Consider the following 115,032-nt stretch of genomic DNA (forward strand, 5'->3'; position numbering starts at 1 on the left):
CAGCGTTCACAAGCATCCTGTTGGCCGTCCTCATCGGAAAGCTGGACGTGCAGGGAAGCTTGCACGCCGGTTTCTTTGCGCTAGTGATTGCGGTGGTCTTCCGCGTCGGCGGCCACGTCATCCACAACGGTTTCGCAGGCAGGCCGTCCGCCGTGACTCTCATCGACTCCGGCCATGACATCGTGGCCATGACTGTCGCCGGGTCAATCATCGGGGCGTTGCAGTAACAAGAGGAGAATAACCTCGTGACCATCATTGACAATGCCGTCTATGTGAACGGCATCCGGACCGCGACTCCGGAAAGCCTTGAGCAAAGCGTCGAAACACTCGCCGCCCATGGCGGAATGGTGTGGATTGGACTGTACCGGCCGGACGAGACGGAAATGGCGGCGGTGGCTGCCGAGTTCGGCCTCCACCTGCTCGCCGTCGAAGACGCGGTCAACGCCCACCAGCGGCCCAAGCTGGAACGCTACGACAACAACCTCTTCACCGTCCTCCGGCCTGCGCGGTACGTAGACGCTACAGAGACCGTGGAGTTCGGTGAGCTTCACATCTTCACGGGGAGGAACTTCGTGGTCACGGTCCGGCACGCGGAAACGCCTGGAGTGGCCAAAGTCCGTCGCGATCTGGAACAACAACCGGAGCTTCTGCGCCATGGTCCCGAAGCCGTCCTGTACGCACTGTTGGACCGAGTGGTGGACGACTATGGCCCCGTGATCTCGGGTCTGGAAAACGACATCGACGAGATCGAGGACCAGCTCTTCGGCGGCGATCCCCTGGTTTCGCGGCGCATTTATGAACTCGCCCGCGAGGTCATCCAGTTCCAGCGCGCAATCAATCCGCTGCCGGAAATGATGGCCTCCCTGAAGCGGGGGTTCGAGAAATACGGAGTCGACATCGAACTGCAGCGCAAACTCCGCGATGTGGAGGACCACGTCGAACAAGTCATATCCCGCGCCAATGGCTTCCGGGACCTGCTTCAAAATGCCCTGACCCTCGACGGGACCTTGACTGCGAACCGGCAAAACGAGGCGAGTGCGGCACAAAACGAACAAACCAAGAAGATCTCCTCGTGGGCGGCGATCTTCTTCGCACCGGCATTCGTCACCGGGCTCTACGGCATGAATTTCGACATCATGCCTGAACTCCATTGGCCGTTCGGCTATCCGATGGCGCTCGGCATGATGGTTGCCGCGGGCTTTGTCATGTATGTGATCTTCAAGCGGAAGAACTGGCTCTAGTGGCTCGTGGACAGGAGGGCTTCAGCAGGGGCAAGATCATTACTCCCGGAACGCCGGCGCAACTGGGGGTCTTTGGTTTGTTCGCGCCGGCGAAGTCACAAGAGCGGATCCTCACCCCCACGACGGAACGGCTCGCCGTCAAAGCTGCTGACGATGTTCTCTGGGTCAGTTTCACGGAATTGTGCGGCGGCCTCATGTCGACGGCGGACTACCTGGCGTTGGCGGAGGACTACGGAACGTGGGTGATCGACGGAGTACCCTCGCCAACGCTTGAGTCGACTGCCGGGTCCGCACCGGCCTGGCAACGGTTCAGCAATGTCGTCGATGTCCTGCACGACCAGGACATCACGCTCTTCCTGGTGGGCCACGGCCCCTTGGACTGGGACCTGGCCCAGGATCCCGCCCACCGGACCAGCACCCAGCCCGTTGATCTGGCCAGAATTGCGAGCCGCCTGTCCCTCCTGGGCCGGGTGGAAGACTCGACGCCTTTTGAAGAAGTCGAGGCCGGGGGCAGCTAAGCATGTCTTCCCCGCCGACACTGGGCGAGGCCAATCGTCGCCTCGGTTCCGGACTTCTCTCTAGGCGCCCGGCCGTAAGATTGCGAAATGACCTTCGCCCAGACGGTGGCCGTGACTTCCCACCGGAGCCGACGAGTGATTTCGACATGACGTGGGGAAACGAATTGCAATCTGGGCATTGAGCGCCGCCCTGCTCTTCGGGCAATGGTGCTTCGATCCTGGTCAAGACGGATACCACGACTTATTCGTGCGGCATCATGGGCGGCCCGGCTCTGCTCCTGGACTCAAGCCCTGCCGCACGCTGAGAGACTCCCAGCCTCCAGGCACTTTGCCTCACGTACGACCTACGGCGAGAGCCGGGCTGGCCAACCAGGGCTGTGATGACGCCGAACGACAACGCCGGGACCCCTTATCACATAAGGAGTCCCGGCGTCGGAGCAAAAGTTCATTGTTATACGCGTGACCTGCCGCGGATGAAGTGGAAAATCAGAACGACGACGGCAACAACCAAAAGCAGGTGAATGAGCCCGCCGCCGATGCCGCCGATAAAGCCGAGAAGCCAGAGAACGGCGATAATGATGGCTATCCAAAGCAACAAGTGTGTCTCCTTCGTTTGTTCGCGTACCCAGGCCGGCGGCCTAGGGCATTCGTTACTAAGTATACTTACCAATGAGGGTAAGTGCGTGGATCAGTGCGGTTTTTCCATTTGGAAGCCGCACCTGGCCAGGACTGCGGCGACGAAACCCGCTGTTGTGGACAGGACGCGGGCCCCGCCGCATTTAGCACAGTTGAAGGCAACGGCGAGGGTTTCGCGTCGGCGGTCCATGATGGTGCTGGAGTCCACGACGAGGTGCAGATCGGTGTCGCAGGTCGCGCACCAGGGCTGCTTGCCCCGGGGCTGGTGGGCGTCCAACGGGAGGTAGGTGCTCGAGATGGCGCTCATCGGATCAGGCCAGGGCCGGGCAGCTTGCCAGAATGTAGTCGGCAGCGGCCGGGCCCGTCATTCGGAGCCCATTGCCGGCAGGATGGATGCCCTTGGTCCTCATCGCCGCCAAAAAAGCGCTCTCGGGCTGCGGCACGGACTGTTGGAGCAAACACCAGCTCGTATACAGGCCGTAAAAGCGATCCCGCCCGAGAGGAGAATCGGACCGGTCGTTGGTGATGATGGTGGCTTCTTCAAGGAATTGGTCGAACTGGATACTAGCCGTATTAGCCATGGGGCCCTTTTTGCAGGTGCGTTGTGTGCTGCCAAGTGGCTATAGCAGCGGAGCCCCAATGCGTGCACATGGCACTGGAGCGGTCACCCGGTTCTGTGGAACTCTGCGGCTCGGGCGGTCTGTGCGTTGTGCGCAGTCACGGGCTTCTGAAGCAGTACGCAGGGCCGTGGCCGTGCGCTGAAATCCGTTTCGGGAAACCTGTGTAGGAACTTGTCTACGATGTAGACTTTACGCGTAGACTACAAAGTAAGCAAGCTTTTTCCGCAGGAACCAGCGAGGACGCGATCAGATCAGGATGGAAACCCGTGCCGCCCCCAAAGAGTCCGATCAATTCTTCAACTGCCGGCGAGAAGGCCACCGGGGAGAAACCCAAGCTGAGCCGCGACCTCGTACTGTCCACTGCGCTCGCACTCGTGGACGCGGAAGGACTCGACGCGCTCACCATGCGCCGTCTCGGGCAGGAACTGGGCCGGGATCCGATGAGCCTCTACCGGTACGCCGCCAATCGTGCTGCGCTCCTGGACGGAGTGACCGAGTTGGTCCTGAAGGAGCTTTCCATCTTCCCGGACCGCCCGGATTGGCAGGCACAGCTCCGGCAGATTGCCCATGACCTGCGCCTGTTGGCGCTGCGGCACCCGAACGTCGTGCCATTGCTCGTGACCCGCCCGCTGTCGACGCCTTTGGGCCTGCGCCCCCTGGGAACGCTGCGCCCGCTTGAGCAGATCCTCTCGTTGCTGATCGACGCAGGGTTCGCCCCGGCGGACGCGCTGCACGTCTACCGGGCTTACTATGGGTTCCTCTACGGCCACATCCTCAATGAGCTGCAGGAATTCATCGTGGATCCGGACGAAAACGAAGCACTACTCCGCCTTGGTCTCCACCGCCTGCCGGCGAAAGAATTTCCCCGCCTTCGCGCGCTTGGCCCGGTTCTTGCGGACTATGACGGCGCGGCCGAACTGGACCAGGGCATCAGCATCCTCCTCGCCGGACTCGCGGCACCCCTCATCCGCGAGAAGACCATCCCAAAGCAGTGACCAGGACAAGACCAGACGCCGGAGGACGGAATGGCACACGCTGACGGCGCTCCCGTGGCCGGCATGAGTTGTACGTGCAGAGTGAGCGTTCTGAAGAGCGCTATGGCGTCTGGACCGCGTCTGTCATTGCGCGACACCAGGTCGCGTGTCCATCCATTCGGCCCGAAGTATTGAAAATACCTCCTTGTCGTAACGCCTGTCGTCGTAGACCCAGCTACTGCGAAGAACACCGTCCGAACGCATGCGCAGCCGCTGCGCGACAGCAACGCTGCGGTCGTTGTCGGTGCGGCACCGCCATTCAACTCGGGACATTCCCCGCTCTACGAACGCCCACTCCATGAGCAGTTCAACTGACCGGGTGATGAGGCCGCCTCCGACAGCATCGGGTTCGAGCCAGCAGCCAATCTCGCAAATGCCCCAGACGGGGTCAAACGTGACAAACATCACGCCTCCAACGATCTTGCCGTGGTCCCAGAGGCCGTAGATACGCGCTCCATCATTCGCGGTGGCCGTGGCGTAACGCTGAAGGGTAGCGCGGGCACCCTCGACGGTGTCGGTGACAAAGGTCGGTCCGACCCACGGCCGGATGTGGTCTCGTGCCCTGCTCATGTGCTCGGCGAACTCGCCGGCATGCCATGTCTCGAGAGGCTTCAAGACGACTCCGTCTCGCACGACCGTTTCAAACATAGTCTCTCCAAAGGTTTTTCCAGTGTTTGGTTGCCACTGGGTGTTGGTGGTTTCTCGGACGTGTACGGCTCAGAACAACAAGACCAGCCCGACGCCGGCTGCCGCGGCTCCGACGCATGCCGCCATAGTGCCCACTCCGTTGAGAACGGCCAGACCGGTCCGGCCGGCCTGGACAAGCCGGACGGTCTCCAAGCTTGCCGTACTGAACGTCGTGTATCCGCCAAGGAACCCTGTGCCGAGAATCAACTGGAGAGATTCTGGAGCCTGATGTGCCATGACCAGCCCTGCCAGGATCCCCATGAGCAGCGAACCGGAGAGGTTGATGAAGATCGTGCCCAGCGGCAACGCAGTCCGGGCCCAGGAACGGACCACCCCATCCACCACGAAACGGGCGGCCGCACCTGCGCCGCCCGCGAGCGCTATGAGAAGGAAGGTCATGTCCGGGCCTTTGGCGTCCGTTGGGCAGACTTGTGCCGGAGCGCCCCAAGCCAGATACCCAGGGTTGTGGCCGCGACACCGCCTAACAGGCTGGCCACCAGGTACCACATGGCGTCCACCCCGCGTCCTGCTCCGAAGAGGTGCACCGAGTCCAGCGCCAGGGTGCTGTAGGTGGTGTAGGCCCCAAGGAAACCACTTCCGATGCCCAAGCGGGCAATCCGGCGGAGACCGGCGTCGGGCCCGCTCCGTGCGAGCGACTCGAGGAGCCAGCCAAGCGCCAGCGCGCCGGATAGATTGATAAGCAGGGTGGGCAGCGGCCACGCGTTTGGCGCAGGAAGAGCCATGCCGAACCCGTAGCGGCTCAAAGCGCCCAGGATTCCGCCGGCGGCGACGAGCAGAACGAACCGCCCGTGCAAGTGGAGCGGGCGGTGCGGGTTCCGGTCCGGTGGTGCCGTCTCGGCTTTGGCTCCCGGCGGTGCGGTGCTGCTTTCCTTCATTGATCCCTGCTTGGGTCGTGACGGCCCAAGGGAACCATGAGCACGGGGCAGTTTTGGCGATGTGCCAAATGCAAGGCTACCGATCCAGTGACCAGTCCTTCAAACTTCGGGCCGAGGCCGTGTTCCTTGGTCCCCACGACGATCATGGAAGCGTTGATGCTCGCCGCATATCGGCCTAGAGACCGGGCAGGTTCGCCGGCGAGGGTCACGAAAGTCCACGGCAAACCCGCTCCGTCGAGTTGATCCGCGATCCGGGATCGGAGCGCCTCCGAGATGGCCGCGGCGTCGTCGTCGATTCCGTCGGGATCGATGGGCTGGGCCGCCAGATGCCCGTCCCGGTCCCCTGCCGCCGGGAAACTCGTGACATCAGCGAAGGCCAGGACCAGTTCCAACCCGGCGCTGAGCGCTACTTCCGCGGCTTTCTCGATCACCGCGACGGGCTGGTGCGGAAGCACCCCTGCCAGCACGGGACCGGTCATGCGGGCCGGGCTGCCCTCGGGCGGCCGCGGGTCCTCGCTGCGAGGGTTGCTCATGGGGCCCTCCAAATGTCCGGGTTGTCAGGATGCAGGTTCTTCCGTCTTGCTCCAGTATGGGCTTCGACGACTGGCATTGTCCCAAGCGCTAAGCGAGAATGTCGATATGTGCGGTCGGTTCAGCGTCGGTTTCGAAGCAGACTATCTCTCGAGGAAGCTCGGTGCAGTGCTGCGCGGTGATACCGACTACCCCTCCCCAACGCTCCAGATCAACCCGACTGACCCCGTGGTCTTTCTGCGGGGACGGGCGGGGGACGGTTCGGTCGGCCGCGAGCTCGCCGCCGGCCGGTGGGGATTGGTTCCGACATTCTCCAAGTCCTTCGATTCGAAGGTACCCACCTGGAATGCGCGCTCGGAAACCGCCGGGTCAATCCCCGTGTTCAGGGCGTCCCTGCCCAAGTGGCGGGCGGTCGTTCCGGCCTCTGCCTACTATGAGTGGAAGAAATCGGGTCCCGGCCGCAAGGATCCCAAGCAGCGCTACATCGTCGAACCGAAGGATGAGCTGATTACCTTCGCGGGATTGTTTGCACCATGGCGAGACGAGAGCATCGAGGACAAGTCCGCGCCCGGCGCATGGCGTTTGTCCTGCTCGATCCTGACCATGGATTCCCCTCCTGAGGGCGTTCACGAGCGGCTCCACAATTTGCATGACCGGATTCCGGTTCCGATCTCTGCGGACATGATCGACGATTGGATCGACCCCAAGGAAACCAGGGGCCAGGCCTTGTTGGACGCCGTGCTGGGCGAGGCGTACGGCTTGTCGTCGGCGTGGACAATGAGGCCCGTGGAACTCGTCGAAGACAACACCAGGTTGGTGGACGTCGCGAACCCGGCTGCCTGACTCAACGCTCGTAGCGCAGCTCGGCCCTCACGTCCGTATCCTTTAGCCACGTCATTCTCGTGGCCGATCCGAAGGGATTCGGCCACCACTGGACCAGGACCTTGCCCTCCGACGTCCGGGTGACCATGGCCGGAACATATTGAAGGTATTTCGGCCAAACGAGCTTGGCGATTACAGGCACCCTTGAAACGGTCGATAAAGGTTCTGTTTGCCGCGGAGGCGGGGCGCCGACTGAATTCAACGGCGCGGGGTATTCGGGCTGGTCAGGCATGCCCGAATACTACTGCGAGGCATCGACAATATGGAGGTCAGGAGATTCGAACTCCATAGCTCCATCATTCCGGCCACCGGGCATGCGACGGCCATTCCCCCATGCAGCTGGGAAATGGCCGCCGCTGGCTAAAGCCGCGCTAAAGCCGGGTGTCGAAGGAGTCGCAGAACACGTTCTCGTTGAACGTTCCTTGGAACTCGGACTTGCCCTGGATTTTCTGGATGGTAGCCCGAATGGCCTCGCGGGTCCCAGCGTGGGCATTGATGGCCGTCTTGACCATCGGTACATCGATCAAGTGGTTCGGCTGGTTCAGCGAGACGAACACCGTGGGGACTTCCGTGACGTACCACGGGATTTCCGCCGCCATCGGGCTGGACCACTTGATCCGGATGGCCGCCTCTTGGGCAAAGCCCAACACGCAAGCGAAGACGAACGCGGCATCGTACTTTTCCGCATAATCGCCGGTGGCTTCGTCCGAGATGACGCTCATGAAGTTCACGCCCGGCTCCCCCGCAGCCTCACGTTGCTCCGCCGTCTTGAAGAGGTAGACCTCGAAACCGGCGGTTTCGAGTTCCTCCTTGACGGTATCCAAGTAGGCCAGCGGGTCCGCCCGGGTGAAATCGGAACCACCGGAGATGCCGTACAGGCGAATCCGCTTGTGCGTTTCCGGCGTGATGGGCAGGTTCCCGGCGGTGTCCTTGATCAGAGCGACGGTCTTGTCGGCGATTTCGGCGGCGACGGCGAGGTGGGCCGCGCTGCCGATCAGCCGCAGGGCCTCAGGGGACGGCGTCAATTCTTCCGGCAGTTTCTTGTGCAGCCCCAGGCTGGCCTTCAGCCCCAGAATCCGGCGCAGCGCGTCATGCAGGCGCTGATCGCTGATCACGCCTGATTTGTAGCCGTCCAACATGTACTGGAAGTCCTCGGCCGGGTTGCGGAAGAACAGGAACATATCGCAGCCGGCGGCGATGGTGGCCGGCACGAGGTCCTTGCGCTTCTTGGCCTGGGTGAGGCCGACCATTTGGGATGCATCAGTGAGAATAAGCCCGTTGAAGCCGAGCTCGCCACGAAGCAGGTCCTGGAGAAGCTCCGGAGCGAGGGTGGCGGGCAGGATGTCCCTGTCCTCCGTCCCCGGACGGAAATGCCGTGTGAGCTCAGGCGCCCCGATGTGTCCGGCCATAATCGACTGGACCCCGTGGCCGATCATTTCCCGGTACACATGCCCGTAGCTGGAATTCCATTCCGCGTACCCGAGCGTGTTGTACGAAGTGACGACGTGCTGGTCGCGTTCGTCCACGCCGTCGCCCGGGAAATGCTTGATGGCGCAGACAGTGGGCGATTCGCTGATGCCGTCGAAGTACTCCTTGGCTCGCTCCACCACAATTTCCGGGGTGTTGCCGAACGCCCGGGTGGAGATAACCGTGTTGCGCCAGTTGTAGTGGATATCCACGATCGGCGCAAAGGCCCAGTTACAGCCCAAAGCCGCGGTTTCCACACCGGCCACCTGGCCCATTTTCCGGGCGATGGACTTGTCCGGATGGGAACCGGCCTGGAGGTGGGTCGACACGAAGGTTCCGTCGTCGCAGCTTCCGGCTCCTCCCATTTCCGGGTTGGAGGCGACCAGGAGCGGGATGCGTGTCTTGGACTGGGCATAGCGGATGTGTTCCTGGACAGCGGCAGACGGGCCCGGCCGGTACCGCATCCCACCAACGTGATAGTTCTCCAGCACACCGTCGAGGTACTCCGGGGAGTAATCGTTGTTGTGATTGATGAAGAGCTGCCCGATTTTTTCCTCCAGGCTCATGCCGAGGATGGTGGACTCCACCCACGCAACGGCGTCGTCGTCGAGAGTGAACGGCGCCGCCTGGAGGTCGACGTCGAACTGCCGCGCCTGCGTGCCCGCGGCACCGGCGGGGCTGATGCCCGCCTGAGCTTTGGAACCCGCGACGGCGGCAATTCCGGCCAGCGCTTCGGCGACCACCTCGCTGACCGGGACAGCGATATCCACGACGAACCCGGCCTCGTCGGCGTCGAGCGGTTCCAAGGTGGCGAGCTGCGAATCCAGCAGGGCAGGCGGCATGAAGTGGCCGGAACGCCCTTCTGTCCTTTCCCTAAGCACCTCTTTGCTGCCGTGCAGGTGCAGGAAGACGGTGTCCGGGGCTTTCTCACGAATGGCGTCACGGTAGCTGCGCCGGAGGGCGGAGCATGCGAGAACCAGCCCGCCGTCTCCAGCGTTGGCGAGTTCGGTGCCGACCGTCGCGAGCCACGGCCAGCGGTCTTCGTCAGTCAGCGGGGTTCCGGCGGCCATCTTGGCGACGTTTTCCACGGGGTGGAGTGAATCGCCGTCGAGGAACGGAACCCCCAACGCCCGGGCCACGAGATCCCCGATGGTTGTCTTGCCGCAGCCGGAGACGCCCATCACCACAATGCGCCGCGGCTTTTCCGCGGCGGCGGTTGGCTCGCCCGCCACGCCCACGTTCCTACCAGTCATGGACGGTGCCGTCCACGAGGCGGTTGTAGGGCAGGTAGGCCTGCTGATACGGGAAGGAGTTGGCGGCTTCCTCGTTGAATTCGACGCCGAGGCCCGGCTTGTCGCCCGGGTGCAGGTAGCCGTCGGTGAAGGTCATCGACTGTTCGAAGACCGTGTTGGTCTTGTCCGAGTGCTGCATGTACTCCTGGATGCCGTAGTTGTGGATGGCCAGGCCAACGTGCAGCTGCGCGGCGAAACCGACAGGGGAAATATCGGTCGGGCCGTGGAAACCGGACTTGATCTGATACTGGGCGGCGAAGTCCATGACCTTCTTCAGAGGCGAGATCCCGCCGAAGTGCGTGGACGCGGCCCGGACGTAGTCGATCAGCTGTTCCTTGATGAGCGTCTGGAAGTCATACACCGTGTTGAAGATTTCGCCGATGGCGAGCGGTGTGGTGGTGTGCTGGCGCACAAGGCGGAGCCCTTCCTGGTTTTCGGCCGGGGTGCAGTCTTCAAGCCAGAACAGGTCGTACGGTTCCAGCGCTTTGCCGAGCTTGGCTGCCTGGATTGGGGTCATGCGGTGGTGGCCGTCGTGCAGCAGCGGGATTTCCGGGCCGAATTCGTTGCGCACCGCTTCGAAGACGGTGGGCAGGTGGCGCAGGTAGGCGCGGGTGTCCCAGTCCTCTTCCTGCGGGAACGCACCGCGGCCGGCTGGCTCGTAGTCGTAGCGCTCACCCGAGGCCTGCGCCTGGGCGGCCACGCCATAGACGGCCTTGATGCCCGGGATGGCGGTCTGGATGCGGATCGACTTGTAACCGAGCTCCAGGTGCTCCCGGACCGAGTCGAACAAGGACGGGATGTCCGCGCCCGAGGCGTGGCCGTACGCGCGGAGCCCGTTACGGGAGGCGCCGCCCAGGAGCTGGTAAACCGGCAGTCCGGCGACCTTGCCCTTGATGTCCCACAGGGCCATGTCGACGGCGGCGATGGCGGCCATGGTGACCGGGCCGCGGCGCCAGTACGAGCTGCGGTACAGGAACTGCCAGGTGTCCTCGATGCGGTGCGGGTCCTTGCCGATCAGCAGCTGCGCAACGTGTTCCTTCAAGTACGCGGCCACCGCGAGTTCACGGCCGTTCAGGGTCGCGTCGCCGATGCCGGTCACGCCGTCCTCGGTGGTGATCCGCAAGGTCACGAAGTTCCGGGTAGGGCTGGTCACGAAGACTTCAGCAGCAATGATTTTCACAGCTGGTCCTTTCAGGGTTGCTGATCGAGGGCTGGCCTGGCGCGGATGCGACGTGCACCACAGGGCGGGTAAAGACGATCTTAGGATGGATGACAATTATTGGCAACCGGTTGCAGTATTATTTCGTCGAGATTTTTTCTGGCCCGGCGGCTTCCGCGGCGGCCCGCCCGGCCCGGGTTGCGGCTGCGCCCTCCGCGCTAAACGGCTCCTCGCCGGACGCTTCCAGGGAGCGGCGCGCCTTGATCTCGCCCAGGATCTGGGCGTGGAACGCGTCGGTCAACTTGTACTTGGCCATGACGACAATCGCGAGGATGGTCATGATGGCAGGCAGCGCGCCTGCGGCAAACTGGATGGCCTGCAGGGATTCGGCGCTGTGCGTAGTGCCGGACTTGTAGCCGCCGGCCGCGAGTGCGTATGCGGCAAGGGCGCCGCCGACGGCTTGGCCGGTCTTGCGGGTGAAGGAGAACAGCGCGTAGGTGATGCCCTCAGTCCGGACACCGGTCTTCCATTCGCCGTATTCCACGGTATCTGCCTCCAGGGCCCACACCACGATGTTGACGGCCATGACGCCAAGCATGCTCAAGAGCAGACCGGAGAATCCAACCCCGACCATGGGGGCCGGAGCAAAGAAGACGATTGCGCCACCGATGATGGCGAGGAAACCGGCAGCTACGTAGATGGTCTTCTTGCCGAAGTTTCGGACCAGCCTCGGCATGAGCGGAGCGAGGGCAAAGGTCACAACAAGCTGGACGATGGAGAGGACAGCGTAGAGATCCAGCCGCCCGAGGACGTCGCGCAAGTAATACAGCTGCACCGAAGACAGTGCCATGTAGCCGGTCAGGAAGAGGAAGGAGCTCAGGCAAAGCATGAGCAGGGGACGGTTTGTCTTGAGTGTCGCCATGCTTTGCTGGAAGGAAACCTTGGGCACCGCACGGTGGACGCGCTCCTTGGCGGTCAGGAACGTGAAGAAGTACAGCGCTGCGCCGATCACGACGAAGACCAGAGTGATGATGGTGAACGTGGACTGCAGGTTTGCGCCGGGCTTGATGAGCGGAGCAACGAAGATGCCCAACGCAGAACTGACCAAAAGAGCGCCGACCATTCGGGCTGAGCCCAGCTTGGCCCGCTCCCCCGGTTCTTGTGTCATCGCGCCGGCCAGCGAACCGTAAGGGATGTTCACCAGCGAGTAAGCCAGGCCCAGGGCCGCGTATGTCACGTAGGCGTAGAGCAACATCCCTGTTTCGCCGACTTGCGGAATGGAGAAGGCCGCGACGCTCAGAAGCAGCAATGGGATCGAGCCGAACATGATGAACGGGCGGAATTTTCCGAAACGCTTACTGTAGGCGCGGTCAACCAGTCGTCCGGCGAAGACATCGGCGAAAGCGTCGAAGATCCTCACGGTAAGCAACAGGGTGCCGGCGGCCGCCGCGGATATGCCCGCGACGTCGGTGTAGTAGACCAGGAGGAACATGGTGGCAGTAGTGAAGGCAAGGTTGTTGGCGGCGTCGCCAGCCCCATAGCCGAGGATGCTGAGTTTGCTGAGCTTGTTCATTGCGGGCTCCTTTACCCTTGCCGGTACCCCATGTTCCGGCTTGCGATGATGGAAAAGCTTCGGCCGAACCAGGCCTGAAATTGTTGAAGCTTGATGTAATCCTAATCACCCTGGCAACCATTCGGCAAGCGGTTGCCAAGTGTTTCCATAGAAACTTTCAACGTCAGTGCAGTCTCAATGCCCGCTCAGAAGAAGTGAGCGAGCGTCGGGGGAAAAGGCACCATATATGAGCGAGCGTCGGTCCTGCCTAACGCCCGCTCACCTATGGCGGGTTTCCGGCAAACGCCCGCTCACCTATGGCGGGTGTCCGGCAAAACGACGGCGCCCGTTGCCCCTTCACAAGAAAGGCAACGGGCGCCGTCGAAAGTGCCTGTCGGATTAGCTGAGGTTTCCAGCGACCGCGAAGGTCTCGGCCAAACCCTCAACGAGGTCCACGATCGCCGCGTCGGCAACCAGGTCCGGATCCACGAGCCCTAGCAGAGCTTCGAGCCGGGGACGGGCCGGGCCGAGGTTCGCGGCGGCGATCCCTGCCGCCTGCGGGTCCTGGAGACCCGTTGCCGTGGCGGTGTAGGCAGTCCAGGCCGCGATCATCCGAGCGGCCGCTCGGCCACTGCGGCCCGCGGCGCGCTCGGCGCGGAGCACCGGCAGCGCCCGCACGCGCAGCTTGGCACTGCCATCCATCGCTATCTGGGCCAGATGGTGTGCGATTCGGGAATTCCCGAAGCGTTCCAGGAGGGCAGCCCGGTATTCGGGGATGCGCAAATCCTCGCCATGCAGGCTGGAGGCGGCCTCGTCCCAGAAGTCTTCCACCATTCGTCGGCAGGTATCGTCGGCGAGGGCTTCGGCCACGGTCTTGTGTCCGCGCAGTTGGCCGGCATAAGCGAGGAGGGAGTGTGCGCCGTTGAGGAGCCACAGCTTGCGGTTCTCGTACGGCTCGATCTCGTCCACGAAAACGGCGCCCGCGTCTTCCCAGTGCGGGCGTCCCGCTGGGAAGTCCCCGCTGAGGACCCAGTTACTGAAGGGCTCGGCGACCACGGGCGATTCGTCGCGGTATCCGCAGGCTGCAGCGACAGCGTCGATATCGGCGTCCGTCGTACGCGGCGTGATCCGGTCAACGGAAGTGCTGACGAAACTGACGTTGGCGTCGATCCAGGCGGCGAGTCCGGCGTCGAACGCCTTGGCCATCCCCATCACCGCGCTTCTGGCAACGGTCCCGTTGTTGGAGAGGTTGTCGCAGCAGACGACGGCGAGTGGACCGGCGTCTGCGTCGCGGCGCGCGGAGAGACCGAGCACCAAGCGGCCGAGCGGCGTCGTCGGCTTGCCGGAAGCAGAGCCGCCAGAGAGTACGGCGAGGTCCGCGACGACGTCGGGCGCCTGGTTGTCCAACTTGCCGTCGGCACCAAGCCGGTAGGCGGCCTCGGTAATGGTGAGCGTGATGAGCGAAGTCAGCGGCGCGGCGACAAGTGCGACAAAACGCTCGACGTCGGCGCCGTCGACGGCCTCGACAATGCTGCCGATGACTTCGAATGAATCACCGGCGTCGGATCGCTCCACCACGGTGTACAGGCCATCCTGCGCGGCCAGGACCTCTGCCGCATCCGGGCGCCGGCCGGTGAAAGAGGCGATGCCCCACTCAGCCGCGTCGCCTGCATGCTGGGTGTACCAGGCCTGGTGTGATCGGTGAAAGGCGCCTAGTCCCATGTGCACAATGCGCACCGGGGCTTTGCCGATTGGCTTGATGGCACGGCTCAAGCGGGGAAGATCCGCAGTTTGCTCGGGTTCGTTGCTCACAGCTTGAAGACCCTTCGGGGCGAGGAGTCGACGACGTCGACGATGATTTCATGGGCCCGGTCTTCGCTGACACGGTGCTCGGCCACGAGGCGGGCGAGGAAGGACGCTTCGATCCGGCGGGAGGCGTCGTGCCGGGCCGGGATGGAGCAAAACGCGCGGGTGTCGTCGATGAAGCCCGAGGACCGGGAGAAGCCGGTTGTCTCGGTAACGGCGGAGCGGAAGCGGAGCATGGCATCCGGTGCATCGAGGAACCACCACGGAGCGCCGAGGTACACGGAGGGGTAGAACCCAGCCAGCGGCGCCAGTTCGCGGGAGAACACCGTCTCGTCCAGGGTGAACAGCACCAGGTGGAAATCCTTGGCCGTCCCGAAGTCTTGGAGCAGTGGCCGGATGGCATCGGTGTAGTTGGTGGCAAACGGGATGTCGTGGCCGGTGTCCGCACCGTAGGCTTCGAAGGTGGGCTGGTGGTGGTTGCGGAAGGAACCCGGGTGGATCGTCATGACCAGGCCGTCTTCGACGGACATCCTGGCCATCTGGTACATCATGTGGGCTTCGAAGGTGTTGCGGTCCTCGGCCGTGGCCTTGCCGGCGCGCGCAAGCTCGAAGATCCGCTCGGCGTCGCTCCGGTCCAGCTTGAGCGTCGCCGGGGTGAGGACGCCGTGGTCCGCGGAGACCGCGCCATGGTCCACGAAATAACGACGGCGGTTTTCCAGGGCATTGAGGTAGCCGGTATAACCGGTTGCGCCGTCGCCGGCGGAATCGACAAGCCGCTCAACGTTGGCGCTCCACGCCGGGTGGGCGATGTTCAGGTAGGCATCAGGACGGAAGGTCGGCAGCACGCGGCCGTTGAAGGAGGGGTCCTCGGCGATGGCTTTGTGGCTGGCCAGGCTGTCCAGGGGATCGTCTGTAGTGGCGAGGACTTCGATGTTGAAGTCCTTGAAGAGCTGGCGGGGACGGAAATCAGGCTCGACGAGCTTGGCGGCAATGGCGTCGTAGCTGGCGTCGGCAGTCATCTCGCCAAGGTCCGCGCCGAGCTTGAACACGCTGTCGAACTGCGTACGCAGCCAGTACCCGGAGGCAGTGCCTTCGAAGAGGGGCCAGGCCTGGACGAAAGTCCGCCAGATCTCCCGCGATTCGGAGGGGTTGGCGCCTCCCGAGAGCAGCTTACCCAGGGGGACTCCGCTGGCGTGGATCAGCCTGGTGACGTAGTGGTCCGGGCTGACCAGGAGCGCGGCCGGATCAGGGAACGGCGTGTTGTGCTCGATGACGGCGGCGTCAACGTGGCCGTGCGGAGAGATGATGGGCAGGTCCTGGACGCGCTCCAGAAGGGAGCGCGCAATGCTGCGCGTCCCTGGATCCGCGGGCAGGAGCCGGTCAGGATTGGCTGCGATCGACTGTGACATAGGTCAATTTTCAGTCGGAAGAATCAATCTGTCAACCGGTTGCCAACTATTGCCATGTCGTTGCAACTACTCCCGGGGATCGCTTGAAGCTACGCGATGAGCCGTCCGCTGGAGCCGCGCACCACCAGCTCCGTGTCCACGCGAACTGCTCCCGCGGGCCCATCTTGGCCGAGCAACATGTCCAGCAGGAGGGCGGCAGCGCGGGAACCGCACTCCCCCAACGGCGACCTCACGGTGGTGAGCGCCGGCGTCGTGAAGTCTGCCCCGAAGATGTCGTCGAAACCCACAATGCTGATCTGATCCGGGACGTGTATGCCGGCGGCCTGAAGCTCCTGCATGAGGCCTATGGCGAGGAGATCGTTGTAGGTGATCACCGCCGTCGCGCCACTCGCCAGGACGTCACGCGCTACTTGGCGGCCGCCGTCGACGGTTGGCTTGGACGATTCCAAGCGGACCGCCCCCAATTTGTACCAATCGCAGGCAGCTTGGACGCCTTCCCAGCGGCGGCGCGACATCCAGGACTGCGGCGGCCCCGCAACATAAGCGAGCTGCTGGTGGCCGTTGGCGGCGAGGCTCCGCACGGCCTGGCTAATCCCCTTGTTGACGTCCGGGACCACGCATGGCACTCCCTCTATTTCACGGTTGATCACTACCACCGGTTTGTCCGCGGCCAGGGCACGGATCTTTTCGTCGTCCATGCGCGGACTCGCCAAAATGAGGCCGTCCACCGTGCTCAACATCCTGCGGGCCGCAATGAGTTCGGTTTCAGGCGACTCTGCAGACTCGGCCAGCACCAGGGTGTAGTCCCGGGCGGACCCCGTGGTTTCCGCACCGCGGATAATGTCGAAGAACGTCGGGTTGGTGATATCCGCGACGATCAGTCCGATCGTCTGGGTACGGCCGGTGGGAAGTGCCCGGGCGAAAGGGTTCACCTGGTAGTTCAGCTGCTCGGCGGCATCCTCGATGATCTTCTGGGTCTTGGCACTGACCCTGCCCGGTTTGCTCAACGCGCGCGAAACCGTGGAAGGGTTGACTCCCGCGAGCCTCGCGATGTCGTAGATGGTGGGCGAGGATTTCTCCCCGCGGCCACGCTTGGCGGGGAAAGTTGCTGCTCCGGAATTCGTCGCTTCAGTCACGGCTCCATCGTAATCTGGCTTGGCAACAAAAGCAGGACGGTTGCCAAAACCATTCGGCCGGCGACCGCCCTGCTTAAATGCCATGCATAAATGCCCTGTATCTAGGACCGCTCGGCGAACTTGCCTTCTTCGCTGATGCGCTTGTTGAGCTCGCGCATGTACTCGTCCTCATCGAAGTCCAGGGGGACTTCCCTGCCGGCCCAACTCGACAGGTGGATGGCGTTGGCCAGGCGGACGCCCTTGATGCCGTCCGAGCCGGGCGCCAACAAAGGAGTGCCGTCCAGGATGTTGGCCGCGAAGTTCTCCAGGACGCCCGCGTGCTGTCCCCCCCATGCAGACTCGAACTCGATGACCTCGGTGGTGTAGTAGTCTTCGGCCTTCAACTCGCCCATGAAGAGCTTGCGGACATCGTCCATGTCCATGCCGTCGCTCAGTTCGCGCTCGGGCTTGACCAGGCGGGTGACCGTGGCGGTCTTGCTGTTTTCCACCACGATCTTGCCCTGGTCGCCCAGGATCTCGAAGCGGTCCGTGCCCACGAGGTCATGCGTGGCCGTCACGAAAACGCCGGTGGCGCCGTTGCCGTAGTCCACCACGGCGGTGACCTCGTCTTCAACGGCGATGTCCCGGCGGAATCCGTACGCCACCTTGGAGTAGACGGACTTCGGCACGCCGCAGATCCACTGCCACAGGTCGAGCTGGTGGGGTGCCTGGTTGACCAGGACGCCGCCGCCTTCGCCGCCCCACGTGGCGCGTCATTCGCTGGAATTGTAGTAGCCCTGCGGACGCCACCAGTTTGTGATGATCCAGTTGGTGCGTCGGATGGCACCGATCTCGCCGTTGTCGACGATCTCCTTGAGCTTCTTGTAGAGCGGGTTGTTGCGCTGGTTGAACATGATCCCGAAGGAAAGCTCGGGTTTGGAGGCCGCGAACTCATTGAGCTCCTTGACCTGCTTGGTGTAGACACCTGCAGGCTTCTCCACGAGGGCGTGAACGTTGCGCTTGAGCGATTCGATGCCCATTTCCGGGTGCAGGTAATGCGGCACGCACGTGACGATCGCATCGACGTCGCCGCTTTCAAGCATGGCGATGTAGTCGTCATAGAAAGGCGCATCGGGGTACCGGGAGCCTGCCAATTCCTTCTTTGCGGGATCGGTGTCGCAGATAGCGCCGATCACCATGTTCGGGACCATTCCGTCGGTGATGAACTTGGCGTACGTGCCGCCCTGCTGGCCCAGGCCGATGATGCCAAGGCGTACTTTCTTGCTCATGAGTGGATCTCCGTTGTTGTGTGATTAGAAGAGGTCGGCGTGGCCCATGGCCACCAGGTTGTCGTAGGAAGTCTGTAGTGCTTCCCACACCGTGCGGCCGTAGAGCTCGTCCTGCTCCACGAGCAGGTACTCGGCGCCGGCAGCCTGGGCCGCTGGAATGATGGACGGGAAGTCAAGGTTGCCTTCCCCCACTTCGGCGAACTGGACCACGTTCTTGAACTCGGCCATGAAACCCGCGATGTCCCCCGTTTCCAGGAGCCCGAAGGCCTGCTCCGGCAACTCGCCGATCCTATAGTCCTTCAGGTGCACCATGGCAGTACGTCCGGCGTATTTGGCGAGGGTCCGGACAGGGTCCAGGCCGCCGCGCTGCACCCAGTGCACGTCGATTTCCATGCCCATGGCCGGGGAGTTTTCGGCAATGATGTCCAGCATGTATTTGCCTTCGAACTTGGCGAACTCGATGTGATGGTTGTGGTAGTACAAGCCGACGCCGTATTCCCGGAGCCGTTCGGCGTATTCGTTGGCTTGCTTCGCGAAGTCCACCGCCGCGTCGATCGACTTCATGGCCGGGAACGGCATCATGCCGATCCGTAGAAGGTGCGTGTCAAGTCGCTTTGCGTCGTCAACGATCTTGTCGAAGTGGTCCTTGAGGGAGTCCCCCGGCATGCCTTTGGGCGTCTCCATGGCGACCGAAAGCGCCGCGATGTCCATGCCCAGTTCGCTGCGGGAGCGGTCCAGATCGGCAACGTTTTCCGGTGTCATCGGGATCTGCGAGATTTCGACGGCGTTGTACCCTATCGCGCTGACCTTGCGAAGCGTTTCAAACGCCCCGGCTTCGGCAAAACTGCCCTTCAGCATCATTGCCTGTACGCCGATTTTTGCCACTTTGTCCTCCGTTAGTTCGGTGCCCTCATGGGCCGCGTGGTTAGTCCACTTGCCCGGAAATCTCCGGGTAGCTTTGGGCATAGATGTCCTTGACGATCCTGAGTGACTTTTCGGCTTCCGCTGGGCTGATCCAGAACGGCGCAGGATCCCCGAGCTTGGCGTAGAAGTCCTTGATCAGGAGCTCGTGCGATACGCCCCAATACGCGCGCCCACCCGATTCCAAGGCCCGTTCCGGGGTGGTTTCCACGGTGCCGTCGGCATAGCTGACAACAAGGTCGCCCCTGAGGCTGAGGGTGGCCCTTTCGGTCACGATGTCCAGCGTCACAGGCGCATTGGTGGCGTTGGCCAGGGTGGCGTAGAAGACGCTCGTAGCACCGTTGGAGTGCCCGGCAATGAATTCCGCCGTGTCCTCCACCTCGATCACGCCGCCCAGGGAGCGGGTGGAGGCGTGACCCTCCACTGTGGTTACGTCACCTACCAACCACTGGAGCAGGTCTACCGTGTGGATGGCCTGGTTCATCATGAGGCCGCCGCCTCCTTCAGCCCAGGTCCCGCGCCACGGCCTGTCACGGTAATACTCGGCCGTCCGGTGCCACATCACGGTTGCCGAGGCGCCGAGAACCTGGCCCAGTCCGCCGTCGTCGAGCAGTCTCCGCATGGCCTGCGACGTCGCGTTGTAGCGGTTCTGGAAACACACGGCGATCTTCGCCGTGCTCCGTTCCGCCGCCTCGACCAGCCGCCGACCCTCTTCGAGAGTGTGGGCGAGCGGCTTCTCGACAATCACGCTCACCCCGCGCTCAAGGCAGTCCACAGCCAGTGAGGCATGCAGGTGGTGCGGCGTGCAGATATGCACGACGTCGGGCCTCACCGCATCGAGCATCTCCAGGTGGTCCGCGTACCCGGCCGCGCCGTAGGCGGCGATTGCCGCCTGGAGGCGTCCGGCGTCGGTGTCGCAGACCGCCACGAGTTCAACGTCGTGCATCTTGGCGATTGCTCCGAAGTGCACGCTCGACACATCGCCGCAACCGATGACTGCTGCTGTAGGCATTCTTCTCCCTCGAAAGATGTTTTCCTTTGAACCTACAGGCCCTCAGGCGAGGGCAACACCGTTCTTGGCTGCGAGTGCCGCAAAGGCGCGCGCCGCAGCGCCGAAGGCTACAGGTCCGGAGAATCCGCCCAGCTCGTGGGCGCTTGCAAGGTGAGGTTCGAGGGAACAGAAGCCGGAAAAGCCATCGGCCTGGAGCGCGGCGATGGTGGCGTCCAGTTCGCCGTCGCCTTCGCCGGCAGGCACTACTTCACCGGTACCGGCGACTGCATCCTTGATCTGGAAGTACTCCAGGTAGGGGCGCAGTACGGCATAAGCCTCCGTGTACGGCTTGATCCCCACCTGGACAAAGTTGGCGCTGTCCCAGGCAACGCGCAGTGCCGGCGAAGCGACGGTCTCCATGATGTCCAGGACTCGCTCGGGGGTGTCGCCGTAGATGCCCTTTTCGTTTTCGTGCAGGAGGACGACGCCGGACGCGGCCGCCTCGTTCGTGAGTGCAGTCAGGCGCTCCATGACTGAGTCGCGGATGTCCTCATGGCTCTGCCCTTCGGCCCGGTATAAGGAGAAGATGCGAATGTACTTGGCGTCGAGGCCCTTGGCCACTGAAATGATCTGGCGCAGCCGGGCGAGCTCATGCTCCACGGGAACACTGACGTCGATCTTGCCGATGGGGCTCGCGACTGCGGAAACCTTCAGGCCCTTCTCGTCCAGGATGGCCTTGAGCCGCTCGACCGCTTCGGGCGTAAGTTCTGAAACATTGGTGCCCCATGCGCTGCGCACTTCAATATGGCCGGCACCGAGGGCCAGCAAGACGGCGGCCTGGACAGCGGGATCGGGATCTACTTCGTCGCCGAAACCAGACAGGCTCCACACGGCATTGGTTTCAGTCACGGAAATCTCCTTTGGATCCGTTCGCCCGCATGGCGGCGTATGGCGCCAAGTGCTAGTTCGCGGGCATGCGTTCACCTCGAGTCTAGTCAGCTACGCACCCGGTTGACAACCGCTTGCCAAATATTGGCAACTTTCTGCCGTCCGGAGATTCCCTTCCGCCGGCAGGGTCCTCACGTGGGGTATCGATCCGATAGGCGCAGCCCTCGATTGCTTCCTCCCCTGCCGTTCGAGAATTGCCGCTCCTGTCCGAGATCGAAAAGTGCCCCGAATGAGCCGTCGTCAGGCTGGCGCTCCCCCCGTCTGGGCAGTGATCGGGGCAGCGATGTCCTCCAACGACCGCCTCGCAGCCTCAACCCCGAATACGATCTCGACGACGCCGGCTGCAACCATCAGCACCGCGCCTATGACATAACCGAAGGCCACTGCTCCGATTCCCTGTTCAACGAACCGACCGAACAGGATAGGGCCAGTGATGCCGCCAATACCGGTGCCCACGGCGTAGAAGAACGCGATGGCCATGGCCCGAGTCTCCATTGGGAAGATTTCGCTCACCGTCAGATACGCGGAACTGGCGCCCGCTGAAGCGAAGAAGAAGATCACCATCCAGCAGGCGGTGAGCCAGAAAGCATCAAGCGCTCCGCTGGAGAAGACGAACGCCGTGATGGCAAGTAGGACACCTGACGCGATGTAGGTACCGGAAATCATCGTGCGGCGCCCGACGCTATCGAAGAAGCGGCCCAGGACGAGCGGGCCAAGGAAATTGCCGACAGCGATCGGGACCAGCGTCCATGGGGCAAGGTCGCTCGGGACGTTCAGCAATTTTGTCAGCACGAGCGCATAGGTGAAGAACACCGCGTTGTAGAGAAACGCCTGGCCAATGAAGAGCGACAGACCCAGGACGACCCGCTTCGGGTAGCGCTGGACCGCCGTCTTGATGATGACGCCGAAGCCAATTGACTTGCGCTGACGGACTTTGAGCGTCTCGTGGACCTCGGACAGCTTCTCCCCCGCGGCCTCCTCGACGTCGTCCTCGATCTTGCGTACGAGCTGATCCGCCTCTTTGTCGCGGCCGTGGATGAACATCCAACGCGGAGACTCAGGCACGTTGCGCCGCACGAGCAGGATCAGCAGGCCAAGAAACGCCCCCAGGCCGAATGCGAGACGCCAGCCGATGCCGGGCGCGAAGAAGACTGGGTTGAGCAACAGCACGGAGAGCGACGCACCGAAGGCCGTCCCAAGCCAGAAAGAGCCGTTGATGGCCAAATCCACGACGCCGCGACGGGCGGCGGGGATGAGCTCGTCTATCGCCGAATTGATCGCCGCGTACTCCCCGCCAATGCCCGCTCCGGTGAAGAAGCGGCAAATGAAGAACCACATCGGGTTCAGGGAGAACGCAGTGGCCACGGTGGCAAGCAGATACAGCCCGAGGGTGAGGAGGAAGAGCTTCTTCCGCCCGAACCTGTCCGTGAGATGGCCAAAAACGAGGGCTCCGGCGCAGGCGCCGGATACATAGACCGCGGCAGCCACGCCAATGTCCGCAGTGGACATGCCGAGACCGCCATTCGGCTGCGTGAGGCTGTCGCCAATCGCCCCAACGATGGTGACCTCGAGTCCGTCCAGGATCCAGACGGTGCCGAGACCGATGACGATCATCCAATGCCATCTGGACCAAGGGAGGCGATCCATTCGGCCGGGGATGTTCGTTTCGATGACGTCGCTTGTTGCACCTCTCACTGCTGACATGGCCCTCCTCCTTGAGTAGATCATCAGTATGCTTTGTATATGCCGTTGACGGAAGCATTTCCGGCGCTGGGCGCCGAGCGAGCAGCTGCGATTCGCTATGGCACAGAGGCCCACGTGCTGCCAAGATGGGCTCCATGGACCCTCTTGACATGGAGACACCCCCTCTGGCCGAACCGGTTGTGCTGGTTGTCATGGGCGTTTCGGGCTCCGGCAAGTCCACGGTTGCCGCGCTCCTGGCGGGTCGACTTGGCTGGGCCTTCGAGGAAGGCGATGCCTTGCATCCCCAAACAAACATCGACAAGATGGCTGCGGGACATCCGCTCACGGATGAGGACAGATATCCCTGGCTTGAGAAGGTTGCCGAGTGGGTCGACCGGAGGCTGGATCACGGGGAAAACGGCGTCATTACTTGTTCGGCGCTCAAACGGACTTACAGAAACATCATCAATCGCCGAGGTTCAGGTGTCGTCTTCGTTTTTCTGTCCGGGACGCCCGAGACCATCAGCGCACGGCTCGCCGAACGCCACGGCCATTTCATGCCCGCCAGTATGTTGGGGAGCCAGTTTGCGGACCTTGAGGAACTGTCCCCGGGTGAGCCCGGAATCCGGATAGACGTTGGTCCGGCTCCAGGAGTGATTGCCCAACAAATCATGGACAAGTTCGGCCTGCGGCCGAGCGGAACAGGACGAGAACCATGAACGGAATCTCCATCCTCAACAGGCCCCTCGCCGGGGTCGCCACCGATGCAACCACGGACGCGATGCATCAACCGTGGACCGGCCACGACACCCAAGTACTTGTGGTGGCGGCCATCGGCATCGCGATAGTCGTCTTACTGATCGTCTGGGCAAAGATGCATGCTTTCCTGGCTTTGAGCATCGGCGCCCTCTTCGTCGGCATTGCCTCGGGTATCGCCTTGGACAAGGTCACCACGTCCTACGAAAACGGCGTCGGCGGCGTGCTGGGCTACGTTGGTGTGCTCATCGCGCTGGGAGCCATGCTGGGCAAGCTGTTGGCTGATTCCGGCGGCGCGGACAAGATCGTCGACACGCTTCTCCATGGTCGGCCCGCAACGCTGCCTTGGAAGATGGCTCTCATCGCCGGCATCATCGGCATCCCCATGTTCTTCGAGATCGGGCTCGTGCTACTCATTCCCGTAGTGATGCTGGCTGTGCACCGTTCCAAGGGTCCGGCCATGCGCCTTGGCATTCCGGCCCTGGCCGGCTTGTCGGTGCTCCACGGGTTCATCCCGCCGCACCCGGGCCCGTTGGCGGCGATCGGCATCCTGCACGCCAATGTCGGTGTGACTCTTGCTTTTGGCCTGCTGATCGCCATTCCAACGGTCATCATCGCAGGTCCCCTCTTTGGCCGTCTCGCGGCAAGGATCGTGCCGATCGGAGCCGCTGGCGCAGGCTTGGCAGTCACCGTCGGATCCGGCGAGCACGCTGAACCGGCCAGGCCACAAGGCCCCGGCGCGAAAGCCGCCAGTTCGCACGGCGACGCGCCGGTAGGCAAGGCACAGGATCCGCAAGCAACGCGCAGCCCGTCCTTTGGCTGGACCTTGGTGACCCTGTTGTCGCCGTTGGTGCTCATGCTGATCAAAGCCGGGGCAGACATCTGGATGGACAAGAGCGCCGCACTCCGCCCTTTCCTGGACTTCATCGGCGATCCGGTCTTTGCCCTGCTCGTGGCCGTGCTTCTGGCAATGGTGACATTCGGTACACGGGTCGGCTTCTCCGCCTCCATCCTGACGAAGAAGATCGGCGAGAGCCTGTTGCCGATTGTCGGGGTCATGCTTATCGTCGGCGCCGGGGGCGGCTTCAAGCAGGTACTCGTCGACGGCGGTACCGGAACCGCGATCGCCAAGATCGCGGTAGCTGCCAGTCTGTCGGCCCTGGTGCTTGGCTGGATCATCGCAGTGCTGATTCGCCTCGCCACTGGCTCGGCGACTGTTGCTACGGTGACAGCCGCTGGCATCATCGCACCGCTGGCAACCGGCTTGTCGCCCGCTCAGCTAGCGCTGGTAGTGCTCGCCATCGGTGCCGGCTCGCTGTTCTTCTCCCATGTCAACGATGCGGGCTTCTGGCTGGTCAAGGAATACTTCGGACTGACAGTAGGCCAGACGATCAAGACCTGGTCGGTTATGGAAACCATAATTTCGGTCGTGGGATTCGGATTCACCCTGCTGCTATCGGTTTTCGTCTAATCCCAAGCCGGACGACGGCCTTCCAATGGTTTCGGCCAATCCCCTCCGCACCTCGCTTACGACTTTGAGTCGGCCCCGTGTGCGCAGATAGCCTGGACTTCGCCAGTCTTCACGCGGAGTTCAGATTGCCGCAACTTTCCGGACGTACGTTTGCAGGAAAGAAGATGTCTCGGTGTTCAGGCGGGAGAAGAGCCATGGGCGGAGCGAGTTTTCGCAACGACTCACGGATTCCATCAGGATTTGGACAGAACAACCTAGGGCCGAACCAGTTGCTGCTGATCCACTTCGACCGGGAGATCATGCTCTCCGTTCGCGTGGGCGAGCATCTGCGCGGCCACGGCGAAATCCTGGTGGGCTTCACCGCGGACGACTTCTTGGCCGGAAGTGTGCGATGTCTGGGCATTCGGTTCCGTGGGCGAAGGGTCCTGGGATCGTTCGACCTGCTGCGCGTATCGTCTGCCGCGCGCTTCAGCGGGTCGTTCGGGCGGGTAGACGGGTCAACTGATGCAACGTTCTTACTCGGCGATACGGTTTCGGCGCTTTTCCCGGCGGCAGGACTCAAAGGATTGGATATCGGGCGGCTGTATCCGTTCAAGGTACGTGATGGCAGGCTTACTGGTGAGAGCCTTGGATTCGCACGCCTCGGCGTCGAAAGGTGACGCCGGACTACGGTTTTTGCGCAGCCAGTTCCCTGACAAGGTTTACGCCGGGGGCCCCCGATTCGGAGGTCACGGGGCGGAGCGACGGGAGCATCTGGGTGGGCGGCAAACCGCCGTTGTCCATTTGACGGCCGCTGTCTCCGACAGCACCGGCGATGAGCTTGACGAGTGACGGGGACGGGCCAACACCGAATTCCTGTCTCAAGTCGGCGGAGAAGCTCCGATACGTTTTAAGGGCTGAGACAAGGTCGCCGGTCGCAAGGTGGGCCTGTATCAGCAAACGGTACGAGGACTCCCTGAATGGCTCCAGGGCAATGGCCAGTTTGCTCGCAGCCTTGGTTTCCTCGGTGTTTCCCTGACTGAGGTGGTATGACGCGATGGAGTCGAGGGCCGCTGTACGAAGAGCCCGGAACCGTTCCTGTTCGACCAGAATCCAGTCTTCGTACCATCCGGGAAGAAGCTCCGCAGTCCGTAGCCGTTCCCATCTCGGGTACGAATCGCTCAACTCAGCTCCCGGGACTTGAAGCTCGCGTTGAAGGTCTGTGATATCAACCAGCACGTGCTCACCAAGGGCGACGGAGACATCCGTAGTTCCGTCAGCATCAAGTAGGCCGGGGAGCTCGTGATTGATGTGCCAGATGCTCACCCTGAGACCGACGGCCGCCTGGGCCTCGGACGAGTCAGGCCAGAGAAGTCCGGAGAGGAACGTCCGCGGCCGCTCGCCGAGCAGGGCCAGCGCGGTGATCAGGCGTTGCTGCCGATGTGCTACCTTTTGCCGTGCGCCATCCCGGCTCAAGGCCCAACCGTTGAGCAAGGTCAGGGACCACTGGGGATCTGGTGATGAAACCACGTCTCGTACCCCAATCTAAAGTCGGATTCCTCGTGGGCAAACGCTACGTCGTCCGACACTAGTCAGTTTTGACAAGGCCGGTCACGAGTGGCCACTACTTGAATCAAGGAACCCCGAAGGAAGCCCTACTTACTCGTAATCGATAATTCCCTCGGCCGGCCACGCAGGCCTCCCCCGGCTGAATCCTTCACAACACGAGCCACGCCTCCTTGTAACGGTGCTGTAACGCTCCCGGTCCCATGCTCATGCCAACATCCACTTGACCGGGTGCATGTAATCGCGAGCGAAATGGAGGTGCCGCCATGAACCATCGAGGCCCCCTTTTCCGGCGACCGTCCAAAAGAGGGCGCCGGATGCTTCCCAGTTGGTATTCCGCATTCGTGCGGATAGATCGACGGGGGTGAGATCTGTGTCCATTGGACAGTTGGAGCCTGCCAGCGGCCGGACCCCTGCCGCTTCAGCTCCCGGGGCTTCGCTCCCGACGGCTTCGATCAGCGTGGTGATTCCTACTCTGAACGAGGCGTTGAATCTGCCGTGGGTGCTCAGGCGGATGCCGTCATACGTTGACGAAGTCATCGTCGTGGACGGTCGATCCGAAGACCTCACCGTGGATGTGGCGCGCGCGCTTCGCTTCGACGTTGTCGTAGTGAACGAGCTGCACGCCGGCAAGGGCGCCGCCATGCGGGCAGGGTTCGCCGCGGCAACCGGGGACATCATCGTCATGCTCGATGCGGACGGGAGCATGGACCCGAGGGAGATCGGTTGGTTTGTTTCACCCCTTCAGCACGACCACGATTTCGTCAAGGGCTCCCGATATGTCACCGGCGGCGGGTCCGACGACTTGACGCGTTTGCGTAATCTCGGGAACCGCGCGCTCACGGGGCTGGCAAACAAAGCCCTGCACTGCAACTTCTCGGATCTTTGCTACGGGTATATCGCTTTCCGCAGGGAGTGCCTGGAGGTCCTTGAACTCAAGTCCGATGGTTTCGAAATCGAGACCGAGCTGGTGTCGCGGGCAGCCCGGGCGGGGCTTCGCATCGCTGAGGTGCCAAGCCACGAGTTGTCCCGCATTTCAGGCAACTCACATCTGCAGACCTTCCGCGACGGGTGGCGCGTCCTGCGAACGCTGACCCGCGAGTGCGTCGGATGGGATGCGCCAACGGCAGGGGTACGGCCGGAGGCCCTTCGGCGCGTGAAGTACCGGTATCCGGATATGAGGTTTCCCCATGTTCCAACCGACCCGAAGACGGTCCTTGCGATGCTGGCGGACGGCTAATGCCCAGCGGGGCCGACTGGCTCAGTGTCAGCGTCGTGATCTGTTGCTTCACCGAAGCCCGATGGGAGTTGCTGCTCCGCGGGCTCGCGTCGGTTCAGTCTCAAACACTTCGGCCGGAACAGCTTGTTGTCGTAGTTGACCACAATGAGGATCTGTACCGGCGATTGGGTCTGTACCGGCGACTAACGGGTGGGCTGCTGGGGGTTGAAGTAGTGGAGAACTCCGGGCCCCGGGGACTTTCCGGCGCGCGCAATACCGGAGTGAAGGCGGCAACCGGTGACATTGTGGCCTTCCTCGACGATGACGCCGAAGCCGCACCGGACTGGCTGGCCCGGCTCATCCTGCTCTATGACGATCCGGATGTGCTGGCGGTCGGGGGCAGGGTTGAACCCGTGTGGGAATCGGGTCGTCCGGCGCACTTTCCCGAAGAGCTTGATTGGATTGTCGGGTGCACCTATAAAGGTTTGCCCAGAGTCGCGGCACAAGTGCGTAACGTGATCGGCGCGAACATGTCCTTCCGCTCCGATGTCTTTGAGCGGGTCGGCGGGTTCAACGCTTCCCTTGGCCGGCAAGGTGATCGTCCGCTTGGATGCGAGGAGACCGAATTGTGTCTGAGGGCATCCATGGGCTCCCCCGGCACCCGCGTGGTTTACGAACCGGCAGCGGTGGTTCGCCACCATGTGCCTGCGACGCGCGGTACCCTGCGCTACATGTTGTCGAGGGCCTGGTCGGAGGGTGTTTCGAAGGCCCAGGTGACCCGGCTTCTCGGGCGGAGCCAAATCCTTGGACCGGAACGCCGATATGTCCGCCGAGTGCTCCCGCGCGCTGTTCTGGCCGGACTACGTTCCTGCGGGAGAGACGGTGACATCGGAGGACTGGCCCGGGCGGGAGTGATCCTAGCGGTTCTGGCTGTCACTGCCATTGGCTATCTGCAGAGCCTGTGGCAGTCGTCATCGAGCCCCGTGCGTGCGTCCGGCTCCGTTTTGTACCGGCTCATTCGCGACAACAGCGGAGGCAAGCCCAGTGATTAACCAGCAGATCGTTACCTCACCCGCAGTTGCCTTCGACGTCCACGGACGAGTCGGAATCAGGGTGGCCCAGGGCACGCCGGGTGAGGCACAGCTACGTGACATGCTTGCCCCGTTCCTCGGCCCGTCGGCTTCAAACCTTCAGTTGAACATCAGCGGCGGCGTCACTCCGGTTCCCGCGCAGTCCCACGCCGAAGACGCCTACCGGTATACAGATGATTCACTGTTCCTCCCGGAGGACCGGGTTCAGGTTACCCGTACGGAAAACGGCTTCATGGTCGAAGGGGCGGGCGAACTGTTGACGGCGATCGTGCCGCTGTTGGACCACTTGTGTATCAGGCAGGATACAGCGATGGTTCACGCAGCTATGGTGAACTACCGGGGAGCGGGCATCCTGATGCCCGCATGGGGCGGCGTCGGTAAAACAAGTACAGTCGCAAAGCTTTTGGCCATGCCGGAGGTCGGATTCATGGCCGATGACTGGGGATTCATCACTGCGGACGGGACCCTTCTGTCCTACGCAAAACCGATGTTCATCAAACCCCACCACCGGCCAATCTATCCGGAACTGTTCCAAGGAATCCGCAAGCCCCTCGCGCCTGGCTGGCTGACTTCGACCATCAGCGGCGTGGCCACCGCTGTACACCCTGTCATCGTCCGCTATCCACGGACGGCCGCCTTCACGCGTCGGTGGTCACCCGAGCACAGAATGGTCCACCCGGCAGACGTTTTCGGCCCAGGGAAGATCGTTCCGCAGGCGCCCGCCAGAATCGCCGTCTTCCTCGAACGATTCGACGAAGCGGAAGCCCGGTTGGAGCGCCGGACAGAAGCCTGGATGGCAGCGCGAATTGTGGGCAACTTTCATTCGGAATTGCCTTTCGTGTCGCGGCGGCTCATCGAGGCCTTAGGGGCCACGGGCCTCGTGCCATTGGGCGAGCATTTCTCCGCAAAAACCTCCGTCATCACACGTTCGCTGAGTGATGTTCCTTGCTTCGTGCTGCGCCTTCCCGTGGCCTGGTCCGCCGACCGGACCTCAGACTTTGTCGCAGGCACCGTCACCTCCATGGTGGACGGCCGGCCGTGAGCAGGAACGCGGGGTCTGGCAGCGTTCTGGACGTGTCTGTCGTGATCCCGGCCCGCAACGCTGCCAACTGGCTCGGCGAATGCCTGAAGTCTGTCTTTGACCAGAACCCCCGCGAGGTGATCGTCATCGACGGATGTTCAAATGACTCCACCGTGCAGATCGCCCGCTCCTACGGGGCGCGGGTCATCTCCGACAAGGGGCGAGGACTTCCGGCAGCGCGGATGCTCGGGGCCAGGGCCGCGCACGCCGATCTTGTCGCGCTCATCGATGCCGACGTCGTCGTACCAGCAGGCGTCCTGGCAAACCTGGTGGAAGAGTTCAAAGCGGGCGGCTTCGATGGCTTGCAGTTTGGACTTGTGAGCGAGCCCGACGGCGCAGGCTATTGGGGGGCCGCCCTTGCCTGGCACCATAACCACAGCAGAGTCCGCTCATGGTTTGGTGTCAGTGCCACGCTCATGCGCCGTAGCGTTCTGCTCGAGGCCGGGTTCGATGAAAGCTTCCGCTCGGGCGAGGACATCGAGCTCAGGATCCGGCTTGAGGACGGTGGATACCGCATCGGCGTCTCCCCTACGACTTTCGTAAGGCACCGGTTCGCTGACTCCTTCGGGTACGCCCGCGACCAGTGGCTGCAGGACGGGGCAGGCTTGGCACGCACAATGTGCAAGCACCCTGGCCGGGCCTGGTGGCTGGTGCTGCTGCCTTTGCTCGCAACGGCGCGAGGCGTCCTTCTTTCCTTGGCCACAGCCCCCCGGTACCTGCCCTACTGGGCGGGCTTCCTCGTATACAACTACGGGGCCTTTGGCAGCACTTTACTGCGCCTTCCCAAGCAAGGACTGTCCCTCGGCGGGAACGCCGTGTGGCTGGCCGCAGCCCGCATCACGCCAATGGCGGCCGGGCTCGTATTCTGGGCGCTTGCCGCGCTCATGATTCCTCCCGATCGCCTGGGATTGGCCTCTGCGGTGGTCTCCGCAACGATGCTGACGGTACAGCTGGGAATGCTGGGGGTCGGCCCAGCGACGCTGACCTTGTTGCCTGCCCAGTCAGATCAAGGCCGGAACCTGATACCGGCGAGCGTCGCGGCGGTGAGCTTTTCGTCACTTCTCACGGGCGCGGGATTAGTCGTTGTGACCTATTTCCTGGGATCCGGCGTCGGCACCGCCTGGAAGGATCCTGTCATGAGTGCAGGCTTTTTCGCGGCTGCGCTCCTCGCCTCGGTCGCGTACCAGCTCGATCACATTGCAGTCGCGCAGGCCCGGGCAGATCGTGCATTGACGCGCAGCCTGATCCAGGCCGTCTGCCAGCTTGTTACCTTGGCGGCTTGCCTGTTTGCGGGTTACCGCGCTCCAGCCGCAATCGTCGTCGCCGTAGCCATGGGTGCCTTGGCGAGCGTACTCCTGGGCCTGCACCAGCTTAGACGCACCGAAACGACTCCGGACTGGACACAGCTCAGTTGGCGTGAGGCGGCGAAAGTCTGGGGCCCGGGACTCCGTCAGCATGCGCTGATGCTGGCCGACCGCGCACCCGGATACGTCCTTCCACTCGTTGTGGCAGCAGCATTGAACACGTCAGCAGCCGCGGCCTGGTACCTCGTCTGGATGCTTGCGTCAGCGATCTTCTTTGTGCCGCAATCAGCTGGCTACTCGCTTCAGACCGCTATCGCCGCTGACACGTCCGATAGCCGGTTCTCCTCGCGTGCGGGCTTGATTCGGCGGGCCTTGAAGATGAGTCTCCTCCTCACCGCCCTCGCCGGGGTTCTGCTGCTCGCCGCCGGCTCGCTGCTCCTGCCCCTGTTGGGATCCGGCTACGCATCGGCGTGGGTGCTGCTGCCTGTCCTCGTCCCGGCCCTTATGCTCACCTGCGTCACTCAGGTCTATTACGGCGTGTGCCGTTCCGCCGGACGTTTGGCCGAGTCGACCGTGGTCGCGATTGCGGCGTTCGTGGTCTCAGTGGCGCCGGCCCCGGCGGTCGCCCAGCGCTACGGGCTCGTCGGAGTTTCCGTGCTTTGGCTGGCCTCCCAACTGGCCACGTCGGTGGTCGCAGCCGCGCGGCTGCATCGCTTCTCGCAGGAGCATCGCCTTGCGCCGGCCAAACACAAAGTCGAACGCACATCCGGGTCACGGGCACATGGAGTGCCGGCTCCGTGATGGCCGTACAAACCCCGTGGCGAGTCTCCACTGCGCGATTGCACCGATCCGACGTCGGGGTGGTCCCTTTCCGCACGAGCGACAGGAAACACCTGCACCAAGCCCAGCATCGGGCCGACCGGGGTGACCCGCGGGTTATGGGCGCTCTCGCGGTCATGGCGGCGACCGCTCTGATCCTGGGAGTTTGGGCGCTCAAAACGGTCAACGTAAAGGACATCGGCAGCGCCGGCCTGATCCAGGTCCTGCCCGTCGCCTATTTTTTTGCCCTGGGCCTAAGCCTGGCCGGTTTCGTCGGTTCCCTGCGTCTGAAGGTTCTTCGCCCGTGGTTGCTCGTCATTCAGCTCCTGGTATTGATCGTCATTCTGCACGGGGCGGACCCGATCATTCACGGTTTGCCCCGCCTGGAAGCCAGCTACCGCCACTTGGGCATCACCGATTACATCACCCAGTCCGGAGGCCTGGACCGGAAGCTGGACGCATATTTCAACTGGCCCGGGTTTTTCGGGTTATTGGCGATGCTCTCGAACACCACAGGAGTCCACGATCTGACCTGGGCTGCTACGTGGGCGCCGGTCGGCGTCAACCTCCTGCTCATGCCCGCCCTGCTGGCGCTGGCCCTGCGCCTCACCTCCAGCCGAAGGCAAGCGTGGGCGGGCGTATGGATGTTCTACCTTGCCAGCTGGGTGGGGCAGGATTACCTCTCCCCACAAGCCTGCGCCTTGCTGCTGCTGCTGACCCTGATTGCCTGTGTCCTGACAGTATTCCCCGGGTGGCCGTGGAAGCCGGGGAATAAACTCGCCAGCCGGCTGAAGAATCTGGTGCGCCGGCTCGAACCCGGGAAACCGGCGCCGATACCGGCCGAGCTGTCACGGTCAGCCTTCATCATATTGGCCGTGGTGTGTGCGGTGCTGTTGGCCGGAATGACGGTCGCCCATCAACTCACACCTTTCGCCGCGATTCCTATCCTGGCCCTGCTCGCCCTGAGCGGAAGGTGCCGGCTGCGGTTCCTGCCGGTTCTGGCGCTGCTGTTTCCGGTCTGCTGGCTGGTCCTGGCCGCCACGCCTTTCCTCATTGGCCACCTGCACACCCTCTTCGGATCCATAGGCAACATCAACGCCGCGGCTTCTGCCTCATTGCTCAACAGGGTGGGCGGTAACCCTGCCCATCAGTTCATTGTCTACTCCCGACTTGCGGAGGGAGCCTTGGTCTGGGGCCTCGCGGGGCTGGGTAGCCTCCGGGGACGACGCCTGGGGACGCGCTGGCTGGCCGCTGCAATGGGGACGGTGGCACCTTTCGTCATGTTCCCGCTCCAGTCGTACGGCGGTGAGCTGTTGCTCCGGATATACCTATTCAGCCTGCCCTTCGCCGCGAGCCTCGTTGTGCTTCCGTTGCTTCCCGCTGGTCCCAGTCCTCCCGGCTTGCGCCAGCTGGCAGCGCTCCTCATGCTAGGTTCCGTTATCGCCGCGGGCACAGTCACCACCAGGTACGGCAATGACGCAATTGAGAATTTCACTCCCGACGAAATCGCCCTGGTTAACCAGCTTTATGCCACCGCGCCCCATGGTTCGGTCCTCATCGAGGCGGTTCACGACACGGCGTGGCGGTATGAGCAATACGCCGGATACCGGTACCAGACCGTCCTCCAAGCGGAGCCGGCACGCCCTGGCGACCCGCAGCCCGGCTGCGCATCGATAACCCAACTCGTCCCCTCCGCGGGCGCCTATTTGATAGTCACTGCAAGCCAGGTCACCGCAGCCGACCTTCTCAACACGGGGCCGAGCGAAGGCCTGCCGCACTTCATCGACAGGTGCGCCGTCCAAGGAGGGTGGACTGTGGAGTACCGCAACGCAGGCGGAGTCATCTACCACCTGCAAGGAGCACCGAATGGCATCTGAGGAAAGAACCGTCGGCATGATCGGCGCCATCGTGGCCGCCATTGCGCTGGCTTCGATTCCCCTGTCCTTTACAGGCCCGGAGGCTCTACGCCTTGCCGTCATAGGACCGTTCCTTCTCTCTGGCCCGGGAACAGCGCTCATCCTGTTCCTAAAACCCGCCCGGCTCCGAAAAGGAACCGGATTCGAGGTGCTCCCGTTGGCCGTCGCGATAGCGGTATGCTTTAGCGTTGCCTCGGCAATCCTGCTCTCGACGGCGATGCTTTACTCCGGTTTCTGGCATCCATCGGTGGCTGTGTCCCTCCTGGCCGTGCTCACTCTCGTCCTCCTCGCAGCCGTAGACCGACGGTCCCGGCGAAGAGAAGCGGCGCGGTAACGAGTCGCGGGCAATGCACCTATGCTTTCGCCCAAATTGCCACCCAGGCCACCTGCAGGTGCCCGGCTGTTGCGGGTGCGGGGCAGCCGGTCAGGCAGGATTCGGTCTGGAGGATGTAATGCATCGGCTTGTCGGGGATGCCCACAGTGCTGACACCGATCGAGACACCATCGAGGAAGAACTCAACGCGCCCTGGCGTCCATTCGGTCGTCGCGGTATGCCAGGACGTGAACCGCGCGCCCGACTGGATATTGCGGGAAATGTCCTTGTCCGACCCGGCCTGGTGGACGGCGCCGTAAAAGGACTTGGACAGATCACCCTCGGGGTAGTCGATCTCTCCGTCACGCGGCCACACTCCGCTATCGGGCCACAGCAGCCATGCCGTCTTGAACCCCTGCAATGCCTCGGACCTGAACCGTACCGAATACCGCCCGTACAACAGACTGTCGTACGGGCGCCCGTTGGCCGGATTGAGTTTCGGCGACGGTGCCGCCCCCATCGAGACACCCTTCTCGGTGTGCAGGTACATGTCGAGCATCCCGTCCTTGACGCTGAGCACCTTCGATGGGTAGTACCCCGACCTGCCGCCGCTTTGCTGACCGGCCGTGTCCGGTGTGCCGTCAGCGTAGTTGACACTCCATTTTGCGCTGTGCGCCGCACCGGGGAAACTCCCGACCGGGACGTCCCCCTCGCTGAAGTCTTCGCTGAATACCCGCCGCCATCCGGGCAAATCACCCACGGGCATCGGTCCCGTCGCCTCGGACTGCCCTGTGCCCGCCCCCACTGTCGCAGTTCCCGCCGTCGAAAATCCCGCCGTCGGAGTTCCGGTCGGCGGGGTTCCAGCCGTCCTGCTTGCCTCAGGAGACTGTTGTCCCTTCGACGCGTCGACGCATCCGGAGGAGGCCAGCACCAAGGAAGCCACGAGCGTGATCGTCATAGCCGCGCGCAGGGCAGTCTTGAAACTCTTGCCGTTTCGCCGTTCCTCCACGTGCATGGGAGCCAGTGTGGCGGCAAACAGGCACCGAAACAAGGCCCGGCCCATTCCTCCATCGTCCAGGCCCGGAGCCGCTGCATCTACGGCCCCGGCTGCGAATTCACAGCTAACCCGAAGCCGGGAACCATAGCCCTGGTGAACTTAGTGTGCAAAAGTGTCCGCACCGGAACGCTTCCGCGATACCTGCTACCGCCAAAACGAGGCGTGATCCTTCGGCGCAGACCTGCCGCCATGCTGGCCAGGGCCTCTGCCCGAGGTCGGCGGGAATTTTGAGGAGTAAGGATCAGATGAAACCGAGAATGAAATCCGGCAGGAAGGTCCCGCGCCAGGACGGTCCGCAATACCGCCTTCCCCGGACTCGGCGCGTCGTCATGGCAGCTGCGCTCTTGGTGATCAGCACGGCTTGCCAAGGTCCCTCGGGTGGCGGAACACCGGTTCCTGATCCCACCACGATCACCGGTTCCTCCGCGTCCCCGACGTCCGCCTCGCCTCCCGGCAGTCCCGTACCATCGGCTGCAGCCGGGAAAGTCGGGCACATCTTCGTGATCAATCTGGAAAACCAGAGCTACAACAAGACCTGGGGCCCGGGTTCGGCAGCCCCCTACCTCTCCCAAACCCTGCGCAGTCAGGGCGTCCTCCTGACCCAGTACTACGGGGTCGCCCATCATTCCAACCCCAACTATCTGGCCCAGATCTCGGGGCAGGCATCCAACCCGATGACGCGCAACGACTGCACGACCTACGCTCCGTTCATCCAAACCGGAACCGCCGACCCGGGACAAGTGCTCGGATCGGGCTGCGTCTACCCAGCTTCAGTCCCGACTCTCGCCGGGCAACTTAGCGGCGCCGGGAAAACCTGGAAGGGATACATGGAAGATATGGGAACGCCGTGCCGCCACCCGAACCCGGGTGCAAAGGACGACTCCCAGAACGCCAAAATCAATGACCAGTACGCCACGCGCCACAATCCCTTCGTCTATTTCACCAGCATCACTTCCCTCCCTGGCTGCCAAGACAACGTAGTGGACTACTCCAACCTCGCGAGGGACCTGCAGTCCGCCGCCACCACTCCGAACCTTGCTTACATCAGCCCCAACCTTTGCAACGACGGCCACGACAGCCCCTGCGTCGATGGACAACCCGGCGGACTGGCGACCGCAGACACTTGGCTCAAGGAACAAGTCCCAGCAATCCTCAACTCACCGGCGTATCGGCAGGACGGCCTGCTCGTCATCACCTTCGACGAGGCGGACGGTAACGCAACCGGCCCCTCCGGTCTGCCAGGCGGAACAGCTGGCGGCCTTATCGGTGCCCTTGTGCTCTCCCCGTTCACCAGTGCGGGCACCAGCAGCTCAAAGATGTACAACCACTACAGCCTGCTCGCCACGATGGAGGACATCTTCTCCCTCCCCCGCTTGGGCTATGCGGGGGCCCCGGGGCTGCCCAGCTTCGGTCCGGACGTCCTCAGCGTGCACCCCTGAGCTTGCGGAGGCCAACCGGTCATGCCTCCACTCCACCGCCGTCATCACCCGCCCCGGGGATTTGGTAACGCTCCTGTAACCGCCCCCATGGTGCCATAGGTTCTCGACCGCGTTGCCGGGTGCCTGGGCCACGAGCCTCCGCACTTACCGGCAGCTTTTCGGCACCACGGTGGTGGCGGACGTTGACCGAAGTGGGAGGACAGATCAGTGAAACGACTGCTTAGCTTGAGCTTCATCAGCGCACTTGCTGTGCCCGTAATGGCACTGGCCTTTGCGTCCGGTCCGGCAAGCGCAGCCGCCCCGCCGCCGACCACTTGTTCAGCCGGAGTTCCAGCTCCCACGAACACTTATCCTGGAACAACGGTTGTGGCCAACAACTTCGAATCCGGAACCCTTGACGGCTTCACGATCAATACCGGAACAACTGGAACGGCCACCATCGACAACTCACAGGCCCACTCCGGATCATGTTCGGCCCACCTGCATGTGACCACCGACCCCGGTTCCCTGGCCAACTTGGTGACCACGCTCCCTGCAAATTCCAATGACGTTTATGCGGACGCCTGGTTCAATATCACCACCGCGGGCGTCGCCGGAAACGACGTCCCCTACTTCCGGTTCTTCTTCGACACCACAAGGTTCGTGGACATCTACCGCTACAACAGCAACGGCCAAATTTGGCTCCGGGTAACGTCCTCGACGGGCTTTACTTACACCAAGCTGGTGTCGGGCTCCATTGCGCTGAATGCGTGGCGGCATGTCGGAATGCATGTCATAGCAAACGGCGCCGCGTCCACGGTTGAAGTCTGGGTTGACGGAACATCAATCTTTTCAAGCAACCAAGTCAATACGACAGCAACCACAGTGTCGGCGCTCCAGCTCGGCGCTGAGCATCTGACGCAAATGGGAGACGAGTACATCGACGATCTCGTCATCAAGGTTGGAGGAACGTCTGGAGGGACACCGGGCGCGGACGCCATCGCAGCAGCAGCCGCGGTTCCTCCGGGCGCCGGTACGGCCACCGGAGCGGTTGTGTGCGGGCTCACCGCCGGCGGGTGCTATCAGTACTACACGGGAGGCGTGATCCATTGGACGGCGACCACCGGCGCCTTCATCACCAAGGGCGCCATCGACGCCGCTTGGGCCGCTCAAAACTGGGAGAACGGCCCTCTCGGATACCCCACCAGCAATGAAATCGGCGGCCTCACCAACGGAGGCGTCTACCAGACCTTCCAGCACGGTGCCATCCACTGGTCACCGGCCACCGGCGCCCACATCACCAGCGGCGCCGTCGACGCCGCCTGGGCCGCTCAAAACTGGGAGAACGGCCCTCTCGGATACCCCACCAGCAATGAAATCGGCGGCCTCACCAACGGAGGCGTCTACCAGACCTTCCAGCACGGTGTCATCCACTGGTCACCGGCCACCGGCGCCCACATCACCAGGGCCGCCATCGACGCCGCCTGGGCCGGACTTAATTGGGAGAACGGCATCCTCGGATACCCCACCAGCGATGAAATCACCGGGCTCAAGAACGGTGGCGTGTACCAGAACTTCCAGTTTGGTGTCATCTACTGGTCTGCCGGTTCAGGGGCCCATTCCAACGCCGGCGCTATCCGCGCAGCCTACGCATCCCAGGGCTGGGAGAACGGCCGCCTTGGCTACCCGACGACCAATGAGTTCGCGTTCGGCACCGGTGTGGCGCAGGACTACCAAGGCGGACGAATCACCTGGTCCGGCGCGGCTGGCACAGCTATCAGCTACCGGTAGGGCAGACTCAGCCCACCGCGGCGGACCGGACGCTGCGCCGGATGATGCCCAACTGCTCCAGCTGGGCCGACATCCCTGCACCGTCCGGAGAATAGATCCAAGGGATCCCCGGCGTGGGTTGAGCTGCGGACTTCGACCGCCCGCCAGCGAGTACCGCTTCGCTGGCGGAGAGCTGGCGGATCGCGATAGCGCTGACGTTCTGCGGATGGCGTTGGGCGAACTCTGCGTAGATGGCCTCGTCGTGCTGTCCGTCGTCGCCAACCAGCAGCCATTTGATGCCCGGGAACTCCGCCGCGAGACGTTCCAGAGAGGTCCGCTTGTGCTCCTGGCCGCTGCGGAACCAGCGGTCCGGGGTGGGACCCCAGTCGGTCAGGAGCTTGGGACCGGCGGGATACAAATTTCGGGACAGGAAGCGCGACAGCGTCGGAGCGACGTTCCAAGCGCCCGTCGACAGGTACACGACCGGGGCCGAGGGCACCGTCCTTACGATGCGCTCGTACAGCACAGCCATGCCCGGCGTCGGGGTCCTCGCGTGCTCATCGAGTACGAACGTGTTCCAAGCAGCTAGGAATGGACGAGGCAGCGCCGTGACCATCACGGTGTCGTCGATGTCGGAGACGACGCCGAAGTCTGTGTTGTCCGCGATGATTTGCACCGGGGCTTCCACGATCCTGGATCCGCCGGATTCAATGGTGAGTGTATGCCAGCCGGCGTCGAGGGCTACGGGGATACGCGCGTCGACGACGCCACCGCGGTCGGCTTCGACATCATGGACAGTGCCGGCGATGGTCACGCGCACGGCAGCGTGTGCCACGGGCGCACTCGTGAAATTGCGCCAGCCGCGCATGCCATCCTTCAGCGGTTTGAGCGCACCTGCCTGAGGACCGCTCCCCGTGTCCCGCGGTTCACTGCGGACAATGCGCGCCAACACCCGGACCCAGGAAGTGGTGCCGTAACCGGTGTAAGGGATGACCGTCTCCACCCGACCGCGCCGGATCGCGAGACGGGTCTGGAACCTGAGCCAACCGTCGTCGAGCCTCAGGGCGAGGTGGCGGCGCGCGCCGCTCGGCGGCGTCGGGCTCCCGCCGTCAACGCTGTCGGACAGAGCGCGCGGCTTGATAGGGACGGGACACATGCGTCCAGTCTGACATGGCAGAAGATGACCGGCGGCATCCGTTCTACAACCCCAAGAGCGGATCCGTGAGCAGCCGATCAAGTGTGCTCCGTCCAAGTGCGCTCATTGTGGGGTTCGACTCGGCGTAGTACCAGACGAGCCCGATCGCTTGTTCGTAGGCCCAGGCGGCACCCCGCCTCCACTCCAGGTCCCCGATCCCGAGATTGGTGCGGACAATATCCCGCTGGCCGAAGTCGAGCATGTGCCACGCGGCAACGAGGTCGAGCGCGGGATCGGCAGGACCGAAGCCACCGGTGTCGAGGACACCCGCGAGGCGACCGTCCCTGAGGATCACATTTCCGGGAATGAGATCCTTGTGGGACATCACATCGTCGCCGTGACGAGGCAGCGATCTGAGCGATGCCCAGGCCCGGCGGAGCCGATCCACCGGCAAGAGTCCATCGCTCTGTTGCAGGCACTGCGCGATCCACCCATCGTGCGCGGCCAACTCCCCGCCGCGGCCTTCGCCGGAGAATGAGCGACCCATTGTGTCCGCCCGGCGAAGGCTCGCGATGAGCGCCGCAAGGTCCACCGCGAAGGCTAACGACGACGCGACCGAGCCCGGGGTCGCGATCTCGCCGTCGATCCACGTTTGGACAGACCAGGGTAACGGGTACTCTCCGCTTGGCTCACCAATCGCAACAGGCAAAGGGGACGGCACGGTGCTCACTGCGGCGAACTCGCGCATTGCAGCGTGTTCCGCGACAAGGACTTCGCGGACTTCGCGAGCGTCACCGCCTTGTATTGGGAACCTGGCGGCGCACCCCGTTCCCACCCGGTATAGGTAATTGACCGTTCCGGCACTCTCGACCGCGGTTACTTCCGGTTCTGAGACCGAAGGAAACAGGCCCCGCACCAGGCGCACGGCTTCAACCCGGCCTAGGCTGAGCTGGTTCTCATGCATGGTCACTCCCCAAGCGTACGCACGGGCCGTACCAGCCAGCCGGCAGGATTGCTGGGCACGCCGCCTGGCTGCCGTCGGGACGATGTCTTTCTCCCGACGTGAATCCGCCGTAAAGTCCCCGGTAGGCTCCGACTGGGCCGTGAAACGAACACTTGGAGGCTTTTCCCATGTCCCGAATCATGCGGTTCGACCACGTCGGTGTCACCGTTCAGGACCTCGACCAGGTAGCGGCGTTCTTCGTTGGACTGGGGCTCGAGGTCGAGGGCCGGACCTTCGTGGAGGGCGAATTCATCGACACGGTCATAGCGATCCCTGATTCCCGCACGGAGATCGTCATGTTGCGGACACCTGACGGAGGAACAGGGGTTGAGCTATCCAGCTTCGTCAGGCCGGACCCCGAGCCGGGATCGCCTGCCGCCATGGCCAACGAACTTGGGCTGCGCAGCCTGTCCTTCGAAGTCGATGATCTTCAGGCCCACGTCGACCGGCTTGCCGCCGAGGGATACGGGTTGGTCGGCGGTATCGGCCAGTACGAAGGAGCCTGGCGCATGGCGTACGTGCGAGGTCCAGAGGGAATCATTGTGTCCCTTGCTGAGCGGATGACCTAAGGCTCCTCCACCCCTACGTTTCCGCAGGTGGGAGGGCCTTCACTGTGGAGCTAAGGAGATTCGAACTCCTGACCTCTTCGATGCGAACGAAGCGCTCTACCAACTGAGCTATAGCCCCTAGTCAACCGTGCGTTGCCAGTGTCCCTAGGCTACAAACTATCTTCGCGCTTTGCCAACCAAGACTCGAACGTGTCTGTTCCCGTCCGCTGGCTTGGCACCAAATTCAGTCCGCTCCGAAGATATTTGCCCATCGCTCCTGGCAACGGCACCTCCACGATCCGCCCATGTCCGGTAGTTTTTCGCCAGATCTCAGCGAGTTCACGCATGGTCCGGATGTCCGGTCCGCCGATGGTTCGTGTCCGGTGCCGCTCTGTTGAGGGCTCCCCCACGGCTTCGGCAAGCAACTCGAACGCCACATCCGCCGGCGAAATCGTTTGAAAGCGTGCGCCTTTGAAGACCGGGATGAGGCGGACTTTCGCCCCGGCCTGGAAAACCGCCGTCACGAGGCTGTGGAACTGGGTGGCCCGCACAACAACCGTCTCAAGCGCCGAATTGGCGTAGACACGTTCTTTGTCTGCTTTGGAGACGTAAAACGCCGCGTTGCTCTGCTCGCAGTTGATGATGGAGAGAAGAACCGCCTTGCGCACGCCGGCACCGGCGGCCGCGGCGAGCAGGCGCGCGCCGCCGTCGGCGAAATTCTTGCGGGCCTTCCCGAACTGCCCTTCCAAGCAATCGATCACGACGTCGGCCCCGTGCAGGGCTTCCGGCAGCCCGGCGCCTGTGGTGACGTCAGCCTGAAAGTAGCGGGCGCCGTCGTAATGGACCGATGACGTGCCCGACGGCGGGCGGCGGCTCAGCACCGTCACGCCTAGTCCGGCGTCGAGCGCCAAACGGACGACTTCACGCCCCACCTGTCCGGTGCCACCTGCGACGCAGACACTAGTCAAGGGAGGCTATGCCCGGCGGCGCTGCAAAACGTCGTCGAGGTTGCTGAGCGCGCTCTGAGGCTTGCCGTGCTGCGCTTGGACCGACGGGGCCGCGGACGGCGCGCTGGCCGGCTTCAACGTCGGCTTGCCGAGTGGCTTGGGAGCTTCAGGCAAGTCGAGGGGTTCTGGTGCCGGCCGGGGTGCCTTGGCTGCATCGACGTATGTTGGTTTGGGAACGTCCACCGGCTGCCATTCGGATTCCTTGGATTCCGCCGTAAACCGGACTGTGTTGTCGCCGGCGGCGACGGCAACGTTGAGGGCAGCCTGACGAAGTTCGACGGCGGTCAGGCGGGTCGCTTCCCGGGCATGGGCTTCGGCGTCGAAGATCTTGGTAGCCGGGCGGTCCGAGGCCGGACGACCTACGCGGTGGCTCTCAACCGCGGGACCCATTGCGTTGCGGAATGCCCTGTTCATCTTCGCCCTGCGGTCCCTGATGGCCAGCCGCCGAAGCAGGAAGACGGTCCCGACCACGCCGACGATGGATACCAATGGCACCCAGCCCGAAACGAGGCCAAGAATGCGCAGCACGCCGGAAACGGCTGCCGTGAGTAACAGGAGGAGACCGGCGAGAGCAAGGGCGCAGCGCCCGTATCTGACTTTGAAGACCGCTGCATCCGATGCAGCATCACGCCGTTCGCCGGCGCCAGCCGATACCTCGGGCAATGCGGTTGCGGTGCTCTGCATGGTTTCCATTGCTTTCTCCTGCCGAGGGGTGATTGACAGAACCACCCCGGCTTGCAGTTCATGAGCGTCGTCGTCGATCACATCTGCTGGGATGTCACCGGCCAGTTGGACGTGGTTGTGACGATTCCGCAGTATGTATGGCGCAACCCAAACAATCCACAGCGCGACAGCAATGACCAATATCACCGAGCTGCTGAGAGGGAAGTCCACAATCAAAACCGTAGAAGCAAATACGCGGAGGCCACCGCATTGCCCACGGTGTGTCGCCGGAGAGTCGGCAAATCAATGGATTTACAGACTCGTACACCCCAGCGGACTAGTTGGCCCCGCGTCTCAGCCAAGCAGCCAGCAAACCCCCAGGGACCTCCTCCGAGGTCAATGCAAAGCTTTGATGGTCAGCCCATTCGCCGTTGATGTGAAGGAAACGCTCACGGCGGCCCTCGTCACGGAAACCCAGCTTCTCAACGACCCGCAGGCTCGGCCCGTTCTCGGGCCGGATGTTGATCTCCATCCGGTGAAGGCCAAGGGCCTCAAAGCAATGATCGGTCGCCATGGCAACCGCTGTGGGCGCTATTCCGCGACCGGCCCGGGCCTGGTCGACCCAATAGCCAAGGGTTGCCGTCATCGCCGATCCCCACATAATCGAAGAGACCGTCAGCTGCCCGACGATCCTGGGCTCCGGGAACCCTGGAATCCGCTCCGTGATCACAAACGGAAGGGCGCTGGCCTGCCGAGCCTGCGCGTTAAGGGAAGCCACCATCTGCCGGTAGTTCGGCAGGCGACCGCCAGGGGCCGGGTTGGAGGCTTCCCAAGGCGCCAGCCACTCACTATTGCGTGAGCGGACCTCGGTCCACTCCTTCTTGTCCCGGAAATGAATGGGACGCAAGATGAGGTCGCCGCTCTCCAGCGTCACCGGCCAAATGGCCGACCCCCACACTGGCAGCTACTTGCTGAGGCCGGCGGTAAAGCCAGGCAACCACTCACGCAGGCCAGGCCCGAGGTCTTCACTGTCGCACGCAAGCTGGACGCAGGCTTTGAGGTAGCTGAGCTTATCCCCGGTATCGTACCGACGGCCGCGGAAGACCACTCCGTAGACGCCGCTACCTTCGCCGTCTCCCGCAGCGAGTACTTGAAGCGCATCCGTCAGCTGGATCTCTCCCCCACGGCCCGGTTCGGTTTTCTCGAGAACGTCGAAAACCGAGGGGTGGAGCACGTAGCGCCCGATCACGGCCAAGTTGGACGGAGCTTCATCAACAGCAGGCTTTTCCACAAGTTGCTTGATGCGGACGTAGCCGTCCTCGCCGATATCTTCAATGTCCGCGCAACCGTAGGCGCTGATCTGGGAGGGCTCGACCTCGATGAGGGCCACAACGGAGCCACCGGTTTTGTGCTGGACCTCGATCATGTCGCTCAGGAGTGTGTCCCGGGCGTCGATAAGGTCGTCACCGAGAAGAACGGCAAAAGGTTCGTACCCGACGTGCTGCTTTGCACGCAACACTGCGTGTCCCAGCCCCTTGGGGTCGCCCTGGCGGACGTAGTGGATGTCGCCGAGGTTACTGGTAGCCTGCACCGAGTCCAGCTTGGTGGTGTCACCCTTGGCCTCGAGGGTCGCTTCCAAAGCCGGTACCCGGTCGAAGTGATCCTCCAACGCACGTTTGTTGCGGCCTGTGATCATGAGGACGTCGTTGAGTCCCACGCTCACGGCTTCTTCAACGACATATTGGATGGCCGGCTTGTCGACTACCGGGAGCATCTCTTTGGGCATGGCTTTGGTAGCAGGCAGGAACCTGGTGCCGAGTCCGGCAACGGGGATAACGGCCTTGCGGACGGTGCAGTTGTTGGAAGTCACCGGACTAATCTAACGGAAGGAGCTGGACATTGGGCAAAAGAAACCTGTTTGGATAGTAGGGACTCCACTGTTTCTTCCCCGTCATCGAGCCGCAAAGCAGCGTGAACTGGAGCAAAAATGACTTTGAAAGACGAAATCCGGCGGGACCACCGCAAGCGCCGGCTGACATTGACCCGGCAACAGCGCGCCGACGCCGGAACGGGGATCGCCCTCGGTGGCCTCTCATGGGCGGATTCGGTTGCCCGGGGAAAACCGTCGACTTTTGCGGCCTATGTCGGAGTAGCCGCCGAGCCGCCGACAATGCCCTTGCTTGCGGCACTCCACGCCGCCGGCCACAGGATCCTTCTTCCCGTCTGTGAACCGGAACGGCGTCTGAGCTGGGTCTATTGGACACCGGATACGGTCTTTGTCCGCTCAAAGTACGCACCGATTGACGAGCCGGTGGGCGAACGATTCGACAGCGACGTCATCAGGGATGCCACTGGAATCTTCCTCCCGGCCACCGCCGTCGATGAAGACGGAAACCGTATCGGCCAAGGGGGCGGTTACTACGATCGGCTCCTCGACAAGCTCGACGCCGACGCGCAGCGTCCGCCGACTGTCGCCGTCGTATATGACCACGAAGTGCTGGCCTCGGGGACGATCCCGGCAGAACCGTTCGACAAGCCCGTGGCGGAGGCACTTACCCCCTACAGGATCGTCCGGCTGGTTCCGGCCGATTGATCGGGGCTTCCGACCTGTCTTCTCCGCCACATTTTGTGGTGGCGGCCCCGACTCCGGATGATAGAATTGGCACTCAGGCCCTGGGACTGCTAATGGACGGAACAATCCGCCTTGGCAGCACTGGACCTGTAGTTCGTCCCGGAGGAGGATCACCAGTGCCCACATATGCCTATGCCTGCAAAGACTGCGGACATGCCTTTGACATCGTTCAGTCGTTCACGGACAGCTCCCTGTCCGACTGCCCTGAATGCCAAGGGTCGTTGCGTAAGAAGTTCAACAGCGTGGGCGTCGTCTTCAAGGGATCGGGCTTCTACCGCACCGACTCCCGGGACTCCAAGGGAAGCACCGTTTCGGCCGCTCCCGCCGCACCAGCTGCGCCTCCGGCTCCAGCGTCGGTTCCGGCGGCTGCCGCGAGCTGATTGCGATTTCCAGCTGCTCCCGGTTTTCCACATAGCTCAACGTTCCACATAGCTCAATAAAGCCCTGCCGCGGGCCTGCGTGCCCGGTTAGCGTGGCACCATGCCCGCAACCCCGAACGTACCCACGGACCCCATGTCCGCCGGATCATTGTCGCTGCCGCGCGATAGACTGCTCGCACCGATCAACAGGGCCCGAACCCGCCGTCTACAGGCTCTTCCCTCCAGGGCTGGCGGGCATCGGGGCGCTACCACGGGACCATCCAAACACCGCAGCTTCGGTAGCTGGTTAAACCGCAACCGCCGCCTCGTCGTGGCCCTCCTGCTATGCGTGGCCGCAGGGATCGCAGTCCATCAGCTGACTCCAGCTTCGGAGCGACGAGCCACGGTCCTGGCCGCCGCGCGGGATCTTCCCGCCGGGTCCACTTTGACGGATACCGACCTCAAACCCCTCGATGTCCTTCCTGATGGAATTCCAGCCGGGGCACTCACCCCGCGAACCGGATACGGCGGAAAGCAGCTTGCCTCGCCGCTGCAGAAGGGGCAGATCCCCACAGACGCCCAACTCCTGGGACCGGGCCTGCTGACCGGGACCGCACCCGCGACGGCGGCCGTTCCACTTCGCATGGCCGATCCCGCTTCAATTCAGCTCATCTCGCCCGGCCAGTTGGTCAACGTTGTGCTCACCGCAGCAGATGGACTTGAAGGGCCCGGCAAGAAATCCGAACTCTTGGCATCGGCGGTCCCGGTTTTGTGGACATCCGCGCAAGGAGGCAAAGCGAACCAATGGTTGGGCACGAACGAGGCGGACGGCCTTGTGGTTGTCGCCGCCAATCCGCAACAGGCCGAAATCCTCGCCGGAGCTTCCACTCGCGGGAAACTATTCTTTGTCCTGGTCAATCCCTCTGACAACCGGCCATGAAATATTCAGCCCCAGTGCGGGGGCCTTTGTTCCTTCAGCCAGGCGTCGTGGTCGTAGCCAGGCTCATCACCCCAGCGACGCGGATCGTCCTCGGAGGCTTTCTTGGGCAGAATGCTTTCTCCTGCCTGCTTCCGCTCGGGCGCGGGCTTCACTTTTGTTTTCTCCAGCTCGTCCAACTCGATGTCAGCGCCTACCGCATCGGCGCTGGCGTCCGCAGGGTGCTTGGATTGAGTGCTTTTGCTTTCCGCCATTGCGCTTCCTTAGGGGATCGCCGGTCCCGAGCCAGGGCCTTCCGTACTGCCGGGTCCGGCCGCGGCCGGCTCCGCCTGAGTGTTCAGTTCCAATTGTTCAACATCAATGTCGAGGAATCCATCCTGGACTGCACCGTACGAGGGTGCTACCGGCTTCTCCAGACCCAAGTAGGACCCGATGCGGTCAGCGCAGGACGAAGGATCAGTGAATACTTCAATGGTCCACAAGGACATGTAACGCCAGCCAAGTCGTTCCAGCAATTGGGGCCGCAGCCGGCTGCGCTCCCTGACGCTCATGCGGCGGTATCGTTGCGTGCCATCCGATTCAATGGCCACCGGGGTGGGCATTTCAGTGTCATCACGGCCTATGGTGTGCACGGGGTCGGCTGCCGCGGCAATGTCCAAGGCTCCGTCATAGTGGTGCCACACCCGGGCTCCACGGGCACGGAGTCGCTCGCCCAGATCCGCCACCAACGGATCCTCTCCGAGCGCTTGCTCGCTGGCAGCAGCCCTGGTGGCAGGTGTCCCCAGTTCCGAATTCCCAGACAGTTCACGGTCAAGGAGTTCATGGAAATCAACGGCGCCGTGAGCCAACCGGTCCAGATCGAGGTCCTCCGGACGGAAGCAGCTCAGGACGTGCAACGATCTCCGGGAACGGGTCATTGCCAAGGCAAACTTGTTTCGCCCGCCCTCGACGGAGAGGGGCCCGAAACTGTGCAGCGCCCGGCCATGCGGAGTGCGCCCGAAGCCCAAGGAGAAGATGATGTGGTCGCGGACCAGTCCCTGTGCGCGCTCCAAATCCACGACGCGAAAAGACTCCGCGCCGGCGTTGAAGAAACCCGACAAAAGCGGATAGTTAGGAAGCTGGAGCCTGATGGCTTCGCCGATCCTTGCCGCATGGCGAAGGCTTGCGGTGACCACGGCGAGCGAGGTCCGCGGCCGAAGGCTGGCATGTTGAAACACCAGGTCAACAACGCGGTTCACTTCGGCGGCGACCGATTCAACACCTTCGTGATCGGCCCCCGGCAAGCCGGTGCCATCCGGGATGTATTCAACTACTACCGAGCGGTCCAGCCCCGTCACGGATTGCCCGTCCGGCAGCCGACGCAGACCGCCGTTGTAGTAGTTCTTGCTCAACTGGAGCACCAGATCCTCGTCAACCGCCCGATACACCCAGTTCAACTGCCACGTGGGCAGGACACGGGCCAAAGCACTGAACGCACTGTCCACTGTGTCCTGGCTTGCGGCACCGGCCATGGGTGGCTCCACCGCAACGCTGAAAGTGCGGGCATTGCCGATCTTCGCGTCGCCAAAGGCAACAACTTGCTGGGCTCGGGCGATGGCCGGCAGCACGGCCTGCAAGGATGTGCTCTCGGCGTCGAGAATCACCACCGCATCGAATTTCTGCTCTGCCGGCAAGAGGCTGGTCAGCAGGTACGGACTGATGGACCACACGGGAACCAAGCGGGAGACAAGGACGGGCGCCTGGGCGCTAAGCGCCGACAGGGTAACGCGGCCATCCTTGATCAGGTTCCGGAGGAGTTCCGATTGGCGGGGATGTTCAGCAATTCCAGCCCGCCACATTTCGGCGAGTTTCCACCGGAGCCGGGCGGCTCCGCTGGCGATGTGCGCGTGGTCAGCCAGGCGGTACTCCGCTTCGAGACGGCGGAGGGAATCGCCGTCGGACATCGCGAGATAGTCGTCACCGCTGATCATCGCTTCCAGGGCAGACTGCCACCAGGCGAGGTCAAGTTCCGCGGCAACGGATTCGGCAGGCACTTCGCGTTCAGCCAGGTCAGCAAGAAGCTCGGCGAGTCCGTGCTCGCGCATATTCTCGACCAGAAGCGTGCGCTCCGGGAGCGTCTCAAGGGTCCCCGTGTCCGCCACAAGGCGCTCAAGACGGTCCATGAGACCTTCGTAACGTGTCGCGTGGAGGTCGCCGCCACCGGCCGTGTGTTTGAGGCAATCGCCCAGACGGCGCAGATCCCGGTCCAGTTCACGGTAGCTGGCGCCGAGGTCCGCAAGTCCGGAGGGCACTGCCGGATGGCGTTGGCTGGTCGCGTACTGGGCCCACAGTGCCCGCTGTTCCTGAACGAGCGCCAAGGAGCTGTGCAGATCTGCAATGTGGACACCGGGGCGGACATATTCCTTCGCCACGCGACGCAAGCGGGAGCGCTGCATCGAGGGCATCTCGACTCCCCGCTCTCGCCGCCAAGCGGAGGTAGCGGTAGCCGAAATCAGATCGTGGACCGGCCGGTCAAAAATATCTGGGGTGAATTTGTCCAGGCTTTCCCGCACCGCCATCAGGAGCTCAAGCTGCGCGCCCCATTCGGCGAAGTTCGCCCCAAGCCGGATTTCGGAGTGCTCCGCAACCTGGTTCATCCGATCCCGCAGCCGGGGAAGTTGTTCGGCGGCACTACTGGCCAGTTGCTGGGCTTCCTCGGTCTCCTTGCGCGTGACCAGACGCGCGCCGTACCAGGGGCTAGACGTGGATGCACGGCTGAAGCTGCCAAGCTCGGCAGCGCGTCGCAATCGTTCAGCCAGCTCAGCCCGGTCTTTGATATTGTCCAGCACGCTGCGCTTCAAGCGCACCGTCGTGGCGGGGGCCGGATGGATGGAGGTCAGTTCCGCGAGGGACTGCATTGCCTGGTAGGGAGAGCATCCCCAACGCTGGCGCACGTTATGCAAAGACGCGACATGGTCCATGAGCGCATGGCGGTGCTCGGTCAGAGTCTTGTGGAGATTCGCGAGTTGCGGTTCCAGCGACTTTTCGTTGCGGATGATCGCGCTGACCAGCTGCCCTTTGAGCTGCTGGGGCGTGGCACCGTTGCCCGGCCTGAACAGCATCGATTCAAGGCCCAGGGCTTCAAAATGAGCCGCCAGGCCGTTGAGGCTCGCCCGCCGGTCACCCACCACAAGCACCGATTTCCCCTCGTTGACGAGGGCACCGATCGCGTTGATGGCCGTCTGTGTCTGGCCACTGCCTGGCGGGGTGCTCACTACCAGCGAGTCCCCTGCCCGGACGGCATCCACGACGTATTGCTGATCCGAGTCCGCATCCAGGAGGAGCGATTCTTCGGCGGGGTCGCGCTCGTCGAGGTTCGGGAACCGTCCGGATTTGATGGGTTCGGGTTCCACTTCGCCGCCGTTGGCGGCTTCAAACAAGGAGGCAACGACGCTGCTGTTCTCGTTGATCCAGGGGTCGTCCAAGTTCCCGGACAGATCCGCCAACGTCGTGATGAGGAGATTGGGCGTTACTTCCGCACCGTGGATCGGTTGTACCAGTGTGGCAAGACGGTCGAGGACCGGCAGGGGGTCAAGGCGCGCGGTGTTGTAGGCCATGCGGCTCACGGCGTTGACGTCAAAGACGATTCCATGGACGTTCTTCAAGTGCCGGACCAACGCCGGGTTGATGCCCGCTTGTTCGGTCAGTTGCAGCTCGTAGTCATCTTCGCCCGGCCGCGCCGTGAGTGAGATTGCGGCCAACATGACAGGGGCGGAGACTCGCTGGGGCTTTCCGCCGACAGCTGAGGTCCACACGACCGTGCCGCAGGACAGATAACCGGCGTCGATCCCCCGGTCGTTTCCAAGTTCGAAGATCTTCGAGCGAAGGTTCCTGGCGGCACGCGCGGCAACAAGATATTGCTGGCGATCGCGGATCAGGGTGGAAAGCCGGGTCCGACGTCCGGCGAGGAGCTGTGCCAGGCCTGAAGGGTGGCCGTTGCTGAGGTCTATCGACCCTTCCGGCGTCTTGACGAAGCGCAGCATGGTGTCCGCGCCAGTCACGGGCTTGAGCCCTGACAGCCATTTCCGGAGCTCTACAGAACTCTCTTCGTGGCTTTGACCTACTGACACCGCTGCCTTCTTTTCTGTTATAGCTCGAGACGACTTGGACCAAATCGGCATACTTTCGAGGGTAGCGGGAATCGACCGGCAGTCCGCACCGCAACACTGGTGCAAAGGCAAATTAGCCCTGATTTCAGGGAAATACAAAGTGACCGGCCTCTGGAACAGAGACCGGTCACTCAGAAAGCTATTCCCACTCGATGGTTCCCGGCGGCTTGCTGGTGACATCAAGTACCACGCGGTTGACGCCGTCAACCTCGTTCGTGATCCTGTTGGAGATCCTGGCGAGGAGGTCATAAGGGAGCCTCGACCAGTCGGCAGTCATGGCGTCCTCGGAGGAAACAGGACGCAGCACAATCGGGTGTCCGTAGGTGCGGCCATCGCCCTGCACGCCAACGCTGCGGACGTCGGCCAGCAGTACGACAGGCATTTGCCAGACATCATTGTCGAGTCCAGCCGCTGTGAGTTCGGCCCGCGCGATGGCGTCCGCCTTGCGAAGGAGGTCGAGCCGTTCCTTGGTCACGTCGCCCACGATGCGGATGCCCAGGCCGGGTCCGGGGAACGGCTGGCGTCCGACGATTTCCTGCGGCAAGCCGAGCTGCGCGCCCACGGCGCGAACCTCGTCCTTGAACAGGGCGCGGAGCGGTTCAACGAGTTCGAACTGCAGGTCCTCGGGAAGGCCGCCCACGTTGTGGTGGCTCTTGATATTCGCGGCACCTTCGCCGCCTCCGGATTCGACGACGTCCGGGTACAGGGTGCCCTGAACAAGGAACTTGATGCTCTCGCCCTCGGACGCAGCCTCGGCGATAATGGCCCGCTCTGCTTCCTCGAACGCACGAATGAACTCGCGGCCGATGATCTTGCGCTTGGTCTCGGGATCGCTGACCCCGGCCAGGGCGGACAGGAATCGCTCCTGCTCGTTGGCGACATAGAGTTTGACGCCGGTTGCGGCGACGAAGTCGCGCTCGACCTGTTCGGCTTCGCCTTCGCGCAGCAAGCCGTGGTCCACGAATACACAAGTCAGTTGATCGCCCACGGCGCGCTGCACGAGCGCTGCGGCTACGGCCGAGTCGACGCCGCCGGAGAGGCCGCAAATGACTTTGGAGTCGCCGATCTGCCGGCGGATCCGGTCCACTTGCTCTTCGAGGATGTTGCCCGTGGTCCAGTTCGGCTTCAGGCCGGCTCCGTTGAACAGGAAGTTCTCCAGAACCTGCTGGCCGTGGACGGAGTGCTTTACCTCCGGGTGCCACTGCACGCCGTAGAGATGCTTCTCTTCGTTCGCGAAAGCAGCCACAGGTGCGCCTGCGGTGGTCGCCAGGACTTCGAAGCCGTCAGGAGCCTCGTGAACGGAGTCTCCGTGGCTCATCCAGGTGTTCTGGGAGTCCGGAACGCCCGCAAGGATGGAGCGGGCTTCGCCAACGGTGGTGGCCTCGGTGGCGCCATACTCGCGCAATCCGGTCTGCGCGACCTTGCCCCCGAGCGCGTTGGCCATGGCCTGGAAGCCGTAGCAAATACCGAAGACCGGCACGCCGGCCTCGAAAAGGTCCGCGCCAACCCTCGGGGCACCCTCGGCATAAACGCTTGAAGGTCCGCCGGAGAGGATGATCGCTGCCGGGTTCTTGGCCAGAAGCTGCTCGGTGGTGAACGTGTGCGGAACAATCTCCGAGTACACATTCGCTTCACGGACGCGGCGGGCAATCAGCTGCGCGTACTGGGCACCGTAGTCAACAACCAGCACCGGCTTCTGGGAAGTCTGAGCTTCAGAACTGAAGGGTGCGGTGGGAGTAGTCACCGTAACAGCCTACTTTGCCGGGATGCCCCGGTGCACCTTGAAACCGGTCGTGAAGCGCGGAATCAGCTCCGAAAACAGTCCGACGTTAGCGATCTCACAATGTCGCCGGGCCAGTCCCGTCAGTAGCGCTTGGACGCCTGCGGATTCGCGGCGAGCTCCATCTCTACCTCCGAGTGGAACTTCTTTTCCACGATGAAGGACATGAGAGGGACAACGCCGCCCAAGGCGAGCAGGATGAGCTTCGTGAACGGCCAGCGCATGAGCGACCACAAGCGGAAATCCGAGATGAGGTACAGAACGTACATCCAGCCGTGGACAATCAGCACGGCTATGGAGACGTTGACGCCGCCCAGGACCGCCTTGGACTCGGGGTCGGCGAATCCGAAACCGAAGGGCTGGCCGGTGATCGCGTTGGTACCGCCGGCGAAGAGATACACGCCGAACGCATAGCGTGCAACGAGCTCGGCGCACAGGAGCAGCAGCATGGTGCCGGTGAGGTAGGCCATGACTTTGTAGAACTTCAGGGCCGAGCGGATCTGGGCCGTCGTTCCGCCGAAGCGGCGTTTCTTGGCCCCGCTTGGCTTCGCGGCGGATTCTCCGGACTGTTCGGGCTGGATGGCCGGTTTGGGCTCAATCATGGCTTTACCTGTTCTGGCTTGGTAATTGCTGGCAAATCGTCTGACGGGAATTCGTCGTCGGGCTCGTCCTCGTCTTCTTCGAGGGTGCGCCGGTAGTCATCGGCCACCATCCGCCACCAGATGTAGAGGGCGAATCCTGCAAAGACCACCCATTCCACGGAGTAGAAGAGGTTGAGCCAATTGATCTGTTGGTTGGGTGGTTGGGCCGGGATATTCAAGGGCTTCAGCTGCGCCGGAAGTGCGAGGGCCTTGCCCGCAGATACCTCCGACGTCGCCGCGACGAAGCCGGGATAGCTTGAGACTTCCCACGTGTTGATGAGTTCGGCGACCGAAACCGCCGAGGCGCGACCCGCTCCGGCGTCGACGTTTGGCACCGGCGCCTCGGACGGCAGGAGCCGTCCGGTCAGTTCAATAGTGCCCGACGGCGGCGGCCCGGCTTGGGCGGGATCGGCTACCCAGCCGCGGGCCACGGGGATCCAGGTTTTCGCGGTTGCGCCGACGCCGTGGAGTGCAGGGGCGCCGTCGACCGCAAACGCGGTCACTACCCAGTACCCTTTTTGCCCGGCGAGTAGCCGGCCCTCCACAAGGACCTGCTTGGCGGGGTCGTAACTACCCTTGGCGCTGACCATTTGGTCTGACGCCGAACCCGGGAAGAACGTTCCGGGCTGCAATTCCCCGGTAAGCGGCTTGACTTGCTCCACAGCGGGGTCGTCAACCGGGACATCGCTCTGGGTGGATCTGCCGAACTGCCACTGGCTGAGCAGCACAAACACCCCGGAGAGCAGGAGCGCGAACACGAGTCCTGCGATCCAGCGGGGCTTCAGAGCGGTTTTCAACACCCCTTAACCGTACTTCGCCAAGCTGTAGAACAGCTAAACGGGAGGTCCTTCCCGCTTGGAGGGCATGCCCCTTCCCGCTTGGACGGCCTGCCCCTTCCTAGAGTGGGGCAGCAGGGTCCCTACGTGGCGCGGAACGCGACACGAAAGGGCCTGCCCCTTCCTAGAGTGGGGCAGCAGGGTCCCTACGTGGCGCGGAACGCGACACGAAAGGGCCTGCCCCTTCCTAGAGTGGGGCAGCAGGGTCCCTACGTGGCGCGGAACGCGACACGAAAGGGCCTGCCCCTTCCTAGAGTGGGGCAGCAGGGTCCCTACGTGGCGCGGAACGCGACACGAAAGGGCCTGCCCCTTCCTAGAGTGGGGCAGCAGGGTCCCTACGTGGCGCGGAACGCGACACGAAAGGGCCTGCCCCTTCCTAGAGTGGGGCAGCAGGGTCCCTACGTGGCGCGGAACGCGACACGAAAGGGCCTGCCCCAATCTCAGTGGTCGAAGAACACCAAGCTGGAGTTGATCAGTTCGGCGATGACTTCGGGGTCGTGGGCGCGTCTGAGGGATTCCCTGAATGATTCCTTGGAAAGGGAGCGGGCCAAGGTCGCGAGGACTTCCAAGTGGTCCGAGAATGAACTGGCGGGCGTAGCGATGAGCAGGACCAGCGTGGCTGGTCCGTCGCTGGCGCCGAAGTCCAATGAGTGACCGAACTTCGTGACACCCACAGCAATGGAGACCCGGGAAACAAACTCGCTGCGGGCATGCGGGAGGCCAATGCCGCCCGGCAGCCCGGTGGCAAGTTGGTGTTCGCGCGAGTTGACGACTTCGAGGAAGCCCTCAAGGTCCGTGATGCGCCCGGCGGCGTAGAGCCTTTCCGCGAGCTGCCCGGCGGCATCTGTTTTGTCGACCGCTTCCATCTCCAGGATGACGGTCTCCGGCGTTGTCAGTTCGGCATCATACGGGTCCAGTGGTTCCGCCAAGTCGTTATCCCTCCAGTGTGGCCAGCCAACCCGGGCCGCTCAGCGGAGGGGAACGATGTCATCGACACCCATGCGCGCAGCATCGGCCGATTCGTCGTCGGGCTGCTGTTGGCTAAGCCGTTCAGCTTCCACCCGGGCCAGGTAGTGCTTGATTTCGCTTTCCCGCTGCGCGTCGCTCCAGCCAAGAATTTCTCCCATCAGCTTAGCGACAACAGGGACAGCGGAAACACCTCTGTCCCACGACTCGATCGAGATACGGGTGCGTCGGGTCAGGACATCATGGACATGGCGGGCACCCTCATGGGTCGCGGCATAGACGACCTCCGCCGCCAAATAGTCGTCTGCCCCCGGCAGCGGCTCGGCCATGGCCGGGTTGTCCTTGATGATCGCCAGGACTTCCGGGGTCATGGAGCCATAGCGGTTGAGCAAATGTTCCACCCTTGCGACGTGGACCCCGGCCTCATCAGCGGTTCTCGCCCGCCTGTTCCATGCAGCCTTGAAGCCTTCAGCGCCCAGGAGCGGGATGGTGTCGGTGCAGCTCGCGGGTACGCGCTCGTCCATGGCCCGCGTCGCTTCGTCCACCGCGTCCTTCGCCATGACCCGGTACGTGGTGAACTTTCCACCCGCAACCACCACCAGGCCTGGAACGGGGTGCGCCACCACGTGTTCGCGCGAAAGTTTGGCCGTGGAGTCGCTCTCCCCCGCCAGCAGCGGGCGGAGGCCCGCGTACACGCCCTCAACATCCTCACGGGTCAGTGGACGCTTCAAGACACGATTGACGTGTTCAAGAACATAGTCGATGTCCTTCGTGGACGCGGCAGGATGCGCCTTGTCGAGCTTCCAGTCGGTGTCCGTTGTGCCGATGATCCAGTGCCGCCCCCAGGGGATGACGAACAGCACGGATTTTTCGGTCCTCAGGATCAATCCGACCGTCGACTGGAAGCGGTCGCGCGGGACCACAAGGTGGATGCCTTTTGAGGCGCGCACCTTGAGCTGGCCGCGATCCGTCACCATGGCCTGGGTCTCGTCCGTCCAGACTCCCGTGGCATTGACCACTTGCTTGGCGCGGACTTCGATGACGCTGCCGTCTTCCTGGTTTTCCACCTTCGCGCCCACCACGCGTTCGCCCTCGCGCACGAACGACACCACGCGCATCCTGTTCACGGCATGCGCACCGTAATGCGCCGCAGTCCGGACGACATTGACCACCAGCCTGGCATCGTCAACCTGTGCATCGTAGTAGCGGATGGACCCGACGAAGGCATCGTTCTTGAGGCTGGGTGCGGCCCTCAGCGTGCCGCGCCGGAAGAGGTGTTTGTGCATGGGCACACCGCGGCTGTGGCCGGAGGTGAGGCCAAGAGTGTCGTAGAGGAAAATCCCGGCACCAACATAGGGCCGCTCCCAAAAACGCCGGGTGAGCGGGTACAGGAACGGAACAGGCCGGACGAGGTGCGGTGCGATCAGTTGGATCAGCAATCCGCGCTCCTGGAGGGCTTCCTGGACGAGCGCAAAGTCCAGCATCTCCAGGTATCGCAACCCGCCGTGAATCAGCTTCGAGGACCGCGACGACGTGCCCGAAGCCCAGTCCCGGGCCTCGACAATACCCACGGACAGACCGCGGGTCACCGCGTCCAAAGCCGCACCGGCCCCGACCACGCCTCCCCCGACAATCAGGATGTCGAGTTCCTTGCCGGGTTCGGTGGTGCCCTTGAGAACTTCGATGGATCTGGCCCGCGCCTGCGGACTCAATGCACCCGTTGATGCATCATTCCTTTGCGAACCATCTGCAACACTGCTCATTGGACGCCTCCCATCGCACAAACCCGTAGTTCCCCACACTACTTCTTGTCCAGCGGCTTGGGCAGGGTTTCGCGCGAGCGCTACAGCGGCCCGAGCGGGAGCTACCCGCCGGAGTAAGGCGAGACGACGACGTCGACCCGCTGGAACTCCTTCAGGTCCGAATAGCCCGTGGTCGCCATGGAACGGCGAAGCGCGCCAATCAGGTTGGAGGTGCCGTTGGTGTGGTGGCCTGGCCCGAAGAGCACTTCTTCGAGGGGACCCACAGTGCCGACATTGACCCTGTCGCCGCGGGGCAGCTCAAGGTGGTGGGCTTCCTGGCCCCAGTGCCAGCCCTTGCCCGGGGCCTCTTCTGCACGGGCCAAAGCGCTGCCGAGCATCACGGCGTCGGCGCCCATGGCGATGGCTTTGACGATGTCACCCGAAGAACCCATGCCGCCGTCGGCGATCACGTGCACGTACCGTCCACCGGACTCATCCATGTAGTCGCGGCGGGCAGCAGCGACGTCGGAAATGGCGGAAGCCATCGGCGAATGGATACCGAGCGCACGGCGCGTAGTGGTCGTTGCGCCGCCGCCGAAGCCCACCAGGACGCCGGCCGCTCCGGTACGCATGAGGTGCAGGGCAGGGGTGTAGCCGGCGGCCCCGCCGACAATCACAGGGACGTCGAGCTCGTAGATGAACTGCTTGAGGTTCAGGGGCTCATGGTTCTTGGAGACGTGTTCGGCCGAGACGGTGGTGCCGCGAATGACGAAAATGTCTACGCCGGCGGCCACCACGGTCTTGTAGTGCTCCTGGGTGCGCTGCGGTGTCAGCGAGCCGGCCACCGTCACCCCCGATGCTCGGATTTCCGCAAGCCTCGTGGTGATCAGTTCGGGCTGAATGGGCGCTTTGTAGAGCTCCTGCATGCGCCGTGTGACTGTCGGGCTGGCCGTTTCATCCGCAAGGGCAGAGATTTCGTCCAGCACGGACTGGGGATCCTCGTACCGAGTCCACAAACCCTCAAGGTCCAGGACGCCCAGGCCGCCCAGCCGGCCAAGGGCGATGGCCGTTTCAGGCGACATCGCGGAGTCCATGGGTGCGGCGATCACTGGCATCTCAAACTTGTAGGCATCGATCTGCCATGAGACGGAAACGTCCTTGGGGTCGCGCGTCCGGCGGTTGGGGACGATCGCGATGTCATCCAGGGAGTAGGCACGACGCCCACGCTTGCCACGGCCAATCTCAATCTCGTAAGTCACTGCTCTAGGTTATCCCAGTGCGGCGCGATCTACCGGCACGGTGACGCACACCATGGCGGCAGGCGTTGCACTCATAATCGAGCGAGCCCGCCACCTCCGTAAGGAAGGTGGCGGGCTCGCTTCGGACTGCCTAGGACACGAAATACGCCTAGCGGGAACCGTAGTTCGGAGCCTCGACGGTCATCTGGATGTCGTGCGGGTGGGACTCCTTGAGCCCGGCGGCTGTGATGCGGACGAACTTACCGCGTGCTTTGAGTTCGGCGATGGTCGGAGCACCCGTGTAGAACATGGTCTGGCGCAGGCCGCCGACCAGCTGGTATGCCACCGAGGAGAGCGGCCCGCGATATGCGACGCGGCCTTCGATGCCTTCCGGGATGAGCTTGTCATCACCGGAAACGTCCGCCTGGAAATAGCGGTCCTTCGAGTAGGACGTGTTCTTGCCACGGGACTGCATGGCACCCAGGGAACCCATGCCGCGGTAGCTCTTGAACTGCTTGCCGTTCACGAAGATCAGCTCACCGGGCGACTCGTCGCAGCCAGCCAACAAAGAGCCGAGCATGACGGTGTCGGCGCCGGCCACGAGGGCCTTGCCGATATCGCCCGAGTACTGCAGGCCGCCGTCCGCGATCAGCGGAACACCGGCAGGGATGGCCGCCTTCGAGGACTCGTAGATGGCCGTGATCTGGGGGACGCCCACACCGGCAACAACGCGGGTGGTGCAAATGGAGCCCGGGCCCACGCCCACCTTGATCCCATCGGCACCGGCGTCGATCAGTGCCTGCGCGCCTTCACGGGTGGCGGCCTGGCCGCCGATGATGTCAACGTGGGCAGCAACGGGGTCCGACTTCAGGCGCGTAATCAGGTCCAGGACACCCTGCGAGTGGCCGTTGGCGGTGTCCACGAACAATGCGTCGACGCCGGCGTCGATCAGGGTCATGGCCCGTTCCCAGCCATCGCCGAAGAACCCGATGGCGGCGCCGACGCGGAGTCGGCCTTCCTCGTCCTTCGTCGCGAGCGGGTACTGCTCGGCCTTCGTGAAGTCCTTGGTGGTGATGAGGCCTTTGAGGCGACCCTGCTCGTCAACGAGGGGCAGTTTCTCGATCTTGTTAGTGGCCAGTTTGTGCGAGGCCTCTTCGCGGCTGATGCCCACGTGGCCCGTGATGAGCGGCATCTTGGTCATGACATCGCTGACCAGCCGCAGCGGGAAGTCGGACTCCGGCACGAAGCGTGTGTCGCGGTTAGTGACAATACCCAGCAGCCGCCCATCGGGGTCGATGACAGGCAGGCCGGAAACCCGGTAACGCGAACACAGTTCGTCCAGTTCCTGAAGGGTGGCTTCCGGGTGGATGGTCAGGGGGTTGGTGATCATCCCGGACTCGGAGCGCTTGACGCGGTCGACGTGGTCGGCCTGGTCTTCGATGGACAAGTTGCGGTGGATGACGCCAAGGCCGCCCTGCCGGGCCATGGCGATTGCCATGCGGGACTCGGTGACGGTGTCCATGGCGGCCGAAAGCAACGGGGTCTGGACCGAAATTCGCTTGGAGATCCGGGAGGAAGTGTCAGCCTCGGACGGAATCACGTTCGTGTGGCCCGGCAGCAACAGGACGTCGTCGTAGGTCAGGCCAACAAAGCCAAAGGGATCGTGTTCGGGCTGGGTCATGAGTGCGCCTCTTACCTTGGTTCTTGGGGGTTGCTCTGGTAGGGGTTGCAGCTGATGACCAGCCCGTCATTACGGGACTGGCCTGTGCAGAAAGGTTCTGAATAAATAGTAGAACCTCGCCGCCGATCCCCATATTCCGAGAGGGCAATGTGAGCAACAGCACCCGGCACCAGCCGTCGAGCCGCTCGACAGCCTAGCTAGGGCCGGCTAGCTCCATCCGGTCGCGGCCAGCCACCGGTCCCTGAACATGGGCGCCATGCTCGCAACATAGGTCTTCGAGAGGTGGTTGTTGTCCAAGTAGACGAAGGTGTTACCTACAACGCCAGGGCATTCGCCGCCGTTACAAATCAGATCGGTCATGTCCAGTATGGACAAGCCGACGTACTTGCCTTGAAGTGATGCGAGCGGGTTTTGCGGTGCAAGCAGCTGGGCCTCGCCGGGATTGCAGTCGGGGCTGTGCTGTCCTTTGGTCACGACGCAGTCTGCCATGTTGAAGTCGAACCTCGGGTTGTCACGAACGGCAATGACGGATATGCCTTTGTCTGTGAGCATCTTCACGGTGTCTTCAAACCCGACGGTCAATTTTTCATCGGGTGACGATGGAACGGCTGCAGTTCCCACGAGGAACACGGCGCTCGGCGGGTGCTCGTCGATTTGCTGGTGAACGGCGTCATCAAAATCCTTGCATTCCGAGCTCAGCCCCGAGGTGTCCACCGTGAACGGACAGCCGCCGAGCAGCAGGTTGTACAGGCGCCATTGCTCTTGTTCTGCCAAAGGAGCCAATGCCGCCAACCACTGCTGCGCATGCGAGTCGCCCAGTGCCAGGATGGTGCGGTCCGATCCAGCGGGTTGACTGTTTTGGTTACACCCCGACTGGAGGATGTTCGAGGCAGGCTTCAGATCCCCGCTGCAGTGGTCGGACAGGCCCGCCCAGTCCTGTGGCAATTTTTCCGGGGTAGGAAGGAGAGCTGCTTTCGGGCTGACTTCATTAACATAGCCGGGCACCATGGCGGCAGCGCCCGGGTTGTCCTTTTCCGCCTGGGCCATCGCAATTTTGGCGCTCACGTACTGCTGCACATTGAATGCGAGCAAAGGAACGACGGCAACAGCCAAGCAGGCGACCACCGCAATGGCGGCACGCCGCCGGTTCGCTTCCGGCCATTTCCACTCCCGCAACGGCTTCTCGACGAACTTTGTGGTGAGGAAAGCCAAAACCAGTGCCGCCGCAATGATCACAGTCCCCGAGAGCCACCCGGCCTGGTCTTTGCCGGTCCAAATGAGAGAGATGACCAGCAGCGGCCAATGCCACAGATACAACGCGTAGGAGTTGTCGCCCAGGCGTACGAGAGGCTTGGAGCTCAGGATCCGGTCAACACCGAAACGGCTGCCTGTCTGGCCGGCAACAATAACGCAGGCCGCCGCCAGGGTGGGCCAGAGGGCCACGAAGCCCGGGAAAGCCGTCTGGACCTGGAGCACGATCCCACAGCTCAACATTGCCAGAATGCCCACCCAGCCCATCATCACGCGGACGGGCTTCGAGAACCTCAACGCCGGCAGGATGAGGGCAACCAGCGTTCCTATGGCGAACTCCCACAGCCTCGCAAACGTGTCGAAATAGGCAGTCGTCTGGTCGGTTGCGGTCGCAATGACTGAATACGTGAGCGAGACCGCGAAGAGCAGGCCAAATACGTACAGCAATGCGACACGATACCGAAGGCGGTACTTTTTACAAGCCAGGGCGACGAGCGCGAAAATAACCGGCCACAGGATGAAGACCTGGCCTTGGATCGAGAGCGACCAGAAATGCTGGAGCGGACTCGCCTGGCTATGATCAGCGGCGTAGTAGTTGACGGCCTCCCGCTGAAGTAGCCAGTTCTGGACGTAGAAAAGCGATGCCCAGACCTGGTCAACCAAAGCCGCCCATCGGGTCTTGGGGAGCACCACGAAAATTGCGGCCAATGTACCCAGCAGGACGACCACAGTGGCCGGAAGCAGCCTGCGGAACAGGTGAAGCCAGTGCCTCAGCAGGTCCATGGGGCGGCCCTGCTCATAACGGCTTGTGAACTGCAGTGTCATCAAGAAAGCAGAGACCAAGAGGAAGACATCGACGCCACCGGAAACGCGGCCGAACCACACATGGTAGGACACCACCATGAGCACGGCAAGCGAGCGCAGGCCTTGAATTTCGGGGCGGAACTTTGACTTTCGGCTGGTGATACTGGAACGACTCTGCCCCTTGATAGAAGCTGCCGTTTGCACAGTTGACACCACAATGCCCCTCAATGACCTAGATCGAACCATAAATCTTACTGATTCGTAATGTTCAATGCCAATCGAAAATTCATCCGAAGAGCACCCATCCTTCAATTGAGCCATACCTAGCTGAGCGCTCACAGGGTGATTGCCCGGTACCAGCTGTGGGCCCGTCTGCGCCGAAACGGCGAGCCAAATGCAGGAGGCCCGGCCCCCAAAGGGGACCGGGCCTTCTTTCACGCAGGTGGGCCCACACCGCCCGGGTTCCCTGGCCGAAGCGAAGCGAGGCTAGGGAGGCGGTGTGGGCCCACACCGCCCGGGTTCCCTGGCCGAAGCGAAGCGAGGCTAGGGAGGCGGTGGGGATTAGTGGCTGTGACCTGCGTGCTCGTCTTCCTCGGCCGGCTTCTCGACAACCAGGGTCTCGGTGGTGAGAACCAGGGCTGCGATGGATGCGGCGTTCTGAAGCGCGGAGCGGGTGACCTTGACGGGGTCAATCACGCCGGCGGCGATCAGGTCCTCATACACACCGGACTTCGCGTTGAAGCCGTGGTTGTCTTCCAGCTCGGCAACCTTGGCGACGACGACGTAGCCGTCGAAGCCGGCGTTCTGGGCGATCCAGCGAAGGGGCTGGGTCAGGGCGCGGCGGACGATGCCGACGGCGGCAGCCGCGTCGCCTTCCAGTGCCTTGACGGCAGCGTCCTCGTCCAGTGCCTTGAGGGCGTGGATAAGGGCAGAGCCACCGCCGGAGACGATGCCTTCTTCAAGGGCAGCACGCGTGGAGGACACTGCGTCCTCGATACGGTGCTTCTTTTCCTTGAGCTCGACCTCGGTGGCTGCGCCGACCTTGATCACGCCGATGCCGCCTGCCAGCTTTGCAAGCCTTTCCTGCAGCTTTTCCCGGTCCCAATCGGAGTCGGTGCGGGTCAGCTCTGCACGGATCTGGGCGACGCGGGCCGCGACGTCCTCGGGAGTGCCGGCGCCGTCAACGATGGTGGTGTTGTCCTTGGTGACGGTGATCCGGCGGGCGCTGCCGAGGACCTCCAGGCCAACCTGGTCGAGGGACAGGCCGAGCTCCGGGGAGACAACCTGTGCGCCGGTCAGTGTGGCAATGTCCTGCAGCATGGCCTTGCGGCGGTCACCGAAGCCCGGAGCCTTGACGGCAACGACGTTCAGGGTGCCACGGATACGGTTCACGATCAGCGTGGACAGTGCCTCGCCGTCGATGTCCTCGGCAATGATGAAGAGCGGCTTGGCAGCCTGCAGGGCCTTCTCGAGGAGCGGCAGGAATTCCTGCAGCGAGGAGATCTTGCCCTGGTTGATCAGGATGAGCGCGTCTTCCAGAACAGCTTCCTGGCGTTCCGCGTCAGTGACGAAGTACGGGGACAGGTAACCCTTGTCGAACTGCATGCCCTCGGTGAGGACCAGTTCGGTCTGCGTGGTGGAGGACTCTTCGATGGTGATGACACCATCCTTGCCGACCTTGCCGAAAGCCTCGGCGAGGAGTTCGCCAACCTCATCGCTCTGGGCGGAGATCGCGGCAACGCTGGCAACCTGGGTGCCTTCTACTTCGCGGGCGTTCTCAAGAAGGCGGGCGGCCACGGCCTGGACCGAAACCTCGATGCCGCGCTTGATTTCGCCAGGGGCGGCTCCGGCGGCAACGTTGCGCAGGCCTTCCTTGACGAGTGCCTGTGCCAGTACGGTGGCCGTGGTGGTGCCGTCGCCTGCGACGTCATTGGTCTTGGTGGCGACTTCCTTGGCCAGCTGCGCACCAAGGTTCTCATACGGGTCGTCGAGTTCGACTTCGCGGGCGATCGTCACGCCGTCGTTGGTGATGGTGGGAGCTCCCCACTTCTTGTCCAGAACGACGTTGCGGCCACGCGGGCCAAGGGTGACCTTGACGGTGTTGGCGAGCTTGTCAATGCCTGCTTCGAGCGAGCGACGGGCAGCGTCGTTAAACGCAAGCTGCTTTGCCATGGTTGTGTCCTTTCAAGACGGAAAACCCGCACCGCTGATTCGACCGGAAGAAGTCCGACTTAATCTGCGATGCGGGATCCAGGGAATTACTTAACGACGATCGCCAGAACGTCGCGGGCGGACAGAACGAGGTATTCGTTGCCGCCGGTCTTGACTTCAGTTCCGCCGTACTTGGAGTAGATGACGACGTCGCCAACGGTTACGTCGACGGGCACGCGGTTGCCGTTGTCATCGAAGCGGCCGGGGCCAACTGCAACAACTTCGCCTTCCTGCGGCTTTTCCTGTGCAGTGTCCGGGATGACCAGGCCGGAAGCCGTGGTCTGCTCTGCTTCGAGCGGGCGGACAACAATGCGATCCTCGAGAGGCTTAATGGAGACCGACACTCGGATCTCTCCTTTACGTGAGGTAGTACATGGACTATCAAACCAGGGGTGCCGTGGCGGGCTTACCGTCGTCGCGGTGCCGGTAAGTGCCTGGCGGCATGATTAGCACCCGCCTAGGGAGAGTGCTAATCAAGACTCTATGTAAGCATTAGCACTCGGTCAAGGCGAGTGCCAGAATTCCGTCACGGGTGAACGTCCAATGGCGGCTTCCGGCTCACACGCTTATTGCCCGGCGAGGTCGTCGAAGTCAACGTCCTCGCCGTCGTCGTACTCTTCCGTCCGTGCGGTTCCGCGGTTCAGATAGAGCACCACGCCGCTGGCGAGTGCGACGACGCCGAATACCACCAGCCCGACGATCGCTCCAATGCGGGCACCGGCGTAGGTGTCACGGATGTCCCGGGCCTCATCCGTGGCGTCCTGGACGCTCTTTCCGGTCATGGAGTAGGTGGCCGCGTTGAAAGAGTCTAGGAAGAAAATAATGATCAACAGCGCGATGCAGACAATGGCAATCAAGGCACCCACGATGAGCGCAGGACGGGCATAACTGGAGAGATTTCCGGCGAAGGGACGTTTATCGGGGGCAGAGGGAGATCCATTGGCGTCGTCAGGCTGGCGTACTGGGTTGTCTTCCATGGCATCAACCCTATCCGCCCGAGCGCTCCCGGATCCCTCCCGACCCCGTATGACGGGCGAGCACTAGGCTAGTTCCCATGGCTGACACACCGCAGGAACAGATCGCCCCCTTGCTGACAACGGAAGGTTGGGAACTGCTCGCGTCCTTGGGACCGTACCGCGATGACGAAGCCTTCGCCCTGAATGCCCGCCTGCGCAAAGACGGCCACTCCCCTGCGCTCGTTGCCGCCGTCCTCACCCAATCCAGGCTCCGCACCCGGGCCGAGGCCAAGTTCGGCGAATTCGCCCGGCAGATGCTCTTCACACAAGCCGGCCTGGAGCAGGCCACCCGGCTCAATGTTGCGGCCAGGCATGCCGAACGCTTCGCCAACGCCGGCACGCAGCACGTCGCGGACCTCGGCTGCGGGCTTGGAGCAGATTCCATGGCCATGGCCTCCATGGACATCAAGGTCACCGCCGTGGAGCTCGACGAGACCACCGCAGCCTGCGCCACCATCAACCTCATTCCTTTCCCGCACGCGACGGTAGTGCACTCCGACGCAACCTCGGTGCCCCTCGACGGGGTCGACGGCGTGTGGCTCGATCCGGCCCGACGCACGACGTCGTCGTCGGGAACCAAAAGGATCTGGGACCCCGAGGCGTTCTCGCCGCCGTTGTCCTTCGTTGAATCGTTGGCCGCCACCGGCAAGTCCGTCGGGGTCAAGATGGGTCCGGGAATGCCGCACGAATCGGTTCCAACCGGCTGCGAGGCACAGTGGATCTCGGTGGGAGGGGACGTCACGGAAGTCACGCTGTGGTTCAACGACGTCGCCCGTCCCGGCATCCGCCGCGCTGCCCTGGTGCTCGGGCCGCAGGGCGCCGCCGAGATCACCAGCGGCGAAGACTTCGACGGCGGCCCGGTGCCCGACGTCGGGCCCGTGGAGGGATACCTCTACGAACCGGATGGCGCGGTGATCCGCGCGGGCCTGGTGGCCGACGTCGCACTCCGGCTCGGAGGCCACCTGGTGGACCCACACATTGCCTACATTTGCGCTCCGGAACTGGCGGAGACCCCGTTCGCCCGCGCATACAAAGTTTTGGAAGTCATGCCGCTGAACGTCAAGGCACTCAAAGCCTGGGTGAAGGCCAACGGTGTCGGCGTCCTGGACATCAAGAAACGCGGCACCTCCGTTACCCCCGAAGAGCTGCGGAAACAATTGCTGCCGGCCGGAAAGAACTCGGCTAAAGCCCGCGGCAACAAAACAGCCACCCTGGTCCTCACCAGGATCGGCAAGGAAAAGGTGGCTGTTGTGGTGGAGCCGGTAGCGGCTGCTTGAGCCGATCCCTGACTTGGGACGCCCTATTGGGCGCGCGTGAACTCCTCGGCCGCGGCCACTTGCTCCGGCGTCGGCGTGATGCCCGTGTAGAGCACGAACTGTTCAAGGGCCTGGATGGTGGCTACCTCGGCGCCGCTGATCACGGTCTTTCCTGCCGCGCGGCCGGCCTTGATGAGCGGAGTCTCTGCAGGGAGGGCGACGACGTCGAACACCACCTGCGCGGCCGACACCGCTTCTTCAGGGAAGGACAGCGAGCCGGACTCGGGACCGCCGGCCATGCCGATCGGTGTGACGTTGACGAGCACGTCCGCCGTCGACTCCCCTACTTCTGCCTGCCAGCCGAAGCCATAAAGCCCCGCGAGGGATTGCCCGGGCTTTTCATTCCGGGCAACCACCGTGACGCGGGAGAAACCGGCGTCGCGGAAGGCAGCCGCAGTGGCCTTGGCCATGCCGCCGGAACCCCGGAGCAGCACGGACGACGCCGGGTCGATCGCGTTGCGCTCGATCAACTGGGCGATCGCCGTGTAGTCCGTGTTGTAGGCCGTGAGTACGCCGCCGTCGTTCACGATCGTGTTGACCGAGTCGATAGCGGCGGCCGAAGCGTCCATGCGGTCGACAAGGGCGATGACGTCTTCCTTGTAGGGCATCGAGACGGCGCAGCCGCGGATGCCCAGGCCGCGCACGCCGGCGATGGCGTTCGGAAGGTCTGTGGGAGCGAAGGCCTTGTAGATCCAGTTCAGGCCGAGCGCCTCGTAGAGGAAGTTGTGGAAACGCGTTCCGTTGTTGCTCGGCCGGGCAGAGAGAGAAATACAGAGCGTCATGTCTTTATTGAGGATCGGCATAACGGGGCTTCCTTCGCGTAGCGGGTTCTCTGCCCAGCCTAGACGGGGAGCTAGCCTTGGCGCGCTTTGAAGCGCGGATTCAGCTTGTTGATGACAAAGGTGCGGCCGCGCCGGCGGACTACTTGGGCGCCGGGGACCTTCTTGAGGGCACGCAGCGAATTCCGGACTTTCATGGGGTTCTCCTTCTGGGGTTTTGATTTGTTTGATTGCGGTTTTGTTCCACCGAGGCCGAAGCCCGGCTAAAGGGTGGATTCGAGTTCAAAAGGGTCCTCGAGTCCGGCGAAGCCGAGACGCATCTCCGCTTCGCTCAGCGCGCACCCGTCCAGGAGTGCCCGGATTTCGGCGGCGTCGAGGTCTTCCCCTCGTCCGGTCACGGCCAGCACCGTGCCCCGGTCGCCGAAGCGGGGATGCCAGTCAAGGACGGCGTCGACGTCGGGGAGTCCCTGTCCGGGCTGCGGGTCCTTGCCGTCGAGGACAGCGCCGGTGCCGGCGTCCGCGAGCCACTCGCCTGTGCTCTCGAGCCAGACGCGCGGCCCGATTCCCTGCACCGCGATCCGGACCTTGGCCGCCGAGGCAATCCACAATCGGCCGCGCATCCAGTGGGATCCCTCGGCCAACCTGGGCAGTGCTTCCTGAAAGCGACCTGGATGGAGGGGACGCTCCACTTTGTGGAGTACGGTCCGGAAACTCCCCGACTCTTCCTTGAGCGGCACCCTCACGGAACCACGACGAACCCTCGCGAGGGCCTCGGCACCGTCATAGCAGCCGGGCAGGAAGTCGTCGTCGCTCGCGGAAACGGCGGCGTGCGGAGCAAGCTGCCCGAGCAGTTCCAGCCCTTGGGCCCAGGCCTCGCTTGAGTCCGGGCGCAAGCCTGCCAGCTCCGCCCCAAGACCGGCGTGGACCATGACAGTATCCGCGTGGCCCAGTTCCCCGATGAGGAATTCTCCGCTGGTGCGCTCATCCTCGGGCATGGCCGTGAAGCCGGATTCATACAGCGTGTGCTTGTCCCAGATGTGGTCTTCGAGCCCGGAGGGATCGATCGCCACCACGGCGTTGTCGATGACGGCGGGCCGTCCCAGGCCGCGCTTGAGTTCCGCCACCGCCATGTCCACAGAGACACCGGGCGGCAGGCCCAGGACGATGTGGTCATGGCCGCAGGACGCGAGGCGTTCCGCCGTCGGGACAACATCGAGGCGGACAGTGCAGCTGAGGCACCCGTGCTCCAAAGCGGTTTGCGCTTGCTCCACGAGTTCGCCGTTGCGGAAGATCCTTCGCAAGACGATGGAGCCGTCCAGGAGGTCGTGCAGGACCACCACCGAATCGCGGTGGGTCCGCCCAAGCCTGGCGGTGGCTGCTTCGCGGCATTGGCTGTCCAGTGAGCTGACGACAGAAAGGTGCATACCCATTATCTTAGATGCAAATCATTCTCATTAGCAAACGACTTTGCTTCCTTTTTTACCTCGCAGTCCCATCATGCGGTACGGTACCGCCCCTGCATTAGACTTGAGCCAACCGCTGACGGCCCCACGGCGGGCATTGCTCAGGGCGTTTTTGGCAAATACCGAGGGGACCCACGTGCAGATTGATTTCGCTTCATCCAGGCAGTCGACCCTGGGGGTGGAATGGGAGCTTGCGCTCGTCAACGCACGCACCGGCGAATTGGTCTCGGTGGCGAATGAGGTCCTGCGGGGCGTTGCGTCGCGGCATCCGGATTTGAACGAGGACGACGAGCATCCGCACATCAAGCGGGAATTGCTGCTGAACACCGTGGAACTTGTCACGGGCGTGTGCAACACCGTCAAGGAAGCCAAGGAAGACCTGGCCCGCTCGCTGCAGGCTGTCAGGGAAGTCACGGACCCCATGGGCGTGGAGCTTTTCTGCGCCGGAAGCCACCCTTTCAGCCCGCCGCAGCTTCAGCCGGTCTCGGACAAAGAACGCTATGCCAAGTTGATCGACCGCACCCAATGGTGGGGACGGCAAATGGTCATCTATGGAGTCCACGTCCACGTCGGACTGGACCGCAGGGACAAGGCGCTCCCCATCCTCGACGGGCTGGTCAACTACTTCCCGCATTTCCAGGCGTTGTCCGCCTCGAGCCCGTTCTGGGGCGGCGAGGACACCGGCTATGCGTCACAACGCGCCCTCATGTTCCAGCAACTGCCCACGGCCGGTCTGCCTTTCCAGTTCCCCAGCTGGGCCGAATACGAATCCTATGTCCAGGACATGTTCACTACCGGAGTGATCGACACCCTGTCTGAAATCCGCTGGGATATCCGGCCTGTGCCGAATCTGGGCACCATCGAGATGCGTATTTGCGACGGCCTGGCCACCCTTGAGGAAGTGGGCGCAGTTGCAGCCCTGACCCAATGCCTCGTGGACGAGTTTTCCACGATCCTGGACAACGGGGGCAGCATTCCGACCATGCCGCCGTGGCATATCCAGGAAAACAAGTGGCGCGCCGCCCGCTACGGCATGGAAGCGATCATCATCCTCGACGCGGAAGGCAATGAGCAGCTCGTCACTGAGCACCTCAAGGAAACGCTGCTGCGCCTGGCGCCTGTCGCGGAAAAGCTGGGTTGCTCGGCAGAACTGGCAGACGTCGAAAAGATCATCGCCCGTGGAGCAGGCTATCAGCGCCAGCGCCGCGTCGCCGCCCAGCACGACGGCGATCTTCACGCGGTCGTCCAGGATCTCGTGGAGCAGATGCGCTCCGTTCCGACCGCCTAGCCTTCGGCCGTATAGCCGCCCGCCGGGTTCCCGCTGCTACACCGAAACGGTGGTCACCGGCAGCGAGGAATCCGGGGCGAACGTGACGCCGCTGGGAGCGATTCCCGTCATGATGAGCTGCGAGCCCAAGGCCGCCACCATGGCACCATTGTCGGTGCACAGTGACAGCGGCGGAACATGCAGGGTGATCCCCGCAGCGGCGCAGCGTTGCCCTGTCAGCTCACGGAGCCGGGAGTTGGCTGCAACCCCGCCGCCCAGCAGGAGATCCGTGATGCCGTTCTCCTTGCAGGCCAACACTGCCTTGGACGTGATGACGTCCACAACCGCCTCCTGGAACGCGGCGGCGATATCGGCAACGGGAACGACCTCGCCCCGGGCTTCGAATTGTTCAACGCAGCGCGCGACGGCGGTCTTCAGGCCGCTGAAGGACCAATCGTAGCGATGGGGTCCGGGTTCCTCCGCGGTTCCCATGTACTTGGGTTGCGAAAGTCCGCGCGGGAAGCGGATGGCCTTGGCGTTGCCCTGCTTGGCGAGTTTGTCGATGGCCGGTCCGCCCGGGTAGCCAAGGCCCAGGAGCCTCGCCACTTTGTCGTAGGCCTCACCCGCGGCGTCGTCGATCGTGGAGCCGAGCATCTCGACGTCGTCGGTGATGCTGCGGATGCGCAGGATTTCCGTGTGCCCGCCGGAAACCAGCAACGCACCGAGGTTTTCCGGCAGCCGTCCGCCCGAACCGGGTCTCCCGGTGCCGCCGGCGGCGCCGCTCTCTTTTCCATCAAGAAGTCCGACGCAGACATGCGCCACCAAGTGGTTGATCGCGTAGAGCGGCTTGCCCGTGGCAACTGAGAGGGCCTTGGCCGCGCAGACACCCACCATGAGCGCGCCGGCCAAGCCAGGTCCGGAGGTCACGGCGATGGCGTCGATATCGTCGAGCGTCACCCCTGCCTCGTGCAAGGCCTCCTGCAGCGTGGGTACGAAGGCGTCCAGGTGCGCACGGGAGGCGATCTCCGGAATGACGCCGCCAAAACGGACATGCTCATCCATCGAAGAGGACACCGTGTTGGTCAGCAGCGTGGTGCCCCGGACAATCCCGACGCCGGTTTCGTCGCAGGAGGACTCGATCCCCAGCACGAGCGGCTGGATGGTGTGGGAGCGGTTCATGCCGGTGTTCCTTCAGTCAATGTCAGCCTCATGATGAGGGCGTCCGTGCCGTCCCGGTAGTAGCGCCGACGGACGTGGATCTGCTCGAAACCGAACCGCACGTAGAGTGCCTGCGCTCGTGGATTGTCGGCACGGACTTCCAGGAGCACTTCCACCGCGTCGCGCCGGCGGGCCTCTTCGATCAGTTCCGTGAGGATGGCGGAGCCTATTCCCCTGCCTTCGAATTCGGGCACGACGGCGATCGTCTGGACGTCCGCGATCGGCTCGATGCACATGAGCCCTGCGTAGGCCACAATCTGCCCGCCGGCTTCGGCCACCACGTAGCGGCGGGTATCAACCTGGGCAAGTTCATCGAAGAACATCTGCATCGGCCACGCGTCCACCGGAAATAGCCTGCGCTCCAGGACCTCGACCGCGGTGACGTCGTCGGCGGTCATGTCGCGCACGGTCACGCCGTCGAGCTTGAACTGGTACGAGGGGTTCACAGGGCACGCTTCCTAGGGCCTGGCACTTGAGCGTCGGATTCCCGCAAATACAACGGGGTGGAATCCGGCAGTTCCGCCCCGGCTGCCAGGAGGGCCATGGCGAACTGGCCCAACGAAGCGGCGTCGGGCTGGGTGGTGCTGAATTCCTCGTTCGCGTTGACCACGTCCGCGTAGATGCCGCCGCCGGCACCGAAGACGGGGAGATCGGGCAACTCCGAGGCGAAACCGACGTGCGGACCGTCCACGAGTTGCGGGAGCTGGCCATCGTTGAGCGTGTAGCGCGCCCAGTAGACCTCTTTGCGACGGGCATCCGTGGCCACCAGGAACTCGGCCTGCGCCTCCGTTGACTCGGCCACTTCCAATGCGATCGCATCCAGGCTCATGAGACCGAAAAGGGGTTTGCTCCAGGCAAATGCCAAAGTGCGGGCGGTTGCAATCCCTGAGCGGAGGCCCGTGAACGGCCCAGGGCCGACGCCGGTGACGATGAGGTCGATGTCCGCGCCGCTTACACCGGCGTCTGCAAGGAGCTTCTCAATGCCGGGCGCCAGGACCTCGGCGTGGCTGCGGGTGTCCTCGGTGGCGAAAGATTCCAGGACGCCTTCCATGGCATCGTCCGAGATGAGTGCCGCACTCGCCACGGCTGAAGTATCAATGGCCAAGATCAGCATCAGGCGTTCTCCTCCAGTATTTCGGGCACGGCGCTCCAACGAGGGCCGAAGCCGCGGAAAACGATGGTACGGGGTTCGTCGTCGTCCTCCGGGTCGAAGTCCAGCACGGCGTCCTGGCCTGCTTCATGGCGGGTTGCCGCCCTCTCCGTGCCGCCCACCGTCCGGTGCATCTCGATGTCCAGGCGGCTATCCGAAAGGTGTTCCACGCGCTCGCGCCCCCATTCGACCACCGTCACGGAGTTGTCCATGGTGTTTTCGAGGTCGATGTCGTCGATTTCAGCGGCGGATGCCAACCGGTAAGCATCAACGTGGACCAGATCGGGGCCGCCGGGGCGCGGCCCGTCCGGCAGGTTGGGGTGGATGCGCACCAGGACAAACGTGGGCGAGATGACGCCGGCACGGACGCCCAGTCCTTCGCCGAGTCCCTGCGTGAAGGTGGTCTTGCCTGCACCGAGTTCGCCCGTCAGGACCAGCAGGTCACCGGGCCCAAGGACCCCGGCGAGCGCCGAGCCCAAAGCGTGTGTCTGCTCCGCCGTCGCGACCTTGACGCTCCGTTCCCACAACGCATCACTCAACGGGGTCTTATTCATCGAAGCCCCGCTCACCGGGCATCCGCCCCCGGGGTCTCGTTGATGTAGATCCGCGGCACGCGTGGGCTGATGCGGGTGACAATCTCATAGTTGTTGGTTCCCGCGGCGGCTGCCCAGTCGTCCGCCGTCGGGCCGCCGTCGGCCCCGTCACCAAACATGACAGCTTCGGCGCCCAGCCAGCCGGCTTCGTCCGTCACCGCGTTCCCAAGGTCGATGACCATCTGGTCCATGGCGATCCGACCCACAACGGGATAGTTGACTCCGTTGACCCGCACCGGTCCGCCGGTGGCGACGCGCGGCACGCCGTCGGCATAACCGAGCGGGATCAGGCCCAGGGCACTCTCGCTGGACGTCCGGTAGTTGAGTCCGTATGACACCCCCTGGCCCTCGGGCACCCGCTTGCAATTGGAAACGAGGGTGCGCACAGTCATGGCCGGGCGGAGACCAAGTTCCGCCGAGTTTTGTCCTTCGAATGGGGACAGCCCGTAGAGTCCGAGACCCACGCGGACCAGGTCGAAATGGGCATCCGGGCGCGAAAGCGTAGCGGGAGTGTTGGCCAGGTGCCGGACTTCGGTGTCCACGCCGGCGTCCTCGGCCACGGCAATCGCTTCCCGGAATGCAGCCAACTGCTCATCTGTCTCGGGACGGTGCGGTTCATCGGCCACAGCCAAGTGCGAGAAGATGCCCACCACGCGCAGGAGGCCCTCGTCCTGGTGCTCCATGGCCTGGCCCACCAATTTGTCCCATTGGGCGATGGTGGAGCCGTTGCGGCCCAGGCCGGTGTCAACCTTGAGGTGGATGCGGGCCGGGCGTTCCTGTTCGCGTGCCGCGGCAACCACTGCGTCCAGCTCCCAGCCGGAAATCCCGACGTCGACGCCGGCCGCGACTGCCGCCTGGAAGTTGCTTTGGCTGGTGTGCAGCCAGGCCAGCATCGGGGCATCAATTCCAGCGGCGCGCAGCGCCAAGGCCTCCGAAATATGGGCAACACCGAGCCATCGGGCGCCGGCTTCGAGGGCTGCCCGAGCTACCTGCACCGCGCCGTGCCCATAGGCGTCGGCCTTGACGACGGCCATGACGTTTGCGGGCGAGGCGATCGCCACGAACTGGCGTACGTTGTGCCGGATGGCGTCCAAGTCAATGACGGCTGATCGTTCGAGGACCGTTGCCGGACCTGATTCCGTCGAGGGCTCGAAACTGGCAGCTGCTTCGTAAGTCACCCTCACGATTCTAGTGCCGCGACGGCGTGCGGGTTGACTGAGGGTGAGCGAGCTGACCGGGGTGAACGCCGCTCAGGCGTCCGAGTTGTGGGCGATCGTGGCTGTCGCACGACGTTGGGCCCCGGGCGGGACATCCGCCACAATGTCCTCAAGGAAAGCGAACCGTTTGAGCCACTGGCTGGACTGCCGCTCCCTCCGGGCGTTCGCTCGCTGCCACCAGTCGGCAATGTCACCCCAACCGGGCGCAGCAAGCGATCCGCCCACTTCCTGCACCGCCAGCGAGGCGCAAAGGTTGGCAAAACGGAGCCGGTCTCCCAAAGGCCATCCGGCCAGGCAGCCCACAATAAACGCCGCGCCGAAGCAGTCGCCCGCTCCGGTGGGGTCGTACGCCGTCACGGGGAGGGACGGCACCCACTCCTCCTCGCCGGTTTCGGAATCCACGGCCATGGCTCCTTGCGCTCCCAGCGTCACTACAGCCACCGGAACTCGGTCGGCGAGGGTGTAGAGCGCGGACCACGGGTTGTCTTTGCCGGTGAATGCCATTGCTTCCCGTTGGTTCGGCATAAAGGCGTGGAAATTGCTGAGCTGGTCCAGCCGCCTTGAAGACCATTCTCCTGTCGGATCCCATCCGGCGTCGCCAAAGAGTTTGACGCCGGCTTTCGTCGCCGCCAACATCCAGGGCTCTGGCTCCTCGCCGAGATCCGCGACGGCGGCGAGCGCATTGGGCGGCTCGCCAATCAGTTCCGAGGCGCTCATGGGCGAGGGATGGCCGTGAGTGACCATGGAACGATCCTGATCGACGCACAAGGAGACGGTGACCGGAGAATGCCAGCCCTCGAACCGCCTGGACAGGGAGAGGTCCACGTGCTCCTGGCTTTCCAGGATCCGCCAGTTGAAGTCCCCGTATCCGTCATCCCCGAAGGCCGCGGCGAGGCTGGTCCGCAACCCAAGCCGGGCAGCCGCGATGGCTTGGTTGGCCACGCCGCCGGGGCAGGTCCCCATGCCTTGGCTCCACACTTCGGTCCCCGGTTCCGGGCTGCGGTCCAGTCCGGTAAAGATAATGTCTTGGAACACGGTGCCTGTCAGCAGGAGATCGCAGCCTGAAGCGGCCCCGTCCTCCCGCGCATCCCCGCGGATAGCGGCGAGGGGATCGAATCCTGTCCTGGGCGTTGCGTCCATGCACGGCAGACTACGCCGCGGCCACGATTGTGCAAAGCCTTTAGAGCTCCCGGTACATGACCTGCAGCCCCACGTAGCCGAGGGTCGGATGGTGGAAGGCCTCGGGGATGGTCGCAAGGATGCGGAACCCCATGGACTGCCATAGTCCCACTGCGCGGACGTTGCTTTCGACGACGGCGTTGAACTGCATCGCCTTGAACCCGGCGTCCCGGGCGGCAACCAAGGAATAGGCACAAAGTGCCCGGGCGATTCCTTGCCCGCCGTGATCGGCATGGACCATGTAGCCGGCGTTGGCCACGTGGCTTCCGCCGCCACCTTGGTTGGCGTGCAGTTCACCGGTACCCAGCACGTCGCCGTCGCGCACTGCTACAAAGGTCAGGCCGGGCGCTTCCTTGAACCACTTGCCCCGGGCAGTTTCTTCTGTAGTATCGCGGTCCCAGGTGAAGGTCTCCCCTGCACGGATCACGGGTTCCAGGACTGTCCAGATCCCGGGCCAGTCGCTTGCCCGGGCGGGCCGGATCTCGTAGTTAACGGCCGCCGCCGTTCCTGTTTCGCTGATTGATTGGCTCACGTCCGTTACGGTATCAGCCCGCCCTACGATGCCGGCCCTGGTGGGCCGGCTGCAATGCCGGGGAGCTCAGGAGTAGTGTTTTCGCTGGGACGCAGAGGATTTATCGCTTTGCGGAGTTTGTTGAATTGCGTTGGATACAGGAGGTAGCGGTGTCGTTGATCCGTCGCGTGGCCTTCCTGTCACTCCATACTTCGCCCATGGAGCAGCCAGGTTCGGGCGATGCGGGCGGCATGAATGTCTACGTCCGGGCGCTGGCCATGGCGTTGGCTGATCTCGGCGTGGAGGTAGAGATCTTCACGCGTTCGACGTCCGCCGGGCAGCCCGCCGTCGAACATCCCGGGCCCGGGGTCTGCGTCCACAACGTCCTGGCAGGCCCGCGCAGGAAACTGCCCAAGGAGGAACTTCCCGACCTCCTCCACGCCATGGTTGCCGAAGTCGAGAGGATCCGGCAGCGGCAACCGCACGGCCGTTACGACGCCATCCATTCGCACTACTGGGTGTCCGGTGTGGCCGGCCTCGAACTCTCGGCATTGTGGAACGTGCCGCTGATCCACACGATGCACACGATGGCGAAGGTCAAGAACCTGGTGCTCGAATCCGGCGAGCGGCCGGAGCCGCGCCTGCGTGAAGACGGCGAACAAAAGATTGTCGATGGAGCCACGCGCCTCGTGGCCAACACTCCTGCCGAAGCCCAGGAGCTTGTATCGCACTACGACGCCGATTTCGACCACATCGACATCGCTCCCCCCGGCGTTGACCTCACCGTGTTCACTCCCGCGTTCCGGGCCCGGTCCCGCGCCGAGCTTGGAGTCCGGCCCGGCAGTTTCCACTTGCTCTTCGCCGGACGCATCCAGCGGCTCAAGGGACCGCAAGTATTCATCGAGGCTGCCGGCATCCTCCGCAAGCGGCGCCCCGACATCGACCTCGAACTGACCATCCTGGGCGCCTTGAGCGGCGCAAAGGACTTCAATCTGCAGTCCTTCATCACTGCCGCTGGGCTCGACGACGTCGTAACGCACCGCGCGCCGGTCAAGGCGCCGAAGCTGGCGGGCTGGTTCCGTTCAGCCGACGTCGTGGTGATGCCTTCCTACAGCGAATCGTTCGGGCTTGTTGCCCTGGAGGCGCAGGCCTGCGGCACTCCGGTGGTCGCTACCAACGTGGGCGGCCTGTCCCGTGCCGTTGCCGACGGGCGGACGGGCATTTTGGTTGACGGCCACAATCCTTCCCGCTGGGCCGACGTCATCGAAGCCCTGTACGACGATCCCCGGACCCGCGAAGACATGGGCCGAGCCGCTGCAGTTCATGCGGAGGCCTTCGGCTGGCAGAGAACGGCAGCCATCGCGCTCGAGAGCTACCACGCAGCCATCGGCGCTGTCCTCGTCCGCCCAAGCTAGACCCCCGCTCACCTATGACGGCAATCCCGACGACGCCCGCTCACCTATGACGGCTTTTCCCCAAACGCCCGCTCACCTATGAGGGCAATCCCTCAAACGCCCGCTCACCTATGAGGGCACGACTGATAGATTGTCGCGGACAGTGTTCCGCACAGAGTTGAGGACAAGGATGTCTGAAAACAAGATCTTGAGCGACCTCGAAATTGCCCAGAATGCAGCGATACGTCCCATCGAGGAGATCGGGGAGCGTGCCGGGATCAACATCGATGCGTTGGAACTGTACGGCCGGTTCAAGGCGAAAATCGATCCGGCCAAGCTCCGTCTCCCGGACGCCAAACGCGCGGGCAAGATAGTCCTCGTCTCGGCTATGTCCCCGACCCCGGCGGGTGAGGGGAAGTCCACAACCACGGTAGGCCTCGCCGATTCCTTGGCGCGGGCCGGGCACCGCGTGATGATCGCGCTACGCGAACCGTCCCTTGGACCGATCCTCGGGATGAAGGGAGGCGCGACCGGGGGCGGCTACTCCCAAGTTCTTCCCATGGACGAGATCAACCTGCATTTCACCGGCGACTTCCACGCGATCACCTCGGCCAATAATGCCCTGATGGCCCTCGTGGACAACCACATCTTCCAAGGCAACGAGCTCAACATTGATCCGCGGCGTATGACGTTCAAACGCGTCCTCGATATGAACGACCGCGCGTTGCGCGAGGTCATCATCGGCCTGGGCGGCCCCGCTCAAGGCGTGCCGCGACAGGACGGTTTTGACATCACCGTCGCCTCCGAAATCATGGCCGTCTTCTGCCTCGCAACGGACTTGGATGATCTCCGCGAGCGCCTCGGCCGCATCACTTTCGGATACAGCTATGACCGGCGGCCGGTCACCGTGGCCGATCTTGGTGTCCAGGGTGCGCTGACCATGCTCCTGAAGGACGCCATCAAACCGAATCTCGTGCAATCCATCGCAGGAACCCCGGCCCTTGTGCATGGCGGCCCGTTCGCCAATATCGCGCACGGCTGCAACTCGCTCATCGCCACGCGAACGGCCCAACAGCTCGCCGACATTGTCGTCACGGAGGCCGGATTCGGCGCCGACCTTGGTGCCGAAAAGTACATGGACATCAAGTCGCGCATCGCAGACGTTGCGCCGTCGGCCGTCGTCGTGGTCGCGACGATTAGGGCTCTGAAGATGCAGGGCGGCGTCCCGAAGGAGCTTCTCAAGGAGCCGGATGTCGAAGCGCTCGCTGCCGGCGTCGAGAACTTGAAACGGCATGTGCACAATGTCGAGAAGTTTGGCGTCACCCCCGTTGTTGCAATCAACAAATTCGCGACGGACACAACAGAAGAGCTCGAATGGCTGCTGGCTTGGTGCGCCCAGGAAGGAGTCCAGGCGGCGGTGGCGGATGTCTGGGGCAGAGGTGGTGGGGGCGACGGCGGTGACGAGCTCGCGGCGAAGGTCGCCGCGGCGGTGGCGGCAGCAGCGCCGTCGGACTTCCGGCACTTGTACCCTCTGAACCTGTCTGTGGAGGACAAGATCCGCACGATCGTGCAGGAAATCTACGGCGCCGACGGCGTTGAGTTCTCGGTTCCTGCGCTCCGGCGCCTGGCGGACATCCGGAAAAATGGCTGGGGCGGAATGCCCGTTTGCATGGCAAAGACGCAGTATTCATTCACCGACGATGCCTCCCAGTTGGGCGCCCCCAAGGGGTTCACGGTGCACGTGCGCGAGCTGATTCCCAAGACCGGAGCGGGCTTCATTGTCGCTCTGACAGGTGCTGTCATGACCATGCCCGGTTTGCCCAAGGAGCCCGCCGCGATGCGAATGGACGTCGATGAGCACGGAAATCCGGTGGGCCTCTTCTGACCCTCGCTCAGCTATGTGCCGTCTTTACGAAACCCTCGAAAGTTGTCAAGCTGTGTGGAGTCACTGGGCTAGTTTTTGGGGTGTTTTGGTCTGGGGGAGGTTGATCCCGGCGTATGTGGCGGGGGCCGGTGTGGTGGGTCGGCGGCGGAATCTTCCCGGGTGTCGTTCGTAGTAGTCCTGGTGGACTTTGTCTCGCTTGGTCCAGAGTTCTTTCCACGACCCGTCGTGGACCTGTGATGGTGAGAACAGTGCGATGCCGGAGTGTTTGTGATCGGTGCTGTACCAGTGCACGTAGCAGGTGAGGTACTCCCTGGCGGCCTCGAGATCGTTAAAGATCCGGGGGTAGCCGGGCCGGTATTTCATCGTGCGAAAGCCTGACTCCGAGAAGGGATTGTCGTTGGAGACGTACGGGCGGTTATGGCTGAGTTCCACGCCGTGGGCGGTGAGGGTGTCACGGAGCAGGGTTGATCTCATGGCCGGGCCTGAATCGGCATGCACGATGCGCGGGGCGCCGTGCCGGGCGATGGCTGTCTTGAACATCTGCGCGGCGAGGTGGTCGGACTCGCGTTCCTCCACCCGCCAGCCGACGATTTCCCGGGAGAAGATGTCCATGATGGAGTACACCTTGAAAACCTTGCCCTGCCACTTGGCATAGATGTCGGTGATGTCCCAGGACCAGACCTGGCAGGGTCCGGTGGCCTTGACCACCGGCTTTTCAGAGGAACCACGCGTGCCCCAACGCTTGCGCGGGATGGTTGGGCGGGCCTGCTGGTCCTCGTAGTCTGCCGCGATCCGCCACCACGAGCGGTTGGAGGCGAGCAGCTCGCCGTTGTCCCAGGCTGTGGCGAAGGCATGGTCAACGGAGTTGCCCTTCTCCCAGCTGGCCAGGATGAGCCCCAGGATCCGGTCCTGATGCGCGGAGCTGATCCGGGATTCGTAGGCCCGGTCGCTCTGGTGGATCGGGTGCTGCACCGCCGGACGGGGATTGGACCGGTAATGCCAGGTCCCGCGCGAGAGGCCCGCCAGCTTGAGCGCTGTCCGCTGGGAGCCGATGATCACATGCAGTTCCAGGACCAGAGTGTTCTCGGCCGCTATGAATCGTTGTGAGCGCTCGTCGGGGTTGTATCGGGCTCTGGCACGCTCAACTCGTGCAAGAGCCCGATAGCTTTTCCCAGCGCGGAATTCGTGTCCTCCAGCTCCTGCACCCGCTTCTGGAGTTTTTCGACTTCGGCACGGTGGGCAGCCATTTCCTTCGCGCGTGCTTTTTCGAACGCGGAGAGTTCACGATTCGTCGGGACCATGCCTCCATGCTCCCGCGGAATCAGGCCACGGTCGATATCGCCCTGGACCATCATCTTGCGCCACCGGCGGAACGTCCATTCCGAAACGGACGTCGAGGCCATCCATTCCTTCCTCGACCCGTGCGGCTGCAAATAGTACTCATGCATGAACTCACGGATCTCTTCACGCGTAAAACCCTTGTTATCAACGGCCATCGCCGGCTCCTTCAATCAAAAGGTAATGAATGACTCACAACCAGCTTGACGATGAGGGCCTCGCTCACTTATGTGGCACTTTCGCGGAACGCTCGCTCACATATGTCGCACTTTCGCGGAACGCTCGCTCACATATGTCGCACTTTCGCGGAACGCTCGCTCACATATGTCGCACGCGGCGGACAAGTCGTACAGCCGAGTCCCGGGCCTGTGGATAACTTCTGCGGGCACCGGTCGGTTTGCGGCACAATGCGGGTATGCGAAAAGAGTTTGCCCTTCCCGCTCAACTGCTTTCAGGTCCGTTCACGCTCACCCAGGCCCAAGCCCAAGGTGTCCCGCGCAGCCGCCTGCTTCGCGCCGACGTCGAACGCGTCAGCCGCAGCCTCTACCGTCCGATCGACTGGGACTTCGATCTTGAGTCCGCCGCCCGTGCGCTGTCGGCCGCTACCCCAGGGGCCTGGATCTCCCATGTGACGGCAGCGCGCCTTCGCTGTTCCTGCCTTCCGCCGTGGCTTGCCGATTCGACGGAACTGCACCTCAGCAAGCCGCGATCGGTGCCTGGAGCGCGTCGGAAAGGCGTGATCGGGCATAGGGTGATCACGGCCGAGGACGAGGTCGAATCCGTTGATGGAATACGCATAAGCACGCGCCCGCGCACTTGGCTGGACATGGCCCGGCTGCTGCCTTTGAACGACCTCGTCTGTATGGGCGACGAGCTGATTCGCGTACCCCGCCAGGCGTTGGAAGGACGAGACACACCGTTCGCAACCCTTGAAGAACTGCACGCCTTGGTGGAGCGGCATCCAAATTTGCAGGGCGTCGTGCGTGCCCGGCAGGCTCTCGAACTGATGCGCGTAGGCGCGGATTCGGCGCCAGAGTCCCTGCTTCGCTTGGCCATGATGGACGCTGGAATTCCCGAACCCGAACTTCAACTCAAGTTGCGAAGTGACGATCCGTTCTCGCCGTCGGCCGATTTGGGGTTCCGTCAAAGGCGGGTCGCCATTCAGTACGACGGCGGCCATCACCTTGAGGAGGCGCAGACACTAAGTGATCGACGCCGGAACAAAGCCTTCGAAGCGGCCGGATGGACCGTCCTCGTATTCCGCAGGGACGATTTGGCGGATGGTTTCGAGCTGGCTACCAAGAAGATCAAGAAGGCACTGCGATCGGCGTGGGTTAATCCCGCCGTCGCATCCGGCTTTGCCAGCGCCGTGTAGTGAGCCAGCGTTAAACGACAGACGCCCGCTCACCTATCAGTGAGCGAGCGTCCGGCCAAAACCCGGCATACCTGAGCGAGCGTCCGGCCAAAACCCGGCATACCTGAGCGAGCGTCCGGCCAAAACCCGGCATACGTGAGCGAGCGTCCGGCCAAAAGCCGATATAAGTGAGCCGGGGTTAGCGCTCGACGTCGCCGCGGATGAAGGCCTCGACCTTTTCGCGGGCGAGGTCGTCGTTGAACTGCTCCGGCGGGGACTTCATGAAGTAGCTGGAAGCAGAGAGCAGCGGGCCGCCGATGCCACGGTCCAGGCCGATCTTGGCGGCGCGGATGGCGTCGATGATCACACCGGCCGAGTTCGGGGAGTCCCAGACCTCGAGCTTGTACTCGAGCGACACCGGGGCATCGCCGAAGTTGCGGCCTTCGAGGCGGACGAACGCCCACTTGCGGTCATCGAGCCAGGCGACGTAGTCCGACGGGCCGATGTGGACGTCGTCGGCGTGCAGGACGGCCTCGACGTTGGAGGTCACGGCCTGGGTCTTGGAGATCTTCTTGGATTCCAGACGGTCGCGCTCCAGCATGTTCTTGAAGTCCATATTGCCGCCGACGTTGAGCTGGTACGTGCGGTCCAACGTGACGCCGCGGTCCTCGAAGAGCTTGGCCATGACGCGGTGGGTGATCGTGGCGCCGATCTGGCTCTTGATGTCATCGCCGACGATCGGCACGCCGGCGACGGTGAACTTGTCGGCCCATTCCTTGGTGCCGGCGATGAAGACGGGCAAGGCGTTGACGAAGGCAACGCCGGCGTCGATGGCGCACTGGGCGTAGAAATGCGCGGCGTCCTCGGAACCAACGGGCAGGTAGCAGACCATGACGTCGGCCTTGGCTTCGCGCAGTGCGGCAACGATGTCCACTGCCTCTTCCGGGGCCTCGACGATGGTCTCGCGGTAGTACTTGCCCAGGCCGTCCAGGGTGTGGCCGCGCTGCACGGTCACACCAGTGGAAGGCACGTCAGCGATCTTGATGGTGTTGTTCTCGCTGGCGCCGATGGCGTCAGCGAGGTCGAGGCCGACCTTCTTGCTGTCGACGTCGAACGCAGCGACGAACTGGACGTCGTTGACGTGGTACTTGCCGAACTCAACATGCATCAGACCCGGAATCGTGGCCTGGGGGTCGGCATCGCGATAGTAGTGGACACCTTGGACCAGCGAAGCGGCGCAGTTACCTACGCCGACAATGGCGACACGAATCGGATGTGAAGACACGGAACTCCTTTGAGAACTAACCTCAGGTGCCTAGCGCGTCAGTACCTGAATGTACGACGGCGTCTTAAAGGCACAGCGCCATTCGGCGCTCTTAGCATTGTAGCCAACCCAAACGGGGCCGGCTTTGTTCCCAGCCGGCCCCGCAAGTGTGTTAAGTTTCCGAATCTACTTCTGCGCCCACAGATTGATGTCGGATTCGACGGCGAACTCGTCAATCGCTGTCAGTTCCTCCGACGTGAAGTCGAGGTTGTTGATCGCGGACACGGTGTCCTCGAGCTGGGCCACGCTGGACGCCCCGACAAGCGCCGAGGTCACAGGCGAACCCTTGGGCTGATCGCGCAGGATCCAGGCGATGGCCATCTGGGCGAGGGTCTGGCCGCGTCCGTCGGCAATGGCGTTCAAACCACGCACCCGGCTCAGCTTTTCCTCAGTAAGCGCTGATTCCGACAGGAACCGTTCCTTGGCAGCGCGTGAATCCGCGGGGATTCCGTTCAGGTACCGGTTGGTGAGCATCCCCTGTGCCAGCGGGGAGAAGGCGATGGATCCAGCACCAACCTGGTCCAGCGTTTCGTAGAGGTTGGGCGAACCGTTCTCGGTCCAGCGGTTGAGCATGGAATAGCTGGGCTGGTGGATGAGCAGCGGCGTGCCCATCTCCTTGAGAATCCGGGCTGCCTCAAGGGTCTGCTCCGGGGTGTAGGAGGAGATTCCGGCGTAGAGGGCCTTGCCAGAACGGACTGCGTGGTCCAGGGCGCCCATGGTTTCTTCCAGCGGGGTTTCGGGATCGGGACGGTGGCTGTAGAAGATGTCCACATAGTCCAGTCCCATGCGCTGAAGCGACTGGTCGAGGCTGGAGAGCAGGTACTTGCGGGAGCCCCATTCTCCGAAAGGGCCGGGCCACATGTAGTAACCGGCCTTGGTCGAAATGACGAGCTCGTCGCGATACGGCTTGAAGTCGTCCTTCAGGTGGCGGCCGAAGTTCGTTTCGGCCGATCCATCCGGCGGACCATAGTTGTTGGCCAGGTCGAAGTGGTTGACCCCCAGATCGAACGCCCGGCGGAGGATGGCGCGCTGCTCTTCGAAACGCTTGTCGTCGCCGAAGTTGTGCCACAGTCCCAGCGAGATCGCGGGAAGTTTGAGGCCGCTGCGTCCGACGCGGCGGTAGGGCATGGTTTCATAGCGGTTTTCCGCAGCCGAATAAGTCATACCTACCATCCTGCCACCGCCTTCGAGGCTCGAAGTGCGATGTCCGTCATGTGGGCGCGGTCACTTACCAGGGTCCAAATTCACCATCGCTGATTGTGGGGACGGGCTGCGCCGGGTCAGTACCTCCTTTAGCGATTCGACCCAGAGGGCGGTTAGGGGTAGCGACGCCCAAGGGGCACTTACAGCCGCAAAGGGCCACGGCACCGATAAGGACAGCACGTGCAGCGCCGGAGCCAGCCACATCAGCACGAATGCTGCCACCAACATCACACGGATAAAAGCAGACGGTCGCCGTTCCAAGAGAAAGAGCGCGACGGGGACGAGGAGGACAGCGTCGTAGATCATTAGATGGGGCGAGAATACGACGGTGGTTGCCAGCGTGGCCACCCATACGGCTTGGGTGTCCACAGTGGTAGTACTGGCTGCCCGGATTCTTTGGAGGAGAAAAACAAAACCGACGGAGATGAATGCCCACCCCACGTATGTGGCGAGCCAAGCACTCCATCCCGGCGGCAGAATGGCGATGATGAACGCCGGAAGGCTCACCATCTTCCAGGCTTGGCCTTGCTGGACCTGTTCGTTGTAGACCGAACTAGTGATTGCGGCCACCCAATGTTGGACTCCGTCGATTCCAACAAGTAGTACCGATATCCCAGACAGTCCCGCCACAACCGCCACGAAGGCTGCGAGTGCCCTGTATTTTCGAGTGAAAAGCAGGACGAATGGGACTAGAACTACCAGCTGGGGTTTCAAGAACCCAAGACCAATAACCGCCCCCGCGAGGCCTTGACGGCGCGTTGCCATGAGGCGCAGCCCGACGAGCCAAACGGCGAGTACGAATGCAGAATCCTGCCCGCCACCTATCAATTCAAGAACCGGTGCGGAAGCGAATATTGCCAGGAACACATATTTGCGCCGTCGTCGCATGAGGTTCGGGGCGAGGAAGCCAAGGCTATGAACACACCAGATCAACATCGAAGCGCTCAAGACTACCCAGCATGCCGCGCTCACGTTGTAGTTCAACACTGAAAGGGGTGCGTACAGGGCCGCGACGAGTGGAGGAGAAACAAACCATGCCAAGTAGGCGGTCGGACCCAAGGCTGTAACCTGATGCCCCAACTGGATTGCGGGGTCGTACAGCCCGTCACGTTCACCAGATAGAAGGAGTCCGCCTCCCGTCCAATGTGCGAGATAGTCAGGGAGAAATGCCCCCTGCGCTCCGGGATCAATGACGCGCTGCGCGGACGAAACGACCGTCATGAGCGCACCCAGGACTATGAAAATCATCGGATAGTTCCGCAGGCGCTCCGCAGTAATCAGCCTGTCGAGCGCTTGAACCAAATTTCGGAAGAAACGTTCGCAAGATCGCGGAATTCTACGAAATCCCCAGTTTTGTTTTCGACCGCGCAGCAGCATGTTGCGGAGCCTACCTCAAACACATTTACCGGGCCATCCCCCTTGGAGCCTGTGGTGAGGTGCCGGGGAGCCGGAGCTCACCGTTCGGGGCGGCCACCGCCTTACTTAAGGCGCACGACGGCGGCGCTCTCGCCCGGGAGGGTCAGCTTTCCGTTCCCGACGGCGGCAGTGGAGTCCGTGGCGAGCAGGACTTCGCCATCCATCGCCTTCGTCAGGGTCCGGTCCCCGAAGTTGCAGGCAACCCTTACCGCGCCCCTGCTAAGAACCAGCCATTTGTCCTCTTCGCTGAAGTCGACGTGTGTGTCAGTGAATCCGCCGCCCGCAAGCTCCGGAGTCGAGCGCCTGAGGTTCGCCAGCGCCCGGTAAAGGTCCAGCAATCGGGCGTGATCGCCGTCGTGTGCTTCCTCCCACTTGAGCTTGGAACGTTCAAACGTCTCCGGATCCTGGGGGTTGGGCACCAACGCAGGGTCCCAGCCCATCCGTTCGAATTCCTTGAGCCGGCCCTTTGCCGTAGCCTCAGCCAGCCATTCCTCAGGATGCGAGGTGAAAAACTGCCACGGCGTGGACGCACCGAATTCTTCGCCCATGAAGAGCATCGGAGTGAACGGCGACGTCATAGTCAGCACGGCGGCCAGCGCGAGCCTGCCGTAGGACAGGCTCGAACTCAGGCGATCACCGGCCGCGCGGTTGCCGATTTGATCGTGGTTTTGGTTGCAGACCACCAACGCGGCAGGATGAACGAGCCCCGGGCGAATGGGGCGGCCATGATGCCTGCCGCGAAAGCTCGAGTAGCTCCCGTCGTGGAAGAATCCGTGTTCAAGCACCTTCGCCAGTGCGCCCAAGGAATCGAAATCCGCATAGTAGCCAGCTGTCTCCCCGGTGAGGTTCACATGCACGGCGTGGTGGAAGTCGTCGCTCCACTGCCCTTCCAGGCCGTAGCCATTGGTATCCCGGCGGTAGATCAGGCGCGGATTGTTCAGGTCCGATTCCGCAATCAAGGTCTTGGGGACGCCTGTTTCCGCTTCGATGCCATCCGCGAGGCTGGCTAGGTCTTCCAGGATATGGACGGCCCGCTCATCGCGCAGGGCGTGTACGGCGTCAAGGCGCAGCCCGTCCACGTGGAAGTCGCTCAACCACATGGCGGCGTTGTCCAGGATGTATTGACGGACTTCGTCGGAGCCGGGGCCGTCCAGATTCACCGAGTCGCCCCATGTGTTCCCTTCGCCGGATTTCAGGTAGGGGCCGAATTTCGGCAGGTAGTTACCGCTAGGCCCCAGATGGTTGTAGACCACATCCTGGATCACGCCTAGTCCGGCAGCATGCGCCGCATCCACGAATCGCTGATACGCCTCCGGTCCCCCGTAGCCCTCGTGGACGGCGAACCACAGCACGCCGTCGTACCCCCAGTTGTGGGGGCCGTTGAAGGCATTGACTGGCAGAAGCTCCACGAAGTCGATTCCAAGTTCAACGATGTAGTCCAGTTTTTCCGCTGCAGCGTCCAGCGTGCCTTCCGGAGTGAAGGTACCGAGGTGAAGCTCGTAGATGACAGCGCCGCCGAGCCCGCGTCCCGCCCAATCCGAGTCGTTCCAGGCATAGGACGTGGCGTCGAAGGTGCGGGAATGGGCATGGACCCCGTCCGGCTGGCGCTGCGACCTCGGATCGGGAAAGGGCCCCTCCCCGTTCACCAGGTAGCCGTAGTCAGTTCCGGCCCGCCGGGGTACGTCTGCCGTCCACCAGCCCGCGGCGCCGTCGTCGTCCGACCGCATTTCGTGGTGCTGACCCTCCGCAAGCAAAGTGACAGATTCTGCAAACGGGGCCCACACGTCGAACTGTTTCCCCGCGCTGGTCTTCTCGGCCATCGCTTCCCCTCAATTGTCTCGTTCGGGCTTCGTTTGCCCGCCGTTGTTGGTGCTCTGGCTAGCCAATGGGCACAAGCAAGGCCACCGGGTATCTCTGCAGAAGCCTCGCGACGTGAACCTCGCCCGCAGGGTAACTGTTGCCTGTCAGTTGATCCTGGACTGCGCTCCGAAGATGAATGAACGTGTCCTGCCACCCGCCGTTCCGCTGGAGCTTCCGCGGGAGCCTGGTTGCCAAGGTGATGGCACCGCCACCGGCGGCAAGGGCGCCACGGTCGAAGGCGATGAGATGGTCGGCCGCGGGACCCTCCGGATTGACAGCACTGTAGCCAGCGAAAAGCTCCGGCCTGTCCCGGCGCAACCGCAGGGCCCGGGAAGTCAGCAGCAGTTTCGCCAGCTCGTCCCTCGCTTCAGTCTGGACACCGGCGTCGAGGGCTGCGAGAGCGGCCCTCCGCCGTTCGAAGTCGACCGCGCGCCGGTTGTCCGGGTCGGTGAGTGAACGATCCCAGAACTCCGTGCCTTGGTAGACGTCCGGTACGCCCGGCATGGTCAGCTGGACAATCTTTGCCGACAATGAGTTCGACGTCCCATACGGGTCCACGAGGGCAACGAACTCTTCCAGGGCGGTCGTCACCTCCGGCACGTCGAAGACGGCGTCGACGGCGGAAGCCAGCTTCGCTTCGAACTCTTCGTTCGGCTCGGTCCAGCTGGTGGAGTTGCCGGCTTCGCGTGCAGCCTTGACCACATAACCGTGGAGGCGTTCACGACTGGCCGGCCAGGCACCCGCGATGGCTTGCCATACGAGGACGGCGAGTGGCCCGTCGGGAATCGGAGCCATTTCCTGCATACGATCCACGAATGGTTCCCATTCGGCGACCGTCTCGGAGATAGCGGAGATCCTGGCCCGGGTGTCTTCGCTGCGTTTCGTGTCGTGGGTGGTCAGTGTGGTCATGGACAGCGGCAGCAGTGCCTGGCGACGTACCATCCGCTCGTGGAATCCGGCCCCGGACAAGGCGAATTCCGTGGGATCCGCTCCCACCTCGGTCAGCGTCCCAAGGCGCGTGTAGCGGAAGAACGCAGTGTCTTCCACGCCCTTGGCCATGACCATGCCGGAGGTCTGCTGGAAGCGGCGGCCCAGTTCGCTGCCGGCGTCGAGCAGCAGCGGAAGCAGCGCCTTGAGGACCTGTTCCAACTCCGGTCTGGTGCGGGCAGCCCGTTCAACGGCTTCAACCAAGGTGTCTTTGCCGTACGGGAGATAGCTCCGGTAGACATGAAACGAGGCGATGGTCTCGGCCAGGGCGTCTGCCACCTCCGGACGGGGCGTCTCCGGAGCGTCCGGGACGAGCCGCGCGAGCCGGAGGATTTCCGAATGCAGGATGCCGTCCGTGATTCGCCGCTTGGTTCCGTGGATCATGGCCTGGTAGTCAACGGGCGAGCCCGTGCCCCGGAGCCTGGCATCCAAGGCATCAAGCTGCGCCTCGGCGTCGGGATCCACGAAAAGGCGGTCGATGTCGGCGAGGGCGTCGTAGCCTGTGGTCCCCTCACAGTTGAAGTTCTCCGGAAGTTCCTCCCCCGGCTCAAGGATCTTCTCGACGAGCAGATAGGAGCCGGCCGTGGTTTCCTTGAGGCGCTCCAGGTACCCGGCAGGGTCAGCGAGCCCGTCGGGGTGATCGATCCTCAACCCGTCAACAAGCCCGTCACGGAACCATCGGGCGATCTCCGAGTGGGCTTCATCGTAGACCCATGGGATCTCGACGCGGATCCCGGCCAAGGTGTTGACTGCGAAGAACCGGCGGTAATTCAGCTCGTCGTCGGCCCGGCGCCAGCCGACCAGCTCATAGTGTTGGCGCGCATGGACGTCCCTGGCGTTTTCACCCGCGGCATAGCTGCCTTCGGCCAGCGGGAAGCGGTGGTCGAAGTAGCGCAATTCGCCGTCGACCACGTCCAGCTTGTCGACGTCGTCGTCGCTTCCGAGGACCGGGAGCCGGAGCTTTCCGCCGGCGAAGTCCCAATCGACGTCGAACGCTTCCGCATAGCGGGAGGCCTTGCCCTCTTTGAGGAGGGACCACCACCAAGCATTTTGCGGGGGCGACGCAACGCCCATGTGGTTCGGGACGATGTCCACCAGGACCCCGAGGCCGGCCTCCCGTGCTGCCTTGGAGAGCGCGGCGAGCCCTTCGGCGCCGCCGCGCGAAGCATCAACGGTTGAGGGGTCGGTGACGTCGTAACCGTGGTCCGAGCCCTCCTCCGCCGTCAGGATGGGTGACACGTACACCCAATCCACCCCGAGCTCGCGCAGATAGCCCGTGAGGGCCGCCGCGTCCTGGAGCGTGAACGAGGGCCTGATCTGGAGCCTGTATGTGGAGACGGGTGTCCTCATGATCCCCCGTTCTTGTGGGCGCGTGGCTTTCTGGGCTTCTTCGGCGCAGCGGCAGGCTTGGTTTCGGGGTCAGCCTTCGGCTCCGGAGCATGGTGCTTTTTCGGTTCAGGGGCTGCTTCCGGTACAGCCTGGAGCGTCCGGGTGGAGGGTGCCGGCGTGGCCGGGGAAGTCAAGGAAGCCGTTTCGGTGGTGGTTGTCTGCGACAACGCGGCGAGGGACGCCGCCACCGAATGGTCCGGGTCCGTGTCCGGGACGCTGTGTGCCCTCAACACGACGAGCGATTTGGCCCCAACACCCAGGACCGCTTCCGCCTGCACGGGTTCGGTGTCGGCTCCGCCACCGGCGGTGTCGATGATGATGTCCCACGCAGGTGCGTATTCATCCGAGGGCACCTTGAAGCCGACTTCGTCGTCGTGGGCGTTGAAGTAGAGCAGGAAGTTGACGTCCGTGATGCGCCGGCCCTGGTTGTCCCGGCCGCGGATTCCGTCGCCGTTGAGGAACACGCCCACGGAGCGGCCGAAGCCGCTGTCCCAGTCCGACGGCGTCATGGTGGTTCCGTCGACGTCGAGCCATACGATGTCCGGAAGCCTCTCGCCCTCGCCTCGCAGTACCGGGCGTCCGTCGAAGAATCGGCTGCGCCGGAAGGTGGGGTGCTTGGCGCGCAAAGCACTGACCGCGGCCGTGAACTCCACCAAGGGCTGGTCCACGCTGTCCCAGTTGATCCAGGTCAGCTCGGAGTCCTGGCAGTAGCCGTTGTTGTTGCCCCGTTGCGTCCGGCCGAGCTCGTCACCGTGCAGCAGCATCGGGACTCCCTGGGACAGGAGCATGGAGGCGATGAAGTTCCGCTGCTGGCGGGCACGAAGGCCCAGGACCTTCGGGTCCTCCGTGGGCCCCTCGACGCCGCAGTTCCAGGAACGGTTGTGGGATTCGCCGTCGTTGTTGCCCTCGCCGTTCGCCTCGTTGTGCTTCTCGTTATAGGACACCAGGTCGGCCAAGGTGAAGCCATCGTGGGCCGTGACGAAGTTGATGGAAGCCACCGGGCGGCGCCCTGAGTGCTCGTAAAGGTCCGCCGATCCGGTCAACCGGGAGGCGAACTCACCGAGGGTGGAGGGCTCGCCGCGCCAGAAGTCGCGGACCGTGTCCCGGTACTGGCCGTTCCATTCCGTCCACTGCGGCGGGAAGTTGCCCACCTGGTAGCCGCCGGGACCGACGTCCCACGGCTCGGCGATCAGCTTGACCTGCGAAACCACCGGATCCTGCTGGATAAGTTCGAAGAACGTGGACAGCTTGTCCACGTCATAGAATTCGCGGGCCAGCGTGGATGCGAGGTCGAAGCGGAAACCGTCCACGTGCATTTCGGTGACCCAGTAGCGCAGCGAATCCATGAGCAACTGCAAGGAATGCGGGCTGCGCACGTTCAGCGAGTTGCCGGTGCCCGTGTAGTCCATGTAGTGCTTCTCGTCGCCCTCCATCAGACGGTAGTACGCGGAGTTGTCGATCCCCTTGAAGGACAGCGTGGGGCCCAGGTGGTTGCCTTCGGCCGTGTGGTTGTACACGACGTCGAGAATGACCTCGATGCCGGCCCGGTGGAGGGACCGGACCATGGCCTTGAAGTCCTGGACCTGCTGGCCGGTATCGCCCTTGGAGCTGTAGCTGTTGTGCGGGGCAAAGAACCCGATGGTGTTGTAGCCCCAGTAGTTGTTCAGCCCCTTGTCCTGCAGGATGCCGTCGTTCGTGAACTGGTGCACCGGCATGAGCTCGATCGCCGTGATGCCGAGCTTTTGCAAGTGGGAAATCACCGCCGGGTGGGCGACGCCGGCGTAGGTGCCGCGCTGCTCCTCAGGAACCTCGGGGTGGAGCTGGGTCAGGCCCTTGACATGCGCCTCGTAAATCACGGAACGGTGGTACGGGATCCGCGGGAGGTGGTCCCCGTCCCAGTCGAAGAACGGGTTGATGACCACGCCCATCATCATGTGGGGCGCGGAGTCCTTGTCGTTGCGGGAGTCCGGATCCCCCATGTTGTACGAGAAAAGCGCCGGGTCCCAGTCGATCTGACGGTGGATGGCCTTGGCGTAAGGGTCCAGGAGGAGCTTGTTGGGATTGAAGCGCTGCCCGTTAGCCGGGTCATACGGACCGTGCACGCGGTAGCCGTACTTCTGTCCGGGCTGGACGTGCGGGAGATAGCAATGCCAAACGTAGCCGTCCACCTCGCTGACGGTGTAGGAAATCTCTTCCCCGTCGTCGTCGAAGAGACACAATTCCACCTTTTCCGCCTTCTCGCTGAACAGCGCGAAGTTGGTTCCCGTGCCATCGAAAGTAGCCCCCAACGGGTATGCGGATCCTGGCCAAACGTCCATGTGTTCTCCTTCATGTGCCGGATAACTTCCTGCCAGCCTAGCGAGACTATGCGACTTTCATGGAACATCCGGGATCATCCGGCGCGATGTTCCCCGAGAAATCGGAAGACATCGGGGACTGCCCGGGCAATATCGGAAGCGGTCAATGGCCCGCCCGCCGAGGCTGCGCTGCCTGCCATTCCGTGGATGCCCGCGCCGACGGCGGCTACCGCGGCCCAGCGCTCATCAGGGGCGATTCCCAACGCTGCGAAGGGTCCGTCGTCGTCCAGCCCGGATTCCGCGTACGCCGCAGCCAACGCGCCGACAATCCCGCCAAGGACGTCCCCGCTGCCTGCCGTTGACATCCACGCGCATCCATCCGACTGGCTGAAGACCGCCCCGGAAGGCGAAGCAACTACGGTCGTGGCACCTTTGAGCAAGACGATGGCACCGGTGTGCTCGGCCGCAAGCCGGGCGAAGTGCACGGTCCGCGATTCCACGTCCTCCCGCGTTACGCGCACTTCGCCTCGGCCAAGAAGGGCCGCGAGCTCCCCGGCGTGCGGGGTGAGAATCCAGTTCGGCGGGCAGCGTTCCGGCAGGAGCTCCAGGGCTCCGGCGTCGACGACGGCGGGCTGGCCGGCGCTGGCCGCTACGGCCAGCACGTCGCGGGCTCGCTGGAGTTGTTCGGCTCCGTCCAGGCCAGGACCGAGCAGCCACGCCTGGACCCTGCCGGGCTCGGCCGGCTCCCAGATGGCTTCGGGGGTCCGTACCAGGACCTGCCGCGCCACGACTTCCGGACCGAGGTACCGCACCATTCCCGCACCGCCCGCGGAGGCGGCCTCGACACAGAGAGCCGCGGCCCCGGTGTAGCGCTCGGAACCTGCCACGATGCCCAGGACTCCCCTGGTGTACTTCTGGGCCCGACGCCCCGGCTCAGGAAGCACGGCGGCCAGGTCAAGGGCGGAGAAGCGGCGCAGGGCAGGTGCCGGAAGATGCTCCTCGATGCCGATGGGCACGAGGATCACGCGGCCGGCGCGGCCCTCACCCGGGTCGGCCATCAGCCCGGCTTTGATTCCCCCGAATGCCACGGTCAGCCGCGCTGCCAATACGGGCCAGTGGACCTCGCCTGTGTCGGCGTCCACTCCGCTGGGAGTATCGCAGGCCACCACCAGACTGGGCCTTAGCTCCTCCAGGGCGGCAATTAATTCCGCGGCCGGACCCCCGAGGCCGCCACGGGCACCGGTGCCCAAGATGGCATCGATGACTGCATCGTCGCCGGCAATCAGCACTGCCAGTTCTTCGGCGTTGTCCCGGTCCAAGACGTGGACGCGTCCGCCCGCGTCACGGACGGCCTCGAGGGCGTCAGGATGGGCGGAACCGGCGGTGAGCACTGCCGTCGTGCGCATGCCACGCCTCGCGAGCATTGCCGCGGCGAAAAGACCGTCCCCGCCGTTGTTGCCCTTGCCCGCCAGCACGGTGACGCTCGATCCGTAAAGGCGGCGGCCTTCCGACTGCAGTTCACGCACGACGGCGTTTGCCAGTCCGTATGCTGCGCGCTGCATGAGAAGAGCGCCTTCGCCGGCATCAAGAAGCGGTTGTTCCGCTGCCCTGATCTGTGTTCCGGTGAAGGCGCTGATCATGGTTGCTTGCGCTGCTAGGCTTCGGCGATGACCATGGCAGTGGCGATTCCGCCGTCGTGGCTCATGGACACGTGCCAGCGCTTCACGCCCATGGACTCGGCAACTGCCAGCACGGTGCCCTTAACCTTGATGGTGGGGCCGTTTTGGTCCAGGCCGATCCAGCAGTCCTGCCAGTTCATGCCCGCCGGAGCCCCCAAGACCTTGGCTACGGCTTCCTTGGCCGCGAAGCGCGCGGCCAAGGACCGCGTGTTGAGTTCGCGTTCCGCGGGAACGAACAAACGGTCACGGAGGCCCGGGGTCCGCTCGAGTTGGCGCCCGAAGCGCTCTATGTCTACGACGTCTACGCCTATGCCAACAATCATGCGGCTATTCTACGGTCACACTCTTGGCAAGGTTGCGCGGCTGGTCCACGTCGTATCCCTTGGCCTTGGCCAGCTCTGCAGCAAAAATCTGCAGCGGAACAGTTGTGAGAAGCGGCATCAGCAGGGTAGGCGTCTGAGGGACGTAGAAAACGTGCTCGGCGTAAGCCCGCACGGCTTCGTCGCCTTCCTCGGCGATCACCAGGGTACGCGCACCGCGGGCGCGGATTTCCTGGATGTTGCTGACGACCTTCGCGTGGAGGGAATCGCGGCCCCGAGGCGAGGGAACCACGACAAAGACGGGCTGCCCTTCGTCGATCAAGGCAATCGGACCGTGCTTGAGCTCACCGGCTGCGAACCCTTCAGCATGGATGTACGCGATTTCCTTGAGCTTCAACGCGCCCTCGAGCGCTACCGGGAATCCGACGTGGCGGCCCAGGAACAGCACCGACTTCTCGTCCTTCATGCTGCGGGCGAGCTCACGGATGGGACCCGCGTTGTCGAGGATCTTCTGGATGTGGGCGGGTATCTTGCCAAGGTCCGCCAGGACGTCCTTGATCTGGCCGGAGAAGATGTTTCCGCGCAGCTGGGCGAGGTAGAGACCGAGCAGATACGCGGCCGTGATCTGGGCCAGGAACGCCTTGGTGGAAGCGACGGCGATCTCCGGACCGGCGTGGGTGTAGAGAACAGCATCGGATTCGCGCGGGATGGTGGATCCGTTGGTGTTGCAGATGGAGATCGTCTTGGCGCCCTGTTCGCGGGCGTAACGAACGGCCATCAGGGTGTCCATGGTCTCGCCGGACTGGCTGATGGACACCACCAGGGTGTTGGCGTCCACGATCGGGTCGCGGTAGCGGAATTCATGCGCGAGCTCCACCTCGGTGGGGATGCGGCACCAGTTCTCGATCGCGTACTTGGCGACCATCCCGGCGTATGCGGCCGTGCCACAAGCCAGGACGATGATTTTGTTGACCTGCTTCAGCAGCTCAGGGTCGATCCGGAGCTCGCTCAAGGTCAGCTGGCCGTTAATGTCCGAGCGGCCGAGGAGGGTCTGGGTGACTGCGTCAGGCTGGTCGTGGATTTCCTTCTCCATGAACGAGCTGAAGCCGCCCTTTTCCGCGGAAGCCGGGTCCCAGTCAACGTGGTATTCCTTGCCCTGGGCGGGGGCCCCGAAGAAGTCTGTGATCTCCACGGTCTCGGCGGTGATGGTGACGATCTGGTCCTGGCCCAGCTCGACGGCGCGGCGCGTGTGATCGATGAAACCGGAGACGTCGGAGCCGAGGAAGTTCTCGCCTTCCCCCAGTCCTACAACAAGGGGGGAGTTGCGACGGGCTGCGACGACGACGTCCGGCCGCTCGGCGTGCACGGCGAGGAGCGTGAACGCACCTTCGAGCCGCTGGCAGGCAAGCTGCATCGCTTTGGTGAGCTTGCCGTTGGAGGAGTCACCGTTGAGCTGGTTACGGAAAATATCGCCCAGGAGCGCTGCCGCTACCTCGGTGTCCGTCTCGGACTCGAAAGTGACACCCTTGGCGATGAGCTCCAGCTTGAGCTCGGCGAAGTTTTCGATGATTCCGTTGTGGATCATGGCCAAGCGTCCGCCATCCGCCAGATGCGGGTGGGCGTTCTGGTCGGTGGGTCCACCATGTGTGGCCCAGCGGGTGTGGCCGATGCCGGTCAGCGAGTCCGGGAGCGGATTTCCCTCGAGCTCGTTCAGCAGATTGCTTAGTTTTCCCGACTTCTTCCGGGCTGCGATGGTTCCATCAGCCACCACGGCAACTCCGGCTGAATCATAGCCCCTGTATTCAAGCCTCCGGAGTCCTTCAAGCACGACGTCGAGAGCCGAGTGCCCGGCATCTGCCCGGCGGGATGAATTGCCAACGTAACCTACGATTCCACACATGCCTACAAGAGTAGCGGGTGCCCCTCGAAATGGACGTAGGATATCCGGGCCCGCACGTAGGCCAGGCCGCGGAATATGCGGGATAGCGCACCTTTTCCGGAGAGCATGCTCACACAAAATCTTCCCGCCGTTCATGCTGTATTTCCGGATCAGCCAACGGAGGGGCAGAATCTCTATAGTGACTTTGCAACGCAATGAAGCGAACGGCGACAGCTCCTCTCCGTTCGTGGAGCTGGACAGGCAGACGTGGTCCCGGCTGGGTGCACAGATGGAGCAGCCGCTTAACGAAGAGGACATCATCCGGCTTCGCGGCCTCGGCGATCCCCTGGACATGAAGGAAATCCGCGAGGTCTACCTTCCGCTCTCCCGCTTGTTGCACCTTTATGTCCAGGCGTCACAGCAGCTTCATGCAGCCACAACCACCTTCCTCGGTGAGCAGACCCAGCGCACGCCCTTCGTGATCGGCGTCGCAGGTTCGGTGGCGGTCGGTAAGTCCACTATTGCCCGCGTGCTGCGCGAGATGCTCCGCCGTTGGCCTGGCACTCCGAACGTCGAACTCATCACCACCGACGGGTTCCTGTACCCGCTCGCTGAGTTGAAGCGCCGGCATTTGCTCGAACGCAAGGGCTTTCCGGAGTCGTACGACCGCCGTGCACTTCTTCGATTCGTGAGTGCGATCAAAGGGGGTGCCGAAGAGGTCCGCGCTCCTTGGTATTCGCACGTCACCTACGACATCGTCCCGGACAAGGAAGTGGTGGTCCGACGGCCTGATGTCCTCATTGTCGAGGGCCTCAACGTCTTGGCACCCGCCCGTCCCCGGCAGGACGGCCGGCAAGGCTTGGCCCTGAGCGATTTCTTTGATTTCTCCATTTACGTTGACGCCAAGACCTCGTACATCGAAGACTGGTATGTGGACCGTTTCCGCAAGCTTCGAACCACGGCGTTCGCCCAGCCCGAATCCTACTTCCACCGTTACGCCACGCTCTCCGACGCCGAGGCGGAAGCAACTGCACGCGGCATTTGGAAGCGCATCAACGAACCCAACCTTGAGGAAAACGTGCTCCCTACCCGTGGCCGTGCGCAACTCGTCCTCACCAAGGACGCCGACCATTCCATCCGCCGCATGCTGCTCCGAAAGGTTTAGCACGGATGTGCTACACCTGCGGTCCCAGCCGAAGGTCCTTCGCAACGCTACTTGGTGCAGGGGTGGGAATGGCGGCCTTGGCGGCCTGCAGCCCGGATACCCGGGTCGCTTCGCCCACATCCGCACCGTCCTCTTCGGGCCCGCAGACCGCAACGCCGACGCCGACGACCACGACGCCGGTTCCCGCCGCACCGGCGAGCGAGCCGCCGTCGAGCGCACCGCCGTCGAAGGCTCCGCCGTCGGGTGTGCTGTCCCAGCAGTTTTCCCTGAGCGACCCGGCGAGCCAGTGGGTCATCGTCAACAAGCGCCGGCCGCTGACCCCTTTGCAGTTTGTCCCTGCCGACTTGGTACAGCCACGCGTGCAACTCGCAGTCAGCGGAGAGGCGTCCCTGCTCAACGGCACCACCGCCGGAGCAGCCGAAAAGCTCTTCGCGGCAGCGGACGCGGACGGCGTGACCATGACTCTGGCGTCCGGCTATCGTTCCTTTCAGACCCAAACCGCCACATACAACGGCTACGTGAGCACCCGCGGCCAGGCCTCCGCGGACACGGCTTCCGCCCGTCCCGGATTCTCGGAACACCAGACCGGTTGGGCGTTCGACATCGGAGACGGCGGCGGGGCGTGCAGCTTCGAGCCCTGCTTCGCTGATCAGCCAGCCGCCGTTTGGGCCAAGGCCAATGCATACAAGTACGGCTTCGTCGTCAGGTACCCGTGGATGCTCAATGAAATCACCGGCTATTACTACGAGCCGTGGCATTTGCGATTCATCGGGGTTGAGGCCGCAACGGATATGGCCAAGCGGGGCATCGGCACCCTTGAGGAGTATTTCGGACTCGAAGCGGCGCCAGGCTACCCCTAACGGTTGATTAACCAGGGAACTTCCCGACACTCCTCGGGAATTGAACGGCTGCTCACTTCGAATTCACAAGCATGCACTAGCTTGGTGCCATGTTGAGTGGATTTAAGAATTTCATTCTGAAGGGCAACGTCGTAGACCTTGCCGTAGCCGTCGTCATGGGTGCCGCCTTCGGTGCAGTGGTTGATGCACTCGTCAAGAACGTCCTCATGCCGCTGATCGCTGCCATGGTTGGATCCCCCAACTTTGACAGTTTCGCGAAGGTAACCATCAACGGAAATGACCTGCAGTTCGGGGTTTTGCTGACCGCGATCGTCAACTTCGTCCTGGTAGCCGCCGCAATCTATTTCGTCGTGGTAGCACCGATGAACCACCTCATCGAGCGCCGCAACGCCAAGTTGGGAATCTCGGAAGATGAGCCGGCGGCCGATCCCACGGTCACGCTCCTCACCGAGATCCGCGACAACCTGGTCCAACGGTAAGCAGTTGAAATAACTGTGGCCCGCCTCCTTACGGAGACGGGCCACAGTTGCGTGGTGCTTTCGCGCCTAGAGAGCCAGTTCGCGTGGAATAGCGAGGCGGTCTTCGACGACGCCGGCCAGTTCAGTGCAGATGCGGGTGGCGGTTTCCATGTCCGCGGCCTCCACCATCACGCGCACCAGCGCTTCGGTGCCCGACGGCCGCAGGAGCACCCTGCCGGTGTCACCAAGTTCGAGTTCGGCGGCAGCCACCGCAGCGGCGACGCCTTCGTCCGTGGCGGCGCGCGACTTGTCTACGCCCTTCACGTTGATCATGAGTTGCGGCAGCTTGGTCATGGCGCGGGCGAGGTCTTGGAGGGTGCGGCCTGTCCCGGCCACCTGGGCGGCGATCTGCAGACCGGTCAGGACGCCGTCGCCCGTGGTGGCGTAATCGGAGAAGATCACGTGGCCCGACTGCTCTCCCCCAAGGCTGAAGCCGCCGTCGCGCATTGCCTCGAGGACGTACCGGTCCCCCACCGCGGTCTCACGGAGGGTGATTCCAGCGTCTCGCAATGCGATCTTGAGCCCGAGGTTGCTCATCACGGTGGCTACCAGGACGTCGTCCTTCAGTTTTCCGGACGCCTTCAGCGCGAGGGCCAGGATCGCCATGATCTGGTCACCGTCAACCTCGTTGCCTTCGTGGTCCACGGCCAAGCAGCGGTCGGCGTCGCCGTCGTGCGCTATACCGAAGTCCGCACCGTGCTTGATGACCGATTCCTTGAGCTGGCCAAGGTGGGTGGAACCGACGCCGTCGTTGATGTTCAGACCGTCGGGTTCCGCGCCGATCACCACTACTTCGGCGCCCGCGCTGGCGAAGACCTGCGGGGAACAGCCGCTGGCTGCACCGTGTGCGCAGTCCAGCACAACCTTGAGACCCTCGAGGCGGTGCGGCAGGGTGCCGAGCAGGTGGACGATGTATCGGTCCTCGGCGTCCGAGAAACGCTGGATGCGGCCGACGTCGCCCCCCACTGGGCGTGAGGGTTCCTTGCCGAGCTGAGCCTCGATTGCGTCCTCCACCTCGTCCGGGAGCTTCTGGCCGCCGCGGGCAAAGAACTTGATTCCGTTGTCCGGCGCCGGGTTGTGCGAGGCCGAGATCATGACGCCGAAATCGGCATTGAGGTCCGCGATGAGGTAGGCCGCGGCGGGCGTGGGCAGCACGCCGGCGTCGTACACGTCGATACCGGAGCTCGAAAGCCCGGCCTCCACCGCTGCGGCGATAAACTCCCCGCTGGCGCGCGGATCCCGGGCGACCACGGCGCGGGGCCGCGTTCCGTTGGCCGCACGCTCGTGGCCAAGGACCACCGCGGCTGCTTGGGCCAACTGAAGAGCGAGCTCCGCGGTGAGCAATCCATTGGCGAGACCACGCACGCCATCTGTTCCAAATAATCTAGCCATCGCGTCCCAGTCTAGACGACGGTTGCAGGGGTCGAGGAAAGGCGGCCCGCCGACCCCGCCCATACCTCTTCAGCGGCGCGAGCGCAAGAGTGGGACTACTTGACTTGCGTCTTGCGCTCCACTCTAGTAAAGGCCCTTAACAAGTATCTACGATTACCGCATGACACCTAGCTCTGGGGGCTTGGCGCTCGAAATAATTGTCCCCGTTTTCAACGAGTCCGCCATACTCGAAAGAAGCATTTGCCGGCTTTCTAACAATAGACGCTGGGAATTGTTGCCCGGTTGGGGAATTACGATTACCTTGCAAGCGAGCCGGACGCGGTCGGGTTGCCATGATTAATTCGGATGAAGAGAACATCACCGATGCCTTGGTCAGTCCACGGACTGCCTTTGCCAGCAAGTTTCCTCTTCTTACAAAAGCCGCATTCGTGCTGGTTTGGCTAGCCGGTCCGTACTTTGCAACGCACGGCATTTACTTCGCCATACTGAACAGCAACCCCGGTTTCGACGCTCATGCGTACTGGCTGGCAGGGCAAGGCCCCCTTTTGTATGACAAACCTGCCGGAGCACTCGATGCGTATCTTTACTCTCCAGCCTTTGCCACGGCCATTCGCCCGCTTGCCATGCTCGAATGGCCGTTTTTCTTCGCAGTGTGGGTGTGTTTGGAGTCGGCCGTTCTTGTCTGGCTCCTCAAACCACTACAGCTCAAGTGGGCGATTCCGCTCTTCTTGCTCAGTGTTCCAGAATTGGTCAATGGAAACATCTTCATCCTGCTTGCCGCTTCGGCAGTAATCGGAACCAAAATGCCTGCCGCCTGGGCTTTCCCGGTGCTGACGAAGATCACCAGCGGAGTAGGGCTCATCTGCTTCGCGGTGCGTGGTGAGTGGCGTCGACTCGGCCAAGGCATCAGCGCGTGTCTGGTCATAGCGGGTCTTTCATATCTTTTTGGCCCCTCCGAGTGGCAGGCCTGGTTCACCTTCCTGGTTGAGCACCGGGACGCTACACAAGACGGCGGTCTTAGCTTCCTCCTACGATGCCTGCTTGGAGCGGGCGTAGCTGCAGTTGGCGCCCGAAAAGGTTGGCCTTGGCTCATTGCCCCCGCCATGGTGCTGGTCTCTCCCGTATTCGCCCTGCCCACACTTACGCTCCTTACAGCAATTCCGCGACTCACAATGGGCGCTGAGCCTGGCAGACCGGGAAGCAGTTTCGGAATGAACCATCACCCGGTTCGCACAACATTGGGGGGTTGAAATGTCGACGGGCGTCAGAACACGGACAAGAAACCTCCGGTGGACCCTGTTCCGCGGACCAGCCCAGGATCTTCCCTGGCAGCGTCCGTCTCTTCTGAGCCTTCTGGCTTTCGCGTCTGTCCTCTATATGTGGGGGCTCGATCGAAACGGGTGGGCTAACTCTTACTACTCGGCTGCCGCCATGGCCGGATCGGAAGATTGGACCGCGTTCTTCTACGGGTCCTCGGATCCCAGCAATGCGATAACCGTTGACAAGCCTCCGATGTCTCTATGGATCATGTCCCTCTCCGTGCGCGTTTTCGGGCTCAACTCATGGAGCATCCTCATCCCACAGGCACTCATGGGAGTACTCAGCGTCTATCTGATCTACCGGATAGTGGCGAAACGAACCGACCCTGCAACTGGCCTATTGGCGGGGCTAATCTTCGCAGTTACGCCCGTGGCCACTGTCATGTTCCGATACAACAATCCGGATGCGCTGCTGACACTTTTGATAATCGGGGCCGCCTACGCGACCCTCGAGTCAATCGACCAGGGGAAGTTGCGCTGGCTACTCGTCGCGGGAGCCCTGGTGGGTGCCGGGTTCCTGACGAAACAACTTCAGGTCGCACTCGTCCTCCCTGCGATCGGACTGGCGTACGTTCTTTTCGCCCGATTCCCTGTGTATGTCAGGTTGCTTCACTTGGGTGCCGGGCTGCTTGCAGCGATCGTGGCCTCGGGCTGGTGGTTCATCATCGCACAGGCGGCTGATCCTGCCCGGCGACCTTTCATCGGCGGCTCCAGATCCAACAGCATCTGGGAGCTCACACTGGGATACAACGGGCTGGATCGGCTGAGCGGTGCGGATGCCAGCCGCACGATGTCAGGTGCAACAGCAGCGTTGGACGTGAAGCTTGAACCAGGAATCACGCGATTCCTGCAACCGCAGTTCTCCGGCCAGTTCGGGTGGTTTCTCCCAGTCGCCCTTGCAGGAATCGGCATCACCGTAGTGTTTCTCTTTCGCCGTCTCGGCACTCCCGAACAGCGTTCGTTCCTTGTTTTGTGCTCAGCGTGGCTTATTTGTTCGGCATCGGTGTTGGCCATAATGTCAGGCATAGTCCACCCCTACTACGCAATCTCGACTGTGCCGTCGCTTAGTTGCCTGGCTGCGTTTGCGGCAACCTTCATGATGCGCCGCCTAAAAAACGGTCTAGTCCGGGTTGCAACTGGGTTCGTTTTGGCTCTCTGCCTGATTTTCGGTTACGCTTCCGCGTCTCGGTCCGTGTTGGACTTCCCGTGGCTGCCCCAGATTCTGCTGGTCACAGGAGGGCTGGCGGTCGCCATCGCGTTGCTTCCACCGGTCAAAAAGCGATTTCGAACGGCAGCAATGCTGCTGATCGGCGCCTCGACCTTCCTTGGCCCTACGATCTGGTCGATAAACACGGTATTGAGCCCCCATGTGGGGGCCGGAGTGGTCTCCGGGCCAAGCATCCTGGGCGTACGGACTGATAGTCCGGATCGAAAACAATTGCCGGCCGATACACCGATAGCCTTCACCGCAGTCATGTTCGGCGACGTGCCGCCGCCAGGAGCCATTGGGAGAATCGAGTCGGAACCCGCGTCGGTGCGGTGGGCGGCTGCCACTGTGGGTTCGGAGACCGCGGCCAACTACCAACTGGCCAGCTCCAAAGCGATTCTTGCAGTGGGGGGATTCGACGGAACGGATCCCTTCCCGACGCTGGAGCAATTTCAGGCAATGGTCCGCAACGGCAACGTCGGAACGTTTCTGATCCAGAACCTTCCACCGCTGACAGTTGAAGGGAGAGGGGAATCTGCCCGGATTGTGCAATGGGTCAAAAGTACCTTCCAACCCGAAATCATCGACGGGGCAACCATGTATCGCCTTATCCAGTAGTTCAGAGTACGACGAAGCCCGCCCCGCCAAATGGCGAGACGGGCTTTCGTGCAAGCGGATTAGCGCTTGTGGATCCGAGCGCTAAAAAGCGCCGAGGGCCCCCTAGTGATGTCGCGCCAGCGGCAACACTAGGGGTAGGCGCATCTTTAGCGCTTGGAGTACTGCTGAGCCTTGCGTGCCTTCTTGAGACCAGCCTTCTTACGCTCGATGACACGGGCGTCACGACGCAGGAAGCCGGCCTTCTTCAGGGTGGCGCGGTTGTTCTCGGTGTCGATCTCGTTCAATGAACGGGCGATGCCGAGACGCAATGCGCCGGCCTGGCCGGAAATGCCGCCACCGTGGATGCGTGCGAAGACGTCGTAGGCGCCGTCAAGATCAAGGATCTTGAAGGGCTCGTTGACGTCCTGCTGGTGCAGCTTGTTCGGGAAGTAGTTGGCCAGCTCGCGGCCGTTGATGATCCACTTGCCGGTGCCGGGCACGATGCGAACGCGTGCAACAGCTTCCTTACGACGGCCAACTGCGGCGCCGGCAACAGTCAGTGCCGGGCGCTCCTTCTTCGGCGCTTCTGCTTCCGCAGGACCGCTCTCCGAGGTGTAGCTGGTCAGGTTTTCCTCAGCCACAACGGCCTCGGTGGTCAGTTCTTCGTTCTGAGCCACGATTCTCCTTGATTAAAAGTTGTTTGGTGGCCAGGACTACTGGGCGACCTGGGTGATTTCGAAAGTCTTGGGCTGCTGGGCGGCGTGCGGGTGCTCTGCACCGCGGTAGACCTTCAGCTTGCCCAGCTGCTGTGCAGCGAGGGAGTTCTTCGGGAGCATGCCCTTGATGGCCTTCTCCACGGCGCGGACCGGGTTGGATTCCAGCAGCTCCGCGTAGTTGACGGAGGTCAGGCCGCCCGGGTAGCCGGAGTGGCGGTATGCGCGCTTCTGCTCCAGCTTGGCGCCGGTCAGGGCGACCTTTTCAGCGTTGATGATGATGACGAAGTCGCCCATGTCCATGTGGGACGCAAAGGTCGGCTTGTGCTTTCCGCGCAGCAGTGTTGCGGTCTGGCTGGCAAGACGACCAAGGACAACGTCGGTGGCATCGATGACGTGCCACTGGCGGTTGATATCGCCGGGCTTCGGGGTGTACGTACGCACGGTTTTGCCTCGTTCTTGTTCTGGCGTTCATGTTTTAGGCGGCACGCTTGAAGCGTGTGCCTACTAGGTATGCGTTACCGGAGCAGAGGTGAGGGCTCTATGTACCAGTTATCCCGAAGTCCCGATATGCCTGTCGAGTTAACGATCCTGCAACTGGATCCCCAAGCGGGCATGTGTCATCGAGAAAGGACACGCACAACGACTATCAACAATAGCGGCAACGAGCTCCAGGGTCAAAATAGGCTGGAAACCAGCGTGAACCACCGAGACCCTTCCTGAGCTCCTAGGAGATGCCATGACAGCAACTGCCGCCCAGCCCTTGCTTGTGGCCGCCTTCGGGCTCCTGGGGCTCCTCACAAGCCCTCTCGCGGAGCTTCTGATAGCCCGTTCCCTGCCGCGGCTTGGCGGCATCCCATCCCCCGCTATGAGGCTCACGACGGCGGTGCTCACCGCTGTGCTGTTTGGCCTCCTGACCCTCCGCTTCGGTTTCTCACCGATTCTCCCCGCCTATCTGCTTTTAGCAGTGATGGCAGTGCAGCTGTCACGCGTGGACGTGGCACACCACCTGCTCCCAAACCCGCTGATCCTGCTGTTGCTTGCAGCCGGCTTGGTCCTTTTAACTACGTCTGCTGAGCTGCTTTCGGACTGGCCGGGGCTCCTGCGTGCGGCTGCCGGCGGCGTCATTTTCTTCTTCGGGTACTTAATTCTTGGATTGATCTCTCCCGGAGGCCTCGGAATGGGCGATGTGAAGCTCGCAGCGCCACTCGGAATGTACTTGGGCTACTTGGGCTGGAGCCAAGTGTTCTACGGGGGAATGCTGGGATTTGTGATTGGCGGGGTGATGACGGTGCTGATGTTGCGCCTGAAGCGCGGAATCAAGCCATCGGAAGTGGCACACGGGCCGGCTATGTTCGCAGCGGCAATTGGAGTAGTCCTTCTCTCCGCGTGACGCCGAGGCTTCTCCCACGGGCTCCGTGCAGGCCCGCGGGGCTACTACTGTCTCGCCGCTTAAGTAGTACTTAGCCAAAAAAACCGAGTACTTGCACCCGCATCCGCGAGTAGTAGGCGTTGTTCCAGGATGGAAAGACGAGTACCACTACGCATTGTTTGTTAACCCTTCCAGGAGCAATTCTTGTCCTATCGAAATCCGATCCGCTAAACGGGATATGCGAGCGGCAGGAATTCGTAGACAAATTCACTTATCTGGGAAGGTTTTCCGATGTCAACTCTCATGATCCACACCCTCGCATTCATCGCCGGCGTAAAAGACCGGTTCTCCTCCGAAAAGGGCGCGACAGCCGTTGAATACGGTTTGCTTGTTGCACTGATCGCGGCGGTAATCGTCGCCGTCGTTGCAACCCTCGGTACGCAAATCAACAGCGCCTTCAACACAATCTCGGGCAAGCTCTAACAAGTCCAATGAGGCACCTGATAATGCGAGCCCTGCCCCTTAGTTGGCGGGCGCAGCAGTTGGTCAGATCCGAAACTGGCGCGACTGCCGTCGAGTACGGCTTGTTGGTTGCACTGATCGCGGCGGTCATTGTCGCGATCGTGATCACCCTGGGTGGTCAGATCAACACAGCGTTTACATCTGTTTCAACGGCCTTGTAATCCAGAGGCTGAAACAATGCCCGGGGGCGGTGCTGACGATCGGAGCCAAAATTCCGCCACGCAGTCACCGCTCCTGGGCATTTCTATTGTGTCGCCGCCAACGCCGGCCACGCCCCAAAGATGCATTTCATTATTCTTGTTGAACATACAGGGGCAGTCACGATTCAACTTTCCAAATAAGATTTACGTGAGGGGAACAAGTGAAAACTCGCCTACTGGGAGGCATTGTTGCTCTTGTGCTGGCCGTTGTTGGCACACTGCTACTGGTCTCATACGTTCAGGGGGCCGAAGCTCGGGCCCAACGGGATCTCCAACCCGTCGACGTTTTGGTGGTGCAAAGCCAAATACCATCCGGCGCAACTGCGGATAGCATCAAAGCTGCTGTGAAACTCGTCTCGCTGCCGCAAGCTTCAGTTCCCAACGGGGCACTGAAGAGCCTCGACGGCCTGCAGGGCAAAGTGGCTGCAACTGACTTGCTCCCGGGTGAGGCCCTGGTTGGGGCCCGTCTGGTAGATCCGAACACCCTGGCAGCCCCGGGATCGGTTCCCGTTCCACCTGGAATGCAGGAAATCTCTGTCCAGCTGGAGGCCCAGCGGGTCATCGGGGGCCGCATACAAGCCGGTGACACTGTCGGCGTCATTGTGCTTTTTGCGGACGGTGCAGCTGGGGAAACAGCCCAACAGGTCTTCCACAAAGTCATGGTTACCAGCGTCCAGCGCGCGGATTCCAAACCTTCTACGACGGCTCAAGACCCCAAAGCGCAGGCCAACACACAGCTTCCTTCCGGGTCGCTCCTGGTCACCGTTGCCCGCAACGACGTCGATTCAGCCAAAATAGCCCTGGCCGCACAGTTCGGCACGATTTGGCTCACCAAGGAGCCGGCGTCCACTACTGAAAGTGCGCCCACGGTCGTCAAGAAGGCAGATGTGTTCCGATGAGCCGTTTCGTGGTAATCACGCCAGACCAAGACTTTGAACGCCGCGCCCGGCTAGCTACGAAGGGACTCCATGGCGCGATCCATGTTATCGTCGCCGATTACCTGCCCCCGAGTCCCGACGATATCCTCCGGATACTGACGGGCGAACCCGTTGAAGTAATACTCTTGGGTCCTGGCCTCCCGCTGGAGGACTCAATTCGGATTGCGAGTCTCTTCGACCTCCAATACCCGGAAATTAGCATTGTTGTCGTCACGGAGAAAGAAGCGGATGTCGCCCTGCCAGCCATGCGCGCAGGCGTCCGGGATCTTCTTGCGCCCCACGCCCAGTCTGATGACATCCGGGCCATGCTGGAGCGCTCGAGCTTGGCAGCAGCCAGTCGGCGGCGCGGACTGAGTAATTCCGTTGAAAGCCACCCAGGCGCTGGCAGGATCATCTCCGTCATGTCGCCCAAGGGAGGAGTCGGAAAGACAACCGTCACCACGAACCTCGCGGTGGGCCTTGGCAAAGTTTCGCCCATGGGAGTCGTGGTCCTGGATCTCGACTTGCAGTTTGGTGACGTCGCTTCAGGACTCATGCTGGAACCGGAACGGACTCTCGCCGATGCAGTACAAGGAGCTGCCGTCCAGGACAGCATGGTTCTGAAATCCTACCTGTCCGTGCATCCGGCTGGGATCTATGCACTCTGCGCCCCCCTGAATCCGGTGGATTCCGACAAGATCTCCGGCGCCCAAGTGGCCCATCTGATCCAACAACTCTCCACGGAGTTTCAATTTGTGGTGGTTGATACCGCCCCAGGCCTGGGGGAACACGTCCTTTCCACACTCGAAGTCGCCACTGATTCCGTCTGGGTGTGCGGCATGGACATCCCCAGCATCCGGGGCCTCCGAACCGGCTTCGGGATACTCAACGAACTTGGGCTATTGAGTGAACACCGTCACGTCATCCTCAATTTCGCCGACCGTCGCAGCGGGCTCACACTCAAAGACGTGGAAGCCACGATCGGCTGTCCCGTCGACGTCGTGCTTCCACGGTCCCGGACGGTACCTTACTCCACGAACAAAGGGGTACCGCTACTTCAAGACGGAACCCGAGATCCAGCGGCTAAAGGCCTGGCGCAATTGGTTGAGCGATTCAAACCCGACTGGGAAGAACGGTCTCATAAGAAACTTCACAGAAGGGCAGTAGTCCAATGAGCCTGAGCAGACGACTCCAAGCCGCCCGAGGGATTGAAACCGCCGTCGCGGAACCTCCAAACACTAGCGAGTCCGTTCCCTGGGGCGCCCCCACAATCGGAGGCGCAGGGCAGTCCCCTAGCCATTCCAGTGCAAGGGAAGCATCAGATACGAATGAAGCGCTCAACGCCGTCAAGGAACGCGTCGGTACCGCACTGTACGAGCGAATGGGGAGCCGAATCACCGACTCGTCGATGGACGAGGCTGAGCTGCACCAATACGTCAAGGACGAACTCCGAGTCATTATCGAACAGGACGAGATTCCGCTGACTATCTCTGAACGCCAGCGCCTGGTCCAGGAAATTATCGACGACGTCCTCGGACTCGGCCCGCTCCAGAAATTCCTGGAAGAAGAAGCCGTCACAGAGATCATGGTCAACGGAGCAGAAAAAGTCTACGTCGAGCGGGGCGGAAGGCTGCATCTTACCGCTGCCAAATTCAACGACGAAGAGCACCTCCGGCGCATCATCGAACGCATCGTGACCAAAGTCGGCCGGCGAATCGACGAGTCTTCCCCCTTGGTGGACGCGCGGCTTTCCGATGGTTCCCGCGTCAACGCCATCATTGCCCCCCTTGCCATCAACGGTTCAGCACTGACTATCCGCAAGTTTAGCCGCGTCCCACTCAGCGTGGAGAAGCTGATCTCCTTCGGCACAATATCCCCCGAAATGGCCGAATTGCTTCATGCCTGTGTTCAGGCTCGGTTGAACATTGTTGTTTCCGGCGGTACGGGCACCGGCAAGACCACATTGTTGAATGTCCTCTCCAGCTTCCTTCCGGCTGACGAAAGAATCGTCACCATCGAGGATGCAGTGGAGCTCCAGCTGCAGCAGGAGCACGTTGTCCGCTTGGAAAGCCGCCCGCGCAATATCGAAGGAAAAGGCGAAATCAGCATCAGGGACCTCGTACGAAATTCCCTCCGTATGCGCCCCGACCGTATCGTCATCGGTGAAGTCCGCGGCGGGGAATCCCTGGACATGCTCCAGGCGATGAACACTGGTCACGATGGGTCCATCTCGACAGTGCACGCCAACTCCCCACGTGACGCGATTGCCCGCTTGGAAACCCTGGTGCTCATGGCAGGCATGGATTTGCCTCTCCGTGCTATCCGCGAACAAATCGCTTCCGCAATCAACCTGATTGTCCACATTTCAAGGCTTCGCGATGGAACCAGGCGAGTCACGCACGTGACGGAGGTTCAGGGAATGGAGGGCGATATCGTCACGCTCCAGGATGCGTTTGTGTTCGATTACGCAGCAGGGGTCGATGCGAATGGACGCTTCCTGGGACGCCCGGTTCCGACGGGGGTACGTCCCCGGTTCGCGGATCACTTCGCCGATCTAGGAATCACCCTCTCTCCGTCGGTTTTTGCTCCGGCACCGGTGGGGGGCGCGTTTAGATGACCAGCGCCAACCCAGCGTTCCTGGCAATCGGCGTAGGGCTGTGTTTCGTCTCGCTGAGCATCTTCCTGATCGCTACTTTAGGATCTGGTCGCGGCCAGATTGCGTTGTCCCGCAGACGCCCCGGGGTCTCCGATAGCCGCTCTCTGCTCACCAAGGCCACCGATCAGGCCACCTCGTTCGTCGAACGCCGCGTCGGCCGCAGCGCCAGTTTCGGCAGTCGAGAGTCCCTGGATCGGGCCGGTCTTAAGATGAGCCAGGCAGACTTCATTCTCCTAGTGGCATGCGCTGCTATCACTGCTGGTTTTATCGGGTTCGTTGTCAATGGAATAGCATTTGGCATCCTGTTCTTTTTGGCCACCCCGATCGCTGCCATCATTCTCCTGAAGGTCCTGACGGGGCGGCGGCGGGCAAAATTCGAAGACCAACTCGGCGATACCTTGCAAATGCTTGCCGGTGGCCTCCGGGCCGGCCACAGTCTTCTCCGTTCGGTGGATGCCGTCGCCAAGGAAACCGAGGCACCCACGTCCGAAGAACTTGCAAGAATCGTCAATGAAACCAGGCTTGGCCGCGAACTCAGAGACTCCATCCAGGATGCCGCACATCGCCTTCGCAGCGAGGACTTCGACTGGACGGGTCAAGCGATTGAAATCCACCGCGAAGTGGGTGGGGATTTGGCAGAAGTCCTGGACCATGTGGGCGAGACCATTCGGGAACGATCCCAAATCAAGGGTCAAGTGAAGTCCCTGAGTGCGGAGGGTCGACTGTCGGCCTACATCCTCACGGGCCTGCCTATAGCGGTGTTTCTTTGGCTGAGTGTTGCAAATCCCAGCTACGTAGGAACTCTATACACAACCTTCTTGGGCTGGGTCATGCTGGTGGTCGGGACATTGCTACTCATGACCGGCGCTTTCTGGCTCAGTCGAGTTATAAAGATCAAGTTCTAGGGGAGATCATGACGGCAATGGCATGGGTGATCGTGACAATCATTATCGTTCCCATCACATACATTGTGTGGTCCGTAGTATCCGTGGATCGGAGGGGATACGCAGCTGTTCGTTCCAATTTGAATCGAGGCCGGAACCTCATTGGTAACACCGGGGCCGGGGCGCTTACAACGAACGAAGCAAAGCAATCCGCGCCCCTGGGGGTTCGCGTTACGCCCAAAGGCTACGCTGCGTGGCTCGACAAACTCCTGGCGAAAGCCGGCCGGCCGGCCCGCTTTCAGCTTGACCGCCTCCTCATGGCCAAACCAGCCCTGTCACTCATTGTCGCGGTCCTGGCGATCCTGGTCCTGCTGAAGTCGCCCAGCGGAAGCGGCGTGCTCGTGGCAATTGTCCTCACAGCGCTGGCATATTTCGTGCCGGACATCTTGATCCACGGGCGCGGCGCCGAGCGGCAAAAGGCCATCGAATTTGAACTTCCAAACACCTTGGATCAAATGCTGATCTCCGTCGAAGCCGGGCTCGGCTTCGAAACGGCTATGGCCAGGGCCGGTCAAAATGGCAAAGGACCACTTGCGGCAGAGCTAGCCCGGACGCTTCAGGACATGCAAGTGGGACGAACCCGCAAGGACGCCTACCTCTCCATGGCCGAACGCGCCGATGTGCCGGATCTTCGGAGTTTCGTCGCGGCAATCGTCCAGGCCGACATCTACGGCATTGCAATTGCCAATGTGCTCCGGTCCCAAGCCAAGCAAATGCGAATCAAACGCCGGCAGCGTGCGGAAGAAAAGGCCATGAAGCTGCCCGTGAAGGTCCTATTCCCGCTGATGTTTTGCATCCTTCCGGCGCTCTTCATCGTGATCATCGGGCCGGCAATTATCAGAGTAATGGACAGCATGGCTGGAGCGTACTAGCTCTCCAAGACCACAAAATCATTGGAAGTCTTCGGGTCCCCACAACACATTTTGAAGGAGCAACTAATGTCTAGACCCCGGGCAGGAAGGGCAGCGAAACGGAATGTTCGTCAGCGAGGTGCGGCGGCGGTTGAATTTGCCCTCGTCCTCCCCTTACTCCTCTCCATGCTCCTTGGCGTCATCGACTTCGGCACGGCTCTTGGGCAAAGCATCAGCCTCCAGGGTGCGGCGCGGGAAAGCGCACGGCAGGGTGTGACTCAAGGCGACGTCATTGCCTCCGCGAACTTGGCGAAGGGAATGATGGATAACACCAAACTCCAGGTGAAGTTCGTCGTGGATACGTCTGGGGGTACGCCCGGGGTGATGGTTGTGTGCTTGCGCTACCCCCAATCGTCCATGTCGGGCTTCTACTCGTGGGTACTCAATGGCTTCTTCGAGGCCAAAGCGGTCATGAAAATGGAAGGCGCAGCGGCTGTGACCTCAGGTTCACAGGGTTGGAGCGGAGGATCATGCACTCTCTAAAGGATAGAAACGGAAATACCGAAGCCGGTGTCGGTGAGAGCGGGAAACCGGTACGTCTGAGAATTGCTCACGGCGCTCGGCGTCCGGACCCGACGAGCCGGGAGCGAGGCGCGTCGATTCTCATGTTTGCGCTGCTGGTTCCCGTTCTCTTTGGCTCGGTAGCGTTGGCCATCGATTTCGGCCACTTGCTTTTCGAACGCCAGCACCTCAGTAATGCCTTGGATGCCGCCGCCTTAGCGGGTGTGACCTCCCTCCCGAACGATCCCGCCACGGCACAGAGTGCCGCGCTCTCGTACGCCAACTCGAACGATCCCGGCACCGTCCCCACCGTCAAATTCTGGTGTGTGGTCGGCTCCACGGGAGCCACCAAGACTGTGGCCAGCGGACAGGTACCCAGTGTCTGCGACCCGGGAACGGTCGCCGGCGCCAAGTGCAACGAGACGATCTGCGCAATCCCCTGCGTAGCGGGAAGCGGCCACACCTGCAACTCGATAACTGTGACCGCCTCTACGGATGTCCCCTTTGCGTTCGCACCGGTGATCGGCATAAACACCGGGAATACCGGATCTCTGTCCTCGAATGCATGCCGCGGATCCTGCGGCGCCCAGAGTCCCAACCCCATGAATGTTGCGATTGTCGCGGACCGGACAGGCAGCATGAGCGACGCTGATCTGTCCTCGCTTAAGTCAGGTATCCAGAGCACATTGCAGACCATGACAAACACCCAGCAATACGTGGCTCTGGGCACCATCGGGCGGAGCAGCTCCACCTCCGGTTGCATCACCAACCCCTCCGGCTCGCAAACAAGCGGCCCCTGGCTCCCGGTTCCCTTTTCCAACGACTACACGACCTCAGCCACACCACCGGCACTCAACAGCAGCAGCAATCTGGTCAAGGGTCTGCAGTGCTTGACCCACTCGGGCACAGGGACCAGCCTCGCATCGCCGATGAAGTCTGCAGCCAGATATCTGCTGGGCTTCGACACCAACAACCTGGCGACCCTCCCGACACGTTCAGGAACACCACGCAATGCGATTATCTTGGAGACCGATGGTCAGCCCAACGAACCTGACGTCGCCGGATCCACATCGGTAGCGACTCCCGGCGATATTGGAAGCTCCAACGGCGTCACAGCGTGCAACAATCTCTTAGCCGTGGCGGCTGATGCCAAGGCGCGTGGAATCTTGATCGTCACTGTCGGGTACAACCTCAGCACGGAACGATGCGGGGGTAGCGGAGCGTATGTGCGCGATGTCCTCGCCGCTGCGGCATCGCCGGACTCGCATGGTAATCCGAGCACAGCAAATAGCTGCACCACAGCCGCCGACATCTCCGCCGAGAATTCTGATGGCGACTACTTCTTCTGCGCAGGGAGCGGAACGGCGCTTGGCCCGATCTTTGTCTCGGCGATCAATGCGATCAGCGGTAACTCCCACCTGATCCAAATCCCGAGCTGAACGCTCGTCCAAGCGACAGGCTCTCAGTTCCCCCAAAGACCGGTCCTCCTCGACACCCAGAGTCGAGGAGGACCCCTTCGGACCACCGCGCCGCCTACTCCCGCCGCGCCCGCGTCAACTCGGCCCGCGCAAACAGTTCGTCGTCGGAAGGATAGGCCACTTCCTCGAGCACCAAGGGGTGCGGAGCAGCCAACACGGACTTGGCATCCCTCACACCAGCGAGCAGTCGCTCATGCAGCCACTCCGGACTTTCCAAGCCCTCCCCCACACGCAATGCGGATCCCACCAAGGCACGCACCATGTTGTGGCAAAAGGCATCTGCTTGGACGTTGGCCACCAGCACACCGTCGCTGCCGCGCACGAACTCAAACCGCTGCAGCTCGCGGATGGTGGTGGCTCCCTCACGGGGCTTGCAGTACGCGCGGAAATCCTGAAGCCCAAGCAGCGCCACTGCTCCCTGGTTCATCGCTCCCTCGTCCAGGGCGGCCTTGTGCCAAAGCGTCAGCCTGCGCAGGACGGGGTCCCAGCGTTCCGGGCCGTCGGCGATCCGGTAACTGTAGCGGCGCCACAACGCTGAGAAGCGAGCATCGAAACCGTCAGGCGCCAATCCGACGTCGTGCACTTCAATGGCCCCGGTTTCATCCTGCAGGACCCGGCTCAAGGCTCCCCTAAGCCTCCGCAACAGCGCGGCGGCGGGGTCGATCTCGTGGCCCCTCGGCAGCACGCCCCACTCCGCCTCGGACAGGTCAATGTGCGCCACTTGTCCGCGGGCGTGGACACCGGCATCGGTCCGTCCCGCCACGGTGACCCGTACGGGGCGCCGCACGATCAGTGCCAATGCCTCTTCCAACGATCCCTGCACGGTCCGGAGACCGGGCTGAAGCGCCCACCCGCTGAAGGGGCCGCCGTCGTACGAAAGATCCATCCGGACACGCAAAAACCCGCCGCCCCCCAAAACGGGGGCAGCGGGTTTTCGTTCGTTCATAGACTTAAGTCTACTGTGAAGAATTCAGTGAATTACTTCTTTTCCTCAGCGGCCGGAGCCTCTTCGGTTTCAGCAGCTTCAGCTTCGGGAGCCTCGGCTTCGGTCTCTGCGGCTTCAGTCTCAACGACCTCTTCCTCGACAACCGGAGCGGTCTCTTCGGCGGCCGGAGCAGCCTTCTCGGCGTCCCTCTTGGCAGCAGCAGTTGCCTCGGCAATTACAGCCTGCTTCGGGGAAACCGGCTCAAGAACCAGTTCGATGACAGCCATGGGAGCGTTGTCGCCCTTGCGGTTGCCGATCTTGGTGATGCGGGTGTAGCCACCATCGCGGTTGGCGACGGCGCCTGCGATGTCGGTGAACAGCTCGTGGACAACGCCCTTGTCGCTGATCAGGCCGAGCACGCGACGGCGGGAGGACAGGTCGCCGCGCTTGGCGAAGGTCACGAGGCGCTCTGCGTACGGCTTCAGGCGCTTGGCCTTGGTGACCGTCGTGGTGATGCGCTTGTGCTCGAACAAGGCTGCTGCCAGGTTCGCGAGCATCAGGCGCTCGTGAGCCGGACCGCCTCCGAGGCGCGGACCCTTAGTGGGGGTAGGCATAGTAATTTCTCCTGTAATGAAGGCCGTCCGGGTCCGAACGTGGACTCGGTGGCCAAGATCTGCTTGTTAGAGCTCGTCGTCGCTGAACGCGGCGTCGTCCTCTTCGATGGCTGCGGCGCGGGCTGCAAGATCGAAACCGGGAGGCGAGTCCTTGAGGGACAGACCCAG

General features: G+C 62.8%; 108 protein-coding genes and 1 tRNA gene (2 of these 109 cut by a window edge). 40 read left to right on the forward strand and 69 right to left on the reverse strand.

Annotated elements, in window-relative coordinates:
- The 3 genes in view from ACSKT0_RS17980 to zapE are tightly spaced (at most 18 nt apart) and all read left to right on the forward strand, a layout consistent with a single transcriptional unit that may run on beyond the window.
- Window positions 1-227, forward strand: partial view of a DUF1761 domain-containing protein gene (locus ACSKT0_RS17980; protein WP_437770961.1) — the 3' portion only. 199 nt of this gene lie to the left of the window's left edge; 227 of the gene's 426 nt are visible here — the last part of the coding sequence; its start codon lies off the left edge, out of view; it ends in the stop codon at window positions 225-227.
- Window positions 228-245: 18 nt separating this feature from the next.
- A complete protein-coding gene (gene corA, locus ACSKT0_RS17985) occupies window positions 246-1,241 on the forward strand; it encodes a magnesium/cobalt transporter CorA (protein ID WP_437770962.1) in 996 nt (331 codons plus the stop codon).
- Complete coding sequence (zapE, locus tag ACSKT0_RS17990; protein WP_437770963.1) at window positions 1,241-1,759, forward strand: AFG1/ZapE family ATPase; 519 nt, start codon at window positions 1,241-1,243, stop codon at window positions 1,757-1,759. Before corA ends, zapE begins: the two co-directional genes overlap by 1 nt.
- Window positions 1,760-2,210: 451 nt before the next feature.
- Here zapE and ACSKT0_RS17995 read toward each other — a convergent pair whose 3' ends face one another.
- From ACSKT0_RS17995 to ACSKT0_RS18005, 3 genes are all read right to left on the reverse strand, one after another.
- Window positions 2,211-2,357 (reverse strand): lmo0937 family membrane protein, encoded by a 147-nt coding sequence (locus ACSKT0_RS17995; RefSeq protein ID WP_345449193.1) that lies wholly within the window; start codon window positions 2,355-2,357, stop codon window positions 2,211-2,213.
- Between the two features lie 90 nt (window positions 2,358-2,447).
- A complete protein-coding gene (locus ACSKT0_RS18000) occupies window positions 2,448-2,702 on the reverse strand; it encodes a hypothetical protein (protein ID WP_437770964.1) in 255 nt (84 codons plus the stop codon).
- A gap of 4 nt (window positions 2,703-2,706) precedes the next feature.
- A complete protein-coding gene (locus tag ACSKT0_RS18005; RefSeq protein WP_437770965.1) occupies window positions 2,707-2,976 on the reverse strand; it encodes a hypothetical protein in 270 nt (89 codons plus the stop codon).
- A gap of 326 nt (window positions 2,977-3,302) precedes the next feature.
- On the opposite strand from ACSKT0_RS18005, the gene ACSKT0_RS18010 reads away from it, so the two are divergent.
- Window positions 3,303-4,010, forward strand: a complete 708-nt coding sequence (locus tag ACSKT0_RS18010) for a TetR/AcrR family transcriptional regulator C-terminal domain-containing protein (protein WP_437774076.1) — start codon at window positions 3,303-3,305, stop codon at window positions 4,008-4,010.
- 123 nt (window positions 4,011-4,133) lie between these two features.
- Here the strand turns inward: ACSKT0_RS18010 and ACSKT0_RS18015 are convergent, their stop codons facing one another.
- The 4 genes from ACSKT0_RS18015 to ACSKT0_RS18030 form a co-directional block, all read right to left on the reverse strand.
- Window positions 4,134-4,697, reverse strand: coding sequence for a GNAT family N-acetyltransferase (locus ACSKT0_RS18015; RefSeq protein WP_437770966.1), 564 nt, complete (start codon window positions 4,695-4,697; stop codon window positions 4,134-4,136).
- A gap of 69 nt (window positions 4,698-4,766) precedes the next feature.
- The gene (gene crcB / locus ACSKT0_RS18020) at window positions 4,767-5,135 is read right to left on the reverse strand and encodes a fluoride efflux transporter CrcB (RefSeq protein ID WP_437770967.1); all 369 of its coding nucleotides are present in this window, start codon (window positions 5,133-5,135) and stop codon (window positions 4,767-4,769) included.
- A complete protein-coding gene (locus ACSKT0_RS18025) occupies window positions 5,132-5,632 on the reverse strand; it encodes a fluoride efflux transporter FluC (RefSeq protein WP_437770968.1) in 501 nt (166 codons plus the stop codon). Before ACSKT0_RS18025 ends, crcB begins: the two co-directional genes overlap by 4 nt.
- Window positions 5,629-6,165 carry a universal stress protein gene (locus tag ACSKT0_RS18030; RefSeq protein WP_437770969.1) on the reverse strand — a complete coding sequence of 179 codons (537 nt, stop codon included), beginning with the start codon at window positions 6,163-6,165 and terminating at the stop codon, window positions 5,629-5,631. The genes ACSKT0_RS18025 and ACSKT0_RS18030 overlap by 4 nt, the downstream gene beginning before the upstream one ends.
- 106 nt (window positions 6,166-6,271) lie before the next feature.
- Between ACSKT0_RS18030 and ACSKT0_RS18035 the strand changes: the two genes are divergently transcribed.
- Window positions 6,272-7,006, forward strand: coding sequence for an SOS response-associated peptidase (locus ACSKT0_RS18035; RefSeq protein ID WP_437770970.1), 735 nt, complete (start codon window positions 6,272-6,274; stop codon window positions 7,004-7,006).
- A gap of 1 nt (window position 7,007) precedes the next feature.
- Here ACSKT0_RS18035 and ACSKT0_RS18040 read toward each other — a convergent pair whose 3' ends face one another.
- From ACSKT0_RS18040 to ACSKT0_RS18100, 13 genes are all read right to left on the reverse strand, one after another.
- Window positions 7,008-7,187, reverse strand: coding sequence for a hypothetical protein (locus ACSKT0_RS18040; protein ID WP_437770971.1), 180 nt, complete (start codon window positions 7,185-7,187; stop codon window positions 7,008-7,010).
- 229 nt (window positions 7,188-7,416) lie between these two features.
- Entirely contained in the window at window positions 7,417-9,765 is a 2,349-nt protein-coding gene (locus tag ACSKT0_RS18045) for a gluconokinase, GntK/IdnK-type (protein ID WP_437770972.1), read from the reverse strand.
- Window positions 9,755-10,984 carry a D-mannonate dehydratase ManD gene (gene manD / locus ACSKT0_RS18050; RefSeq protein WP_059387443.1) on the reverse strand — a complete coding sequence of 410 codons (1,230 nt, stop codon included), beginning with the start codon at window positions 10,982-10,984 and terminating at the stop codon, window positions 9,755-9,757. The genes ACSKT0_RS18045 and manD overlap by 11 nt, the downstream gene beginning before the upstream one ends.
- Before the next feature lie 118 nt (window positions 10,985-11,102).
- Window positions 11,103-12,536, reverse strand: coding sequence for a glucuronide transporter (gene uidB, locus ACSKT0_RS18055; RefSeq protein WP_437770973.1), 1,434 nt, complete (start codon window positions 12,534-12,536; stop codon window positions 11,103-11,105).
- Window positions 12,537-12,914: 378 nt separating this feature from the next.
- The gene (locus ACSKT0_RS18060; protein WP_437774077.1) at window positions 12,915-14,237 is read right to left on the reverse strand and encodes a mannitol dehydrogenase family protein; all 1,323 of its coding nucleotides are present in this window, start codon (window positions 14,235-14,237) and stop codon (window positions 12,915-12,917) included.
- Window positions 14,238-14,323: 86 nt separating this feature from the next.
- Entirely contained in the window at window positions 14,324-15,730 is a 1,407-nt protein-coding gene (gene uxaC / locus ACSKT0_RS18065; RefSeq protein ID WP_437770974.1) for a glucuronate isomerase, read from the reverse strand.
- A gap of 89 nt (window positions 15,731-15,819) precedes the next feature.
- Window positions 15,820-16,866, reverse strand: coding sequence for a LacI family DNA-binding transcriptional regulator (locus ACSKT0_RS18070; protein WP_437770975.1), 1,047 nt, complete (start codon window positions 16,864-16,866; stop codon window positions 15,820-15,822).
- Window positions 16,867-16,967: 101 nt separating this feature from the next.
- The gene (locus tag ACSKT0_RS18075) at window positions 16,968-17,585 is read right to left on the reverse strand and encodes a Gfo/Idh/MocA family oxidoreductase (protein WP_437774078.1); all 618 of its coding nucleotides are present in this window, start codon (window positions 17,583-17,585) and stop codon (window positions 16,968-16,970) included.
- 33 nt (window positions 17,586-17,618) lie between these two features.
- Complete coding sequence (locus ACSKT0_RS18080; RefSeq protein ID WP_437770976.1) at window positions 17,619-18,134, reverse strand: Gfo/Idh/MocA family protein; 516 nt, start codon at window positions 18,132-18,134, stop codon at window positions 17,619-17,621.
- Between the two features lie 24 nt (window positions 18,135-18,158).
- Window positions 18,159-19,100, reverse strand: a complete 942-nt coding sequence (locus ACSKT0_RS18085) for a sugar phosphate isomerase/epimerase family protein (RefSeq protein WP_437770977.1) — start codon at window positions 19,098-19,100, stop codon at window positions 18,159-18,161.
- Complete coding sequence (locus tag ACSKT0_RS18090) at window positions 19,060-20,067, reverse strand: Gfo/Idh/MocA family protein (protein ID WP_437770978.1); 1,008 nt, start codon at window positions 20,065-20,067, stop codon at window positions 19,060-19,062. Before ACSKT0_RS18090 ends, ACSKT0_RS18085 begins: the two co-directional genes overlap by 41 nt.
- 42 nt (window positions 20,068-20,109) lie before the next feature.
- Window positions 20,110-20,955 carry a sugar phosphate isomerase/epimerase family protein gene (locus ACSKT0_RS18095; protein ID WP_437770979.1) on the reverse strand — a complete coding sequence of 282 codons (846 nt, stop codon included), beginning with the start codon at window positions 20,953-20,955 and terminating at the stop codon, window positions 20,110-20,112.
- Window positions 20,956-21,234: 279 nt separating this feature from the next.
- The gene (locus tag ACSKT0_RS18100; protein ID WP_437770980.1) at window positions 21,235-22,698 is read right to left on the reverse strand and encodes an MFS transporter; all 1,464 of its coding nucleotides are present in this window, start codon (window positions 22,696-22,698) and stop codon (window positions 21,235-21,237) included.
- A 149-nt stretch (window positions 22,699-22,847) separates the two neighbouring features.
- Here ACSKT0_RS18100 and ACSKT0_RS18105 point away from each other — a divergent pair, with 149 nt between their 5' ends.
- The 3 genes from ACSKT0_RS18105 (at window position 22,848) to ACSKT0_RS18115 (ending at window position 25,563) form a co-directional block, all read left to right on the forward strand.
- On the forward strand, window positions 22,848-23,396 hold the full coding sequence (locus ACSKT0_RS18105; protein ID WP_437770981.1) for a gluconokinase: 549 nt from the start codon (window positions 22,848-22,850) through the stop codon (window positions 23,394-23,396).
- Window positions 23,393-24,904 (forward strand): GntT/GntP/DsdX family permease, encoded by a 1,512-nt coding sequence (locus ACSKT0_RS18110; protein WP_437770982.1) that lies wholly within the window; start codon window positions 23,393-23,395, stop codon window positions 24,902-24,904. The genes ACSKT0_RS18105 and ACSKT0_RS18110 overlap by 4 nt, the downstream gene beginning before the upstream one ends.
- 194 nt (window positions 24,905-25,098) lie before the next feature.
- Complete coding sequence (locus ACSKT0_RS18115) at window positions 25,099-25,563, forward strand: hypothetical protein (protein WP_437770983.1); 465 nt, start codon at window positions 25,099-25,101, stop codon at window positions 25,561-25,563.
- 7 nt (window positions 25,564-25,570) lie between these two features.
- Here ACSKT0_RS18115 and ACSKT0_RS18120 read toward each other — a convergent pair whose 3' ends face one another.
- Window positions 25,571-26,413, reverse strand: coding sequence for an AfsR/SARP family transcriptional regulator (locus tag ACSKT0_RS18120; protein WP_437770984.1), 843 nt, complete (start codon window positions 26,411-26,413; stop codon window positions 25,571-25,573).
- Between the two features lie 409 nt (window positions 26,414-26,822).
- Here ACSKT0_RS18120 and ACSKT0_RS18125 point away from each other — a divergent pair, with 409 nt between their 5' ends.
- The 6 genes from ACSKT0_RS18125 to ACSKT0_RS18150 are packed head-to-tail and all read left to right on the forward strand — an operon-like array spanning window position 26,823 to window position 34,213.
- Window positions 26,823-27,689, forward strand: a complete 867-nt coding sequence (locus tag ACSKT0_RS18125; RefSeq protein ID WP_437770985.1) for a glycosyltransferase family 2 protein — start codon at window positions 26,823-26,825, stop codon at window positions 27,687-27,689.
- A complete protein-coding gene (locus tag ACSKT0_RS18130) occupies window positions 27,689-28,720 on the forward strand; it encodes a glycosyltransferase family 2 protein (RefSeq protein WP_437770986.1) in 1,032 nt (343 codons plus the stop codon). Before ACSKT0_RS18125 ends, ACSKT0_RS18130 begins: the two co-directional genes overlap by 1 nt.
- Window positions 28,713-29,801, forward strand: coding sequence for a hypothetical protein (locus ACSKT0_RS18135; RefSeq protein WP_437770987.1), 1,089 nt, complete (start codon window positions 28,713-28,715; stop codon window positions 29,799-29,801). Before ACSKT0_RS18130 ends, ACSKT0_RS18135 begins: the two co-directional genes overlap by 8 nt.
- Window positions 29,802-29,833: 32 nt before the next feature.
- Window positions 29,834-31,945 carry a glycosyltransferase gene (locus tag ACSKT0_RS18140; RefSeq protein WP_437770988.1) on the forward strand — a complete coding sequence of 704 codons (2,112 nt, stop codon included), beginning with the start codon at window positions 29,834-29,836 and terminating at the stop codon, window positions 31,943-31,945.
- Window positions 31,945-33,840, forward strand: a complete 1,896-nt coding sequence (locus ACSKT0_RS18145) for a hypothetical protein (protein ID WP_437770989.1) — start codon at window positions 31,945-31,947, stop codon at window positions 33,838-33,840. The genes ACSKT0_RS18140 and ACSKT0_RS18145 overlap by 1 nt, the downstream gene beginning before the upstream one ends.
- Entirely contained in the window at window positions 33,830-34,213 is a 384-nt protein-coding gene (locus ACSKT0_RS18150; protein ID WP_437770990.1) for a hypothetical protein, read from the forward strand. The genes ACSKT0_RS18145 and ACSKT0_RS18150 overlap by 11 nt, the downstream gene beginning before the upstream one ends.
- 19 nt (window positions 34,214-34,232) lie before the next feature.
- On the opposite strand, the gene ACSKT0_RS18155 is transcribed toward ACSKT0_RS18150, so the two are convergent.
- Window positions 34,233-35,207, reverse strand: a complete 975-nt coding sequence (locus ACSKT0_RS18155) for a glycoside hydrolase family 16 protein (RefSeq protein WP_437770991.1) — start codon at window positions 35,205-35,207, stop codon at window positions 34,233-34,235.
- A 299-nt stretch (window positions 35,208-35,506) separates the two neighbouring features.
- Between ACSKT0_RS18155 and ACSKT0_RS18160 the strand changes: the two genes are divergently transcribed.
- Entirely contained in the window at window positions 35,507-36,688 is a 1,182-nt protein-coding gene (locus tag ACSKT0_RS18160) for an alkaline phosphatase family protein (protein WP_437770992.1), read from the forward strand.
- Between the two features lie 207 nt (window positions 36,689-36,895).
- The gene (locus ACSKT0_RS18165; protein WP_437770993.1) at window positions 36,896-38,458 is read left to right on the forward strand and encodes an LGFP repeat-containing protein; all 1,563 of its coding nucleotides are present in this window, start codon (window positions 36,896-36,898) and stop codon (window positions 38,456-38,458) included.
- Window positions 38,459-38,465: 7 nt separating this feature from the next.
- On the opposite strand, the gene ACSKT0_RS18170 is transcribed toward ACSKT0_RS18165, so the two are convergent.
- The gene (locus ACSKT0_RS18170) at window positions 38,466-39,593 is read right to left on the reverse strand and encodes an App1 family protein (protein ID WP_437770994.1); all 1,128 of its coding nucleotides are present in this window, start codon (window positions 39,591-39,593) and stop codon (window positions 38,466-38,468) included.
- A gap of 43 nt (window positions 39,594-39,636) precedes the next feature.
- Window positions 39,637-40,536, reverse strand: a complete 900-nt coding sequence (locus ACSKT0_RS18175) for an aminoglycoside phosphotransferase family protein (RefSeq protein ID WP_437770995.1) — start codon at window positions 40,534-40,536, stop codon at window positions 39,637-39,639.
- Between the two features lie 167 nt (window positions 40,537-40,703).
- Between ACSKT0_RS18175 and ACSKT0_RS18180 the strand changes: the two genes are divergently transcribed.
- Window positions 40,704-41,144, forward strand: a complete 441-nt coding sequence (locus tag ACSKT0_RS18180; protein WP_437770996.1) for a VOC family protein — start codon at window positions 40,704-40,706, stop codon at window positions 41,142-41,144.
- Between the two features lie 45 nt (window positions 41,145-41,189).
- Here ACSKT0_RS18180 and ACSKT0_RS18185 read toward each other — a convergent pair.
- The 5 genes from ACSKT0_RS18185 to galU all read right to left on the reverse strand — a co-directional run bounded on the left by ACSKT0_RS18185 (window position 41,190) and on the right by galU (window position 44,663).
- Window positions 41,190-41,262: transfer RNA gene (locus ACSKT0_RS18185), tRNA-Ala, on the reverse strand.
- A gap of 31 nt (window positions 41,263-41,293) precedes the next feature.
- Window positions 41,294-42,055 (reverse strand): SDR family oxidoreductase, encoded by a 762-nt coding sequence (locus ACSKT0_RS18190; protein ID WP_437770997.1) that lies wholly within the window; start codon window positions 42,053-42,055, stop codon window positions 41,294-41,296.
- Between the two features lie 42 nt (window positions 42,056-42,097).
- Window positions 42,098-42,823, reverse strand: coding sequence for a hypothetical protein (locus ACSKT0_RS18195; protein ID WP_437770998.1), 726 nt, complete (start codon window positions 42,821-42,823; stop codon window positions 42,098-42,100).
- A 307-nt stretch (window positions 42,824-43,130) separates the two neighbouring features.
- Window positions 43,131-43,751 carry a GNAT family N-acetyltransferase gene (locus ACSKT0_RS18200; protein ID WP_437770999.1) on the reverse strand — a complete coding sequence of 207 codons (621 nt, stop codon included), beginning with the start codon at window positions 43,749-43,751 and terminating at the stop codon, window positions 43,131-43,133.
- 6 nt (window positions 43,752-43,757) lie between these two features.
- Entirely contained in the window at window positions 43,758-44,663 is a 906-nt protein-coding gene (gene galU / locus ACSKT0_RS18205) for a UTP--glucose-1-phosphate uridylyltransferase GalU (protein WP_345448580.1), read from the reverse strand.
- A 117-nt stretch (window positions 44,664-44,780) separates the two neighbouring features.
- On the opposite strand from galU, the gene ACSKT0_RS18210 reads away from it, so the two are divergent.
- From ACSKT0_RS18210 to cpaB (ACSKT0_RS18220), 3 genes are all read left to right on the forward strand, one after another.
- The gene (locus ACSKT0_RS18210; RefSeq protein WP_437771000.1) at window positions 44,781-45,386 is read left to right on the forward strand and encodes a 5-formyltetrahydrofolate cyclo-ligase; all 606 of its coding nucleotides are present in this window, start codon (window positions 44,781-44,783) and stop codon (window positions 45,384-45,386) included.
- 155 nt (window positions 45,387-45,541) lie between these two features.
- Window positions 45,542-45,805, forward strand: coding sequence for an FmdB family zinc ribbon protein (locus tag ACSKT0_RS18215; RefSeq protein WP_437771001.1), 264 nt, complete (start codon window positions 45,542-45,544; stop codon window positions 45,803-45,805).
- Between the two features lie 100 nt (window positions 45,806-45,905).
- Window positions 45,906-46,724 carry a Flp pilus assembly protein CpaB gene (cpaB, locus tag ACSKT0_RS18220; protein WP_437771002.1) on the forward strand — a complete coding sequence of 273 codons (819 nt, stop codon included), beginning with the start codon at window positions 45,906-45,908 and terminating at the stop codon, window positions 46,722-46,724.
- A gap of 5 nt (window positions 46,725-46,729) precedes the next feature.
- On the opposite strand, the gene ACSKT0_RS18225 is transcribed toward cpaB (ACSKT0_RS18220), so the two are convergent.
- The 13 genes from ACSKT0_RS18225 to ACSKT0_RS18285 form a co-directional block, all read right to left on the reverse strand.
- Window positions 46,730-46,975, reverse strand: coding sequence for a hypothetical protein (locus ACSKT0_RS18225; protein ID WP_437771003.1), 246 nt, complete (start codon window positions 46,973-46,975; stop codon window positions 46,730-46,732).
- Between the two features lie 9 nt (window positions 46,976-46,984).
- A complete protein-coding gene (locus tag ACSKT0_RS18230) occupies window positions 46,985-50,881 on the reverse strand; it encodes an AAA family ATPase (RefSeq protein WP_437771004.1) in 3,897 nt (1,298 codons plus the stop codon).
- A gap of 127 nt (window positions 50,882-51,008) precedes the next feature.
- Complete coding sequence (gene guaA / locus ACSKT0_RS18235; protein ID WP_437771005.1) at window positions 51,009-52,613, reverse strand: glutamine-hydrolyzing GMP synthase; 1,605 nt, start codon at window positions 52,611-52,613, stop codon at window positions 51,009-51,011.
- Between the two features lie 119 nt (window positions 52,614-52,732).
- Entirely contained in the window at window positions 52,733-53,251 is a 519-nt protein-coding gene (locus ACSKT0_RS18240; RefSeq protein ID WP_437771006.1) for a DUF3817 domain-containing protein, read from the reverse strand.
- The gene (locus tag ACSKT0_RS18245; protein ID WP_236812180.1) at window positions 53,248-54,090 is read right to left on the reverse strand and encodes an SURF1 family protein; all 843 of its coding nucleotides are present in this window, start codon (window positions 54,088-54,090) and stop codon (window positions 53,248-53,250) included. The genes ACSKT0_RS18240 and ACSKT0_RS18245 overlap by 4 nt, the downstream gene beginning before the upstream one ends.
- Before the next feature lie 476 nt (window positions 54,091-54,566).
- Window positions 54,567-55,055, reverse strand: a complete 489-nt coding sequence (locus tag ACSKT0_RS18250; protein WP_236812181.1) for a PTS sugar transporter subunit IIA — start codon at window positions 55,053-55,055, stop codon at window positions 54,567-54,569.
- 39 nt (window positions 55,056-55,094) lie between these two features.
- Window positions 55,095-56,855 (reverse strand): glycerol-3-phosphate dehydrogenase/oxidase, encoded by a 1,761-nt coding sequence (locus ACSKT0_RS18255; protein ID WP_437771007.1) that lies wholly within the window; start codon window positions 56,853-56,855, stop codon window positions 55,095-55,097.
- 101 nt (window positions 56,856-56,956) lie between these two features.
- Window positions 56,957-58,093 carry a GuaB3 family IMP dehydrogenase-related protein gene (locus tag ACSKT0_RS18260; RefSeq protein ID WP_437771008.1) on the reverse strand — a complete coding sequence of 379 codons (1,137 nt, stop codon included), beginning with the start codon at window positions 58,091-58,093 and terminating at the stop codon, window positions 56,957-56,959.
- A 148-nt stretch (window positions 58,094-58,241) separates the two neighbouring features.
- Window positions 58,242-59,753: an IMP dehydrogenase gene (guaB, locus tag ACSKT0_RS18265; protein ID WP_236812187.1), complete on the reverse strand. Its 1,512-nt coding sequence runs from the start codon at window positions 59,751-59,753 to the stop codon at window positions 58,242-58,244.
- A 207-nt stretch (window positions 59,754-59,960) separates the two neighbouring features.
- Window positions 59,961-62,021 carry an acyltransferase family protein gene (locus ACSKT0_RS18270; protein ID WP_437771009.1) on the reverse strand — a complete coding sequence of 687 codons (2,061 nt, stop codon included), beginning with the start codon at window positions 62,019-62,021 and terminating at the stop codon, window positions 59,961-59,963.
- Window positions 62,022-62,369: 348 nt separating this feature from the next.
- On the reverse strand, window positions 62,370-63,980 hold the full coding sequence (gene groL / locus ACSKT0_RS18275; RefSeq protein WP_284756252.1) for a chaperonin GroEL: 1,611 nt from the start codon (window positions 63,978-63,980) through the stop codon (window positions 62,370-62,372).
- Between the two features lie 86 nt (window positions 63,981-64,066).
- On the reverse strand, window positions 64,067-64,363 hold the full coding sequence (gene groES / locus ACSKT0_RS18280; protein WP_028265041.1) for a co-chaperone GroES: 297 nt from the start codon (window positions 64,361-64,363) through the stop codon (window positions 64,067-64,069).
- 222 nt (window positions 64,364-64,585) lie between these two features.
- Entirely contained in the window at window positions 64,586-64,996 is a 411-nt protein-coding gene (locus ACSKT0_RS18285) for a hypothetical protein (RefSeq protein ID WP_437771010.1), read from the reverse strand.
- A gap of 77 nt (window positions 64,997-65,073) precedes the next feature.
- On the opposite strand from ACSKT0_RS18285, the gene ACSKT0_RS18290 reads away from it, so the two are divergent.
- Window positions 65,074-66,312: a THUMP-like domain-containing protein gene (locus ACSKT0_RS18290; RefSeq protein WP_437771011.1), complete on the forward strand. Its 1,239-nt coding sequence runs from the start codon at window positions 65,074-65,076 to the stop codon at window positions 66,310-66,312.
- 23 nt (window positions 66,313-66,335) lie between these two features.
- Here ACSKT0_RS18290 and ACSKT0_RS18295 read toward each other — a convergent pair whose 3' ends face one another.
- The 3 genes from ACSKT0_RS18295 to ACSKT0_RS18305 all read right to left on the reverse strand — a co-directional run bounded on the left by ACSKT0_RS18295 (window position 66,336) and on the right by ACSKT0_RS18305 (window position 68,554).
- Complete coding sequence (locus ACSKT0_RS18295) at window positions 66,336-67,154, reverse strand: shikimate 5-dehydrogenase (protein ID WP_437771012.1); 819 nt, start codon at window positions 67,152-67,154, stop codon at window positions 66,336-66,338.
- A 50-nt stretch (window positions 67,155-67,204) separates the two neighbouring features.
- On the reverse strand, window positions 67,205-67,327 hold the full coding sequence (gene ykgO / locus ACSKT0_RS18300) for a type B 50S ribosomal protein L36 (RefSeq protein ID WP_059387417.1): 123 nt from the start codon (window positions 67,325-67,327) through the stop codon (window positions 67,205-67,207).
- Window positions 67,328-67,393: 66 nt separating this feature from the next.
- Window positions 67,394-68,554, reverse strand: coding sequence for a GTP-binding protein (locus ACSKT0_RS18305; RefSeq protein WP_437771013.1), 1,161 nt, complete (start codon window positions 68,552-68,554; stop codon window positions 67,394-67,396).
- A gap of 175 nt (window positions 68,555-68,729) precedes the next feature.
- Between ACSKT0_RS18305 and ACSKT0_RS18310 the strand changes: the two genes are divergently transcribed.
- On the forward strand, window positions 68,730-69,881 hold the full coding sequence (locus tag ACSKT0_RS18310) for a glutamate--cysteine ligase (protein ID WP_404496504.1): 1,152 nt from the start codon (window positions 68,730-68,732) through the stop codon (window positions 69,879-69,881).
- A 36-nt stretch (window positions 69,882-69,917) separates the two neighbouring features.
- Here the strand turns inward: ACSKT0_RS18310 and tsaD are convergent, their stop codons facing one another.
- The 7 genes from tsaD to ACSKT0_RS18345 form a co-directional block, all read right to left on the reverse strand.
- Window positions 69,918-71,039, reverse strand: coding sequence for a tRNA (adenosine(37)-N6)-threonylcarbamoyltransferase complex transferase subunit TsaD (gene tsaD / locus ACSKT0_RS18315; protein WP_437771014.1), 1,122 nt, complete (start codon window positions 71,037-71,039; stop codon window positions 69,918-69,920).
- Window positions 71,036-71,476, reverse strand: a complete 441-nt coding sequence (gene rimI / locus ACSKT0_RS18320) for a ribosomal protein S18-alanine N-acetyltransferase (protein ID WP_437774079.1) — start codon at window positions 71,474-71,476, stop codon at window positions 71,036-71,038. The genes tsaD and rimI overlap by 4 nt, the downstream gene beginning before the upstream one ends.
- A 44-nt stretch (window positions 71,477-71,520) precedes the next feature.
- Window positions 71,521-72,192: a tRNA (adenosine(37)-N6)-threonylcarbamoyltransferase complex dimerization subunit type 1 TsaB gene (gene tsaB / locus ACSKT0_RS18325; protein ID WP_437771015.1), complete on the reverse strand. Its 672-nt coding sequence runs from the start codon at window positions 72,190-72,192 to the stop codon at window positions 71,521-71,523.
- On the reverse strand, window positions 72,192-72,782 hold the full coding sequence (gene tsaE, locus ACSKT0_RS18330; protein WP_437771016.1) for a tRNA (adenosine(37)-N6)-threonylcarbamoyltransferase complex ATPase subunit type 1 TsaE: 591 nt from the start codon (window positions 72,780-72,782) through the stop codon (window positions 72,192-72,194). Before tsaE ends, tsaB begins: the two co-directional genes overlap by 1 nt.
- An 11-nt stretch (window positions 72,783-72,793) precedes the next feature.
- Complete coding sequence (gene alr, locus ACSKT0_RS18335; protein ID WP_437771017.1) at window positions 72,794-73,999, reverse strand: alanine racemase; 1,206 nt, start codon at window positions 73,997-73,999, stop codon at window positions 72,794-72,796.
- A gap of 72 nt (window positions 74,000-74,071) precedes the next feature.
- Entirely contained in the window at window positions 74,072-75,178 is a 1,107-nt protein-coding gene (locus ACSKT0_RS18340; RefSeq protein ID WP_437771018.1) for a carbohydrate kinase family protein, read from the reverse strand.
- A 40-nt stretch (window positions 75,179-75,218) separates the two neighbouring features.
- On the reverse strand, window positions 75,219-75,749 hold the full coding sequence (locus tag ACSKT0_RS18345; protein WP_437771019.1) for an N-acetyltransferase family protein: 531 nt from the start codon (window positions 75,747-75,749) through the stop codon (window positions 75,219-75,221).
- A gap of 149 nt (window positions 75,750-75,898) precedes the next feature.
- On the opposite strand from ACSKT0_RS18345, the gene mshA reads away from it, so the two are divergent.
- Both mshA and ACSKT0_RS18355 read left to right on the forward strand, forming a co-directional pair.
- Window positions 75,899-77,143, forward strand: coding sequence for a D-inositol-3-phosphate glycosyltransferase (gene mshA, locus ACSKT0_RS18350; RefSeq protein WP_437771020.1), 1,245 nt, complete (start codon window positions 75,899-75,901; stop codon window positions 77,141-77,143).
- Window positions 77,144-77,312: 169 nt separating this feature from the next.
- Window positions 77,313-79,007: a formate--tetrahydrofolate ligase gene (locus ACSKT0_RS18355; protein ID WP_437771021.1), complete on the forward strand. Its 1,695-nt coding sequence runs from the start codon at window positions 77,313-77,315 to the stop codon at window positions 79,005-79,007.
- Between the two features lie 60 nt (window positions 79,008-79,067).
- Here the strand turns inward: ACSKT0_RS18355 and ACSKT0_RS18360 are convergent, their stop codons facing one another.
- Together ACSKT0_RS18360 and ACSKT0_RS18365 are read right to left on the reverse strand one after the other, a co-directional pair.
- Entirely contained in the window at window positions 79,068-80,066 is a 999-nt protein-coding gene (locus ACSKT0_RS18360; protein ID WP_437771022.1) for a transposase, read from the reverse strand.
- A gap of 32 nt (window positions 80,067-80,098) precedes the next feature.
- A complete protein-coding gene (locus ACSKT0_RS18365) occupies window positions 80,099-80,503 on the reverse strand; it encodes a hypothetical protein (protein WP_437771023.1) in 405 nt (134 codons plus the stop codon).
- A gap of 257 nt (window positions 80,504-80,760) precedes the next feature.
- Between ACSKT0_RS18365 and ACSKT0_RS18370 the strand changes: the two genes are divergently transcribed.
- A complete protein-coding gene (locus ACSKT0_RS18370; RefSeq protein ID WP_437771024.1) occupies window positions 80,761-81,720 on the forward strand; it encodes a DUF559 domain-containing protein in 960 nt (319 codons plus the stop codon).
- Window positions 81,721-81,898: 178 nt separating this feature from the next.
- On the opposite strand, the gene ACSKT0_RS18375 is transcribed toward ACSKT0_RS18370, so the two are convergent.
- From ACSKT0_RS18375 to glmS, 9 genes are all read right to left on the reverse strand, one after another.
- Window positions 81,899-82,984 (reverse strand): inositol-3-phosphate synthase, encoded by a 1,086-nt coding sequence (locus tag ACSKT0_RS18375; protein ID WP_437771025.1) that lies wholly within the window; start codon window positions 82,982-82,984, stop codon window positions 81,899-81,901.
- 165 nt (window positions 82,985-83,149) lie between these two features.
- Window positions 83,150-84,187, reverse strand: coding sequence for an L-glyceraldehyde 3-phosphate reductase (gene mgrA / locus ACSKT0_RS18380; protein WP_437771026.1), 1,038 nt, complete (start codon window positions 84,185-84,187; stop codon window positions 83,150-83,152).
- A 60-nt stretch (window positions 84,188-84,247) separates the two neighbouring features.
- Window positions 84,248-85,603, reverse strand: coding sequence for a glycosyltransferase family 87 protein (locus tag ACSKT0_RS18385; RefSeq protein WP_437771027.1), 1,356 nt, complete (start codon window positions 85,601-85,603; stop codon window positions 84,248-84,250).
- A 101-nt stretch (window positions 85,604-85,704) separates the two neighbouring features.
- Window positions 85,705-87,462 (reverse strand): malto-oligosyltrehalose trehalohydrolase, encoded by a 1,758-nt coding sequence (treZ, locus tag ACSKT0_RS18390; RefSeq protein ID WP_437771028.1) that lies wholly within the window; start codon window positions 87,460-87,462, stop codon window positions 85,705-85,707.
- A gap of 58 nt (window positions 87,463-87,520) precedes the next feature.
- Window positions 87,521-89,839: a malto-oligosyltrehalose synthase gene (gene treY / locus ACSKT0_RS18395; protein ID WP_437771029.1), complete on the reverse strand. Its 2,319-nt coding sequence runs from the start codon at window positions 89,837-89,839 to the stop codon at window positions 87,521-87,523.
- Window positions 89,836-92,196, reverse strand: a complete 2,361-nt coding sequence (gene glgX / locus ACSKT0_RS18400; RefSeq protein WP_437771030.1) for a glycogen debranching protein GlgX — start codon at window positions 92,194-92,196, stop codon at window positions 89,836-89,838. The genes treY and glgX overlap by 4 nt, the downstream gene beginning before the upstream one ends.
- A 74-nt stretch (window positions 92,197-92,270) precedes the next feature.
- Complete coding sequence (locus tag ACSKT0_RS18405) at window positions 92,271-93,815, reverse strand: NAD(P)H-hydrate epimerase (protein WP_437771031.1); 1,545 nt, start codon at window positions 93,813-93,815, stop codon at window positions 92,271-92,273.
- A gap of 14 nt (window positions 93,816-93,829) precedes the next feature.
- On the reverse strand, window positions 93,830-94,177 hold the full coding sequence (locus tag ACSKT0_RS18410; protein ID WP_236812218.1) for a holo-ACP synthase: 348 nt from the start codon (window positions 94,175-94,177) through the stop codon (window positions 93,830-93,832).
- Between the two features lie 4 nt (window positions 94,178-94,181).
- Window positions 94,182-96,074, reverse strand: coding sequence for a glutamine--fructose-6-phosphate transaminase (isomerizing) (glmS, locus tag ACSKT0_RS18415; protein ID WP_437771032.1), 1,893 nt, complete (start codon window positions 96,072-96,074; stop codon window positions 94,182-94,184).
- A gap of 133 nt (window positions 96,075-96,207) precedes the next feature.
- Between glmS and coaA the strand changes: the two genes are divergently transcribed.
- The 3 genes from coaA (at window position 96,208) to mscL (ending at window position 98,557) form a co-directional block, all read left to right on the forward strand.
- The gene (gene coaA / locus ACSKT0_RS18420; protein WP_236812222.1) at window positions 96,208-97,218 is read left to right on the forward strand and encodes a type I pantothenate kinase; all 1,011 of its coding nucleotides are present in this window, start codon (window positions 96,208-96,210) and stop codon (window positions 97,216-97,218) included.
- 5 nt (window positions 97,219-97,223) lie between these two features.
- Complete coding sequence (locus tag ACSKT0_RS18425; RefSeq protein ID WP_437771033.1) at window positions 97,224-98,078, forward strand: M15 family metallopeptidase; 855 nt, start codon at window positions 97,224-97,226, stop codon at window positions 98,076-98,078.
- 89 nt (window positions 98,079-98,167) lie between these two features.
- Window positions 98,168-98,557, forward strand: coding sequence for a large conductance mechanosensitive channel protein MscL (mscL, locus tag ACSKT0_RS18430; RefSeq protein ID WP_437771034.1), 390 nt, complete (start codon window positions 98,168-98,170; stop codon window positions 98,555-98,557).
- A 66-nt stretch (window positions 98,558-98,623) separates the two neighbouring features.
- Here mscL and glmM read toward each other — a convergent pair whose 3' ends face one another.
- Window positions 98,624-99,988: a phosphoglucosamine mutase gene (glmM, locus tag ACSKT0_RS18435; protein WP_437771035.1), complete on the reverse strand. Its 1,365-nt coding sequence runs from the start codon at window positions 99,986-99,988 to the stop codon at window positions 98,624-98,626.
- Window positions 99,989-100,320: 332 nt separating this feature from the next.
- On the opposite strand from glmM, the gene ACSKT0_RS18440 reads away from it, so the two are divergent.
- Window positions 100,321-101,238, forward strand: a complete 918-nt coding sequence (locus ACSKT0_RS18440) for a glycosyltransferase 87 family protein (RefSeq protein WP_437771036.1) — start codon at window positions 100,321-100,323, stop codon at window positions 101,236-101,238.
- Between the two features lie 181 nt (window positions 101,239-101,419).
- Complete coding sequence (locus ACSKT0_RS18445; protein ID WP_437771037.1) at window positions 101,420-103,132, forward strand: glycosyltransferase family 39 protein; 1,713 nt, start codon at window positions 101,420-101,422, stop codon at window positions 103,130-103,132.
- 146 nt (window positions 103,133-103,278) lie between these two features.
- Here ACSKT0_RS18445 and rpsI read toward each other — a convergent pair whose 3' ends face one another.
- Window positions 103,279-103,788 (reverse strand): 30S ribosomal protein S9, encoded by a 510-nt coding sequence (rpsI, locus tag ACSKT0_RS18450; protein WP_234749102.1) that lies wholly within the window; start codon window positions 103,786-103,788, stop codon window positions 103,279-103,281.
- A gap of 36 nt (window positions 103,789-103,824) precedes the next feature.
- Complete coding sequence (gene rplM / locus ACSKT0_RS18455; RefSeq protein ID WP_024817563.1) at window positions 103,825-104,268, reverse strand: 50S ribosomal protein L13; 444 nt, start codon at window positions 104,266-104,268, stop codon at window positions 103,825-103,827.
- Window positions 104,269-104,563: 295 nt separating this feature from the next.
- On the opposite strand from rplM, the gene ACSKT0_RS18460 reads away from it, so the two are divergent.
- The 10 genes from ACSKT0_RS18460 to ACSKT0_RS18505 all read left to right on the forward strand — a co-directional run bounded on the left by ACSKT0_RS18460 (window position 104,564) and on the right by ACSKT0_RS18505 (window position 113,286).
- Window positions 104,564-105,217, forward strand: a complete 654-nt coding sequence (locus ACSKT0_RS18460; RefSeq protein WP_437771038.1) for a prepilin peptidase — start codon at window positions 104,564-104,566, stop codon at window positions 105,215-105,217.
- 270 nt (window positions 105,218-105,487) lie between these two features.
- Window positions 105,488-105,679, forward strand: coding sequence for a Flp family type IVb pilin (locus tag ACSKT0_RS18465; RefSeq protein ID WP_437771039.1), 192 nt, complete (start codon window positions 105,488-105,490; stop codon window positions 105,677-105,679).
- A gap of 23 nt (window positions 105,680-105,702) precedes the next feature.
- Window positions 105,703-105,879 carry a Flp family type IVb pilin gene (locus tag ACSKT0_RS18470; protein WP_437774080.1) on the forward strand — a complete coding sequence of 59 codons (177 nt, stop codon included), beginning with the start codon at window positions 105,703-105,705 and terminating at the stop codon, window positions 105,877-105,879.
- Window positions 105,880-106,115: 236 nt separating this feature from the next.
- Window positions 106,116-106,817: a Flp pilus assembly protein CpaB gene (gene cpaB, locus ACSKT0_RS18475; RefSeq protein ID WP_437774081.1), complete on the forward strand. Its 702-nt coding sequence runs from the start codon at window positions 106,116-106,118 to the stop codon at window positions 106,815-106,817.
- Entirely contained in the window at window positions 106,814-108,010 is a 1,197-nt protein-coding gene (locus ACSKT0_RS18480) for an AAA family ATPase (protein WP_437771040.1), read from the forward strand. Before cpaB (ACSKT0_RS18475) ends, ACSKT0_RS18480 begins: the two co-directional genes overlap by 4 nt.
- A complete protein-coding gene (locus ACSKT0_RS18485) occupies window positions 108,007-109,452 on the forward strand; it encodes a CpaF family protein (protein ID WP_437771041.1) in 1,446 nt (481 codons plus the stop codon). The genes ACSKT0_RS18480 and ACSKT0_RS18485 overlap by 4 nt, the downstream gene beginning before the upstream one ends.
- The gene (locus ACSKT0_RS18490; RefSeq protein ID WP_437771042.1) at window positions 109,449-110,396 is read left to right on the forward strand and encodes a type II secretion system F family protein; all 948 of its coding nucleotides are present in this window, start codon (window positions 109,449-109,451) and stop codon (window positions 110,394-110,396) included. Before ACSKT0_RS18485 ends, ACSKT0_RS18490 begins: the two co-directional genes overlap by 4 nt.
- Before the next feature lie 8 nt (window positions 110,397-110,404).
- A complete protein-coding gene (locus ACSKT0_RS18495) occupies window positions 110,405-111,307 on the forward strand; it encodes a type II secretion system F family protein (RefSeq protein WP_437771043.1) in 903 nt (300 codons plus the stop codon).
- 66 nt (window positions 111,308-111,373) lie between these two features.
- Window positions 111,374-111,829, forward strand: coding sequence for a TadE/TadG family type IV pilus assembly protein (locus ACSKT0_RS18500; protein ID WP_437771044.1), 456 nt, complete (start codon window positions 111,374-111,376; stop codon window positions 111,827-111,829).
- A gap of 122 nt (window positions 111,830-111,951) precedes the next feature.
- The gene (locus ACSKT0_RS18505) at window positions 111,952-113,286 is read left to right on the forward strand and encodes a pilus assembly protein TadG-related protein (RefSeq protein WP_437771045.1); all 1,335 of its coding nucleotides are present in this window, start codon (window positions 111,952-111,954) and stop codon (window positions 113,284-113,286) included.
- Between the two features lie 94 nt (window positions 113,287-113,380).
- On the opposite strand, the gene ACSKT0_RS18510 is transcribed toward ACSKT0_RS18505, so the two are convergent.
- The 3 genes from ACSKT0_RS18510 to ACSKT0_RS18520 form a co-directional block, all read right to left on the reverse strand.
- Window positions 113,381-114,271, reverse strand: coding sequence for a tRNA pseudouridine synthase A (locus ACSKT0_RS18510; RefSeq protein ID WP_437771046.1), 891 nt, complete (start codon window positions 114,269-114,271; stop codon window positions 113,381-113,383).
- Window positions 114,272-114,303: 32 nt separating this feature from the next.
- Window positions 114,304-114,864, reverse strand: coding sequence for a 50S ribosomal protein L17 (rplQ, locus tag ACSKT0_RS18515; RefSeq protein WP_437771047.1), 561 nt, complete (start codon window positions 114,862-114,864; stop codon window positions 114,304-114,306).
- 66 nt (window positions 114,865-114,930) lie between these two features.
- Window positions 114,931-115,032, reverse strand: partial view of a DNA-directed RNA polymerase subunit alpha gene (locus ACSKT0_RS18520; RefSeq protein ID WP_011692778.1) — the 3' end only. The gene runs 909 nt beyond the window's last position; 102 of the gene's 1,011 nt are visible here — the last part of the coding sequence; its start codon lies off the right edge, out of view; it ends in the stop codon at window positions 114,931-114,933.

Source organism: Arthrobacter sp. KNU40, assembly GCF_051515115.1.
Taxonomy (GTDB): Bacteria; Actinomycetota; Actinomycetes; order Actinomycetales; family Micrococcaceae; genus Arthrobacter.

Coding starts and splice junctions, on each gene's coding strand:
- ACSKT0_RS18000 (WP_437770964.1), bottom strand. CDS start 2,702: ATGAGCGCCATCTCGAGCACCTACCTCCCGTTGGACGCCCACCAGCCC.
- ACSKT0_RS18005 (WP_437770965.1), bottom strand. CDS start 2,976: ATGGCTAATACGGCTAGTATCCAGTTCGACCAATTCCTTGAAGAAGCC.
- ACSKT0_RS18015 (WP_437770966.1), bottom strand. CDS start 4,697: ATGTTTGAAACGGTCGTGCGAGACGGAGTCGTCTTGAAGCCTCTCGAG.
- crcB (WP_437770967.1), bottom strand. CDS start 5,135: ATGACCTTCCTTCTCATAGCGCTCGCGGGCGGCGCAGGTGCGGCCGCC.
- ACSKT0_RS18025 (WP_437770968.1), bottom strand. CDS start 5,632: ATGAAGGAAAGCAGCACCGCACCGCCGGGAGCCAAAGCCGAGACGGCA.
- ACSKT0_RS18030 (WP_437770969.1), bottom strand. CDS start 6,165: ATGAGCAACCCTCGCAGCGAGGACCCGCGGCCGCCCGAGGGCAGCCCG.
- ACSKT0_RS18035 (WP_437770970.1), top strand. CDS start 6,272: ATGTGCGGTCGGTTCAGCGTCGGTTTCGAAGCAGACTATCTCTCGAGG.
- ACSKT0_RS18045 (WP_437770972.1), bottom strand. CDS start 9,765: ATGACTGGTAGGAACGTGGGCGTGGCGGGCGAGCCAACCGCCGCCGCG.
- uidB (WP_437770973.1), bottom strand. CDS start 12,536: ATGAACAAGCTCAGCAAACTCAGCATCCTCGGCTATGGGGCTGGCGAC.
- ACSKT0_RS18060 (WP_437774077.1), bottom strand. CDS start 14,237: ATGGGACTAGGCGCCTTTCACCGATCACACCAGGCCTGGTACACCCAG.
- uxaC (WP_437770974.1), bottom strand. CDS start 15,730: ATGTCACAGTCGATCGCAGCCAATCCTGACCGGCTCCTGCCCGCGGAT.
- ACSKT0_RS18080 (WP_437770976.1), bottom strand. CDS start 18,134: ATGAGCAAGAAAGTACGCCTTGGCATCATCGGCCTGGGCCAGCAGGGC.
- ACSKT0_RS18085 (WP_437770977.1), bottom strand. CDS start 19,100: ATGCCCAAAGCTACCCGGAGATTTCCGGGCAAGTGGACTAACCACGCG.
- ACSKT0_RS18090 (WP_437770978.1), bottom strand. CDS start 20,067: ATGCCTACAGCAGCAGTCATCGGTTGCGGCGATGTGTCGAGCGTGCAC.
- ACSKT0_RS18100 (WP_437770980.1), bottom strand. CDS start 22,698: ATGTCAGCAGTGAGAGGTGCAACAAGCGACGTCATCGAAACGAACATC.
- ACSKT0_RS18105 (WP_437770981.1), top strand. CDS start 22,848: ATGGAGACACCCCCTCTGGCCGAACCGGTTGTGCTGGTTGTCATGGGC.
- ACSKT0_RS18110 (WP_437770982.1), top strand. CDS start 23,393: ATGAACGGAATCTCCATCCTCAACAGGCCCCTCGCCGGGGTCGCCACC.
- ACSKT0_RS18115 (WP_437770983.1), top strand. CDS start 25,099: ATGGGCGGAGCGAGTTTTCGCAACGACTCACGGATTCCATCAGGATTT.
- ACSKT0_RS18130 (WP_437770986.1), top strand. CDS start 27,689: ATGCCCAGCGGGGCCGACTGGCTCAGTGTCAGCGTCGTGATCTGTTGC.
- ACSKT0_RS18145 (WP_437770989.1), top strand. CDS start 31,945: ATGGCCGTACAAACCCCGTGGCGAGTCTCCACTGCGCGATTGCACCGA.
- ACSKT0_RS18150 (WP_437770990.1), top strand. CDS start 33,830: ATGGCATCTGAGGAAAGAACCGTCGGCATGATCGGCGCCATCGTGGCC.
- ACSKT0_RS18155 (WP_437770991.1), bottom strand. CDS start 35,207: ATGCACGTGGAGGAACGGCGAAACGGCAAGAGTTTCAAGACTGCCCTG.
- ACSKT0_RS18160 (WP_437770992.1), top strand. CDS start 35,507: ATGAAATCCGGCAGGAAGGTCCCGCGCCAGGACGGTCCGCAATACCGC.
- ACSKT0_RS18170 (WP_437770994.1), bottom strand. CDS start 39,593: ATGTGTCCCGTCCCTATCAAGCCGCGCGCTCTGTCCGACAGCGTTGAC.
- ACSKT0_RS18175 (WP_437770995.1), bottom strand. CDS start 40,536: ATGCATGAGAACCAGCTCAGCCTAGGCCGGGTTGAAGCCGTGCGCCTG.
- ACSKT0_RS18180 (WP_437770996.1), top strand. CDS start 40,704: ATGTCCCGAATCATGCGGTTCGACCACGTCGGTGTCACCGTTCAGGAC.
- ACSKT0_RS18195 (WP_437770998.1), bottom strand. CDS start 42,823: ATGGAAACCATGCAGAGCACCGCAACCGCATTGCCCGAGGTATCGGCT.
- ACSKT0_RS18210 (WP_437771000.1), top strand. CDS start 44,781: ATGACTTTGAAAGACGAAATCCGGCGGGACCACCGCAAGCGCCGGCTG.
- cpaB (WP_437771002.1), top strand. CDS start 45,906: ATGCCCGCAACCCCGAACGTACCCACGGACCCCATGTCCGCCGGATCA.
- ACSKT0_RS18225 (WP_437771003.1), bottom strand. CDS start 46,975: ATGGCGGAAAGCAAAAGCACTCAATCCAAGCACCCTGCGGACGCCAGC.
- ACSKT0_RS18230 (WP_437771004.1), bottom strand. CDS start 50,881: ATGCCGATTTGGTCCAAGTCGTCTCGAGCTATAACAGAAAAGAAGGCA.
- ACSKT0_RS18240 (WP_437771006.1), bottom strand. CDS start 53,251: ATGATTGAGCCCAAACCGGCCATCCAGCCCGAACAGTCCGGAGAATCC.
- ACSKT0_RS18255 (WP_437771007.1), bottom strand. CDS start 56,855: ATGAGCAGTGTTGCAGATGGTTCGCAAAGGAATGATGCATCAACGGGT.
- guaB (WP_236812187.1), bottom strand. CDS start 59,753: ATGACCCAGCCCGAACACGATCCCTTTGGCTTTGTTGGCCTGACCTAC.
- groL (WP_284756252.1), bottom strand. CDS start 63,980: ATGGCAAAGCAGCTTGCGTTTAACGACGCTGCCCGTCGCTCGCTCGAA.
- ACSKT0_RS18285 (WP_437771010.1), bottom strand. CDS start 64,996: ATGGAAGACAACCCAGTACGCCAGCCTGACGACGCCAATGGATCTCCC.
- ACSKT0_RS18290 (WP_437771011.1), top strand. CDS start 65,074: ATGGCTGACACACCGCAGGAACAGATCGCCCCCTTGCTGACAACGGAA.
- ACSKT0_RS18295 (WP_437771012.1), bottom strand. CDS start 67,154: ATGCCGATCCTCAATAAAGACATGACGCTCTGTATTTCTCTCTCTGCC.
- ykgO (WP_059387417.1), bottom strand. CDS start 67,327: ATGAAAGTCCGGAATTCGCTGCGTGCCCTCAAGAAGGTCCCCGGCGCC.
- ACSKT0_RS18305 (WP_437771013.1), bottom strand. CDS start 68,554: ATGCACCTTTCTGTCGTCAGCTCACTGGACAGCCAATGCCGCGAAGCA.
- tsaD (WP_437771014.1), bottom strand. CDS start 71,039: ATGAACCGCTCCCACACCATCCAGCCGCTCGTGCTGGGGATCGAGTCC.
- rimI (WP_437774079.1), bottom strand. CDS start 71,476: ATGACCGCCGACGACGTCACCGCGGTCGAGGTCCTGGAGCGCAGGCTA.
- tsaB (WP_437771015.1), bottom strand. CDS start 72,192: ATGCTGATCTTGGCCATTGATACTTCAGCCGTGGCGAGTGCGGCACTC.
- tsaE (WP_437771016.1), bottom strand. CDS start 72,782: ATGAATAAGACCCCGTTGAGTGATGCGTTGTGGGAACGGAGCGTCAAG.
- ACSKT0_RS18340 (WP_437771018.1), bottom strand. CDS start 75,178: ATGGACGCAACGCCCAGGACAGGATTCGATCCCCTCGCCGCTATCCGC.
- ACSKT0_RS18355 (WP_437771021.1), top strand. CDS start 77,313: ATGTCTGAAAACAAGATCTTGAGCGACCTCGAAATTGCCCAGAATGCA.
- ACSKT0_RS18365 (WP_437771023.1), bottom strand. CDS start 80,503: ATGGCCGTTGATAACAAGGGTTTTACGCGTGAAGAGATCCGTGAGTTC.
- ACSKT0_RS18370 (WP_437771024.1), top strand. CDS start 80,761: ATGCGAAAAGAGTTTGCCCTTCCCGCTCAACTGCTTTCAGGTCCGTTC.
- mgrA (WP_437771026.1), bottom strand. CDS start 84,187: ATGACTTATTCGGCTGCGGAAAACCGCTATGAAACCATGCCCTACCGC.
- ACSKT0_RS18385 (WP_437771027.1), bottom strand. CDS start 85,603: ATGCTGCTGCGCGGTCGAAAACAAAACTGGGGATTTCGTAGAATTCCG.
- treZ (WP_437771028.1), bottom strand. CDS start 87,462: ATGGCCGAGAAGACCAGCGCGGGGAAACAGTTCGACGTGTGGGCCCCG.
- treY (WP_437771029.1), bottom strand. CDS start 89,839: ATGAGGACACCCGTCTCCACATACAGGCTCCAGATCAGGCCCTCGTTC.
- glgX (WP_437771030.1), bottom strand. CDS start 92,196: ATGGACGTTTGGCCAGGATCCGCATACCCGTTGGGGGCTACTTTCGAT.
- ACSKT0_RS18405 (WP_437771031.1), bottom strand. CDS start 93,815: ATGATCAGCGCCTTCACCGGAACACAGATCAGGGCAGCGGAACAACCG.
- ACSKT0_RS18410 (WP_236812218.1), bottom strand. CDS start 94,177: ATGATTGTTGGCATAGGCGTAGACGTCGTAGACATAGAGCGCTTCGGG.
- glmS (WP_437771032.1), bottom strand. CDS start 96,074: ATGTGTGGAATCGTAGGTTACGTTGGCAATTCATCCCGCCGGGCAGAT.
- coaA (WP_236812222.1), top strand. CDS start 96,208: ATGCTGTATTTCCGGATCAGCCAACGGAGGGGCAGAATCTCTATAGTG.
- ACSKT0_RS18425 (WP_437771033.1), top strand. CDS start 97,224: ATGTGCTACACCTGCGGTCCCAGCCGAAGGTCCTTCGCAACGCTACTT.
- mscL (WP_437771034.1), top strand. CDS start 98,168: ATGTTGAGTGGATTTAAGAATTTCATTCTGAAGGGCAACGTCGTAGAC.
- glmM (WP_437771035.1), bottom strand. CDS start 99,988: ATGGCTAGATTATTTGGAACAGATGGCGTGCGTGGTCTCGCCAATGGA.
- ACSKT0_RS18440 (WP_437771036.1), top strand. CDS start 100,321: ATGATTAATTCGGATGAAGAGAACATCACCGATGCCTTGGTCAGTCCA.
- ACSKT0_RS18445 (WP_437771037.1), top strand. CDS start 101,420: ATGGCCGGATCGGAAGATTGGACCGCGTTCTTCTACGGGTCCTCGGAT.
- ACSKT0_RS18460 (WP_437771038.1), top strand. CDS start 104,564: ATGACAGCAACTGCCGCCCAGCCCTTGCTTGTGGCCGCCTTCGGGCTC.
- ACSKT0_RS18465 (WP_437771039.1), top strand. CDS start 105,488: ATGTCAACTCTCATGATCCACACCCTCGCATTCATCGCCGGCGTAAAA.
- ACSKT0_RS18470 (WP_437774080.1), top strand. CDS start 105,703: ATGCGAGCCCTGCCCCTTAGTTGGCGGGCGCAGCAGTTGGTCAGATCC.
- ACSKT0_RS18480 (WP_437771040.1), top strand. CDS start 106,814: ATGAGCCGTTTCGTGGTAATCACGCCAGACCAAGACTTTGAACGCCGC.
- ACSKT0_RS18485 (WP_437771041.1), top strand. CDS start 108,007: ATGAGCCTGAGCAGACGACTCCAAGCCGCCCGAGGGATTGAAACCGCC.
- ACSKT0_RS18490 (WP_437771042.1), top strand. CDS start 109,449: ATGACCAGCGCCAACCCAGCGTTCCTGGCAATCGGCGTAGGGCTGTGT.
- ACSKT0_RS18495 (WP_437771043.1), top strand. CDS start 110,405: ATGACGGCAATGGCATGGGTGATCGTGACAATCATTATCGTTCCCATC.
- ACSKT0_RS18500 (WP_437771044.1), top strand. CDS start 111,374: ATGTCTAGACCCCGGGCAGGAAGGGCAGCGAAACGGAATGTTCGTCAG.
- ACSKT0_RS18505 (WP_437771045.1), top strand. CDS start 111,952: ATGTTTGCGCTGCTGGTTCCCGTTCTCTTTGGCTCGGTAGCGTTGGCC.
- ACSKT0_RS18510 (WP_437771046.1), bottom strand. CDS start 114,271: ATGAACGAACGAAAACCCGCTGCCCCCGTTTTGGGGGGCGGCGGGTTT.
- rplQ (WP_437771047.1), bottom strand. CDS start 114,864: ATGCCTACCCCCACTAAGGGTCCGCGCCTCGGAGGCGGTCCGGCTCAC.